General features: G+C 64.1%; 101 protein-coding genes and 1 tRNA gene (2 of these 102 running past the window's edge). 49 read left to right on the forward strand and 53 right to left on the reverse strand.

The genetic code is table 11. The features are described from left to right. A protein-coding gene (locus NFH97_RS19820) for an efflux RND transporter permease subunit (RefSeq protein ID WP_349625420.1) crosses the window boundary here: on the reverse strand, window positions 1-797 show its start. The gene continues 2,356 nt to the left of window position 1, outside the view; only the first 797 of its 3,153 coding nucleotides appear in the window; its start codon is at window positions 795-797; the stop codon falls past the left edge of the window. After that, window positions 794-2,122 carry an efflux RND transporter periplasmic adaptor subunit gene (locus NFH97_RS19825; protein WP_349625421.1) on the reverse strand — a complete coding sequence of 443 codons (1,329 nt, stop codon included), beginning with the start codon at window positions 2,120-2,122 and terminating at the stop codon, window positions 794-796. The genes NFH97_RS19820 and NFH97_RS19825 overlap by 4 nt, the downstream gene beginning before the upstream one ends. Before the next feature lie 317 nt (window positions 2,123-2,439). On the opposite strand from NFH97_RS19825, the gene NFH97_RS19830 reads away from it, so the two are divergent. Both NFH97_RS19830 and NFH97_RS19835 read left to right on the forward strand, forming a co-directional pair. After that, complete coding sequence (locus tag NFH97_RS19830) at window positions 2,440-3,699, forward strand: ATP-binding protein (RefSeq protein ID WP_045991463.1); 1,260 nt, start codon at window positions 2,440-2,442, stop codon at window positions 3,697-3,699. Window positions 3,700-3,720: 21 nt separating this feature from the next. Then, window positions 3,721-4,260, forward strand: a complete 540-nt coding sequence (locus NFH97_RS19835; protein WP_045991464.1) for a response regulator transcription factor — start codon at window positions 3,721-3,723, stop codon at window positions 4,258-4,260. Window positions 4,261-4,607: 347 nt separating this feature from the next. Here the strand turns inward: NFH97_RS19835 and NFH97_RS19840 are convergent, their stop codons facing one another. Together NFH97_RS19840 and hybE are read right to left on the reverse strand one after the other, a co-directional pair. Further along, entirely contained in the window at window positions 4,608-5,375 is a 768-nt protein-coding gene (locus tag NFH97_RS19840) for a 3-hydroxybutyrate dehydrogenase (protein WP_375038409.1), read from the reverse strand. A 142-nt stretch (window positions 5,376-5,517) separates the two neighbouring features. After that, on the reverse strand, window positions 5,518-5,937 hold the full coding sequence (gene hybE / locus NFH97_RS19845; protein WP_349625422.1) for a [NiFe]-hydrogenase assembly chaperone HybE: 420 nt from the start codon (window positions 5,935-5,937) through the stop codon (window positions 5,518-5,520). A gap of 121 nt (window positions 5,938-6,058) precedes the next feature. Here hybE and NFH97_RS19850 point away from each other — a divergent pair, with 121 nt between their 5' ends. The 3 genes from NFH97_RS19850 (at window position 6,059) to NFH97_RS19860 (ending at window position 8,336) form a co-directional block, all read left to right on the forward strand. Next, the gene (locus NFH97_RS19850; protein ID WP_108133581.1) at window positions 6,059-6,889 is read left to right on the forward strand and encodes an inositol monophosphatase family protein; all 831 of its coding nucleotides are present in this window, start codon (window positions 6,059-6,061) and stop codon (window positions 6,887-6,889) included. Between the two features lie 187 nt (window positions 6,890-7,076). Then, window positions 7,077-7,340 carry a GrxA family glutaredoxin gene (locus NFH97_RS19855; protein ID WP_045991468.1) on the forward strand — a complete coding sequence of 88 codons (264 nt, stop codon included), beginning with the start codon at window positions 7,077-7,079 and terminating at the stop codon, window positions 7,338-7,340. 237 nt (window positions 7,341-7,577) lie between these two features. Further along, window positions 7,578-8,336, forward strand: a complete 759-nt coding sequence (locus NFH97_RS19860; protein WP_108133580.1) for a VOC family protein — start codon at window positions 7,578-7,580, stop codon at window positions 8,334-8,336. 9 nt (window positions 8,337-8,345) lie between these two features. Here NFH97_RS19860 and NFH97_RS19865 read toward each other — a convergent pair whose 3' ends face one another. The 3 genes from NFH97_RS19865 to NFH97_RS19875 form a co-directional block, all read right to left on the reverse strand. Further along, entirely contained in the window at window positions 8,346-9,638 is a 1,293-nt protein-coding gene (locus NFH97_RS19865) for an MFS transporter (RefSeq protein ID WP_045991470.1), read from the reverse strand. A gap of 356 nt (window positions 9,639-9,994) precedes the next feature. Continuing rightward, a complete protein-coding gene (locus NFH97_RS19870) occupies window positions 9,995-10,654 on the reverse strand; it encodes a CoA transferase subunit B (protein ID WP_045991471.1) in 660 nt (219 codons plus the stop codon). Window positions 10,655-10,711: 57 nt separating this feature from the next. Next, window positions 10,712-11,413: a CoA transferase subunit A gene (locus NFH97_RS19875; RefSeq protein ID WP_045991472.1), complete on the reverse strand. Its 702-nt coding sequence runs from the start codon at window positions 11,411-11,413 to the stop codon at window positions 10,712-10,714. 182 nt (window positions 11,414-11,595) lie between these two features. Between NFH97_RS19875 and NFH97_RS19880 the strand changes: the two genes are divergently transcribed. The 6 genes from NFH97_RS19880 to NFH97_RS19905 all read left to right on the forward strand — a co-directional run bounded on the left by NFH97_RS19880 (window position 11,596) and on the right by NFH97_RS19905 (window position 17,183). After that, window positions 11,596-12,498: a LysR family transcriptional regulator gene (locus NFH97_RS19880; protein WP_045991473.1), complete on the forward strand. Its 903-nt coding sequence runs from the start codon at window positions 11,596-11,598 to the stop codon at window positions 12,496-12,498. A 130-nt stretch (window positions 12,499-12,628) separates the two neighbouring features. Further along, window positions 12,629-13,504 (forward strand): 1-acylglycerol-3-phosphate O-acyltransferase, YihG family, encoded by an 876-nt coding sequence (gene yihG, locus NFH97_RS19885; protein ID WP_045991474.1) that lies wholly within the window; start codon window positions 12,629-12,631, stop codon window positions 13,502-13,504. Beyond that, complete coding sequence (locus NFH97_RS19890; protein ID WP_349625423.1) at window positions 13,447-14,382, forward strand: LysM peptidoglycan-binding domain-containing protein; 936 nt, start codon at window positions 13,447-13,449, stop codon at window positions 14,380-14,382. Before yihG ends, NFH97_RS19890 begins: the two co-directional genes overlap by 58 nt. A 163-nt stretch (window positions 14,383-14,545) precedes the next feature. After that, window positions 14,546-15,706: a glycosyltransferase family 4 protein gene (locus NFH97_RS19895; protein WP_045991475.1), complete on the forward strand. Its 1,161-nt coding sequence runs from the start codon at window positions 14,546-14,548 to the stop codon at window positions 15,704-15,706. A 124-nt stretch (window positions 15,707-15,830) separates the two neighbouring features. After that, window positions 15,831-16,403, forward strand: coding sequence for a phosphatase PAP2 family protein (locus NFH97_RS19900; RefSeq protein ID WP_181248681.1), 573 nt, complete (start codon window positions 15,831-15,833; stop codon window positions 16,401-16,403). A 147-nt stretch (window positions 16,404-16,550) separates the two neighbouring features. Next, window positions 16,551-17,183 carry an alpha-ketoglutarate-dependent dioxygenase AlkB family protein gene (locus tag NFH97_RS19905; protein ID WP_349625424.1) on the forward strand — a complete coding sequence of 211 codons (633 nt, stop codon included), beginning with the start codon at window positions 16,551-16,553 and terminating at the stop codon, window positions 17,181-17,183. 151 nt (window positions 17,184-17,334) lie between these two features. Here the strand turns inward: NFH97_RS19905 and gcvT are convergent, their stop codons facing one another. Both gcvT and NFH97_RS19915 read right to left on the reverse strand, forming a co-directional pair. Then, window positions 17,335-18,444, reverse strand: a complete 1,110-nt coding sequence (gene gcvT / locus NFH97_RS19910) for a glycine cleavage system aminomethyltransferase GcvT (protein ID WP_045991477.1) — start codon at window positions 18,442-18,444, stop codon at window positions 17,335-17,337. A gap of 83 nt (window positions 18,445-18,527) precedes the next feature. Then, the gene (locus NFH97_RS19915; RefSeq protein WP_045991478.1) at window positions 18,528-19,919 is read right to left on the reverse strand and encodes an alanine/glycine:cation symporter family protein; all 1,392 of its coding nucleotides are present in this window, start codon (window positions 19,917-19,919) and stop codon (window positions 18,528-18,530) included. Between the two features lie 564 nt (window positions 19,920-20,483). On the opposite strand from NFH97_RS19915, the gene gcvH reads away from it, so the two are divergent. Together gcvH and gcvP are read left to right on the forward strand one after the other, a co-directional pair. Continuing rightward, on the forward strand, window positions 20,484-20,876 hold the full coding sequence (gene gcvH / locus NFH97_RS19920; protein WP_045991479.1) for a glycine cleavage system protein GcvH: 393 nt from the start codon (window positions 20,484-20,486) through the stop codon (window positions 20,874-20,876). Between the two features lie 146 nt (window positions 20,877-21,022). Beyond that, a complete protein-coding gene (gcvP, locus tag NFH97_RS19925; protein WP_349625425.1) occupies window positions 21,023-23,917 on the forward strand; it encodes an aminomethyl-transferring glycine dehydrogenase in 2,895 nt (964 codons plus the stop codon). 80 nt (window positions 23,918-23,997) lie between these two features. Here the strand turns inward: gcvP and NFH97_RS19930 are convergent, their stop codons facing one another. Beyond that, a complete protein-coding gene (locus NFH97_RS19930; RefSeq protein WP_045991484.1) occupies window positions 23,998-24,915 on the reverse strand; it encodes a LysR family transcriptional regulator in 918 nt (305 codons plus the stop codon). A 241-nt stretch (window positions 24,916-25,156) separates the two neighbouring features. On the opposite strand from NFH97_RS19930, the gene NFH97_RS19935 reads away from it, so the two are divergent. Beyond that, entirely contained in the window at window positions 25,157-25,447 is a 291-nt protein-coding gene (locus NFH97_RS19935; protein ID WP_222516845.1) for a YfcL family protein, read from the forward strand. 26 nt (window positions 25,448-25,473) lie between these two features. Beyond that, complete coding sequence (ppnN, locus tag NFH97_RS19940; protein WP_108447897.1) at window positions 25,474-26,847, forward strand: nucleotide 5'-monophosphate nucleosidase PpnN; 1,374 nt, start codon at window positions 25,474-25,476, stop codon at window positions 26,845-26,847. A gap of 82 nt (window positions 26,848-26,929) precedes the next feature. Here ppnN and NFH97_RS19945 read toward each other — a convergent pair whose 3' ends face one another. Continuing rightward, on the reverse strand, window positions 26,930-27,298 hold the full coding sequence (locus NFH97_RS19945; RefSeq protein WP_045991487.1) for a hypothetical protein: 369 nt from the start codon (window positions 27,296-27,298) through the stop codon (window positions 26,930-26,932). Then, on the reverse strand, window positions 27,298-27,762 hold the full coding sequence (locus tag NFH97_RS19950; RefSeq protein WP_045991488.1) for a flavodoxin domain-containing protein: 465 nt from the start codon (window positions 27,760-27,762) through the stop codon (window positions 27,298-27,300). The genes NFH97_RS19945 and NFH97_RS19950 overlap by 1 nt, the downstream gene beginning before the upstream one ends. A gap of 152 nt (window positions 27,763-27,914) precedes the next feature. Between NFH97_RS19950 and NFH97_RS19955 the strand changes: the two genes are divergently transcribed. Both NFH97_RS19955 and NFH97_RS19960 read left to right on the forward strand, forming a co-directional pair. Continuing rightward, window positions 27,915-28,121: a DUF2788 domain-containing protein gene (locus NFH97_RS19955; protein WP_045991489.1), complete on the forward strand. Its 207-nt coding sequence runs from the start codon at window positions 27,915-27,917 to the stop codon at window positions 28,119-28,121. Between the two features lie 241 nt (window positions 28,122-28,362). Continuing rightward, window positions 28,363-29,742 carry a uracil-xanthine permease family protein gene (locus tag NFH97_RS19960; protein ID WP_349625426.1) on the forward strand — a complete coding sequence of 460 codons (1,380 nt, stop codon included), beginning with the start codon at window positions 28,363-28,365 and terminating at the stop codon, window positions 29,740-29,742. A gap of 276 nt (window positions 29,743-30,018) precedes the next feature. Here the strand turns inward: NFH97_RS19960 and ihfA are convergent, their stop codons facing one another. From ihfA to NFH97_RS20025, 13 genes are all read right to left on the reverse strand, one after another. Next, window positions 30,019-30,315, reverse strand: coding sequence for an integration host factor subunit alpha (gene ihfA, locus NFH97_RS19965; RefSeq protein ID WP_045991491.1), 297 nt, complete (start codon window positions 30,313-30,315; stop codon window positions 30,019-30,021). Window positions 30,316-30,372: 57 nt separating this feature from the next. Then, complete coding sequence (gene pheT / locus NFH97_RS19970) at window positions 30,373-32,754, reverse strand: phenylalanine--tRNA ligase subunit beta (RefSeq protein WP_349625427.1); 2,382 nt, start codon at window positions 32,752-32,754, stop codon at window positions 30,373-30,375. 65 nt (window positions 32,755-32,819) lie between these two features. After that, on the reverse strand, window positions 32,820-33,839 hold the full coding sequence (pheS, locus tag NFH97_RS19975; RefSeq protein WP_045991493.1) for a phenylalanine--tRNA ligase subunit alpha: 1,020 nt from the start codon (window positions 33,837-33,839) through the stop codon (window positions 32,820-32,822). 176 nt (window positions 33,840-34,015) lie between these two features. Next, window positions 34,016-34,369, reverse strand: coding sequence for a 50S ribosomal protein L20 (gene rplT / locus NFH97_RS19980; RefSeq protein ID WP_045991494.1), 354 nt, complete (start codon window positions 34,367-34,369; stop codon window positions 34,016-34,018). A gap of 37 nt (window positions 34,370-34,406) precedes the next feature. Continuing rightward, window positions 34,407-34,601, reverse strand: a complete 195-nt coding sequence (gene rpmI / locus NFH97_RS19985) for a 50S ribosomal protein L35 (protein WP_045991495.1) — start codon at window positions 34,599-34,601, stop codon at window positions 34,407-34,409. 88 nt (window positions 34,602-34,689) lie between these two features. Continuing rightward, window positions 34,690-35,229, reverse strand: a complete 540-nt coding sequence (gene infC / locus NFH97_RS19990; protein WP_083970214.1) for a translation initiation factor IF-3 — start codon at window positions 35,227-35,229, stop codon at window positions 34,690-34,692. A 94-nt stretch (window positions 35,230-35,323) separates the two neighbouring features. Further along, complete coding sequence (gene thrS / locus NFH97_RS19995) at window positions 35,324-37,222, reverse strand: threonine--tRNA ligase (protein ID WP_045991497.1); 1,899 nt, start codon at window positions 37,220-37,222, stop codon at window positions 35,324-35,326. Window positions 37,223-37,489: 267 nt separating this feature from the next. Continuing rightward, entirely contained in the window at window positions 37,490-38,302 is an 813-nt protein-coding gene (locus NFH97_RS20000) for an OmpA family protein (RefSeq protein WP_045991498.1), read from the reverse strand. Window positions 38,303-38,621: 319 nt separating this feature from the next. Then, on the reverse strand, window positions 38,622-39,089 hold the full coding sequence (locus NFH97_RS20005; RefSeq protein WP_045991499.1) for a DUF2489 domain-containing protein: 468 nt from the start codon (window positions 39,087-39,089) through the stop codon (window positions 38,622-38,624). A 158-nt stretch (window positions 39,090-39,247) separates the two neighbouring features. Beyond that, window positions 39,248-40,165: a heme o synthase gene (gene cyoE / locus NFH97_RS20010; protein WP_349625428.1), complete on the reverse strand. Its 918-nt coding sequence runs from the start codon at window positions 40,163-40,165 to the stop codon at window positions 39,248-39,250. Continuing rightward, window positions 40,158-41,198 (reverse strand): COX15/CtaA family protein, encoded by a 1,041-nt coding sequence (locus NFH97_RS20015; RefSeq protein ID WP_045991501.1) that lies wholly within the window; start codon window positions 41,196-41,198, stop codon window positions 40,158-40,160. The genes cyoE and NFH97_RS20015 overlap by 8 nt, the downstream gene beginning before the upstream one ends. Continuing rightward, window positions 41,191-41,844 carry a redox-active disulfide-containing membrane protein gene (locus NFH97_RS20020; protein WP_185696454.1) on the reverse strand — a complete coding sequence of 218 codons (654 nt, stop codon included), beginning with the start codon at window positions 41,842-41,844 and terminating at the stop codon, window positions 41,191-41,193. The genes NFH97_RS20015 and NFH97_RS20020 overlap by 8 nt, the downstream gene beginning before the upstream one ends. 361 nt (window positions 41,845-42,205) lie before the next feature. Beyond that, window positions 42,206-42,961 (reverse strand): SURF1 family protein, encoded by a 756-nt coding sequence (locus tag NFH97_RS20025; RefSeq protein ID WP_349625429.1) that lies wholly within the window; start codon window positions 42,959-42,961, stop codon window positions 42,206-42,208. Here NFH97_RS20025 and NFH97_RS20030 point away from each other — a divergent pair. After that, window positions 42,960-43,151: a DUF2909 family protein gene (locus tag NFH97_RS20030; RefSeq protein ID WP_045991503.1), complete on the forward strand. Its 192-nt coding sequence runs from the start codon at window positions 42,960-42,962 to the stop codon at window positions 43,149-43,151. The two genes, NFH97_RS20025 and NFH97_RS20030, sit on opposite strands and share 2 nt — an antisense overlap. 21 nt (window positions 43,152-43,172) lie before the next feature. Here NFH97_RS20030 and NFH97_RS20035 read toward each other — a convergent pair whose 3' ends face one another. The 7 genes from NFH97_RS20035 to NFH97_RS20065 all read right to left on the reverse strand — a co-directional run bounded on the left by NFH97_RS20035 (window position 43,173) and on the right by NFH97_RS20065 (window position 49,105). Continuing rightward, the gene (locus NFH97_RS20035; protein WP_045991504.1) at window positions 43,173-44,036 is read right to left on the reverse strand and encodes a cytochrome c oxidase subunit 3; all 864 of its coding nucleotides are present in this window, start codon (window positions 44,034-44,036) and stop codon (window positions 43,173-43,175) included. Beyond that, the gene (locus tag NFH97_RS20040) at window positions 44,033-44,668 is read right to left on the reverse strand and encodes a cytochrome c oxidase assembly protein (protein WP_349625430.1); all 636 of its coding nucleotides are present in this window, start codon (window positions 44,666-44,668) and stop codon (window positions 44,033-44,035) included. The genes NFH97_RS20035 and NFH97_RS20040 overlap by 4 nt, the downstream gene beginning before the upstream one ends. A 15-nt stretch (window positions 44,669-44,683) precedes the next feature. After that, window positions 44,684-46,315, reverse strand: coding sequence for a cytochrome c oxidase subunit I (gene ctaD, locus NFH97_RS20045; RefSeq protein WP_045991505.1), 1,632 nt, complete (start codon window positions 46,313-46,315; stop codon window positions 44,684-44,686). 211 nt (window positions 46,316-46,526) lie between these two features. Continuing rightward, a complete protein-coding gene (gene coxB, locus NFH97_RS20050) occupies window positions 46,527-47,645 on the reverse strand; it encodes a cytochrome c oxidase subunit II (RefSeq protein ID WP_124804713.1) in 1,119 nt (372 codons plus the stop codon). A 129-nt stretch (window positions 47,646-47,774) separates the two neighbouring features. Continuing rightward, entirely contained in the window at window positions 47,775-47,948 is a 174-nt protein-coding gene (locus NFH97_RS20055; protein ID WP_083970217.1) for a DUF2970 domain-containing protein, read from the reverse strand. A gap of 75 nt (window positions 47,949-48,023) precedes the next feature. Continuing rightward, window positions 48,024-48,752, reverse strand: a complete 729-nt coding sequence (locus NFH97_RS20060; RefSeq protein ID WP_045991506.1) for an LrgB family protein — start codon at window positions 48,750-48,752, stop codon at window positions 48,024-48,026. Then, window positions 48,752-49,105, reverse strand: coding sequence for a CidA/LrgA family protein (locus NFH97_RS20065; RefSeq protein WP_045991507.1), 354 nt, complete (start codon window positions 49,103-49,105; stop codon window positions 48,752-48,754). The genes NFH97_RS20060 and NFH97_RS20065 overlap by 1 nt, the downstream gene beginning before the upstream one ends. Before the next feature lie 205 nt (window positions 49,106-49,310). Here NFH97_RS20065 and NFH97_RS20070 point away from each other — a divergent pair. Further along, a tRNA-Pro gene (locus NFH97_RS20070) sits at window positions 49,311-49,387 on the forward strand. Window positions 49,388-49,593: 206 nt separating this feature from the next. After that, window positions 49,594-50,991, forward strand: a complete 1,398-nt coding sequence (locus NFH97_RS20075; RefSeq protein WP_349625431.1) for a hypothetical protein — start codon at window positions 49,594-49,596, stop codon at window positions 50,989-50,991. Window positions 50,992-51,051: 60 nt separating this feature from the next. Here the strand turns inward: NFH97_RS20075 and NFH97_RS20080 are convergent, their stop codons facing one another. Further along, window positions 51,052-52,380, reverse strand: a complete 1,329-nt coding sequence (locus NFH97_RS20080) for a tyrosine-type recombinase/integrase (RefSeq protein ID WP_349625432.1) — start codon at window positions 52,378-52,380, stop codon at window positions 51,052-51,054. An 857-nt stretch (window positions 52,381-53,237) separates the two neighbouring features. On the opposite strand from NFH97_RS20080, the gene NFH97_RS20085 reads away from it, so the two are divergent. The 10 genes from NFH97_RS20085 to NFH97_RS20130 all read left to right on the forward strand — a co-directional run bounded on the left by NFH97_RS20085 (window position 53,238) and on the right by NFH97_RS20130 (window position 68,232). Then, a complete protein-coding gene (locus NFH97_RS20085; protein ID WP_349625433.1) occupies window positions 53,238-53,597 on the forward strand; it encodes a hypothetical protein in 360 nt (119 codons plus the stop codon). 220 nt (window positions 53,598-53,817) lie between these two features. Continuing rightward, window positions 53,818-54,039, forward strand: coding sequence for a hypothetical protein (locus tag NFH97_RS20090; RefSeq protein ID WP_045991614.1), 222 nt, complete (start codon window positions 53,818-53,820; stop codon window positions 54,037-54,039). Between the two features lie 24 nt (window positions 54,040-54,063). Then, window positions 54,064-54,267, forward strand: a complete 204-nt coding sequence (locus NFH97_RS20095) for a hypothetical protein (RefSeq protein ID WP_349625434.1) — start codon at window positions 54,064-54,066, stop codon at window positions 54,265-54,267. Between the two features lie 403 nt (window positions 54,268-54,670). Next, window positions 54,671-58,420: an exodeoxyribonuclease V subunit gamma gene (gene recC, locus NFH97_RS20100; protein ID WP_349625435.1), complete on the forward strand. Its 3,750-nt coding sequence runs from the start codon at window positions 54,671-54,673 to the stop codon at window positions 58,418-58,420. Next, the gene (recB, locus tag NFH97_RS20105) at window positions 58,417-62,409 is read left to right on the forward strand and encodes an exodeoxyribonuclease V subunit beta (RefSeq protein WP_349625436.1); all 3,993 of its coding nucleotides are present in this window, start codon (window positions 58,417-58,419) and stop codon (window positions 62,407-62,409) included. Before recC ends, recB begins: the two co-directional genes overlap by 4 nt. After that, window positions 62,406-64,613, forward strand: coding sequence for an exodeoxyribonuclease V subunit alpha (gene recD, locus NFH97_RS20110; protein WP_349625437.1), 2,208 nt, complete (start codon window positions 62,406-62,408; stop codon window positions 64,611-64,613). Before recB ends, recD begins: the two co-directional genes overlap by 4 nt. A gap of 210 nt (window positions 64,614-64,823) precedes the next feature. Then, window positions 64,824-65,819 (forward strand): ion transporter, encoded by a 996-nt coding sequence (locus NFH97_RS20115; protein WP_348816034.1) that lies wholly within the window; start codon window positions 64,824-64,826, stop codon window positions 65,817-65,819. A 290-nt stretch (window positions 65,820-66,109) separates the two neighbouring features. Beyond that, complete coding sequence (locus NFH97_RS20120; RefSeq protein ID WP_349625518.1) at window positions 66,110-66,304, forward strand: DUF2442 domain-containing protein; 195 nt, start codon at window positions 66,110-66,112, stop codon at window positions 66,302-66,304. A gap of 213 nt (window positions 66,305-66,517) precedes the next feature. Beyond that, window positions 66,518-66,967, forward strand: a complete 450-nt coding sequence (locus tag NFH97_RS20125; RefSeq protein WP_349625438.1) for a LexA family protein — start codon at window positions 66,518-66,520, stop codon at window positions 66,965-66,967. Continuing rightward, entirely contained in the window at window positions 66,964-68,232 is a 1,269-nt protein-coding gene (locus tag NFH97_RS20130; RefSeq protein WP_349625439.1) for a Y-family DNA polymerase, read from the forward strand. The genes NFH97_RS20125 and NFH97_RS20130 overlap by 4 nt, the downstream gene beginning before the upstream one ends. A gap of 129 nt (window positions 68,233-68,361) precedes the next feature. On the opposite strand, the gene NFH97_RS20135 is transcribed toward NFH97_RS20130, so the two are convergent. From NFH97_RS20135 to NFH97_RS20185, 11 genes are all read right to left on the reverse strand, one after another. Beyond that, complete coding sequence (locus NFH97_RS20135; RefSeq protein WP_083970647.1) at window positions 68,362-69,867, reverse strand: sugar porter family MFS transporter; 1,506 nt, start codon at window positions 69,865-69,867, stop codon at window positions 68,362-68,364. A gap of 156 nt (window positions 69,868-70,023) precedes the next feature. Continuing rightward, window positions 70,024-70,932 carry a TIM barrel protein gene (locus NFH97_RS20140; RefSeq protein ID WP_349625440.1) on the reverse strand — a complete coding sequence of 303 codons (909 nt, stop codon included), beginning with the start codon at window positions 70,930-70,932 and terminating at the stop codon, window positions 70,024-70,026. 50 nt (window positions 70,933-70,982) lie between these two features. Continuing rightward, the gene (locus NFH97_RS20145; RefSeq protein WP_349625441.1) at window positions 70,983-72,131 is read right to left on the reverse strand and encodes a Gfo/Idh/MocA family protein; all 1,149 of its coding nucleotides are present in this window, start codon (window positions 72,129-72,131) and stop codon (window positions 70,983-70,985) included. Window positions 72,132-72,198: 67 nt separating this feature from the next. After that, a complete protein-coding gene (gene iolD / locus NFH97_RS20150; RefSeq protein WP_349625442.1) occupies window positions 72,199-74,049 on the reverse strand; it encodes a 3D-(3,5/4)-trihydroxycyclohexane-1,2-dione acylhydrolase (decyclizing) in 1,851 nt (616 codons plus the stop codon). Between the two features lie 339 nt (window positions 74,050-74,388). Next, a complete protein-coding gene (locus tag NFH97_RS20155) occupies window positions 74,389-75,153 on the reverse strand; it encodes an SDR family NAD(P)-dependent oxidoreductase (RefSeq protein WP_348816026.1) in 765 nt (254 codons plus the stop codon). Window positions 75,154-75,214: 61 nt separating this feature from the next. Further along, window positions 75,215-75,997: an HpcH/HpaI aldolase family protein gene (locus tag NFH97_RS20160; RefSeq protein WP_287164525.1), complete on the reverse strand. Its 783-nt coding sequence runs from the start codon at window positions 75,995-75,997 to the stop codon at window positions 75,215-75,217. A 19-nt stretch (window positions 75,998-76,016) separates the two neighbouring features. Next, on the reverse strand, window positions 76,017-76,946 hold the full coding sequence (locus tag NFH97_RS20165; protein ID WP_349625443.1) for an SMP-30/gluconolactonase/LRE family protein: 930 nt from the start codon (window positions 76,944-76,946) through the stop codon (window positions 76,017-76,019). Window positions 76,947-77,025: 79 nt separating this feature from the next. Beyond that, on the reverse strand, window positions 77,026-78,753 hold the full coding sequence (gene araD / locus NFH97_RS20170; protein ID WP_349625444.1) for an L-arabinonate dehydratase: 1,728 nt from the start codon (window positions 78,751-78,753) through the stop codon (window positions 77,026-77,028). Between the two features lie 128 nt (window positions 78,754-78,881). Then, the gene (locus tag NFH97_RS20175) at window positions 78,882-80,132 is read right to left on the reverse strand and encodes a Gfo/Idh/MocA family protein (RefSeq protein ID WP_349625445.1); all 1,251 of its coding nucleotides are present in this window, start codon (window positions 80,130-80,132) and stop codon (window positions 78,882-78,884) included. Between the two features lie 671 nt (window positions 80,133-80,803). Beyond that, a complete protein-coding gene (locus NFH97_RS20180; RefSeq protein WP_045994825.1) occupies window positions 80,804-81,835 on the reverse strand; it encodes a LacI family DNA-binding transcriptional regulator in 1,032 nt (343 codons plus the stop codon). Window positions 81,836-82,142: 307 nt separating this feature from the next. Continuing rightward, a complete protein-coding gene (locus NFH97_RS20185; protein ID WP_258183976.1) occupies window positions 82,143-82,265 on the reverse strand; it encodes a hypothetical protein in 123 nt (40 codons plus the stop codon). A 92-nt stretch (window positions 82,266-82,357) separates the two neighbouring features. Between NFH97_RS20185 and NFH97_RS20190 the strand changes: the two genes are divergently transcribed. After that, window positions 82,358-83,623 (forward strand): lactonase family protein, encoded by a 1,266-nt coding sequence (locus NFH97_RS20190; RefSeq protein ID WP_349625446.1) that lies wholly within the window; start codon window positions 82,358-82,360, stop codon window positions 83,621-83,623. A 173-nt stretch (window positions 83,624-83,796) separates the two neighbouring features. On the opposite strand, the gene NFH97_RS20195 is transcribed toward NFH97_RS20190, so the two are convergent. Together NFH97_RS20195 and NFH97_RS20200 are read right to left on the reverse strand one after the other, a co-directional pair. Further along, window positions 83,797-84,900, reverse strand: a complete 1,104-nt coding sequence (locus tag NFH97_RS20195; RefSeq protein ID WP_349625447.1) for a DUF2955 domain-containing protein — start codon at window positions 84,898-84,900, stop codon at window positions 83,797-83,799. Next, the gene (locus tag NFH97_RS20200; RefSeq protein WP_349625448.1) at window positions 84,890-85,951 is read right to left on the reverse strand and encodes an HlyD family secretion protein; all 1,062 of its coding nucleotides are present in this window, start codon (window positions 85,949-85,951) and stop codon (window positions 84,890-84,892) included. Before NFH97_RS20200 ends, NFH97_RS20195 begins: the two co-directional genes overlap by 11 nt. Before the next feature lie 267 nt (window positions 85,952-86,218). Here NFH97_RS20200 and NFH97_RS20205 point away from each other — a divergent pair, with 267 nt between their 5' ends. The 7 genes from NFH97_RS20205 (at window position 86,219) to NFH97_RS20235 (ending at window position 92,245) form a co-directional block, all read left to right on the forward strand. Further along, window positions 86,219-87,838: an OpgD/OpgG family glucan biosynthesis protein gene (locus tag NFH97_RS20205; RefSeq protein ID WP_349625449.1), complete on the forward strand. Its 1,620-nt coding sequence runs from the start codon at window positions 86,219-86,221 to the stop codon at window positions 87,836-87,838. A 250-nt stretch (window positions 87,839-88,088) separates the two neighbouring features. Beyond that, on the forward strand, window positions 88,089-88,346 hold the full coding sequence (locus NFH97_RS20210; RefSeq protein ID WP_349625450.1) for a type II toxin-antitoxin system RelB/DinJ family antitoxin: 258 nt from the start codon (window positions 88,089-88,091) through the stop codon (window positions 88,344-88,346). After that, on the forward strand, window positions 88,346-88,618 hold the full coding sequence (locus tag NFH97_RS20215) for a type II toxin-antitoxin system YafQ family toxin (protein WP_349625451.1): 273 nt from the start codon (window positions 88,346-88,348) through the stop codon (window positions 88,616-88,618). The genes NFH97_RS20210 and NFH97_RS20215 overlap by 1 nt, the downstream gene beginning before the upstream one ends. A gap of 406 nt (window positions 88,619-89,024) precedes the next feature. Further along, the gene (locus NFH97_RS20220) at window positions 89,025-90,062 is read left to right on the forward strand and encodes a TRAP transporter substrate-binding protein (protein ID WP_213229009.1); all 1,038 of its coding nucleotides are present in this window, start codon (window positions 89,025-89,027) and stop codon (window positions 90,060-90,062) included. Beyond that, window positions 90,063-90,563 (forward strand): TRAP transporter small permease, encoded by a 501-nt coding sequence (locus tag NFH97_RS20225; RefSeq protein WP_315900841.1) that lies wholly within the window; start codon window positions 90,063-90,065, stop codon window positions 90,561-90,563. Then, window positions 90,563-91,813, forward strand: a complete 1,251-nt coding sequence (locus NFH97_RS20230) for a TRAP transporter large permease (protein WP_231498723.1) — start codon at window positions 90,563-90,565, stop codon at window positions 91,811-91,813. Before NFH97_RS20225 ends, NFH97_RS20230 begins: the two co-directional genes overlap by 1 nt. Window positions 91,814-91,975: 162 nt before the next feature. Further along, complete coding sequence (locus tag NFH97_RS20235) at window positions 91,976-92,245, forward strand: hypothetical protein (protein WP_315900842.1); 270 nt, start codon at window positions 91,976-91,978, stop codon at window positions 92,243-92,245. Between the two features lie 60 nt (window positions 92,246-92,305). Here the strand turns inward: NFH97_RS20235 and NFH97_RS20240 are convergent, their stop codons facing one another. Beyond that, entirely contained in the window at window positions 92,306-93,346 is a 1,041-nt protein-coding gene (locus NFH97_RS20240) for a LacI family DNA-binding transcriptional regulator (protein ID WP_045994305.1), read from the reverse strand. 167 nt (window positions 93,347-93,513) lie between these two features. On the opposite strand from NFH97_RS20240, the gene NFH97_RS20245 reads away from it, so the two are divergent. The 4 genes from NFH97_RS20245 to NFH97_RS20260 all read left to right on the forward strand — a co-directional run bounded on the left by NFH97_RS20245 (window position 93,514) and on the right by NFH97_RS20260 (window position 97,455). Beyond that, window positions 93,514-94,488 (forward strand): TRAP transporter substrate-binding protein, encoded by a 975-nt coding sequence (locus NFH97_RS20245; protein WP_045994306.1) that lies wholly within the window; start codon window positions 93,514-93,516, stop codon window positions 94,486-94,488. A 141-nt stretch (window positions 94,489-94,629) separates the two neighbouring features. Beyond that, window positions 94,630-95,142, forward strand: a complete 513-nt coding sequence (locus NFH97_RS20250) for a TRAP transporter small permease (RefSeq protein ID WP_045994307.1) — start codon at window positions 94,630-94,632, stop codon at window positions 95,140-95,142. Window positions 95,143-95,148: 6 nt separating this feature from the next. Beyond that, on the forward strand, window positions 95,149-96,441 hold the full coding sequence (locus NFH97_RS20255) for a TRAP transporter large permease (protein ID WP_045994308.1): 1,293 nt from the start codon (window positions 95,149-95,151) through the stop codon (window positions 96,439-96,441). A gap of 63 nt (window positions 96,442-96,504) precedes the next feature. Then, on the forward strand, window positions 96,505-97,455 hold the full coding sequence (locus NFH97_RS20260) for an NAD-dependent epimerase/dehydratase family protein (protein WP_222516865.1): 951 nt from the start codon (window positions 96,505-96,507) through the stop codon (window positions 97,453-97,455). A gap of 61 nt (window positions 97,456-97,516) precedes the next feature. Here NFH97_RS20260 and NFH97_RS20265 read toward each other — a convergent pair whose 3' ends face one another. Then, window positions 97,517-98,218, reverse strand: coding sequence for a DUF938 domain-containing protein (locus NFH97_RS20265; RefSeq protein WP_124804696.1), 702 nt, complete (start codon window positions 98,216-98,218; stop codon window positions 97,517-97,519). A gap of 167 nt (window positions 98,219-98,385) precedes the next feature. Between NFH97_RS20265 and hutC the strand changes: the two genes are divergently transcribed. Beyond that, window positions 98,386-99,093 (forward strand): histidine utilization transcriptional repressor HutC, encoded by a 708-nt coding sequence (gene hutC / locus NFH97_RS20270; RefSeq protein ID WP_045994311.1) that lies wholly within the window; start codon window positions 98,386-98,388, stop codon window positions 99,091-99,093. A gap of 85 nt (window positions 99,094-99,178) precedes the next feature. Here the strand turns inward: hutC and NFH97_RS20275 are convergent, their stop codons facing one another. Further along, window positions 99,179-100,501: a YjiH family protein gene (locus NFH97_RS20275; protein WP_045994312.1), complete on the reverse strand. Its 1,323-nt coding sequence runs from the start codon at window positions 100,499-100,501 to the stop codon at window positions 99,179-99,181. A 705-nt stretch (window positions 100,502-101,206) separates the two neighbouring features. Between NFH97_RS20275 and hutI the strand changes: the two genes are divergently transcribed. From hutI to hutU, 3 genes are all read left to right on the forward strand, one after another. Beyond that, window positions 101,207-102,418, forward strand: coding sequence for an imidazolonepropionase (gene hutI / locus NFH97_RS20280; RefSeq protein WP_349625452.1), 1,212 nt, complete (start codon window positions 101,207-101,209; stop codon window positions 102,416-102,418). 106 nt (window positions 102,419-102,524) lie between these two features. Next, window positions 102,525-103,508, forward strand: a complete 984-nt coding sequence (gene hutG, locus NFH97_RS20285; protein ID WP_349625453.1) for a formimidoylglutamase — start codon at window positions 102,525-102,527, stop codon at window positions 103,506-103,508. 36 nt (window positions 103,509-103,544) lie between these two features. After that, window positions 103,545-105,236 carry a urocanate hydratase gene (hutU, locus tag NFH97_RS20290; protein WP_213228994.1) on the forward strand — a complete coding sequence of 564 codons (1,692 nt, stop codon included), beginning with the start codon at window positions 103,545-103,547 and terminating at the stop codon, window positions 105,234-105,236. A 214-nt stretch (window positions 105,237-105,450) separates the two neighbouring features. Here the strand turns inward: hutU and NFH97_RS20295 are convergent, their stop codons facing one another. The 3 genes from NFH97_RS20295 to hrpB form a co-directional block, all read right to left on the reverse strand. Further along, window positions 105,451-105,918 carry a YchJ family protein gene (locus tag NFH97_RS20295; RefSeq protein ID WP_349625454.1) on the reverse strand — a complete coding sequence of 156 codons (468 nt, stop codon included), beginning with the start codon at window positions 105,916-105,918 and terminating at the stop codon, window positions 105,451-105,453. A gap of 108 nt (window positions 105,919-106,026) precedes the next feature. Beyond that, window positions 106,027-106,959: a glutaminase gene (locus tag NFH97_RS20300; protein ID WP_349625455.1), complete on the reverse strand. Its 933-nt coding sequence runs from the start codon at window positions 106,957-106,959 to the stop codon at window positions 106,027-106,029. A 110-nt stretch (window positions 106,960-107,069) separates the two neighbouring features. Further along, window positions 107,070-109,652, reverse strand: a complete 2,583-nt coding sequence (hrpB, locus tag NFH97_RS20305; RefSeq protein WP_349625456.1) for an ATP-dependent helicase HrpB — start codon at window positions 109,650-109,652, stop codon at window positions 107,070-107,072. 299 nt (window positions 109,653-109,951) lie between these two features. On the opposite strand from hrpB, the gene NFH97_RS20310 reads away from it, so the two are divergent. After that, window positions 109,952-111,379, forward strand: coding sequence for an NCS2 family permease (locus NFH97_RS20310; RefSeq protein WP_349625457.1), 1,428 nt, complete (start codon window positions 109,952-109,954; stop codon window positions 111,377-111,379). Window positions 111,380-111,401: 22 nt separating this feature from the next. Here the strand turns inward: NFH97_RS20310 and NFH97_RS20315 are convergent, their stop codons facing one another. Beyond that, window positions 111,402-112,073, reverse strand: a complete 672-nt coding sequence (locus NFH97_RS20315) for a TetR/AcrR family transcriptional regulator (protein ID WP_108447849.1) — start codon at window positions 112,071-112,073, stop codon at window positions 111,402-111,404. A gap of 364 nt (window positions 112,074-112,437) precedes the next feature. Here NFH97_RS20315 and xdhA point away from each other — a divergent pair, with 364 nt between their 5' ends. Both xdhA and xdhB read left to right on the forward strand, forming a co-directional pair. Beyond that, window positions 112,438-113,916, forward strand: a complete 1,479-nt coding sequence (gene xdhA, locus NFH97_RS20320; protein ID WP_349625458.1) for a xanthine dehydrogenase small subunit — start codon at window positions 112,438-112,440, stop codon at window positions 113,914-113,916. Beyond that, on the forward strand, window positions 113,900-115,343 hold the 5' portion of the coding sequence (xdhB, locus tag NFH97_RS20325; RefSeq protein ID WP_349625459.1) for a xanthine dehydrogenase molybdopterin binding subunit. The gene runs 965 nt beyond the window's last position; the window shows 1,444 of its 2,409 coding nt (coding positions 1-1,444); its start codon is at window positions 113,900-113,902; its stop codon lies off the right edge, out of view. Before xdhA ends, xdhB begins: the two co-directional genes overlap by 17 nt.

Here is a 115,343-nt window from a genome sequence, read left to right on the forward strand (position 1 = left end):
ATCACCGCGATGTCACCGAGCGCCAGACGCACCCGCTGGCCCCCGCGCACCGCGATATCGGCGAACTCCTCGGCGCTGCGGCGCTGTTCCACCGCGCGCAGCTCCCGCTCGCCGTCCTGACTGCCAAGCAGCCCCGCGGGCAGGTCCAGCGACAGTCCCTCGATGCGCTCGGCGATCTCCGGCAGGCTCAGGTCCAGCTCGCCGAGCCGCTCCACCGGTACCTCCACGCTGATCTGCTGCTCCGGCAGCCCGACCAGCTCGACCCGATCGATTCCGGCCGACAACAGCTCGTCCTCGAAGCGACGGGCCAGCCGACGCAGCGCCTCGCGATCGACGTCACCGGACAGTATCAGGCGGGCCACCGGCTCGAAGTTCTGGGCCCGCGAAACGCGCGGCTCCTCGGCGTCCCCGGGCAGATTGGTGAAGCCATCGACCTGCTCGCGCACATCATCCAGCGCCAGCACCGGGTCGGTACCCTCGTAGAACTCCAGGGTAATGCTCGACACCCCCTGGGCCGAGGTCGAGGTCATCCGCTTCAGGCCATCGAGATTGCGCAGGCGCTGCTCCAGCGGGATGGTGATGCCCTGCTCCACGTCTTCGGCCGAGGCGCCGCTGTAGACGGTCTGCACCGAGACGATGTCCAGCGCAAAATCGGGGAAGAACTGGATGTTCATCCGCGACAGGCCCAGGGCGCCGCCGATCAGCATCACCAGCATCACCAGGTTGGCCGCGACCCGGTGGCGGACAAAGAAGCCGATCGGGCCTCTGGGGGCATTCGGTTGGGTATCTTCGCTCACGGGCCGGTCTCCGCCCGAACATCGTCGCCCGCGGACGGTGAGCTCACAGACTCACCAGACCTCTGGCCAGCCGGCGCCTGGGTTGCGCTGATATCGGCGGGCCCGCTGCCCCGGGACAGGTCCACCACTCTCAATCCTTCGATGGCGTTGGGCAGATGGGTGGTGGCCAGGCGCTGGCCGTCGGCCAGACCCTCACCGCTGACGATCACCCAGGAGCCCCCGTCAGGCCCGCTGGTCTCGCCGTGACGCCTGACCTCAATCGGCCGCAGACGTCCCTGTTCGATGACGTAGATCCGATCGGCACCGTACAGGGCGCTGAAGGGTATCGCCGCACTGTCGGCCACCTCGGGACGGGCAAGCGATAGCGATACCAGCGAACCAGGCCGCAGGCGGGCCGGCGAGGACACCACCTCGAGGATGGCCTCGGTGCCGGCGGGGTCCCCCTGGCCCGACAGTGCTCTCAGCCGATAGCGCCCGCCCTCGTCGTCGACGGCCTCAGGGGGAGCGCCATCGGCCAGGCTCGACACCAGTTCGGACTGCACGCCCCTGGGCACCCGGGCACGCACCTCGAGGCCATCGAGCGGGATCAGATCGAGCAGGGCGTCACCCTCGCGCACCCGGTCGCCCGGCGCGACTTCAACAGCGGTGACGATACCGGCGAAAGGCGCTTCGGCCCGGGCCCTTCGCGCATCGCGACGGGCTTCGGCCAGCGACGCCTCGGCCTGGCGCCGCTGGGCCTCGAGACTGGTCAGCCTGGCGGGGTGTCCGTCGAGTTCGCCCTGGCGACTGACCAGCGTCACCTGGGCTCGAGCGATTTCGTTCTCGTCGGCGTCAAGCTCGGCCCGGGAGGCCAGATTACGCCGCACCAGCGAGCGCATACGCTCGAGCTGACTGCGGGCGTTGTCGAGCAGCGACTGTTCCCGGGCCAGCGCCTGTCGATCGCTCTCGAAGCGAATCTTTTCCGCCTCGATCTCAGCCTCCAGCCGTGCCACCTCCGCCTCGGCCCGCGTCACCACCGGCACCACGTCTTCCTCGGCCAGGGCTACCAGCAGGTCGCCCTCTTCGACCCGGTCACCATCATGTACCGGGCGCTGCCCGACGTGGCCATCCAGCGACGCCACCAGCCTCAGGCGATCCGGCGCCAGCACCTCGCCGTAGAGCGCCAGGGTCGGTGCGTGGCGGCCCAGCGACAGCGTCATGGCGGCGACCGGCCACTCTCGCTCTTCCACCGTTACCGGAGGCGGCGCCGGCCGCGTCACCTTCAACAGCCAGAACCCACCCACGCCGATCGCCAGAACCACGATCGGTAGCAGTCGCTTCAGCATTCCATCCATTCCCTTGTTCAGACCGCGCCCTTTGCCGATGAAGCGCTGTGTCAACGCATGCCGATAAAGCCACTTGGTAGTGTGCTCAAGCCGACAGTCACGTCGAAGACACCACCTGGCGTCTTCGCTGCACAGGCTCCTGCCACTGTTGCCCAGCCACGGGCGAGACGCAATCGCTCACCGCCAACGACCTTGTCCCTTGTGCGCATGCCCCTGGGAGCGGAGCCACCGATCCGGGCGCCGTGCCTGTAGCGCGCGCCCCACGACGGCCGGGGCTGCGATGCGCTATCATGCCGCCACTCATCGAGGGAGAGATCATGCCTGCCGCCCTTCCATTGCCGCTGTCGACGCCCAACCGCAATCTGATCCGCCTGACCTTCGTACGCGGCATCACCTGGACCGGCTTCCTGGTCGCCATCATCGTCGGCATCGAGCTGCTGGACTTCGCCCTCGACGTTCCTGCGGTGATCGCGGTGATCGTCGCCATGGGCCTGATCAATATCGCCACCTGGTGGCGCCTGGGCCGGCCCAGGGATGTCAGCCATCACGAGTACCTGATCCACCTGCTGCTGGACGTGGCCGGGCTGACCCTGCTGTTCTACTTCACCGGCGGTGCGACCAATCCCTTCATCACCTACTATCTGGTGCCGGTGACCATCGCCGCCGCCACCCTGCCCTGGCGTCACGCCTGGATCCTGGCACTCACCGCCATGGCCGCCTATAGCGCCCTGATGGTGGTCTACCATCCGGTGCCGCAGCTGGGCTCCCACTACGCCTCCAGCGTCAACCTTCACGTGCTCGGCATGTGGCTCAACTTCTTCCTGTCGGCAGGGCTGGTGACCTTCTTCATCTACAAGATGGCCCACGCCCTGCGCCATCGCGACCAGACCCTGGCTCGGACTCGCGAGGCGGCGCTGCGCTCGGAACAGGTGCTGGCGGTAGCGACCCAGGCCGCCGGCACCGCCCACGAACTCGGCACGCCGCTGTCGACCATGGCGGTGGTACTGTCCGAACTCAAGAACGAACACCACGACGACCCCAGGCTGGTGGAAGATATCGACCTCTTGCGCCAGCAGGTTGACACCTGCAAGGCGCGCCTGCGCAACCTGGTCGAAAGCGCCGACCTCAGGCGCAAGGACGAGCCGGAGACCCGCGACGCCCAGAGCTGGCTCGATGGCGTGATCGACCGCTGGCTGGTGCTGCGCCCGGACGTTACCCATCGCCTTGAGGTCGCACGCCGACGCGGCCAGCCATCGATCGCGGTGGATACCACCCTGGACCAGGCGCTGACCAACCTGCTGAACAACGCCGCCGACGCCCAGCCAGACGATATCGAGATCCAGCTCGACTGGACCGCCGACAAGGTGATCATCGATATCCGCGATCATGGGCCAGGCATCCCCATGTCGATCGCCGACCAGCTCGGCGAGACCTTCGTGTCGACCAAGAGCAAGGGACTGGGAATCGGCCTGTTCCTGACCCATGCCACCATCAATCGCTTCGGCGGGGGCGTCAGTCTGTATAATCATCACGACGGCGGCACCCTGACCGAGGTCACCCTGCCCCGCGTCGGCTGAGTCTCCATTCACGAGGACATCATGCAAGACACCGCACACCGGCTACTGATCATCGATGACGATGAGGTCTTTTGCCACGTACTCGAACGCGCCATGCAGCGCCGCGGCCACGAGGTCGAGGTGGCCCATGACGCCACCCAGGCGCTGGAACTGGCGCGTCGCCACCAGCCTGAGGTCGCCACCCTGGACCTCAAGCTCGACCAGGACTCGGGGTTGAAGCTGTTGCCCGAACTGCTGGAGGTGGTTCCCGACTGCCGCATCGTGGTGCTGACCGGCTACTCCAGCATCGCCACGGCGGTGGAGGCGATCAAGCTCGGCGCGGTCAACTACCTGTGCAAGCCAGTGGACGCCGACGAGGTACTCAGCGCCCTGGAACAGCGTGAGGGCAATCCCGAGACCGAGGTGGCGGACAATCCCCCGTCGATCAACCGCCTGACCTGGGAGCATATCCAGAAGGTGCTGCAGGAACACGACGGCAACATCTCGGCCACCGCCAGGGCGCTCGGCATGCACCGTCGCACCCTGCAGCGCAAGCTGCAGAAGCGGCCAGTCCGGCGTTGATGAAACCATCGTACGCCGCTGGTGATAGCTCTCGAGACAGTAGCCCCGCGCTAAAGCAGACGCCCGATACAGCGGACACCCGATACAAAAGAGACGCAGCCCAAGGGCTGCGTCTCTTGTTTGAGCTCAGCACGCTAGTGCATGCCCGACGTCGGGTGTCTCTCCGTCCTTCTCTCTACCGGCCTTCCCTACCGTCCTTCATTGCGTCAGGCGTCTCTAGATCAGAGGTCTTTGCGCCCGTGCATTTTACCCCCAGGCTCTCAACACGAAGGGCCAAGCGCCAGGGGGTCTGCAACAGAGGGTCTGAAACAGAAAGGTCTGCAACGGAGGCTCTGCAACAGCGTGCTTTACTGGGCGGTCCAGCCCAGATCGATATTCCAGCTGGCGCCGGTGACTGCACCGGCCGCATCCGAGGCAAGATACCCGACCAGGCTCGCCACCTCGGAGGGGTCGATCAAGCGCTTAACGGCGGCATTCTTGAGCATGATCTGTTCGATCACCTCCTGCTCCTCCATCCCATGGAGTCTGGCCTGGTCGGCGATCTGATTGTCCACCAGTGGCGTCTTGACGTAGGCCGGACACAGGGCGTTGGCGGTGATGCCCTGGGCGCCGCCTTCCAGCGCAGCGGTCTTGGTCAGTCCGATCATGCCATGCTTGGCGCTGATGTAGGCGGCCTTGCCGGGCGAGGCCACCTGGGCATGGACCGAGGCGATATTGACGATGCGCCCCCAACCATTCTCGCGCATTGACGGCCAGGCCGCCTGGGTCAGCAGGAAGGGCGCGGTCAGCATCAGATCGATGATCTGACGCCATTTTTCCTGGGGGAACTCCTCGATGGGAGCGACGTGCTGGATGCCGGCGTTGTTGACCAGAATATCCAGCCGCCCGAAGCGCCTCAGGGCTTCATCGACGGCGCCGCGACAGGCCTCGGCCTGGGTGAGATCGGCCTCGTGGAAGACCGCACCCTCGGCCTCGGCCACCTCCCGTCCGGCCGGGTTGAAGTCGACCGCCAGGACTTGATGCCCCTGAGCACGCAGATGGGCGACGACCGCCGCACCGATGCCGCTGCTGGTGCCTGTCACCAGGGCAACTCTGGGAGTGGAATGATCGCTCACTATTGCTCTCCTCTGGGTCTGGAACACATCACCCGTCGAACGGGTGGCGTCGCTGATGACGATGCCTGCCAATGCCTACATCAGCATCCCAGCATATGCCAGTGCTGCATTGCAGCGCCAGCCGGACAAAGGTCTCGATCGCTCACTCGGGGGCCGTCATCACCTTGTCCATCAGCCGCTGTGCCAGGCGACAGGCCTCGCCCATGTCGTCGACATCGCCAAGGTCGTTCAATAGCAGGCAGCGCCACAATATGTCCCCGGCCATGATTTCCGGCTCCAGCTCGAATTCCCCCCTTGGCAGCTCCAGCACCTGAGGCCCGGCCGTGCCCGTATCGCAGGCCTCGGCGGATTCCCGCACCAGCGCCAGCGACAGGTCGCAGGGCGTCAGCCAGGCGCCAACCAGCCATCCAGGCCGGCCAGGACAGGGCGCAAAACACAAGGCATCCACCGCAAGCCGGGGGTGAAACTCCGGACGCGCCTTGAGCGCTCGCAGGTGACGATCACTGAATTCCCTGGCAAGACGTTCCAGCCGCCGGTACTGCTCCATCGATAGCGCAGACATCACACCTTCCTGTCACTGTTGAACCCTTGATTCCCCGTTACTGCCCTCGACACCCACAGGCACGCGCCGAACGGGAATGTTAGACTTCAGCCAAAATCCCTCCCCCTGCAAGGAGTCGCCCATGACCCTCGAGGAACGTCTGGAAGCCACCATCGACATCGCCACGGCGGCTGGCAAGATGATCCGCGATGCCCGCGAAGGTGACGACCTCAAGCATCACTTCAAGGAAGGCCAGGAGCTGGTCACCGATACCGACGTGGCGGTGGACACCATGATCACCGAACGCCTGGAATCGGCCTTCCCCGGCGAGGACCGCCTCAGTGAGGAGCTGGCCCCCGACAAGGATGCCGTGGAACAAGATGGCGCCCTGTGGGTGGTCGATCCCATCGATGGTACCGTCAATTTCGCCCACGGGCTTTTCCATGTGGCGGTGTCCATCGCCTACGTCAAGGATGGCGTCACCCAATTGGGCGTGGTCCATGCCCCCTTCCTCGGCGAGACCTTCACCGCAATACGCGACAAGGGGGCCTGGCGCAATGGACAGTCGATCAGCGCAAGCCAGAGCGAGTCCCTCGAGCAGAGCCTGGTCGGTACCGGCTTTCCATACCGGCGTGACAGCCGTCTGCCTCTGATGCGTCGCCTTGGCGCGGTGCTTCACCACTGTCGCGATGTGCGTCGCAACGGCGCCGCCGCCCTGGACCTGTGCGATGTCGCCTGTGGTCGCCTGGACGCCTACTACGAAACCGTCTCTCCCTGGGATTTCGCCGCAGGCTGGCTGATCGCCCGAGAGGCCGGCGCCCGCACCGGGCACCTGTATCCCTGCCCGGAGGGCCTGCCCGAGGACCTTTACGGCGAGAACCTGCTGGTCAGCGCTCCAGCGATCTTCGACGAGCTCGGAGAGCTGCTGCGCCAGGCCGACGCAGGGGAATTGCGCGATATCGGTATCGGTTGAGCGTCGACTTTTCGCCATGTCGATAGCCGTGTTCGATCGGACGGCATTCAGCAACGCTATTGGCCTTCCGCGACGCAATCCGTCACAATGCGCGCCATCCACTTACTCATTGACCGTCCCGCAGCATGGTGCCGGACAGGTCGCTGATTCAACACTACCCACTGCATCAACGATGCGAGGAGCTTTCATGATTGTTGTCATCTTCGGTCGCCCCGGCTGCCCCTTCTGCGTACGCGCCAAGGAGCTCGCCAACTCCCTGAGCGACGCCGGGCGCATCGAGGGCTACCGCTACGTGGACATTCACGAAGAAGGCATCACCAAGGCCGATATGGAAAAGACCATCGGCAAGCCGGTCACCACCGTGCCGCAGATCTTCGTCGACCAGACCCACGTGGGCGGCTTCACCGAATTCGACCAGTACGTTCGCGACAATGAGCTGATGCCTGCCTGAACCGACGGCACAGCCGGTAACAAGACGGGAAGCCCACACGGGCTTCCCGTTTTTTTGCTGAAGACCCCACGAAACGTGCGCCTGGTCATGCCACCTGCCCTGCCCATCCTGGCCAACAGAGCTTGCCCTCACCCGTCTGGCCGCCGAAACCGTTGAACGTTCGCCCGTCGTTGAAAGATCGTCCCTCCTTCCTGCCTATACTCACAGAACAGGCTTCCTGGCAGGCAAGGATCGGCAATGACAGAGCAGCAGCGCTTCGTTCAGCAATTGTGGCTGGACTACGTCCATCAGCACCCTGACATCGGTGCGCTGCGCCTGTGGCCGGTGGATGCGCCGGTCGAGTGCTTCACGCTGGTCACCGTGAGCCAGTCCCCCTGGAGCCTGGCCTCCCTGTTGCCGGATCTTGAACAGCACGGCTACCGCCCTCTATATCGCTACGCCCTTCCCGACCGAGGCCTGCTCGCCTGCCTGTTTGCCGGCCGTGAAGAAGGGCCGAGACTGAACATCGTCGAGCTGCAGACCACCCGTCTGTCGCGCCAGCCTCGCGATACTCTGCTGAAGCTGGTCGCCACCGGCAACGCAGAACGAACCCCATTGCTTGGCGCCAACCGCCCCTGGTCGATGCCTGACTGGGACAGCTACCAGCAGCTTCATCGCGCCCATCCACTGGCCGGCTGGCTGGCGGTCATGGGCCCCCGGGTGCATCACGTCGCCTTCGATTGCCGCAGACTCGACAGAAGCCTGGTCGAGCTGGACCAGGCACTCCAGCAACATGGCCTGCACGCCGGACAGAACGAGGATCTGGCGCTCCCGCTGTCGGCGATGGTCGAACACCGCTTCTACCCGACCTGTTCTCGGCGTCTGGCGTTCGCCCTGGGAGATGAACATCGGGTGCAGCTCGGCGGCCTGCTGCTGCTGGAAAAACAGGCCAGTGCGGGCCAGCAACGTACCGCCGACGTGATGCTGCCACCCCACAGCCGCTGCGAAATCACCTGACGCCGGGCGTCAGCCGACGGCGTCGGCTGTGTGCTCTTCTTCACCCTCCAGGTCCAGCTCAAGCTGCTGGGGCTCATAGCGGGGATCGATCTCGGCGAAGTGCGGAGTCTCCATCACCGGCTGAGCGACGAAGGGCTCCTGCTCGACCGACTTGCCCCGCTCACCGTGGAGCCTGACCATCACGAACATGGCCAGGGCAAAGGCCGCCATGCCGAGAAACAGCCATAGTCCGTCGGGACCCGCCGCCTGCATCACCAGCGAGGCACTGAAAGGCCCGATGACCGAGCCGATGCCGTACCAGATCATCAGCTTGGCATTGGCAGCGACCACCTCCTCGGGTTCGAGCCAGTCATTGGTATGGGCCAGACTGAGCGAATACAGGGTGTGCAGCATGGCAGTGTGGCCGCAGGCGATCGCCAGCAGCAGCCAGAAGCTGGCACCGGCCGCCGCCGAGATCAGAGCACCGGTGACGGTCATCACGATCGCCATCCACAGAATGACGCGACGCCGGTCGAGACGATCCGAAACCCGTCCCAGCCCCCACTGGGCGACCAGCGCCACCAGGGTGGTAACCGCCATGAACTTGGCGGTCTGGGCGGTGGTCAGGCCGATTTCCTGACCGTAGTACGGAGTCATGGCGAAGAACGCCTGCACCATCAGGCCGCCGGTAAAGGCACCGACCAGGCCCACCGGCGCCCGCCGATACAGGGTCGACAGACGAATCTTGCGCGGCGTCACATCGTGGTGACGACTGGGCCCCTGGATACGATGAATCGACAACGGGACCAGCGACAGCGCAAACAGCATCCCCACCACCGAGAACAGTACCGGGCCGCCCGGGTCGGCCAGATTGAGCATCCACTGGCCGCCGGCCAGCGAGGTGGTCGAAATCACCATGTACCAGCCCAGAACGCGACCGCGATTATCGTTGCTGGACTCCCCCGACACCCAGGACTCCATGACCATCAACAGGCCCGCCGTGGCACCACCCCCGATCAGCCGCCAGACCAGCCAGGCCCAGGGATTGATCCACAGTCCATGAAGCATGGCGGTAACCGCCAGCGACGCCGCACAGGCGGCGAACACGCGAATATGGCCGACGCTGCGAATGCGCTTCTCGAGCCAGTAGCTTCCGGCCACGAACCCCAGCGAGAAGCTCGACATCAGAAGCCCCGCCATCTGGGAGGGGAAGCCCTCCAGCGACATGCGGACCCCGAGCAGGGTCATGATCAGACCGTGACCCAGCAGGAAGCTGATCTCACACAGGAACAGAACCGGGAGAGTGGCAGGGAGTGCGCGCAACACAGACCTCCGTGGCGATGGCGAATGGCCGGCCGAGAGCCCGTCTCGACCAGTGACATGGGCGCCGCATTGTACCTGCCAGGGCTAGACTCTCCATCCCTCCCACGAGGTTCATCCACAGATTCTGTGGATAAAGCTGTGCATCAAGGCGTTTGAACCGTCCAAAAGCCCGATCACTGCGGCACCGGACTCAAGATGGTCATAAATTCGGCAACCGCGACAGGGTCTCGCAAACGCCAGCGGCCCGGCGTAAGCCGGGCCGCTGCGAGGGTGCCAAAACCTTGTTCTCGCTCAAGGTATCAGCCAGCAGAACATGCTGGCTCGGCAAGGGTGACGCTGGTCAAAGGGCGTTTTGGTCAGTCGAAGACCATTTCCGGGACGTCATCCGGCACGATCAGCTTGCCGGCGGTCTTTTCCTTGATCTCCTCGACACTGACGCCCGGTGCCCGCTCCTTGAGGATAAAGGCGCCGTTATCGATCTCCAGATAGGCCAGATCAGTCAGCACACGATTGATGCAGCCGGCACCGGTCAGCGGCAGGCTGCAGGACTCCAGCAGCTTGGAAGTGCCGTCCTTGGAGGCATGGGTCATGGTGCAGATGATGTTTTCGGCACCCGCCACCAGGTCCATGGCTCCGCCCATGCCCTTGATCAGCTTGCCCGGGATCATCCAGGAAGCGATGTTGCCGTTCTGGTCAACCTCGAAGGCGCCCAGCACCGTCAGGTCGACGTGACCGCCGCGAATCATCGCGAAGGACTCCGCCGAGGAAAAGATCGCCGACCCCGGACGCGCGGTGACGGTCTGCTTGCCTGCGTTGATCATGTCCGGATCGACCTCTTCCTCGGTGGGGTAACGCCCCATGCCGAGCAGACCGTTCTCGGACTGCAGCATCACGTCCATGCCTTCCGGAATATAGTTTGCCACCAGGGTCGGAATGCCGATGCCCAGGTTCACGTAGAAGCCGTCTTCGAGTTCGCGCGCGACACGCTGCGCCATCTGTTCACGAGTGAGTGCCATCTTGATGCCTCTTTGCTGTTCTTTGGAGAAGTCGTTGCGTCAGGGCGATGCGCCTGATCAGCCCTGGTGTACGGTGCGCTTCTCGATACGCTTCTCGAAGGTGCCCTGGATCAGGCGGTCGACGTAGATACCGGGCGTGTGGATCTCGGCCGGATCCAGCTCGCCCGGCTCGACGATCTCTTCGACCTCGACCACCGTGATCTTGCCGGCGGTGGCGACCATGGGATTGAAGTTCTGGGCGGTCTTGCGATAGACCACATTGCCGTAGCGATCGGCCTTCCAGCCCTTGACGATGGCGAAGTCACCGACGATGGCCTCTTCGAGGATATAGTGGCGACCGTTGAACTCGCGCACTTCCTTGCCCTCACCGATGGGGGTGCCATAGCCGGTCGCCGTGTAGAAGGCGGGAATACCTGCACCACCGGCGCGCATCTTTTCGGCCAGGGTCCCCTGCGGGGTCAGCTGCACATCGATCTCGCCGTCGAGCATCTGACGCTCGAACAGGGCGTTCTCGCCCACGTAGGAGGCCAGAATCTTGCTGATCTGACGGTCCTCCAGCAGCACCCCGAGGCCAAAGCCATCGACGCCACAGTTGTTGGAGACCACCGTGAGGTCCTTGACCCCGCGACGCTTGATCTCGGCGATCAGGTTCTCCGGAATGCCGCAGAGACCGAAGCCTCCGGCCAGCACCGTCATACCGCTCTCGATGCCGTCCATCGCCTCTTCATAGGAATACACGCGCTTGTCGAATCCGGCCATGTGGGGCGCCTCGTCTGTCGATGAAAGTGAAAGGAGAGGTGGCGAACCGGCACCGTTCCGGTGCCCCGCCCTGCCTCAAGGTAGCACTGAAGGCAGTGTTGCTCGCCCCCATATATTTGTTAAGTTTGTTTTCTTTATTGATTATTTATATCTTTAAATAAATTTGACCTTGGTAGCATGTCGTGACCGTCAAGCAACTGCGTGCCTTTCTGGCGGTGGCCAGAACCCTGAGCTTCACCCAGGCCTGTGAACAGCTCCACCTCTCCCAGCCGGCGCTGAGCCTGGCGATCAAGGGTCTCGAGGACAGCCTAGGCGGTAGACTGCTGATCCGCACGACCCGAAGCGTCCGCCTGACCCCCGAAGGTGAGTCCCTGGTGCCGCTGGCCAAGCGCTTGCTGGTGGAATGGGACAACACCGAGGACGCCCTGCGCCAACGCTTCACCCTGCAACTTGGACGGCTCTCCCTGGCCGCCATGCCGGCCTTTGCCGGCAATCTGCTGGCCCCGGCGCTGGGGGTGTTTCACCGCCAGCACCCGCGCATCAACGTCACCGTGCATGACGTGGTCAACGAGCAGGTGATCGACATGGTGCGCCAGCGCCAGGTGGAGATGGGCATCGCCTTCGAGCCGGAGGCCACCGGCAGCCTACACTTCACTCCGCTGTTTCACGACCGCTTCGTGGCCGTGCTGCCCCCACGCTCGCCTCTGGTACAGCATTCAAGCCTCGACTGGGAAAGCCTGATGAGCTGGGACTTCGTGGCGCTGCAGCGGCCCTCCATGGTACGCCGCCTGCTGGAACAGCAGCTCGGTGCCCGACACGGGGCTCTCAAGGTAGCCTTCGAGACCCATCAGCTCGCCAGCGTCGGACGCATGGTGGCCAATGGCCTGGGCGTCAGCGCGGTGCCCTCGCTGTGCCTGCGTCAGATGCAGGAGGCCGGCGCGGTCTGCCGCCCGCTCAAGGATCCCGTCATCGAGCGCGCCGTGGGGGTGGTCACCTGGAATCCCCATGAGCTGTCGGTGGCCGCCCGCGCCATGCTTCAGGTACTGGTCGACAATATCGAGACACCGACCCTCTCAGAAGCATGACGCCGACATGGCCGTGGACCCTCGCACTGGGCAGCCGGCACCGGATCCATTAGGATTGGCGGGCCTGCCTCGCCCACTGTCACGGCCAGGCGACACCCGCTCTATCTGCTGTTGCGAGGTTATCCAAGGAATGTCGACCCTCAAGGGCCTGATCAGCGTTCTGCTGCTGGTTGGCAACACGCTATTCTGGACCATCCCGTTGGTGATCCTGACCCTGCTCAAGGTGGTCACCCCCGGGCGACGCTGGCAGCGGCGCGTGCTGGCCGGGCTCAACGCCATCGCCCTCAACTGGATCGGTTTCAACCTGTGGTGGATGCGTCACTGGATCAAGCCCGACCTTCGCATGTCGGTGCCCGAGGGACTGAGCCCGGACGCCTGGTATCTGGTGCTGTCCAACCATCGGAGCTGGACCGACATCTTCCTGCTGATGATGGCGTTTCATCGCAAGATCCCGATGCCACGCTTCTTTCTCAAGCAGCAGCTCATCTGGATCCCGGTAGTAGGCATGGCCTGGTGGGCACTGGAGTTTCCCTTCATGCGCCGCTACAGCAAGGAGCGCCTGGCCGCCAACCCACGCCTGGCCGAACGCGATCGCAAGGCCACCGAGCGCATGTGCAAGCGTGCCCGCGACGTCCCCATTGCCATCATCAACTTTGTCGAAGGGACCCGTTTCACCCCGGCCAAGCGCGAGGCCAGGCAAAGCCCCTTTCGCCATCTGTTGCGCCCCAAGGCCGGCGGCATCGCCCAGGTACTGAACCTGCTTGGCGATCGTCTCGACGCCATCATCGACCTCACCATCGACTACCAGTCGAGCCAACCCAGCTTCTGGCGCTTTCTGTGCGGCCAGGAGAAGGCCATTCGCCTTGATGCACGCCGCCTCGACGTGGCGCCGTGGATGCTGGAGGGGCGCTATCACGACGACCCGCACTACAAGGAACGCTTCCACTCATGGCTCAACGCCCTGTGGCAGAACAAGGACGCCTCACTCGACTCGCACCGCTGGTGATCGCCCTGCTGCTGGCCGGCTGCGCCGGTCAGGGGGCATCGCCGGCGTCATCGCAACGCAGCGCCAGCGTCGCCGGCAGCAGCATTGCCGGCGACTGGATCAGCGTGCAGCGCGGCGATACCCTCGGCTCCATCGCCCGCCGCGCCGGCGTACCGCTATTGCGACTGCAACGCTTCAATCCGGGTGTCGACGCCCGCCACCTGGCCGTGGGTCAGCGCCTGCTGGTGCCCTCTCATCAGGAGCGGGCGCCGTCCGGCGGCCCCTATCGCTATCAGATCCGCCCCGGCGACACCTATAGCGCCGTTGCCAGGCGCTTCGGCACCACCGCTCAGCGCATCCAGAGTGCCAACCCTGGCGTCCGCGCCACCGACCTCAAGGTCGGCCAGGTGATCCAGGTGCCGCTGGCCAGCCGATCGGTCGCCAGCCGCTCATCGTCCAGCAGCTCAGGCACGTCCAGCCCCTCTCGCTCCGCTTCGTTGCCGGATCCCGGTCCGGTCGCCTCAAACGCTCGTGGCTGGCCCTGGCCGCTGGACGACTACCGGGTGGTTCGCCGTTACGGCAAGGACAGCCGCGGCAGCCTGCAGCCGATGCTGCTGGCCACCGACGAGGGCGCCCGGGCCAAGGCCGTTGCCGATGGCCAGGTGCGGTTTGCCGACGGCATGCGCCAACTGGGCCAGGTGGTGATCGTGCACCACGCCGACAACCTGCAGAGTGTCTACGCGCTATGTGACGACCTGCTGGTCAAGCAGGGAGAACAGGTCAGCCGCGGCACCCCACTATGCGTGGTCGGCAAGCATGCCTCGACCGGCCGCCACGATCTGCTGTTCGACATGCGCCATGGCGGCAAGCCCATCGACCCGGACACCGTCCTTCGCTGAGCGCTGCGGGCCGAGTCGACGCAAGCACAGACCGCTTGTCCGTCGCCCGGCCCCGTCGACACCGTAACAGCCTGTTCATATCGCTGACCTGGAGATGTCATGCTGGAGCATCACTCTGTCTCGGGAGCGGGCCATACGGGGCCCGACCGGTACGAGGAATTCCATGCGCATCTGTCTGGTCAGCGAAACCTGGTCTCCTGATATCAATGGGGTCGCCCATACGCTGGGGCGCATCAGCCAGGAACTGCGTGCTCTTGGCGTGACGCTGCAGCTGGTCCGGCCGGCCCCCGTCGACGGCTCCACCGAGCCCGCCACCGGGATGGCCCACGAACTTCGCGTACGCGGCATGTCGATGCCGCGCTACAAGGAAGTGCGTATCGGCTGGGCCTCCGCCAGTCGTTTGCGCAGGCTATGGCGCGACAATCGTCCCGACGCCATCTATGTAGCGACCGAAGGCCCCTTGGGCTGGTCAGCCCTGCGCGCGGCAGAAAAGCTGGACATCCCCGTGGTCAGCGGCTGGCACACCAACTTCGATCACTACTGCCAGGACTATGGTCTGCCGTGGCTGGCGCCACTGGTACGCAATCGCCTGCGGCATTTTCACAATCGCTGTGCGGCGACCCTGGTACCGACCCATCAGCAAGCCCGGGAGCTTGCGCAAAGAGGCTTCGAGCGCGTCAGCGTCATGGCACGCGGCATCGAAGGCGATCGTTTCACCCCCGCCAAGCGTAGTCAGCAACTACGCGACAGCTGGGGGGTCGGCCAGCACCAGCCGGTGGCGCTTTACGTGGGCCGACTGGCGCCGGAGAAGAACCTGGAGCTGTTGCGCGACACCTTTCTCGACATGCTCGAGGCGCGCCCCGACATGCGCCTGGTGGTGGTGGGCGACGGCCCCGGGCGGGCATCGCTGGAAAAGGCCCTGCCGGACGCCATCTTTACCGGCTTCATCGATTCCGCCGAGATGCAGATCCACTACGCCAGCGCCGACATCTTCGTCTTTCCCTCGCTGTCGGAGACCTGGGGCAACGTCATTCTCGAAGCCATGGCCAGCGGCCTGGCGGTGGTAGCCTTCCGCCACGCGGCCGGCGCCGAGTTGATCACCACCGACAAGGATGGTGTCAGCGTCGCCGCCGGTGACAACGCCGAATTCCGCCAACAGGCGACAGCGCTATGCCAGCAGCAGGCACGCTACGCCCGCCTGGGCCGCGCCGCCCGGGAACGCGCCCTGGCCTACCGCTGGCCGTCCATCGCCCAGACCTTCCTCGACGCCCATCACCAAGCCCTGACGTCGGGAACCGGCCTGTCGGACCCCGCCAAGGCCTAGATCGCTCGTTGAACACCCCGCCGCCGGCCCGAGCGGCGGCGTGGAGGCCACAGGAAGCGGGCCCTAGCACGACACATGACGACAAAAGACGCTAGAAGACGACTTACCGCCAGGGAGATGTGACATGCCCACTAAAATCCCACAGATGTTCGACCGCCTGGATATGCTCGAGTGGCAACTGTGCCAGCGCACCGCCGGCCTCAGCATTCACCGCCCCTGGCTATCCACCTTGAAGATCTCCAGCAAGCTGGGCGACTGGCCGATCTGGGTGGCGCTGATCCTGGCGCTGCCGGCGATCCACGGCCGCGATATCGGTCTGCGCCTGATGCTCGAATACACCGTCACCGCCGTGGTGGCGATCGCGGTGTACAAGCTGCTGAAGACCCGTCTGTGTCGAGAGCGGCCCTTCATCACCTTTGGCGGCAGCATCCAGTGCAACGAACCGGCCAGGGACCGCTACAGCTTCCCCAGCGGCCACACCATGCACGCGGTGATGTTCTGCACCCTGGTCGCGGTACACAGCCCCGCCCTGCTGCCCTGGCTGCTGCCCCTGGCGGGCCTGATCGCCATCTCGCGGGTGGGTCTGGGACTGCACTACTACAGTGACGTCCTTGCCGGCGCGGCGCTCGGCTATGGCATGGCCCTGGCTAGCCTCGGGCTTTCCTCAACCACTCTGCTGATCGCGGCGTCCCACTGACGCCGCCTCGGGGGGCATCACCGCCGATCGCCCGCCGCTCGCCCGCACCTCCAGTACAAGCGCCACCGCTCCTGATCGGTGGCGCCAGCCAGCCTTCACTGGCATCCTGCTTGAATGCCTCCACATGACCCCAAAGCGCTGTTCAAATTGCTACACGAAGCACCACTCGAAGCGCCACCCCATACCCTGGTCGAGACCCCGCCGCTTTACTACCTGCCCGGGCTCATAAGCGAGTCCGACGCCAGCGACCTGCAGGATAGGCTGCGCCAGGAACTCGACTGGCAGCAGCCCGAACTGACCCTTTACGGGCGAAGCCATCCCATTCCCCGCCAGCAGGTATGGATGGGCGATCACGCCTATCGCTACTCCGGAAGGGACTTCGCGCCCTGCCCCTGGCATCCGTCGGTGGCGGCCCTGCGTGATCGTCTCAATGACCTGCTCGAACGGTTTTCAGCCGTCGACAAGAGCACTCCGACCAGCGCCTTCAATAGCGTACTGATCAACCGCTATCGCAACGGCGAGGACCGCATGGGCTGGCACTGCGATAACGAAGCGGAACTTGGCGACTGCCCTACCATCGCCTCCATCAGCCTGGGAGCGACCCGTCCCATGCGCTTTCGCTGGAAGGACCGCTCGTCCGAGGCCTTCAACGTCTGGCTCGAAAGCGGCAGCCTGCTATGGATGGGGCCAGGCTGCCAGGAACAGCTCGAACACGCCCTGCTGCCGCGCAAGATCCCGGGCGAGCGAATCAACCTGACCTTTCGTCGGCTTGTCGTCTGACCTGCAATGCCGGCGCCAGACCCGAGCCGTCTCTTTCTCCAGGACATAAAAACGGCGCCCTGTGGGCGCCGTTGATCGTTCATCCGATGGCACTTTCCGCCACGCAAGATAACGGTATAACGCGTTGTCTATCGAGATATCAGCCGCGTCATCACCCGCGATAGTAACCCGGTGTGATGACCGGCATGCGAGTCACCGTCATCGGCAGACGCTTGCCACGCACCTCGGCGTACACGGTGGTGCCGATCTCGGCGTGATCGAGGCTGACGTAGCCCATGGCCACCGGCTTGCCGACGCTGGGGCCAAAGCCACCGGAGGTCACCTGCCCGAGCAGACGATCGTCCTCGCTGTAGAGCTCGGCACCTTCGCGCACCGGGGCACGCCCCTCGCCCAGCAGACCGACGCGCTTGCGCTGGTGGTCCTTGACTTCGACCTGGTGCAGCACCAGATCAGCCCCCGGGAAGCCACCGGCGCGCTCGCCGCCACGACGACGCGGCTTGCCAATGGCCCAGATCAGCCCCGCCTCCACCGGCGTGGTGGTGGTGTCGATATCGTGGCCGTAGAGACAGAGCCCGGCCTCCAGGCGCAGGGAATCACGCGCCCCCAGGCCGATGGCCTCGACCTCTTCCTCGGCCAGCAGCTTGCGCGCCAGGGCGTCGGTCTGATCCGCCGGCACCGAGATCTCGAAGCCATCCTCGCCGGTATAGCCGCTGCGGCTGATCCACACCGGGATACCGTCGATGTCGAAGCGACCATGCTGCATGAACACCATCTCGCAGGCTGCCGGACACAGGCGCGCCATGACATCGGCGGTCTTCGGCCCCTGCAGCGCCAGCAGGCCGCGATCGACCACCTCGACTTCGTGGTCGGGCAGCCCGCGACGCAGATGGGCGATGTCCTGATCACGACAGGCCGCGTTGACCACCAGGTAAAGGTGGTCACCGGCGTTGACCGTCATCAGGTCATCGAGGATCCCGCCGTCTTCGCTGGTAAACAGGCCATAGCGTTGCATGCCTTCGGGCAGGCCGACCAGATCCGCCGGCACCAGGGTCTCCAGCGCGGCCAGCGCGTTCTCGCCACGAATCAGGATCTGCGCCATGTGCGAGACGTCGAACAGGCCGCAGGCCGCGCGGGTATGCTCGTGCTCTTTCTTGACCCCCAGCGGATACTGAACGGGCATGTCATAGCCCGCGAACGGGACCATCTTGGCCCCCAGCTCTCGATGCAGGGCATTCAGCGGTGTCGTCTTGAGTTCACTCATGGCGTTTCGTCTCGTGGTTCGTGAAAGAACCCTTGCAACGACAGGAGGTGCCCCTGAGGGCACCTCCCGTGGTCGGCTCAGGCTCAGGACTTGTCGTGATCAAGGGCCTCGCCCGGCAGGATGTCCTTGCCGTCGAAGTAGTCCTTGGTCAGCTTGAACACCACCGGCGACAGCAGCGCCAGGGCGATCAGGTTGGGAATCGCCATCATGGCGTTGAAGGTGTCGGCCATCAGCCAGATGAAGCCAAGCTGGGCCAGCGCACCCACCGGAATGGCCAGCACGAACAGTACCCGGTAGATCATGATGGAGCGGGTACCGAACAGGAACTGGAAGCACTTCTCGCCATAGAAGGACCAGCCAAGGATGGTGGTGAAGGCGAAGATCGCCAGGGCGATCGACACGATGGCCTCACCCCAGCCATTGGGCAGGGCATTGTCGAACGACAGCGCGGTCAGCGAGGCGCCGGCCTCACCGGTCTCCCAGATCGGCGCGGTCAGGATCACCAGGGCGGTGATGGTGCACACCATGATGGTATCGATGAAGGTACCGAGCATGGCGATCAGCCCCTGGCGAACCGGGTTCTTGGTCTGGGCCGCGGCGTGGGCGATCGGCGCGCTGCCAAGACCGGCCTCGTTGGAGAAGATACCCCGAGCGACACCGAACCGGATGGCCGCCATCACGGCTGCGCCGGCGAAGCCACCCATGGCGGCGTGGGGATTGAAGGCGTAGTAGAAGATGTTGCTCAGGGCGCCGCCGATCTGGTCGGCGTTGACCGCCAGGGCACTGACACCGGCGATGATGTAGGCGATACCCATGATCGGCACCAGCTTGCCGGCCACCTTGGCGATACGCTTGATGCCGCCGAGGATCACCGCACCGGCCAGCACCATGATCACCACACCGGTAATCCAGGGCTCGATGCCGAAGCTCGACTCGAGGGCGTCGGCCACCGAGTTGGACTGCACGGTGTTACCGATACCGAAGGCGGCCACGGCGCCGAAGAAGGCGAAGGCACCGCCCAGCCACAGCCACTTGCGGCCGAGTCCGTTCTTGATGTAGTACATCGGCCCACCGATATGGAAACCGGTGTCATCGGTCTCGCGATAGCGCACCGCCAGCACCGCCTCGGCAAACTTGGTGGCCATGCCCACCAGGGCGGTGATCCACATCCAGAACACCGCACCGGGGCCACCCAGGGCAATCGCCGTGGCCACACCGGCGATGTTACCGGTACCGATGGTCGCCGACAGCGCCGTCATCAAGGCGTTGAACGGCGAGATCTCGCCTTCATCCTTGCTTTCGGACTTGCTGTCACGCCCGCCCCACATCAGCTTGAACCCCATCCCCAGCTTGCGGATGGGCATGAGCTTGAGACCCAACTGGAGGTAGATACCCACCCCCAGCAACAGGATCAGCATGATCGGTCCCCACACCACCCCATTGATGGCGGAGAAGATATTGTTGAGTGCTTCCACGGAAGTCTCCCTTTTGACTCGGCACTTGTTGTTATGCGCTGTCGACCAGCAGAAAGCCTGTTTACCGTGAATTGTTATCGGAATAACAGGCATGTCAGACGAATCGACAGCACGGACCCGCCTACGATAGCGGATATTGTCGCAAGGGCACCAGCAACGCTTGTCCACGCTAACGCCGCTTCGCCAGCCGTTGTTTGCATGAACGTCAACCGTGTTTCCTATTGGAAACTTTTGCCACCTTAGCCAAGGCGTTTGGTCTTGGCAAATCCCCCTTTGGTCGCTGAAGGCCCCCGCGCCTCTTCGACGTCTGTAGCATAGTCGCCAACGTCGAATCATGCCGGGTCTCGCCACCAACGCGTCCATCACGTGCCATCCGCCCATCCCTATCACCTCACCGTGGCTTCAGCCACGGGCGTGGACTGGACGCCAACCGCGAGTCGTTCCACCCTATGTCTTGAGAGTGCGGCGACCACCCCGTTTTTCTCTCATCATGGACTCGCCAAACGCCGAGAATGGCGTTAGCATGCGCGAAACCGGAAAACCTTTTTCGTATAGGAAATCGAGATGAGCTCAATCCCCGCCAACCTGCGCTATGTCGACAGCCACGAATGGATTCAGGACAACGGCGACGGAACCGTCACCATCGGCATCACCGATCACGCTCAGGAAGCCCTGGGTGACGTGGTCTTCGTCGACCTGCCCGAGGTCGGCACCAGCCTCGCCAAGGGCGACGAATTCGGCGTTATCGAGTCGGTCAAGGCCGCCTCTGACCTCTATGCGCCGGTGGACGGCGAGATCGTCGAGGTCAACGAGTCCCTCGAGGACGCTCCGGAGACCGTCAACGAAGCGCCTTACGAGGATGGCTGGATCATGAAGGTGCGCCTCGACGACCAGAGCGCCCTCGACGACCTGCTCGACGCCGACGCCTATCAGGCGGTGGTCGACGCCGAAGGCTGAGCCGGGCCTCTGCGACCCGCGCCACCAGGGGGAGCCACTCCCTCCCCTCGCCGGGGCCATGTGGCCCCGGCCAACGCGCCCGCCACCACGCGAGGCAACCCGTTATTCATCCGGATCTTCGGGGTCCGTCACACTCAAGGTGTTCCATGGCTTTCGATACACGTCGCCTGGCCGAACTGGCCGATCACGATGCCTTTCTCCGTCGTCACAATGGTCCCGATGGGGACGACAGGGCCAAGATGCTGTCGGCCCTGGGTGTCGAAGGCATGGAGTCCTTGATCGACAAGACGGTGCCCGCCAACATCCGCCTGGGCCGTGAGCTCGATCTGGATCCCCCCAAGGCCGAAGCCGAGGCGCTGGACTACCTGTATCGTCTGGCCCGCCAGAACAAGGTCGCCCGCAGCTACATTGGCCAGGGCTACTACGACACCCACCTGCCGGCGGTCATTCAGCGCAACGTGCTGGAAAACCCGGGCTGGTACACCGCCTACACCCCCTATCAGCCCGAGATCTCCCAGGGCCGCCTGGAAGGCCTGCTGAACTTCCAGCAGATGGTGATGGACCTGACCGGGATGGAATTGGCCAACGCCTCGCTGCTGGATGAAGCCACCGCCGCCGCCGAGGCCATGGCGCTGTGCCGACGCTCCAACAAGAAGGCCAAGACCAATGCCTTCTTCGTTGCCGACGATGTATTCCCCCAGACCCTGGACGTACTCAAGACCCGCGCCTCCTGGTTCGGCTACGAGATCGTCATCGCCCCGGCGGAAGAACTCGCAAGCCATGACGTCTTCGGCGCACTGCTGCAGTACCCCGGCAATGACGGCCGCGTCCACGACCTGGCACCGCTGATCGCCGAGGCCAAGAAGCGTGGCGTGATGACCTGCGTTGCCACCGACCTGATGGCCCTGGTACTGCTCAAGGAGCCCGGCGCCATGGGCGCCGATATCGTGGTCGGCTCGAGCCAGCGTTTCGGCGTGCCGATGGGCTTCGGTGGCCCCCACGCTGCCTTCTTCGCCACCACCGACAAGCTCAAGCGCTCGATCCCCGGCCGTATCATCGGGGTGTCGAAGGATGCCCGCGGCAACACCGCCCTGCGCATGGCCATGCAGACCCGCGAGCAGCACATCCGTCGCGAGAAGGCCACCTCCAACATCTGCACCGCCCAGGCGCTGCTGGCCAACATCGCCGGCTTCTACGCGGTGTATCACGGCGCCGAGGGCCTGCGCACCATCGCCGGGCGCATCCATCGGCTGACCACCATCCTGGCCACCGGCCTGGCCCAGAAAGGCGTCAGCCTGGCCAACGACAGCTACTTCGACACCCTGCGTCTGACCGGGGTCGATCGCGGCAAGATCCACGGTCGAGCCATGACCCACGAGATCAACCTGCGCTACTTCGACAACGGCGACGTGGGTGTCAGCCTCGACGAGACCACCACCGCCCACGATCTGGACGCGCTGTTCGACGTGCTGCTGGGCGAGGAGCACGGCCTTGGCGTGCGCGAACTCGACGACGGCATCCTCGAGTCCCAGGCCAGCGGCATTCCCGCCGCCTGCCGACGCGAGAGCGACTTCCTTGAGCACCCGACCTTCCAGCGCTATCGCAGCGAAACCGAGATGCTGCGCTACCTCAAGCGCCTGGAGAACAAGGACCTGTCGCTGGCCCACGCGATGATTCCGCTGGGCTCCTGCACCATGAAGCTCAACGCCACCACCGAGATGATGCCGATCACCTGGCCGGAGTTCGCCCGCATCCATCCCTTCGCGCCGAAGGATCAGGTCGCCGGCTATCGCCAGATGATCGACGAACTGGCGGCCTTCCTGGTGGAGATCACCGGCTACGACCACATCTCGATGCAGCCCAACTCCGGCGCCCAGGGCGAATACGCCGGTCTGCTGGCGATCCGTCGCTACCAGGCGGCCCAGGGCGAGGGCCACCGTGACGTCTGCCTGATTCCCAGCTCCGCCCACGGTACCAACCCGGCCTCTGCTGCCATGTGCAGCATGCGCGTGGTGGTGGTGGAGTGCGACGAGGATGGCAACATCGACCTGGCCGACCTCAAGGCCAAGGCCGAGCAGCACTCACAGGCGCTGTCCGCGATCATGCTCACCTACCCGTCCACCCACGGGGTGTTCGAGGAAGGCGTGCGCGAGGCCTGCGACATCGTCCACGCCAACGGTGGCCAGGTGTATATCGACGGCGCCAACATGAATGCTCAGGTCGGCGTGGCACGTCCGGGTGACTTCGGCGGCGACGTCAGCCACCTCAACCTGCACAAGACCTTCTGTATCCCCCACGGCGGTGGTGGCCCCGGCATGGGCCCGATCGGTGTCAAGGCGCACCTGGCGCCCCACGTGGCCAACCACAGCGTGACCCCGATCGACGGTGTCGAAGAGGACTCCGGCGCGGTGTCCGCGGCGGCCTTCGGCTCGGCCTCGATCCTGCCGATCTCCTGGGCCTACATCAAGATGATGGGAGCACGCGGCCTGCGCGAGGCCACCGAGCTTGCCATCCTCGGCGCCAACTACATCGCCACTCGCCTGGAAGCGCACTATCCGGTGCTCTACAAGGGCCAGAACGGCACCGTGGCCCACGAGTGCATCATCGACATCCGTCCGCTCAAGGCGGCTTCCGGCATCAGCGAGGAAGACATCGCCAAGCGCCTGATGGACTACGGCTTCCACGCCCCCACCATGTCCTTCCCGGTGGCCGGCACCCTGATGATCGAGCCCACCGAGTCGGAGTCACTCTATGAGCTGGACCGCTTCTGTGACGCCATGATCGGCATCCGCGAGGAGATCGCCCGGGTCGAGAGCGGCGAGTGGAGCCTGGAGGACAACCCTCTGGTGAAGGCCCCGCACACCATGGCCGACCTGATGGACGCGGACTGGAACCGGGGCTACTCCCGCGAGATCGGCGCCTTCCCCTCCGAGGCGGTCAAGGGTGCCAAGTACTGGCCGGCGGTCAACCGGGTCGACAACGTGCTGGGCGATCGTCAGCTGATCTGCTCCTGCCCGAGCATCGACGAATACCGCGACTGATCCCGTCGCAGGCAAAGCACAGAACCCCGCCACGGCGGGGTTCTGTCGTTTATCGCATGTGTGCAGGAAGGACTGACGCCTCAACCCTCGGCCTGGCGACCCTCGGGGTGGCCGAAGCGCTCCAGGTGACGCTGCTCGCGAAAGGCCTCGAGCAGGTGGTGGTAGCGACTGGGGACCCGCGCCCCGCGTCGACTGACGAGGTAGAGCGTCTCGTCCATGGGGTGGGTCAGGGTCATCTCGCGCACCTGACGTTGCCAGGGCGAGGTCTCGAGCACCAGGCGCGAGACCACGCTGAAGCCGAGGCCACGGGCCACGGCGTCGAGCACCATGCCCACCTCGTTGGTGAAGCCCTGGCGCGGGAAGTGGCTCATGGAGCTGAAGTCGTCGGGAAAATTGGCTCGCAGCAGGCTACCGGCCTTGTCCAGACCATCGGTATAGCTGATGAAGCCAAGCCCCAGCAGGTCATTGAGGCTGGTGCCGGTAAAGTCCGCCGGTACTACCAGGCTCAAGGGTTCGTCGTGCCACGCCTCACACTCGAGATCCGGGTGACGGGTGACCTCGGTGACGATGCCGAGATCGTGCCGACCGGCCAGCACGTCGGCCAGGATCTCCTGATGGAAGGCGAAGCAATAGGATACGGTCAGCCCTGGATGCCGCTGCTGCTGGCCCAGGATAAACGGATAGAGCATGAGCCCGATGCTGCCGGGTGACGCCAACCGACACTCGCCGCTGTCGAGACTCTCGTCGTCCAGAGAGTGACGAAACTGTTCATGCTCGGAAAACAGCTTTACCGCGTAGTCGTAAGCTCGGCGGCCGGCCTCGGTCAGCCGGAAGCGGCGCCCCTGGCGCTCCAGCAGGGTCTTGTCCAGATAACGCTCGAGCTTGCGCACGTGCTGGCTCACCCCCGGCTGGGTCATCTCGAGACGCTGGGCGGTACGGGTGAAGCTGCCGGTCTCTACCAGGGTGATGAAGGTGCGGAAGTACAGGGCATTGAACATGGAGTGACGCCAGGGTGATCCGTCCGGTTTGCAGGCCAGCGACAAGCCAGGTCATGGCTGCTGCAAACCAAGGCCAATTGAGGAAATGCCCACGCAGTGCACGAGGCCCTTTCCTTGGGTCGGCATAGTCTACCACTTCGGCACGAAGCCCGCAGCGGTGCGCCCTGACGCCCGGCCGTGGTAGCATCGAGCCATGATAGAGCGTTCATTTCACACCACCTCCGACCAAGAGTTCACCACCATGCATGACCCCATCGCCGCCCGTGCCGACGCCATCCATGATGCCCTGATCGACATGGAGCGTGACGCCAGCGCCGAGGAGCTGTTTCCGCTGGGCTATCTGATTCCCCAGATCCCCCTGGTGGTGGACCAGCTGGACTACGACCCGAGCGAAGTCACCAGTGACGATTTCGACGCCGTCTTCCATGAATGGCTGGACGGCGCCTTTGCCCAGGACGGCATGAGCGACGCGGATCAGAGCGCCGTGCGCGCCCTCTTCAATCAGGCGTGTGCCAAGGCCCCTGCGCCCTGACACCCGCCCAGACAAGGAAGCCTTGTATGCCAGAGACCATTTCCACCACGATCTCCCCCGAGGGCAGCCTCGAGATTCTGTCCCAGCACGAGGTCAATCGTCTGCGCGACAGCTCCCAGACCGGCCTGCACGAGATGCTGCGCCGCTGTACGCTGGCGGTGCTCAATTCCGGCAACCCCATGGATGACGGCCTGGCCCTGCTGGAGACATACCCCAACTTCGATATCGAGCTTTTGCAGCAGGACCGCGGGGTACGTCTGAAGCTGACCGATGCCCCCGCCGAGGCCTTCGTCGACGGCCGCATGATTCGCGGCATCCGCGAACATATCTCCAGCGTGTTGCGCGACATCGTCTACGTCTACAACGAGATCCAGAACCAGTCGCGCTTCGACCTGGCCACCGGCGAGGGCACCACCAACGCGGTGTTCCACATCCTGCGCAAGGCCGGCACGCTCAAGCCTAGCCGGGATCCCAGCCTCGTGGTGTGCTGGGGTGGCCACTCGATCTCCCGCGAGGAGTACGAGTACACCAAGGACGTGGGCTACCACCTGGGGCTTCGCGATCTCGACATCTGCACCGGCTGCGGCCCCGGCGCCATGAAGGGACCGATGAAAGGCGCCAACGTCGCCCACGCCAAGCAGCGCCGCTACCCCGGCCGTTACCTGGGGGTGTCGGAGCCCGGCATCATCGCCGCCGAGGCACCGAATCCCATCGTCAACGAACTGGTGGTAATGCCGGATATCGAGAAGCGCCTGGAAGCCTTCGTGCGCCTGGGCCACGGTATCATCGTCTTCCCCGGCGGGGTCGGCACCGCCGAGGAAATCCTCTACCTGCTCGGCATCCTGCTGCACCCGGACAACGCCGACATGGAGTTTCCGGTGGTGTTCACCGGCCCCGCCAGCGCCGCCGAGTACTTCCAGCGAATCGACGAATTCCTGGTCTACACCCTCGGCGAGTCGGTGCGCGAGCTCTATCAGATCATCATCGATGACCCGACCGAGGTGGCCCGCACCATGCGCGCCAACATCGACAAGGTCACCGAGTATCGTCGCGCCCGCCAGGACGCCTTCTACTACAACTGGCGCCTGACCATCGCGCGTAACTTCCAGGAGCCCTTCGTGCCGACCCACGAAGCCATGGCGTCGCTGGCGCTGAACCGTGAACTGCCCAAGCACGAACTGGCCGCCAATCTGCGCCGCGCCTTTTCCGGCATCGTCGCCGGCAACGTCAAGGAACAGGGCATTCGCGCCATCGAGGCCCACGGCCCCTTCCGCCTGCACGCCGAGGCCGACCTGATGGAGAAGCTCGACGCCCTGCTGACGTCCTTCGTCGCCCAGGGTCGCATGAAACTCGCGGGTGACTATGTCCCCTGCTATACCCTGGGCGGCGCTGTCGCCTGATCGCCCTTATCCGTATCCGCAGCACCATAAACACATCGCCCCGAGCCGCAAGGCTCGGGGCGATGTGCATTGAGACCTTCAATCAATCCCGCTTCGAGAACACCAGCACCACGGCGTGCAGCAACAGCCCCGCGGTCGCCCCCTGGGAAAGCACCGCCAGACCAAGCGCCATGCCATCGACCAGGGTGCTGTAGATCGCCATTACCACCAGGCCCACGACCATGCAGCCCAACAGGGTGAACAGCATGCGTAGAAAGCGCGAGCGTCCCGCGCCATCGAGCAACCGCCACTGAAACAGGCTGGCCAGGGCCAGTACGCCGAGCACGATATAGCCCAGCGTCTCGCGGGTATCGAGACCGGCCATCTGGTAGCGCGGCAGAGTCAGCGCAAGCACCAGCATCAGGCCGACCATCAGGCTCAGGCGAGCGGGGCTCGCGATCGCCCTGGCCATCAGGCCACCTTCAGGTTCTGACGGGCAATCCAGCCCTCGACCCAGGGCAGCGCCTCGTCATCGGCCATGAAGGTCTCCATGGCGTCGATCTCGAGCCGGTCGTCGAGGCGTGTTGCGCCCTGCTCCTCGAGCAGCTGGTCCAGGCGGCGCCCGGCGCCGCAGAAGGTTTCTCCGTAGGAGCTGTCGCCCAGGGCGATCAGGCCATAGCGAAGTTGCCCAAGGCCGGGACTCTTGTCCTGCAACTCGCGCACGAAGCTGACGAAATTACCCGGGAAGTCACCGCTGCCGGTGGTAGACACGCAGAACAGCGCCAGATCGGGTGCATCGTCTGTGACGTCGGCCAGGGTCGGGTTTTCGAGCACCGAAACCTCGTAGCCCGCGTCCTCGAATAACGGCTTGACCTGTTCGGCTACGTCGAGAGCACCACCGTACATGGTGCCAACCAGTATCTTGAGAGTAGGCATGTGATGGAATTACCTGAGAATTTTGGTCGGATTCTAGCACGTAGGCTGGCGCCTGCGCATCCCTCGGGCGCTGCAAGCCGTGTCTGGACCGGATACCATGGCAGGCCAGTTCACACTCCCCCGCCCACCGCCACCACACAAGCGAGAGCCCCATGCGCGAGACCTTCGAGGCCTGGATCACCCCCATCATGATCGGCGGCCTGATCCTGTTCATGTGCTTTATCATCTGGGACCTGGCGAAGCAGTCCAAGGCTGGCCGCTTCGGCACCCTGATGCTGTTCATCGTGCTTGGCGCCGGCATGCTGGGCTACGTGGCAAAGGTCGTCATTACCTGGTATCTGGAAGGCAAGGGGGTCTAGCACCGCTCCTGGAGACACTTGCACTCGTCGACTCTTCCACCAGAGCCTCGGCCTCCAGGTCGACATCGCCATTGTCCATGGCGTCGTTGTCTTACCGATTCTGCCGTTTTGTTCGTACCGCCGATATCAGGTATCGAACCATTGTTGTATACAGTTTGTCGTCCTACATTGAATACACTAGCGCTGCATAGTGTATTCAGTGACTAGAGACGCCCTGACAACAACCACAATGGCCAGGATCATGCAGACACCCCCCACGACACTGTTCGACTTCCACGGCCGGCCCGGCATAGCCCGGGCGCTGCCCATCTCGCTTCAACATGTGCTGGCGATGATCGCCGGCGTCATCACGCCGCCGCTTATCGTCGCCGGCGTGGTCGGCGCCACCCCGGCGGAAAAGCTCCAGCTGATTCAGGTAGCGGTGCTTGCCTCCGGCGTCTGCACCCTCTTCCACCTCTACGGCGTCTGGAAGTTCGGCGCCCGCCTGCCGGCCATCTTCGGTGTCGGCTTCGCCTATGTGCCAACGCTGATCGCCGTCGGCGCCCAGTACGGCATCGAGGGCATCCTGGGCGCCCAATTGATCGGTGGCATCACCATGATGGTGGTGGGCTACTTCATCCAGTTCATCCGCCACCTCTTTCCCCCGGTGGTGGCGGGCACCGTGGTGCTGGTGATCGGACTGTCGCTGTACGACATCGCCATCCGCTACATGGCTGGCAGTGGCAACGTCAACGCCGAAGGCTTCGGTGACCTCGTCAACTGGGGCCTGGGCGTTCTGACGCTGGTCACCGTCCTGGTGGCGTCCCAGTTCGGGCGCGGCGTGGTCAAGCTGTCGGCCATCATCATCGGCATGCTGGTGGGCTATCTGGTCGCCATACCGCTGGGCATGATCGACTTTTCCCCGGTGAACAACGCCCCATGGCTGGCGGTGCCGGAGTTGATGCCGTTCGAGATGGAGTTTCACTCTGCGGCCATCATTTCCATGGTGGTGATCTGCGTGATCAATTCGGTCCAGACGATTGGCGATCTCTCCGCGACCAGCGTGGCGGGGATGAACCGGGAACTGGCGACAAAGGAACTCACCGGCGGCCTGCTCGGCAATGGCCTAACGACCACCCTGAGCACCTTCTTCGGTGCCCTGCCGACCTCCACCTACAGCCAGAACGTCGGCATCGTGGCGATCACCAAGGTCATCAGTCGAAGCGTCTTCATGCTGGGGGGTGTCATCGTGCTGCTGGCCGGCCTCAGCCCCAAGTTCGGCGCGCTGATGACGACCATCCCCTATCCGGTCATCGGTGGCGCCACCATCACCGTGTTCGGGATGATCACGGTGACCGGTATCCAGCTATTGATCAAGGACGAGATGACCGCCCGCAACATGACCATCGTCGGGCTGTCGCTGGCCCTCAGCCTGGGCATCACCTCGGTGCCGTCGGCGATCGAGCAGTTCCCGGAAACGGTCAAGGACGTGGTCACAGGTGCACCCATCGTGATCGCCGCGATCAGCGCCTTCCTGTTGAACCTGCTGTTGCCGCGCAAGACACTGGCCCAGGAGGCCCAGGAAAGGGAGGAAGAAGCCCGACAGACGAATCTCGATCGCCAGAGCACCGAGGAAGGCTGACGCCCGGTGCGCCGCTGACCTTGATATCAGCAACGGCTGCAAAGGCTCTGCTGCAAGGCTCCACTCCAGCCCCGCCACAAAAAAAGCGCCGCCCCCTTGGGGCGGCGCTTTTTACGATGACACTTTGCGTCACGACCTTCGGTTACGACACTTCTTCAGGGTGACGCCTTTACGGGCCGGAACCTTTCAAGACGGCGCAAGACGTCGCAAGACGACACCATCGTGGAGCAACGCTTGGCGATCGGGCGAGGCCAGCAAAGCCAAGGCTTCACTCCTCTAGGCTTCCTCGGGATGCCCCACCTGGCTTTTCAATTTCTGCCCGGGCCGGAAGGTCACCACACGCCGAGCCGAGATCGGAATCTCTTCTCCCGTCTTGGGGTTTCGCCCAGGCCTTTCACGCTTGTCGCGCAGGTCGAAATTGCCGAATCCCGACAGCTTGACCTGCTCGTTTTCCCGTAGACAGGCGCGAATTTCCTCGAAGAAGGCTTCCACCATGGTCTTCGCCTCCCGCTTGGACAGGCCGAGCTCGGTATGCAGATGCTCGGCCAGTTCTGCCTTGGTCAACGCTCCCATGTTCTTATCCTCATGGTGATGGTCACGCCAACCGTCCGCGCCCGTCAGGGGAAAGCGTCAGGCACGCAGCTCGGCATCGAGTCCCTGCCGAGCCGTTGCCACGATGGCATCGACCAACTGATTGATTTCTTCGTCATTTAGCGTGCGCGAAGGATGCTGCCAGGTCAAGCCCAAGGCCACACTCTTACGACCTTCGGCTACGCCTTTACCCTGATAGACGTCGAAAAGCCCCAGTTCGGTGAGCCATTCACCGGCTTCGGCACGCACGCGGTCGAGCAGCGCCTGCACCGGCTGGTCCTCATCCACCACAAAGGCCAGGTCGCGACGCACCTCGGGATACCGTGACAGCGGCGCAAAGGCAGGGATGCTGCCCTGGCTGAGCGCATCGAGGCGCACCTCGAACAGCACGGCGTCGGTCTTGAGACCAAGCTTGGCCTTGACCGCCGGGTGCAGGGTGCCGATCCAGCCGGCTTCCTCGCCGCGATGGAGGATGCGCGCGCACTGTCCGGGATGCAGTGACGGGTGCTCGCCCGGCTCGAAACGCCAGGCGTCGGCGCTGCCGGTCACTTCGAACAGACTCTCGAGGTCACCCTTGAGATCGAAGAAGTCGACCTTGTCGCGACCGCCAGCCCAGCCTTCGGGAAGGCGCGAGCCGCAGACGATGGCGCCGAGCATCGGCACCTGCTCCAGTTCATCGAGCTCACCGCGGAAAATGAGGCCGCTCTCGAACAGGCGCACGCGGGTCTGCTGGCGATTGAGATTGTGCTCAAGCGCCCTGACCAGGCCCGGGAACAGGCTCGCCCGCATCACCGACAGATCCGCAGAAATCGGGTTGGCCAGCACCGGCGACACCGCTTCGGGCAGCAGCACACGCTGCAGCTCCGGGGCGACGAAACTGTAGGTGATCGCTTCCTGGTAGCCACGTGCGGTCATTTGACGACGCAACCGCGACAACGGGCTCCTGGACTCATGGTCTGCCTTGAGTGCCAGACGCACGGCGGGGCGACGCACCGGCAAACGGTTATAGCCGTGAATCCGCGCCACTTCCTCGATCAGGTCTTCCTCGATGGTGACGTCGAAACGCCAGCTCGGCACCTTGACCCGGAAGCCAGCGTCGATGCTTTCCACCGCCATGCCCAGGCGCTCGAGGATCTCGCCGACCTCGGCGTCGTCCAGGCGCTTGGACAGCGCCTTGGCCAGCCGCTCGGTGCGCAGGGTCACCTCACGCTGAGCCGGCAGGTGCGCGTCGGATGCCTGCTCATTGAGCGGCCCGGCTTCGCCGCCGCAGATGGCGATCAGAAGCTCGGTGGCCCGCTCGATGGCACGGCGCGTCAGCTCGGGATCGACGCCGCGCTCGAAACGATGCGAGGCATCGGTGTGAAGCCCGTAGGAGCGCGCTTGCCCGGCCACCGCCAAGGGGGTGAAGAAGGCGCCTTCCAGGAAGATATCGCGGGTGGCCTCGCTGACACCGGAGTGTTCGCCGCCCATCACGCCGGCCAGGGCCAGCGGCCCCTTCTCGTCGGCGATGATCAGGGTGCTCGGGTCGAGACTGACGGTCTGGCCATCGAGCAGCACAAGCTCCTCGCCCTGGCGCGCTAGACGCACAATCACGGCACCCTCGAGGTTGGCACGATCGAAGGCATGCAGCGGCTGGCCCAGCTCCAGCATCACGTAGTTGGTCACGTCTACCGCCGGATCGATGGCGCGCACACCGCTACGGCGCAGACGCTCGACCATCCACATCGGCGTGGGACGGCTGATATCGACGCCCTTGATCAGACGGCCGATATAGCGCGGGCAGCGCTCTGCGTCCTCGACCCTGATCGGGAAGGTTTCGTCATGACTGGCCGCAACCTCGGAGATCTGCGGCTCGTTCAGGCCAAGACGGTTGAGCACGCCAACCTCGCGGGCCAGGCCCTGGACGCTCAGACAGTCGCCGCGGTTCGGCGTCAGATCGACCTCGATGGTGTGGTCATCCAGGCCCAGGTAGTCGCGCAGGGCGGTGCCCACCGGAGCGTCCTCGGGCAACACCAGGATACCCTCGGAGGTGCCCTCCTCCAGGCCCAGCTCCGAGGCGGAGCAGATCATGCCGCGGGACTCGACGCCCCTGAGCTTGGCCTTCTTGATCTTGAAGTCACCCGGCAACACCGCGCCCACGCGGGCGAAGGGGATGTGCTGACCGGCGGCCACATTGGGTGCGCCACACACCACCTGCACGGTCTCGCCGCTACCGTCGTCGACCTGACAGACGTTGAGCTTGTCGGCATCAGGGTGCGGGGCCTTGTCGACCACCTTGGCCACCACGACGTCGCTGAAGGCCGCCGCCACGGGTTCGACGGCGTCCACCTCGAGCCCCGCCATGGTGATCTGGTCGGCAAGCCCCTGGGTGGAAAGCTGCGGAGATACCCACTCACGCAGCCACTGTTCGGATACTTTCATGAGGACTCCTTGACGTCCTGTTCCTGCATTCGATGTTCTTTATCGAGCCCTCTGGCCCGCAGCGCTCAGTGAAACTGACGAAGAAAGCGCAGATCGTTTTCAAAGAACAGGCGCAGATCGTTGACGCCGTAGCGCAGCATGGCCAGGCGCTCGGCACCCATACCGAAGGCGAAACCGGTATAGCGCTCGGGATCGATGCCGCCGTGACGGAAGACTTCCGGGTGGACCATGCCGCAGCCCATCACCTCGAGCCAGCCGGTGTGGGAGCACACACGGCAGCCCTCACCGGCGCACATCACGCAGGCGATATCGACCTCGGCGGAGGGCTCGGTGAAGGGGAAGTAGGACGGACGGAAACGTACCGACAGGTCATCGCGCTCGAAGAAGGCATGCAGAAAGTCTTCGATGGTGCCCTTGAGGTCGGCGAAACTGACGTCTTCCTCGATCAGCAGGCCTTCGACCTGATGAAACATCGGGGTATGGGTCAGATCCGAGTCACTGCGGTACACCCGACCCGGGCAGACGATGCGGATCGGCGGCTCCTCGGCCTTCATGGTGCGCACCTGGACCGGCGAGGTGTGGGTGCGCAACAGCCGGGTGGCGTCGAAATAGAAGGTGTCGGCCATGCCCCGCGCCGGATGGTGGGCCGGGATGTTCAAGGCTTCAAAGTTGTGGTGGTCGTCTTCGAGCTCTGGCCCCACCGCCACCTCGTAGCCGATGCGACGGAACAGGCCTTCGATACGCTCCAGGGTGCGTGTCACCGGATGCAGGCCACCGGTGGGCTGTCCACGACCCGGCAGGGTCACGTCCAGGCGTTCTGCGGCAAGCTTGGCGTCGAGTTCGGCCTTGGCCAGGGCCTCGCGCCGGGTATCGAGTTCCTTGGCCAGCTCCTGCTTGGCCTGGTTGATGCGCTCACCGGCCGCCGGGCGCTCCTCGGCGGGCAGCTTGCCGAGCCCCTTGAGCAGCGCGGTCAGTTCGCCCTTCTTGCCCAGGTACTTGACGCGAATCTCGTCGAGTGCGGCCATGGAGTCGGCTGACTGGATGGCGTCGCGAGCTTGTTGAACCAGGTCGGGAAGGTGGTCCATACGTTGAGCTCCGATATCGTTGATCGTTCAGTGGTGGAGTGGTCGCGCAATAGTAGAGAGATCGCGATGAAAAAGGGGTCGCCAAAAAAACAGGGGAAGAGCGGCTGCTCTTCCCCTGGGGCGATCATGAACGCTCGTCTCCCCATGGGGAGAGCTCGCTCATCATTCGAACGCGCTTACTGGGCAGCCTTGGCCTTCTCGACGATGGCAGCAAAGGCTGCCTTCTCGTGAACGGCCAGGTCAGCCAGGACCTTGCGGTCGATTTCGATACCGGCCTTCTTCAGACCACCGACGAAGCGGCTGTAGGACAGACCGTGCTGACGGGCACCGGCGTTGATACGCTGGATCCACAGGGCACGGAACTGACGCTTGCGCTGGCGACGGTCGCGGTACGCGTACTGGCCGGCCTTGATGACGGCCTGCTTGGCAACGCGAAAGACGCGCGAACGGGCACCGTAGTAGCCCTTGGCCTGCTTCATGATCTTCTTGTGACGACGACGGGCGACGACACCACGCTTGACACGAGTCATAGCACTCTCCTGACGTTAAAGGGGGTTCACCAAGGGTTTATACGTACGGCAGCATGCGACGCACGAGTGCCTTGTCGGCGTCGTGAATCTGCTGCATGCCGCGCAGCTGACGCTTACGCTTGGTGGACTTCTTGGTCAGAATGTGACTACGGAAGGACTGCTTGTGCTTGAAGCCGTTGGCAGTCTTCTTGAAGCGCTTGGCAGCGCCGCTGTTGCTCTTGATCTTCGGCATGAGAATAACTCCGCTCGAGTTTCTTTAGAAAATCCGGGGCCAATGGCCAGCCTTCACAGGCTGACCAATCGTTGAACCGGCCGTCGGATCACTTCTTCTTGGGGGCAATGATCATGATCATCTGGCGCCCTTCCATCTTGGGGAAGGATTCCACGGTCCCGATTTCCTCGAGATCCGCTGCGATCCGTTCCATCAGCTTGCGGCCGATGTCCTGGTGCGCCATTTCACGCCCGCGGAAACGCAGGGTGACCTTGCCCTTGTCGCCACCTTCGAGGAATCGAATCAGGTTCTTCATCTTGACCTGATAGTCACCCTCGTCGGTGCCAGGACGGAATTTGACTTCCTTGACCTGGATTTGCTTCTGCTTCTTCTTCTGAGCAGCTTTCTGCTTCTTCTGCTCGAAGACGAACTTGCCGTAATCCATGATCTTGCAGACGATCGGATCGGCATTGGAAATCTGTACGAGGTCCATCCCTTCCGCTTCGGCACGCTCAAGGGCGTCGCGGGTATCCACGATGCCAAGCTGTTCGCCGTCGCTGGCGATCAGGCGGACCTGATCTTCGGTGATGCGCTCGTTCATTGGCGGACGCTTGTCCTGGGGGCGTCCTCTGGGGTTGCTTCTCTTGATGGTTCCGTCTCCACTGTAGCTTTGGAAGGTGCGAGAGCTGGGAAGGTGCGTGCCTAGAGCCTCACACGAGGGGGCGGCCCATGCCGCCTACCCGTTAGTACCGCTCGGCCTGAACTCGTTCAATAAAGGCGTCCACGGTCATGGTGCCCAGATTTTCGCCGCTGCGCGTACGCACAGCCACCGAGTCGGCCTCTACTTCCTTATCTCCGACCACCAGGAGATAGGGTACCTTCTGCAACGTATGCTCGCGAATTTTAAAGCCGATCTTCTCGTTCCTCAAGTCCGACTTGACGCGAAGACCGATTTTTTGCAGTCGTGAGGTCAAGGCTTCGGCGTATTCCTTCTGGGCATCGGTGATGATCATCACCACCGCCTGCTCCGGCGCGAGCCACAGCGGCATGGCGCCGGCGTAGTGCTCGATCAGGATGCCGATGAAGCGCTCCATCGAACCGACGATGGCACGGTGCAGCATGACCGGCGGCTTGCGCTCGCCCTCTTCGGTCACGTACTGGGCACCCAGGCGCGTGGGCATCATGAAGTCGACCTGCATGGTGCCGACCTGCCACTCGCGGCCCAGGCAGTCCTTCATGTGATACTCGATCTTGGGGCCATAGAAGGCGCCCTCGCCCGGCAGCTCCTGCCACTCGACCCCACAGGCCTCCAGCGCGCCACGCAGGGCGTTCTCGGCACGATCCCAGGTGTCGTCGTCGCCGATGCGCTTTTCCGGGCGCAGGGCGATCTTGATCGCGATATCCTCGAAGCCAAAGTCGCTGTAGACCTTGAGCGCCTGGCGATGGAAGCTCGTCACCTCGGGCTGCACCTGCTCTTCGGTACAGAAGATGTGGCCGTCGTCCTGGGTAAAGGCGCGCACTCGCATGATGCCGTGCAGCGCGCCGGACGGCTCATTACGGTGACAGCCGCCGAATTCGCCGAAGCGCACCGGCAGTTCACGGTAGCTGCGCAGACCGGAGTTGAACACCTGGACGTGGCCCGGGCAGTTCATCGGCTTGAGCGCGTACTCACGCTTCTCGGACTCGGTGAAGAACATGCCGTCGGCGTAGTTATCCCAATGGCCGGACTTCTTCCACAGCGACACGTCCATGATCTGAGGGCAGCGAATCTCCTGATAGCCGCCCTCCTTGTAGACGCCGCGCATGTACTGCTCGACGCGCTGCCACAGGGTCCAGCCGTTGGGGTGCCAGAACACCATGCCCGGCGCCTCTTCCTGCATGTGGAAGAGGTCGAGACGACGCGCCAGCTTGCGGTGATCGCGCTTCTCGGCCTCCTCGAGGCGGTGCAGGTAGGCCTTGAGCTGCTTCTTGTCGCCCCAGGCGGTGCCGTAGATGCGGGTCAGCATGGCGTTGTCGGCGTTGCCGCGCCAGTAGGCACCGGCCAGCTTGGTCAGCTTGAACGCCTTGAGGTGACGCGTGTTGGGCACGTGGGGCCCACGACACATGTCGGTATATTCCTTGTGGCGGTAGAGGCGAATAGTGTCGCCTTCGGGAATCCCGCGCACGATTTCCTGCTTGTAGGGCTCATCGCGATGCAGGAATTCCAGCATCGCGGCATCGCGATCGACGTACTCGCGGACCACGTCGTACTCTTCATCGATCAGCTGCTTCATGCGCTTCTCGATGGTCTCGAGGTCTTCCGGGGTGATCGACTGGCCGAAATCGATGTCGTAATAGAAGCCGTCGGTGATCACCGGGCCGATGGCCATCTTGGCCTCGGGATAGAGCTGCTTGACCGCGTGCCCGATAAGGTGGGCACAGGAATGCCGGATGATCTCCAGGCCTTCCTCGTCACGTGCGGTCAGGATCGCCACCTCGGCGTCCGTCTCGATCAGGTCCGCGGCGTCCACCAATACGCCGTCGATCTTGCCGGCCACGCAGGCCTTGGCAAGTCCCGGGCCGATGCTCTCGGCCAGTTCCATGACGCTAAGGGGGGAATCGAAGGTTCTCTGACTGCCGTCAGGCAGTGTCACGATGGGCATGCAAGCTGTCCTTGTGCGCAGTGGTGATCCATACCAAGGATCACGTGTCGCCAAAATGGATTCGAGGGGTGAAACAGCGACATAGAATATCAGAAATGGCGCCGCCGGCGCCATGCTCTACCCCTGTGGAGGGCGTCGCGACACCTTTAGCGAGCCGGATGGCAAGACAGGCCACCACCACCCGAAACGCAGCGAGGCGCCCGAAGGCGCCTCGCTGATGTCATCGCGCTCGATCAGCTGATCGAGACGGACTCGGTCAGGGCAGACTTACTGCCACTCACCCAGTTCCACACGACGGTTTTCCGCACGACCTGCATCGGTGTCGTTGGTCGCGATGGGCTGCTCTTCACCGTAACCGATGGCACGCATGCGGTTCGGCTGAACACCCTGGCTCGCCAGGAAGCGAGCAACGGAAGCGGCACGCTCCTGAGACAGCTGCTTGTTGTAGCTGTCGGAACCGACGCTGTCGGTGTGACCTTCGATGCGCACGCCGACGTTCGGGTTGGCGCGCAGACGCTCGGCAACACCAGCCAGAACCTGCTCAGCCTGAGCGGTCAGGACGGCGGAGTCGAACTCGAAGTTCACGTCACGCAGGACCAGGTCCTTTTCGCAACCGAGGGAGTTGACCTCGACGCCAGCCGGAGTACCCGGGCACTGGTCCTGGAAGTCCGGCACGCCATCGTTGTCGGAATCCAGCGGGCAACCCACTGCGTCCACGGCGACACCGGCCGGAGTACCCGGGCACTGGTCGTTGGCGTCGTAGACGCCGTCACCGTCGGAATCCTTCGGAGCGTTCATCGGCTCCTTGTTCGGCTCGGCACACAGCAGAGCGCCAGCCACGGTGCCGACGGTCGCGCCGACAGCAGCGCCGGTTTCCTCGTCGTCATCGCTGGTGGTGCCGTAGCCGATACCACCGCCGATCAGACCACCGGCGATACCACACACCATCGGGTGCTGGTACCACGGCTTGGCGTCAGATGCGCTCATGCCGGAGGAGGACTGAGAGGCGGAGCTGGCGCAGCCGGAGAGGCCGACAACCAGTGCAGAACCGAGCAGCAAGCCAGTCGTTGATTTTTTCATGTAAGACTCCTTCTTCTATCTGACACTCAATGCTGAATACGGGTAACCCTGTTCTTCAGCGGGTCCAATGTTGTGCCGATCGAGAAACAGGATAGGTACCCTACTTCCTCATAGGCAAGAAAAGCATGAAATACAGCGCCTAGCCAGTCTATTAGTCGCCAATATCTCAACGTCTTCTGCCAACGGCCCATCGTGCAAGACAATTGCTGCACGACCAATCCCTTGCAGGCGATATCATGACGTATCGCTTCTGTACAATCAAACTAGCACAGGCGATACCCGCCCGTCATTCACTTCATCGAACAGTGTTCGAGATCGCTCAATTGAGAGAGTCGGGGTAACGGGCTTGAAAATCCAGCGCAGCCTGTGCCGCAGCCAGCACATCGTCGCGATTCGCTTCTTCCACGGCCAGTCGCTGCTTGTCTTCAGCGAACCGCTCCTTGGGCGTAAGCTCTTGACGCGCCTGATGTGTGTGCAGATGACGGGTCTGTTCGTAGACCTCGGCAAAGACTCTGAACTCGCGCCGCTCAAGCAGTGCCGGATCGATGATCTCGAACAATACTTTCAACCGCCAGCAGCCTTCGGTCACATCGACCTGACGCTGCAATAGCGCCGACGCAACCAGACCGAGGTTTTCCAGGCCATTTTCCCTGGCACGACGTTCCTCGTCCCGAATCACTCCCTCTCGGCGCCGCACCTCATTCTTCAACGACCAGGCGTACCACGCCAACGCGGCAATGATGACAATGCCAAGCCCGAGCAAGGCATAAGCGAGCGTCGTGGACATGCAGCCCCCTGTGCGATGGTCAAAGGAAGCATTCTACACATCTGCCAGGGAGGCTGAACCATCCATCACGAGAAAGACCGGTGACTGCCGTCTGCATTGTTGCCACCTGCCGATGACACTCCCGTGACACCGGACCGTTGAACGAAGGTAGTCGGCCCTCACGGAGTCAAGGCGATACTCAGATAGTGATCCAGCAACAAGGCCAGAAAGACGCCGAGCAGATAGCGGATGGAAAACCAGAAGGCCTGCAAGGGCGCCTGTTCGTCGTGTCCACGCCAGACTCTGAGATTCCACTGCATGAAGCGCAGATTGAGAAGACATACGCTGACCAGATAAAGCCAGCCGCTCATGCCAATGGTGAACGGCAGCAAGGTGGCCGCTACCGTCAGCCAGCCGTACAGCCAGACCTGCAGTCTGGCAAAGGCGAGGCCATGGGTTACCGGCAGCATCGGAACCCCTGCCTCGGCGTATTCATCGCGCTTGTAGATCGCCAGCGCCCAGAAGTGCGGCGGCGTCCAGGCAAAGATGATCAACATGAGCAGCAGCGGTTCGGCTCCCACTGTCCCGGTCACGCTGGTCCAGCCCAGCAGTGGCGGCGCGGCACCGGCGACACCACCGATGACGATATTCTGCGGCGTGGCCCGTTTCAGAAATACCGTGTAGATCAACGCATAACCGACCAGCGACCACAGCGTAAGCCAAGCGGTCAACGGATTGACGGTCAGCGCCAGCAGCGCCACCCCCGAGGTGGACAATGACAGCGCCCAGGCCAGCGCCAGTGGCGTCGACAAGCGACCGGACGCCAGCGGGCGCCGCGAGGTGCGATGCATCCGCGCATCCAGCTTGCGATCCACCACGTGGTTGATCGCCGCCGCCCCGGCGGCGGCCAGTGCAATCCCGATAAGCCCGCACACCATGGCGTTAAGCGCAGCTGGCGATATCGCACCGGGGATCGCCAGCAACATCCCCACCAGGGCGCATACCAGCATCACCATGACCACTCGCCATTTGCACAACGTCAACAAGTCACGCCATAGCGGATGGGTCGCTGCCCCCATGGCCTGTGCATCACGCATGGAGCCACCCTCCTCTGGTCTGACGTTGACGTCCCTTCACCGCCTGTCTTGAATGGCGCTGCTTCCACGCCACCAGGGTAAAACTGAAGACCAGCAGTACCGCGCCGGCAGTATGCAGAAGCGCCAGGCCCAGCGGCAGCCACAGCAGCACATTGGCGATACCCAGGGCGACCTGCAAAGCCGTCGCCCCGGCCAGCGTCAGCAGCCAGGGCCGCATTTCACGGCGATGCCAGCGACGGATCACCACCAGTGCCAGCGCCAGCGTCAACGCCAGCGCTCCCAGCCGATGGGCCAGATGGATCGTCGTGCGTGCTTCGGCGTGCAGGGCCCCGTGCAGATAGTTGGGCCCTACCGTCTGGGTAAGGTGGAAGCCCTCCCCCCAGTCGGTGTCGGGCACCCACTGGCTATTGCAGGTGGGAAACCCCTGACAGGCGATGCCCGCGTAGTTGCTGGAGGTCCAGCCCCCCAGCGCCAGTTGCAGTACCAGCAGCATGGTGGCCACCCCCATCAGCGCCCCCAGTGGTCGGGCAGCGAGCGCCGCCTCTCCCCTGGCGACACGACGCAGGCGCAGATGCAGCCAGATGAACAGCGTCATCACCGTGAGTCCACCCAGCAGGTGAAGGGTTACCACCTGGGGCCACAGCTTGAGGGTCACGGTGTAGGCACCGAAGGCCCCCTGCACCATCAAGGCGGCGAACAGCATCAGCATCAGACGCCAGGGAAACCCAGGCTTGCGCCGCCTGGGCCAGGCCAGCACCAGCAGGGCCATCACCATGACCCCGAGACATCCGGCCAGGTAGCGATGAATCATTTCCATCCAGGCCTTGGATGCCTCCAGCGGTGCATCCGGACTATGCAGCAGAGCGCTGCTTGCATCGGGCACGACCAGCGCCCCATAGCACCCCGGCCAGTCGGGACAACCCAGCCCCGCATCCAGCAACCGGGTGAAGGCACCGGCCATGATGACCAGAGCGGTGAACAGGGCCCCCACCAGACTCAAGAGCCGCAGCGTCGCCAGGCGTCGATCATTCATGGCGCACCTCCTGGCGGGCGTCTTCGCTGGCACCTTTGCTGTCGTGCAGACTGACCAGTTCGGTGGCACCTTGCGTAGCCTCGGCCTCACCGGGATCTTCGCCCAGGACAGCAAGCGGTGGCTCGGGGTTGCGCTTGAACAGATGCTCGATGTCGTCCATCACCGCCCGGGTCTCCACCCCGGCAGGATAGGCGACCGCCACCCACCCCTGGGGGTCAAGCAGCCACGCCTGCCCCTGACTGGCCCACTCCGGCGACTCGGTCCAGGTCATCAGCGACTCGCCAGGCAAGGCGGCAGCGTCTCCGCCTACGCGCAACCGACTCAGACGATGGGCGTCCTTGCCCAGCGCTCGGTGCAGGCGCCACCAGCGATCCGCGTCTTCGGCGCAGCTATCGCCACAATCGTAGGCCAGGGTCCAGGCATGCGCCGCGACCTCCCCTCCACGATCGCGACTGGCAATGTCTGTGCGCTCAAGAGCCGGCCACCGGGACAGCGGCGGCACATCGGCATCAAGCGCCCCGTGGGCGGTACGGTTGTCGGGAATCCCGATACGGAACTCGACCATGCCCCAGGCAAGCGCCATGGGCATCACAAAGATCGCGATCAGTGCGACCAGCTTCAGCCGCTGCCACCCCATCGTCGTCATCCTCGCACCTCCACTCCTTGCGTCGACACGTTCGGTCCTGTCGTGTCCGCTGGGCTATCGTGTATCTGTCGTTCTCGCGCTAGCGCTTGTCTGAAAAGTGCCTGCACTCGGTAATACGGCGTTAAAAATCGGATCAAAATGCTCATTTACACCCCGTAAACTGCGCTTTCTCACCGATTTTTGCCTTGTCTAACCTTCGCTCGTCGACTTTTCGGACAGCGCCTAGTGTCGTGCTCTCGCGCTAGCCTCTTGTCCTCGTTGATGTCGCTTGTCTTTCGCCCCTTTCCGGTCTTTCGCGGCGTTGTTGTCTTCCGCGGTTTTCTTTCGCGGTTTTCTTTCGCGGTCTTGCCATCTCACGGCCTTAGCGTTCTTGCCTCGCGGTCATGTCGGCGATCGACGTTTCAGGGCGTGAGGTACCCGCCGCCCACAGGTCACGATAGAGTCGTCGACCTCCAAACAGCAGCGCCAGCAGCGCCACCAACGAAAGCCCCCACCACTGCAGTGCATAGGCCAGATGTCGCTCTGGTGGCATGACGTTAGGCGTCCACCAGTCCTCCAGATGCCCGGGACCCTGGCGCTGATGCAGCCAACCGGCAAAGCTGAACTCCTCGTCCCAGGCTCCGAGTTCGATGCGCTGCAGTCGCGTGCCTTCGAGGTTGTCACCGAACCGCGGCGTACGCCGGCCATCCGCCTGCCAGTCACCGCTCAGCGACACCAGCCCCTTCGGCGTCTCTGCGTAGGGCGCCTGGCGCGACACCCCTGTCTCGAGAAAGCCGCGCTCCACCAGCCACCGCTGTCCCTCGACGTCGACAAAGGGCGTGAGCACCGCTACCCCGAGTCGATTGCCGAGCATCCGATTGTCCAGGTAGAGGGTTTCGTCGGCCTGAAAGACGCCTTCGAGCGACAGGCGGCTGCCGTCCGGCGGCAATGTCCCTGGCATGTTCAAGGTCGGTGCCTCGGCAAGGTTTGCAAGATAGTCGCGCTTGCCGGCGGCGCGCTCCCACTGCCATAGTCCAAGGCCGATACCCAGCACCATCAGCGCTGCGCACAGCAGGCACCAGGCCACCAGCCGACCCGGACCACGCCTTTTTCCCTCACTCGAACGGACTCTCACCATGCTGCTCAAGATCCTGATTCTGATCGTGTTCGTGGCCATGCTGGCCAGTCTCGCGGCCGGGGTCGGCTTCCTGCTCAAGGACGACAGCCACTCACGCCGCCTGCTGGTCTCGCTCAAGATCCGGGTAGCCCTGGCCGCCCTGCTGCTGGCGTTGCTGGCCTATGGCTTCGCCACCGGAACGATCGGCTGAGCGGCCCCCACGCCGCCTGCCTCAGAACACGTAGACAAAGATGAACAGCCCCAGCCAGACCACGTCGACAAAGTGCCAGTACCAGGCCGCCGCCTCGAAACCGAAGTGGTTGTCGCCACTGAAATGGCCCTTGCGGATACGCATCAGGATGCTGGCCAGGATGATGGTGCCGATGATGACGTGAAGGCCATGGAAGCCCGTCAGCATGAAGAAGGTCGAGCCGTAGATGCCCGCCTCCAGGGTCAGGCCCAGGTGATGGTAGGCTTCGTAGTACTCGACCCCCTGGATGATGATGAAGAAGGTGCCCAGCAGCACCGTACCGAACAACCAGTTGTGGGTAGCGCGACGCTCCCCCATCTTCAACGCTTCGTGGGCGACCGTCAGGGTAATGCTCGAGGACACCAGCAGCAGGGTGTTGACCAGCGGCAGCTGCCACGGGCTCAGGGTCTCGGTCGGCCCCGAGATGGCGCTGTCCGGTGGGTTCTCCAGCGGCCAGCTGGCGGTGAAGTCGGGCCACAGCAATGCCGACACGCCCTTGGCACCTTCACCATCGAGCCATGGCAGCGCCAAAGTCCGCACATAGAACAGCGCACCGAAGAAGGCGCCGAAGAACATCACTTCCGAGAAGATGAACCAGCCCATGCCCCAGCGGAAGGACCGATCCATCTGGGCGTCATAGAGCCCTGACATGGACTCCTTGATGACATCCCTGAACCACAGCACCATCACCGCCAGGATGCCCACCAGCCCCGCCAGCATGATCGGCGACCCCGCCGCCCCGTGCACCAGCCAGGTGCCCCCGCCGACCATCATCACGCCCATGGCCAGGGAACCGAGGATCGGCCACTTGCTGGTCGCGGGTACGTAGTAGCTGCCACCACTCATGCTTCACCTCCTGGATCTTCGCCAGACGCCGGTCGGCGTCCCTTGTCACTGCCCGGTGCGCCGTCGGCCACCGTCGCCACCGCCACGTCCGGTCCCTGGTCCTGCGGGTAGAGCGTGTACACCAGGGTCACGGTCTTGATCTCTTCGGGGAGATCGCGGGTCAGTTGAAACACCAGTGGCGCCTCGAAGCTCTCCCCCGGCGCCAGCCGTTGATTGTCGAAACAGAAACAGGCCAGCTTGCGCAGATGTAGCGACGCCGGAGACGGGGTCACGCTGGGCACCGCCCTTGCCACCAGCGCCTGGTCACCCAGATTGCGAAAGGTGAAATACACCTCCGTGCTCTGCCCTGGGTGAACCCGAACCTGGCGACTGTGGGCCTCCAGCTTCCACGGCAGTCCCGCACTGCCACGAGTCACGAACTGCATCGTCACCGTGCGTTCGGTATCGACCTCTTCGTGCACCAGCGTCTGAGCGCTGGTCGAGGTCTTGCCGTTGAGACCCGTCACCTGGCAGAAGACGTCATACAGCGGGACCAGGGCAAACGCGAAGCCAAACATCCCCGCCAGCACCACCAGAGTCTTCACCACGGTTCGTCGAACCTGGGGACTGCGATCCTCGACGACGTTCGTCATGGCGACACTCCCGACTCAGTGCTCCACCGGCCGATACTGAGGCGGGTGCTCGAAGGTATGCAGAGGCGCCGGGCTCGGCACCGTCCATTCAAGATCCTCGGCGCCATCCCAGGCCTTGGCCGGCGCCTTCTTGCCGCCCCGCACGCACATGATCACGATGACCACGAACAACAGCTGCGAGAAGCCGAACATGAAGGCACCGATACTGGAGAGCATGTTGAAGTCGGCAAACTGCAACGAGTAGTCGGGAATTCTTCGCGGCATGCCGGCAAGCCCGGAAAAATGCATCGGGAAGAAGGTCAGATTGACCCCGATCATCGACAGCCAGAAGTGCCACTGGGACAGCCGCAGGTGCGGGTAGTGGCCGGTCCACTTGGGCAGCCAGTAGTAGACCCCTGCCATGATCGAGAACACCGCGCCGGGCACCAGCACGTAGTGGAAGTGCGCCACCACGAAGTAGGTGTCGTGGTACTGAAAGTCCGCCGGCGAGATCGCCAGCATCAGCCCCGAGAAGCCACCGATGGTGAACAGCACCACAAAGGCGATGGCGAACAGCATCGCCGGCTCGAAGCTGATCGAACCCCGGAACAGGGTGGTGATCCAGTTGAACACCTTCACCCCGGTCGGCACTGCGATCAGCATGGTGCTGTACATGAAGAACAGCTCCGCCACCAACGGTAACCCCACCACGAACATGTGGTGAGCCCACACCAAGAACGACAGGATGGCGATGGAAGCGGTGGCGTAGACCATGGAGGCATAGCCGAACAGCCGCTTGCGGGCGAAGGTCGGAATGATCACCGAAACGATGCCGAAGGCCGGCAGGATCATGATGTAGACCTCGGGATGCCCGAAGAACCAGAACAGATGCTGGAACAGCACCGGATCACCACCGCCACCGGCATTGAAGAAGCTGGTGCCGAAGTTGATGTCCATCAGCATCATGGTGACCACTCCGGCCAGCACCGGCATTACCGCGATCAGCAGGAAGGCGGTGATCAACCAGGTCCAGACGAACAGGGTCATGTCCATCAGGCGCATGCCCGGTGCGCGCAGGTTCAGGATGGTGGCGATGATATTGATCGCCCCCAGGATCGAGCTGATACCGGCGATGTGCAGCGACAATATAAAGAAGGTGGTGGACGGCGGCGCGTAGGTGGTGGACAGCGGCGCATAGAAGGTCCAGCCGAAATTCGGCGCCCCACCCGGCATGAACAACGTACTCAACATCAGGGTAAAGGCGATCGGCAGCAGCCAGAAGCTGAAGTTATTGAGCCTCGGCAACGCCATGTCCGGCGCCCCGATCTGCAGCGGCACCATCCAGTTGGCCAGCCCAACGAAGGCCGGCATCACCGCGCCGAACACCATGATCAGGCCATGCATGGTGGTCATCTGGTTGAAGAACTCGGGCTGCACCAGCTGAAGACCGGGCTGGAACAATTCGGCCCGCACCACCAGCGCGAAGACCCCACCGATCAGAAACATGGTCAAGGAGAAGATCAGATAAAGGGTACCGATCTCCTTGTGATTGGTGGTCAGTACCCAGCGCATCAGACCGCCTGGGCGATAGTGATGCTCGTCGTGTCCCGCCGAGCTGGCCTCGGAGGCCGACGACTCGAGTCGATGCTTGGGAGGCAGTGACGCCATGGCGAAGATCTCCCCTGTTGGCCGCCTGCCTGACTCTTGGCGGGCGTCGATGGTGCGTTCAACGTGACTCCTGAGAGCCCCCGGTTGCTCGGACTGGTCGTTCGTCGACCATCCCCTGTTCGCTATTCCCTTGCTCGTTCATCTCTTGTGCTTGCATTTCCCGGCACCTGAACGGCTGCTCCAATCGCGATCCCGACAGCCGTTCGTCCGGCTACTCGGACAGCATGTCGGCGATATCGGCCGGCTGGGTCACCTCGCCTGTCTCATTACCCCAGGCGTTGCGTTCGTAGGTGATGACGGCGGCGATCTCCACCGGATTCAGGGTGGTGCGGAAGGCCGGCATGGCGGTACCCGAGACACCATTGACGACGGTATCCAGATGGCGCTCCGGCTCGTCCAGCAGTGCCTGGTTGCCCGCCAGCGCCGGGAAGGCAGGCGGCAGGCCACTACCATCGGCCTGGTGACAGGATGCGCAGATGGAGCCGTAGACCTGCTCGCCACGCTCCATCAGTTCGTCCATGGACCACTCGCGATCCACCCCCTGGGCCTCCTGGGCAGCGGCGGCCTTGCGCTCGGCCAACCAGGTATCGAACTGCTCCTGCTCGACCGCCTCGACCACCACCGGCATGAAACCGTGATCCTTGCCGCAGAGTTCCGCGCACTGGCCGCGATAGATGCCGGGCTCGTTGATGCGCACCCAGTTTTCATTGACGAAGCCTGGCACCGCGTCCTGCTTGACCGCCAGTTCGGGCACCCACCATGAGTGGATGACGTCGTCGGCGGTCAGCAGCAGGCGCACCTTCTTGCCCACCGGCAGCACCAGTGGTTCATCGACTTCGAGTAGATAGTTTTCCCCCTTCTCGCTCTCGCCGGAGATCTGCTCGCGGGGGGTCGCAAGGTTGGAGGTAAAGTCGACATCCTCACCCAGGTAGCTGTAGTGCCAGCGCCATTGCTGGCCGGTCACCATCACATCCAGGTCGGCGTCGGAGGCGTCGTACATCTTCTTGAGCGTGGCGGTAGCCGGCACCGCCATGCCGACCAGGATGAGCAACGGCAGGGCCGTCCAGATCACCTCGACGGTGGTGTGCTCATGGAACTTGGCGGCCTTGGCGCCCTGGGAGTGACGATAGCGGAACAGCGAGTAGAACATGGCGCCGAAGACCACCACGCCAATGATCACGCAGATCCAGAAGATCGTCATGTGCAGCGAATACACCTCACGACTGACGTCCGTCACCCCGACCGGCATGTTCCAGTCGGACGCCTGGAGGTGCCCTCCGAGTCCTGCGAACAGCGTTCCCGCAGTCATCCACACATGCCGCATGCGCATCGATGCCTCCTGGAGCTCTTTGTTATCTTGTTCGCTCGCCAATGGCTCGAGTATAGAAGAGCCTGGTCACTGCCCCGCGTGTAGCGGGCCGAGCCGTCAACGCAAGACGCCACCCTGCCAACGGGTCACTCAACCCGCCGCCAGGGTGGCGATCACGATCAGAATCACGACAAACAGCACCCCCATGAGGATGCCTACGACGATAAAGCTGGACGCCTTGCCGGTGGTGAAGTCTTCCTGACGCCGGGACTCGCGTTGCACGCCGAAAAACGCGGCGAGTACCGACTTGATGGTCTTCCACATCTTGACCTCCGGCCCAATCCCTTCGCTTGACCATAGTTCAGCCGGAGACAATTTGCGTTGCGCATTAGACGAAGGTCAGAGTCCGAATATCGCCACAATCAGCGGCAGCAAAAAGGCGGTGATCAAGCCCGTCAGACCCATGGCAAGACCAGAGAAGGCGCCGGCCATGGCCCCCAGCTTGGCGAACGCCTGGGCCGTACCAAAGCCGTGGGCGGAGAGCCCCATGGTAAAGCCCTGGATCACCGGGTCCTTGATGCCGAGTAGACGAAAGATGAACGGCCCCAGCGCACAGCCGATGGAGCCGGTAATCAACACAAGCCCCGCCGCCAGCGACGGAATACCGCCTATCTTCTCCGCCACCCCCATGGCGATGGGCGACGTTACCGAGCGCGGCGCCAACGACAGCACGGTTTCTGGCGCCGCCCCGAACAACAGGGCAATACCAAGGGTCGAGGCAACCGCGGTCACGATACCCGCGCCGCAAGCTACCAACAGCGGCAGCAGTAGCTGACGCACCCGCTCGCGATGGTCATACAGCGGGATGGCCAGCGCCACCGTGGCTGGCCCCAGCAAAAAGTGGATGAACTGGGCGCCCTCGAAGTAGGTGGCGTAGTCGATCCCGGTGACCAGCAGGAAGGAAATGATCAAGGCAATACTCAGGGTCACCGCGTGAAGCAGCGGCGTGCCGCCCAGCCACTTGTTGATGCGCACCGCCAGGGCGAACGCCAACAGCGTGACCAGCAGCGACAACAGCGGATTGCCGGACAGATAGACCCACAGCTCATCGAGTTCGGCCACATCCATTACTGACCTCCCCGGCGAGCAGCCAGCCTTGCCATGACCCAGGCGGTGACCGCCAGGGTCAGGGCCGTGGACAGCACCAGCGTCGCCGCGATGGCGAGCCAGTCATCGGCGATCAGGCGGCCATGCACCATCAACCCGACACCCGCAGGCACGAACAACAGCGTCAGGTAGCGCAGCAGACCTTCCCCTGTCGTACGCAGGCTCTTCGGCACCTTGCCGCGAATCGACAGTCCGATCAGCAGAATCACCATTCCGATCACCGGCCCGGGTATCGGTAACGTCAGCCCCCGCGCGATCAACTCACCAGCGAACTGACACGCCAGCAGTAGACTCATTCCCAGAATCAGCGGCATTCCCTGGTCCTCCTCGTGTCCCATTGCCTACCAATAGTGTGTCAGAGCACGGACAAAGTGGGCAGCGCTGACGCCCGGGACTGGTCAATTTCCAACCAATTGAAATAAAAGCGCAAAAGGGGCTTTTCATTTTGAAATGAACGCGCTAGTATACGCCTCGTCTTCGGGGGACAGGCCAGACGGTCACACAACCCAAAGGCCAAGTCGGAGCGTGGCGCAGCTTGGTAGCGCGTTGCAATGGGGTTGCAAAGGTCGCAGGTTCGAATCCTGTCGCTCCGACCACTGAACATGCGAAAAACCGCCACTAACGGGTCATGCCGAGTGGCGTTTTTTCGTTTGACTGGTCCACTACAGCTCCATGAGCACCATTCACCCTGGTTGCCCTGCCACGCAGGTTTCTCAGCGCGTCTAATTTTGCTTGAAGCTTCGTTAATGCCTAATATGAGTTGGCAAACAACCAAAAAGGCCATTGAGCAGGGAACGACAAAATGCGAGCAGAACGACCAGCATACTTCGAGCGCGGGCACTTGCCGAGATTGATTCCGTCCGTAGCCGATACAAACCGCGAGGAAAGAGCACTCTCAATCTTTTTATCATCGTTGATGAGTGTTCACGAGTTCCGACAGGTGATGTTGCAGTCACTCGGCCTCCGAACTGGGAAACGAGCAACTCTCGAGGCGTGGGTCGAAGTCGTGTTCAAAAACACACCCGACAAAGATAAGTCCGACCCAAAACGACGCCCTGACGGCGCTTTGATAGTCCGCACTGGAAAGAAGGAATGGCGAGCACTCATTGAAGCCAAAATAGGAAACGATGAGGTCGGAGAAGAGCAACTCACCTCCTACATCAAAAAAGCCAAAGAACATAATTTTGACGCAGTAATCACAATCACCAACCAATTCACTGCAATACCTGACCACCACCCAGTCCCTCTTACCAAGAGAGTTACCAAAGGAATAGATCTTTATCATTGGTCATGGACCTACGCACTGACCCAAGCGGAGCTACTTTTACAAAGTGACGGGATCGAAGACACAGATCAGCACTACATACTCAGTGAAGTTGTTGAGTATTTTGATGACAAAAATAGCGGAAAGTCCGGATTTACCTCAATGAATAAAGAGTGGAAGGATCTTGTTCAAAAGTGCTTAAAGGGCTCAACATTAAATAAATCCTCGCCAGAGGTGGTAAACACGGTCTCGAGTTGGCATCAAGAACAGCGCGAGCTATGCCTCAAGCTCTGGACGCTTGTCAACCAACGAGCTGAAATAAAGCTGCCGAGAGCTCATAAAAACGATCCTAACAAGCGCCTTTCCGATGACTGCGAACAGCTGGCGAAAGAAAAAATTCTCACCACTTCGATTCAGATACCCAATGCAGCGTCAGTCCTTGAAGTTCGCGCAGACCTGACTCCACGGTATATCACATGTTCAATGAGAATTGATGCACCTAAGGACAAGGTCAGCAGCACTGCAAGGTTGAACTGGTTGCTTAGGCAGTTACCCAACAAACTTGATGATCACTTCTTCATAAAAGCTAATCGGCAAGGACGTGCTGCCGAATCCGAACAGCCAATCAACGCCTTAAGAGAAAACCCAAAACTAATAGAAGCCGATAACTCGAGCTCGGCACCAACCTCCTTCGACGTTTATTACCAACTTGATCTGGCTGGAAAGTTCCAAGGAAACCGAGTATTCATAGAACAACTTGAACAGGCCGTCCCATATTTCTACGATAATGTGGGACAACATTTGCGAGCATGGGTAGCGCCACCACCCAAAGTTCGAAAGAAGCAAGTCCAAGATCCAGAAGAGAAGGAAGCTCATCGTATCGATAAAAATGAAGAGAAAGAGCCTAGCTTAAGTGCCGACAGCGTAACTTTCTGACTATCCTGAGTCCATTAAATGCTGACAAACAACGCAACTTAATGGACTCTATTATCCCTTTTAGCCCACAGGATCACTCAGCGCCACAAGGGCAGTTCTTAAATGATCAGCGGTCAGGTGACCATAGTGATCAATAGTCGTCGCGATATCACGATGCCCCATTAACTTCATGACGGTCATCAAGTCGGCTCCAGACAGGATGAGCTGCGAGGCGAAGTTGTGACGAAGCGTGTAGAGATCTAGATCGGGGTCGAGACCACCGAGCTTCTTGATCAGCGGCCAAGGACGTCTGCCGAGAGCTCCAGCGGAGAGCCTGCGTCCTGTCCGCTGCGAAGGAAACACATAGCCAGTCTTGGGACGCCCGTTCTCCTGCCACCAGACTCGAAGCGCATCAACCAGCCGATCTGCCATCGGAAAGCTGCTCGGCCGTGTGCTGTGATGCGCTGTCTTCTCTATCACTTTGGTAATCGTGCCCAGATCGAGGTCCACGTTCTCCCAGCGAAGACCGTAGACATCGCCGGGGCGAAGGCCTGCGTAGTAAATGACAAGGATCGCGGGGACTACGTAATCGACGTAGGTGACATAATCCCAGTCCGGAAGATGTCGATTGGACTTCTTTTCTCTCGAGCGCCGCCGCATGTCCTTACGATCTCGCGTGTATCGCTCAAGCCCCCTGAACAGGCTCTCCACTTCCTCTTCCGTCAATGCGCGACGCGACTTAATGATATCAACACCGTGATCGTCTTGGGCCACGGGCTTTCTAAGCCGCACTCCCTTGATCGGATTTTGGTCGATGAACTGCTCCTCCACCGCCATGTTCAGCATCCCTTGCAAGACATCAAACGATCGCTTGATGGTCAGGAAGGCCAGCCCTTTCGACTCAAGCGCATGATGCCAGCGTGTCACGTCGCTCTTGGTGATCTCGGTCATGCGTTTGCGATACCACGACTTGAAGTGTCGATCGAGACGATCCAGATCCTCATTGCCTCGCTTCATGCGCTCCTTGTGTGGTCGGTAGACGGTGTCGAGGAAGGTCTCAATGATCGTAGCGTCTTCACGGCGCCACTGTTCCTCTCGCCGTTGCTGCGCCTCCTTGGCCGCTTGCTCGACGAGACGTGGCTCGACGCCCTGAGAGAGCCCAACAGCCATCTTCCTGGCGATGTCCCTGGCCTCGTCGACAGAGACGGTTGGATACCGGCCGATCTTTACCGTCGGTCGCCTGCCAGTTAGCTTAGAGCGATAGCGGAATGAGAAGGTCGTAACGTCGCGGTTGTAGAGCGTGCAAATGAAGCCGCTTATGGCGGTGTCGTAAATTGTGCGGATGCCTTTGTGCCGAGCGTGCTTGATCGCGGTCTCGGTAATCTTACGCTTGAGTGTGAAGTCGACCATGAGAGTGCGTCCTCCGATTGGCTGCCTAATCTCGGATGGACGCCTGAGCGAGTCACCCAAGACGGCTCAGCGAGCCGTCCGCAACTGTTCCAGGTGATGCTGACATTGCACAATTGGACCAGTATTAACGGCATTCGGCGTCCTGCAGCCAACTTACGACGAAAAAGTTAATAGGGGAAGATAATTGCAATATCAATATCTTATACGAAATAACTTCGTTCGGAGCCAATGCGCCTAAGGGAGCGCTAGCAGGATGGGGTTGCAAAGGTCGCAGGTTCGAATCCTGTCGCTCCGACCACTGAATTCAAGAATGACGGTCACCTTGCTCATCAGAGCGGTGGCCGTTTTTCGTCGTTTTCGCCCCCCCCCCCCCTTCTCATCGCATCGAGTTCACACGTGGGCACCGCCTGAACTGACCCCACTCCGCTTTTTACTCCGCTATCGACAGCACTACCTCCTGCACTATCCACTCGGCCCACTTGCTACTTTCACCCTTCTCGCTTTGTCCTCCTCGTGGCGTCGTTACATCGCGCTGTCTGGAGCCGATACCCCTGCGGGACCCAGGCTGCTACCGCGACCTGCGCTCAGTGCCTCTATACCGCCAGCCGCCGCATCGAACGGTCACCGTAAAGTGCTGGCGATCGGATACTACCAATGCTATATATTAGCCTGTTCTTATTCGACAAATGGTTGAATTCTCTGGCGTTTCATCCCCAACATCTGCCGGCCAGCGGATACAAGGCAGCAGACGGGGTAGACCTGCTCGTCTCGAGCAGCCGCCAGGGCGAGCAGGAATGGCCGGCAGGAAATCGACGCACAGCAGTGGCTGCGTCTCACGACACCAATCAGGAACTGACATGAACTACCGACTGATGTTTCAGCTTACGGACTCCCTGAACACCAAGTCCCTCGAGCCACTGTTGCTGAAACCCACGCCACTGGAAATGCCGGAGCACCAGATCGACTCCTTGCAGGAAGTTCCAGCTACCGATGATCTGATCGAGCTTCCCTTCACGGCGGAGGAAGGCGAAAAAACCAGCCTGGTCTTTGTGCAGGGCAGGGTTGTCTCAACCAAGAAGACCTTCACCATCTCTGATGGTGGTGAAAGCGCCAGGTGCCTGGTGACCTGCTTCATCGAACCCAATCGCGTGGTGCAACAGGGCACAGGCGAGCTGATTCTCGAACCCACCATCAACAACATCGATGAGATGCTCTGATCTGCGATGCAGCAGGCCGTCGGCAGCGCCTGCAGGATTACAGGTGCGCCGACGGCCTTTCTTCGACGCCCTGAAGGCGCGCAGCCAGGCGAGTCACCATCTCGTTGTAGTCCCTGCGAAGACCACCGGCACAACGTCGCCGACATCACCGGCAGGAAGATGTCGTCAGTGGTGCTCCGGCAGTTCCTGCAACACCAACCACGACCACCAGAGGACGCTTATGCCCAACAAGACCACTGCGGTCGTCCAGTGGATACGGCGTGAGGCTGGGCCGCTGCTGGTTGCCAGCATCTTCCCGCTGCTGCTGATCGTCTACTTTTTCAAGGAAGGTTTCTCGATCAAGGTGCTGGCGCTGTTTCTCGCCCTTCCGCTGGTGGTCTACCTGTCGCTGAGTGTCGCTATCTGGCTGTGGTTCGTGGTCAGAAATCGGGACTCTCGATAAGGACTCCGGGGCGCGCGGATCGCGGTGGCCAAGGTGCTTGGCGTACTCAACAGCCCTCTCTGTTCGAGACTATCCTTAACCAAGTGGATTGAAGCCTTGAAAGATCGAGGATTTGGCCTGAATGAGCTCTATGGACTGACCAAGGGTCGTATCGAGGCGGAGGCTGGCTGGGATGCTCCGCTGGAAGAGGACGTCATCGAAGCGTTGTTTGATGGAAATCATCCATGAAGCGCTACCTGCTCACTATCGATCTTTAGCTCTGGCCGACTGAACGGTTGCCCGCCGATGGCCTGATAAAGCGCTACGACCCGGCTCGCCGCTATATCGCCCCGGTCGATGAACTGTTGCCATCTCGGTAGTGCTCGGCAAAGCGCCGCCTGGCCGAGTCCGACACTTGCTCGCCCCCATCGAAACGCCGCTTCATCACAGACGAGGCCTACCTTGCGATGTTGGCCTATAGATGACGCCCGTCTACGACCAGACACTGTGGTCATCCGGTGATGGTGATCCCCGCCGCCGCATCCATTAGGCTATGCCGAGACGTCCCGACGATAGCGATGCGTGTTCTGCTTAAGCTAGCGCCGTCACCGCCTCGGGCTGCCACGCCTTCACGCAGTACAGAGAACTCGCCATGACCGATACCACCGCCGCCTCGGGCTTGATCGTCCTGCAGGGCAACCGTATGGAGGATCTGCGTGATCTGACCCTGAAGTGGCTGGGGCGACGCCCGCTGCATCCGCTGGCGCGCACCCTTTTTCTGGTGCAAAGCAACGGTATCGCCCAGTGGCTCAAGACCTCCATCGCCGAGCGCCAGGGCGAACCGGGCTACGGCGTCTGCCTCGGCACCGACGTTGCCCTGCCCGCGCGCTTTCAGTGGCAGGCCTACCGCGCGGTGATCGAGGCGGTGGAAGGCTCGGGGCAGGTGCCGACCACCTCCCCCTGGGACAAGAGTCGCCTGCGCTGGCACCTGATGAAGCTGCTGCCCGAAGCCCTGGACGACCCGCTGTTCGAGCCGCTGGCGCGCTACCTGCGCGAGGACGATGAGCAGCGCAAGCGTTACCAGCTGGCCGAGCGCCTGGCTGACCTGTTCGATCAGTACCAGGTCTATCGCGCCGACTGGCTCACCGCCTGGGAGGCCGGCAACGATGTGCTCACCCTGCCCGGTAACCGTGTCACAGAGGTCCCCGATGACCAGCGCTGGCAGCCGGCACTGTGGCGCAGGATCAGCGACGCCCTGCCTGCCGACCAGCGCCACAGTCACCGCGGCGCCGTGCACCAGCGCTTCAAGCGGGCCGCCGAGCAGCTGACCCGCGAGGTCGAACAGGGCGAGACGGCCTGCCCCCCGGAAATACCGCCGCGTATCGTGGTGTTCGGCATTTCGTCGCTGCCCCAGCAGACCCTGGAGGTGCTGGCCGCCCTGTCCAGCATCAGCGAGGTGGTGCTGTGTCTGCTCAACCCCTGCCAGTTCTACTGGGGCGAGATCATCGAGACCCAGGAGGTACTGCGCCGCCACGTGCGCCAGCGCCGTCGCCAGGGCATGCCGGCGGAGCTGCACCACTCGCTCGAGCAGCTGCATCTACACGCCCATCCGCTGCTGGCAGCATGGGGCAAGCAGGGCCGCGACTACCTGCAGCTACTCAGCGAACACGACCACACCGACGTGGAGGCGTTGAGCGCCCTGCTCGACGACTCGGTGGATCTGTTCCTGGCGCCGCCCACCGACACCCTGCTGGGCCAGCTGCAGGACGACATCCTCAACCTGCGCCCGCTGGCGGAGACCCAGGCCGAGTGGCCAGCGCTTGATCCCGAGCACGACCACTCGATCCGTTTTCACATCTGCCACAGCCCTCAGCGTGAACTGGAGGTCCTGCACGACCAGCTGCTCGAGGCCTTCGCCGAGGATGCGACTCTCGAACCCAGGGACGTGATGGTGATGGTGCCGGACATCAACGACTACGCGCCCTATATCGATGCGGTATTCGGCCAGTTCGCCCCGGGCGAGAAGCGCCACCTGCCCTACCACGTGGCCGACCAGCAGGAACGCCATCGCGAACCCATGCTGGTGGCACTGGAGACCCTGCTGTCGCTGCCGCGTCTGCGTTTTCGCGCCAGCGAGATCCTCGACCTGCTGGACATCCCGGCCATCCGCACACGCTTTGGCCTTGGCGAGGGGGACCTATCCACCCTGCAACGCTGGATTCGCGAGGCCAACGTACGCTGGGGCCTCGATGCCTCCCAGCGAGCCGAACTCGGCCTGCCGGAACACGACGAGCTGCACACCTGGCGCTTCGGCCTGGAGCGCATGCTGATGGGCTACTCCGTGGGCGAGGCCAGCGACGACGGCGAGGACTGGGGCGACATCGTGCCCTACGACGAAGTCGCCGGCCTCGACGCCACCCTGGTCGGTCCGCTGTACCGGCTGATCATGACCCTCGACGAGGTTCGTCAGAGCCTGATCGAACCGAAGACCGCCAGCCAATGGGACCATGTTCTGGGAACCATGCTGGAGCGTACCCTAGCCCCCGGCTCCAGTGCCGAAGAGGCCTTGCTCGGGCGCATCCAGGCGGCGCTCGAGACCTGGCACGAGGAGGTCGATTCGGCCGAGGTCGGCATCCGCCTGCCGCTGGCGGTGGTGCGCGAAAGCTGGCTGTCGCGCATCGACCAGCCCCAGCTGTCCCAGAGCTTCATGATGGGCCGCATCACCTTCGCCACCCTGATGCCCATGCGCGCAATCCCCTTCCGCTACGTCGTGCTGCTGGGCATGAGCGACGGCGCCTACCCGCGCCGCGCCGAGGCCATGGACTTCGACCTGATGGCTATGCGCGGACACTATCGCGCCGGCGACCGCTCCCGGCGTGACGACGACCGCTACCTGTTCCTCGAGGCACTGCTGTCAGCGCGGGACCGACTGACCATCAGCTGGTGCGGACGCAGCCCCCAGGATAACGGCGAGAAGCCGCCCAGCGTGCTGGTCGGGCAGCTGCGCGACCACCTCGGCAAGGGCTGGCGCCTTCCCGACCAACCGCCCCACGATGAGCGCTCGCTGGCCGAAGAGCAGCAGATGATCGAGGCCCTGCTCACCGCCCTGACCACCGAGCACCCGCTGCAACCCTTCGGCGCCGGCTACTTCCTGGCGGACTCGCCGCTTTATACCTATGCAGACGAGTGGCAGACCCTGCACCAGCGTGATTCACGTCACCCGGACCCCATGGCGGCCACCTCAGCCGATGAGGCGCTGCCATCCTGGCGCCCCGAGGGCGCCATCGGCCTGTCGCAGCTTTCTGGCCTGCTGCGCGATCCCGTCAGCGCCCTGTTCCAGCAGCGCCTGTCCACCAGCATGCGCGACGAACAGACGCTGAGTGACGACGACGAACCCTTCGCCTTCGCCGGCCTTGCCAGATGGCAGCAGCGCGAGGCCCTGGTGCAGCCGCTTGGCCAGCGTCTGGCCCACGACCGCGCCTGCGACCCCGCCCTTTTGATCGAACGCCAGGTCCAGCGCCAGCAACGCGCCGGCCACTACCCGCCGCCACCGGTGGGCCCGGTGATCCGCCGCCAGTTGCTGGAGCGAATCCCCGACGCTCTCGACCACTACCGCGAGCTGCTCGAGCGCTACCCGCGCTCGCTGCAGCGGGCACCGCAGCTTCGCCACGACAGTCGCCTTCCCTTGCCCGACTCGAGTGAGACCCTGGTACTGGACGACGCCCTGTCCCACCTGCACGCGACCGACTCAGCCCCCTCCTCCGTGGCCAGCGACGAGGGCGATGCGGGCGCAAGTGAGGTCGCCCGCATCGTGCTGTTGACCAGCCAGATCCACCAGGGCGAGCATTTTCACTGGAGCCAGATCCTGCGTCACTGGCCGGCGCACCTGGCGCTGCAATGCCTCTACCCGAATTCGCCGAGCCATCTGGTATCACCCAGCGGCGTGCTGGAGATCCCCGGCATGCCCCGCGAACAGGCCACAAGGCGCCTGGATGCGCTGATGCGGCGTTGGCTTGCCGCCATGCAGGGCGCCACGCCTTGCCACCCCGACATCGCCTTTGCTCTGCTCGAGGAATACCCCGTGGCAGAGGATGCAGCCTGGCCACCGGCAGACGCCCATACGTCAGCCACACTGCGCAAGGCCTGGGAGCAGGCCTGGGAAAAACTGCCGGAGCGAAGCCCGCTGCTGCTGCGTGAATTTCCAAGCCTGGATGACTTGATCGGCGCCGAGGGCTTTGCCGAGGCCTGTCGCGAGCTCTACGCCGACCTGCATGGCTGGATCAGCAGCGCTCGCAAGGGCTCTGACAAGGGCTCTGACAAGGGCTCTGACAAGGGCTCTGACAAGGGCTCTGACAAGGCATCGGGCAAGAGTAACGCCACCACCGGGAAGGAATCCGTATGAGCCTGCCGTCCGACCTTTTTTCCACCGACGACCAGCCGCCCTCCCCGGACAACGCCGGCCAGACACCGCTGCCATTGGCGCTTCCGCTGCAGGGCAGTCAGTTGATCGAGGCCAGCGCCGGCACCGGCAAGACCTTCACCATCGCGCTGCTCTACGTGCGTCTGGTGCTGGGCCACGGCCAGCCGGACAACCCGGCCAGCAGACGCGACAATGGCTTCAGTCAGCCGCTGGTGCCGCCGGATATCCTGGTGGTGACCTTTACCGAGGCCGCAAGCCAGGAGCTGCGCGATCGTATCCGGGCGCGCCTGGTCCAGGCCGCCGAGGCCTTTCGCGCCGGCGACAGGGACGACGGCTCGACCACGGCCCCGGACGACGGCCTCGCCGAACGCGACCCGCTGCTGGCCGCGCTGCGCGACGACTTCGAGCGCGACGCCTGGCCCGCCTGCGCCCGGCGACTGATGCTTGCCGCCGAATGGATGGACGACGCCGCCATCTCGACCATCCACAGCTGGTGTCAGCGAATGCTCAAGGAGCACGCCTTCGACAGCGGCAAGCTGTTTCGCCAGGAGGTGGTCAAGGATCTCGGCGAGATGACCCAGGAGGCGGTTACCGACTACTGGCGCACCCGCGTCTACCCCCTCGACGAGCCCCTGGCCGCGTCCATGGTCGAGCTGTTCGGCTCGCCCCAGGGGCTGAACAAGTCGCTGCGCAACCTGCTCGGCCGCGAGGACGCCAGCCTGGTCTTCTGCGGCGAGCCGTTGGCCGCTGGCGATTTCGGCGCCCACCTTTCCCAGTTCAGCGACGCCCGAGGGAGCGCCGACAGGCTGGAAGACGCCGCCCGCCGCGCCTACCTGGATGAGAAGGAGGCGGTGCACGACTGCCTGCGCACGCTGCGCCCGGCGATGCACGGCGGCAGCTTTCGCGGCAAGGATGACGACGACACCTTCGACGGCTGGCTGGAACAGCTCGGCGACTGGGCAACCGGCAAGCGCACCCTTGCCGAGGCGAGCTTCGTGCAGAAACTCGCTCGCTCCAAGCTGCGGGTAAAAAAGGGCACCGAGGTGCCCGAGCTTGGGCTGTTCGAGGCCCTGGAGGCGTGTCGTCACAACGACGAGCAGGTCGAGACCCTGCAGCGCGAGCTCTACCCCCAGGTGCTGGCGGATGCCCGCGACTGGGTCAGCCGGCGGCTGTCCGAGCAGCTCGAGGCCAACGCCCAGATGGGCTTCAACGACATGATCACCGGACTGGCCGGCGCCCTGGACGGCGACGGCGGCGAGACCCTGGCACGGCGCATTCGCCAGCAGTTCCCGGTGGCCATGATCGACGAGTTCCAGGACACCGATCCGGCCCAGTACCGCATCTTCGAGCGGGTCTATCGTATCGGCGATGCGCCCACCGCTGAGCCAGACGCCCAGCACGACCTGGATGGGCCAGGCGCTCCTGACCATGACGCCACGGCGCTGATCCTGATCGGCGACCCCAAGCAGGCGATCTACGGCTTTCGCGGCGGCGACATCTACACCTACCTGGGCGCCCGTCACGCCACCCGCGGGCACCACCACAGCCTCGACACCAACTTCCGCTCGAGCGAGGCCGCCGTGGCGGCGGTCAACCGGCTGTTCGCATTCGCCGAGCAGCGCCACCCCCGCGCGGCCTTCCGCTTCGCCGCCGACGACCACAATCCATTGCCCTTTCAATCCGTCGGCGCCAACGGTCGCAAGGAGACCCTGTGCCTGGATGGTAAGCCCGCCGCCGCGCTGACCGGCTGGCTGATCGCCGACGGCAACCAGGACAACGGCTGTCTCAACAAGGAAGGCTACCTGCGCGAGGCCTCCCGCCACTGCGCCGACCGCATTGCCGACTGGCTCAATCAGGCGAGTCCTGGCGAGGGCGTCCCAAGCGCCGGTTTCGCCACCTCAAGAGACGCCGGTGACGGCAATCTCACACCGCTGAAGGCCGGCGATATCGCCATCCTGGTGCGCGATCGCAGCGAGGCCAGCGCCATCCGCAACGCCTTGAGCGAGCGCGGCCTGGCCAGCGTCTACCTGTCGGATCGTGACAGCGTCTTCGCCACCGCCGAGGCCCGCGACCTGCATCACTGGCTCAAGGCCATGGCCAACCCGGAGTCGGTGTCGACCCTGCGCACGGCCCTGGCCACCGCCACCCTGGGCCTGGGACTGGCCGAGCTCGACCGGCTGCAACGCGACGAGACCGCCTGGGAGCGGGTACAGGAGCGCTTTCTTGGCTACCGCCTGCGCTGGCAGCGTAGGGGCGTGCTGCCGGCGCTGCGCCAGCTGCTGCACGACTACCGGATCCCCGAGCGACTGCTCGGCGCCCACCAGGGCCAGCGTCGCCTGACCAACCTGTTGCATCTGGCCGAGTGGGCCCAGCAGGCCAGCGACACCCTGGACGGCGACCACGCCCTGATTCGCGTGCTCGCCGAACACCTCGACGACCCCGGCCACGACGAGCAGATCCTGCGCCTGGAAAGCGACGCCGACCTGATTCAGGTGGTGACCATCTTCAAGTCCAAGGGGCTCGAGTATCCGCTGGTGTGCCTGCCGTTCCTGTGCACCTACAAGGAGATCAGCGGCCAGTCCGGCACGCCCCTGTACCACGTCGACGACCAGCCGCTGCTCGAACTGGCGGCCAAGAAGGAGATGGCCAAGGAGGGCTTTGAGCTTGCCGACGACGAACGGCTATCCGAGGAGGTACGGCTTCTGTACGTCGCCTTGACCCGAGCGCGCCACGCCACCTTCGTTGGCCTTGCCCCCCTCAAGCTCGGCAACGCCAGGAGCGCCACCCTGCACAAGTCAGCGCTGGGCTATCTGCTGGCCGGCGGCGAGGCGATCCCTGACCTGACAAACCTGCGCGAGCGCTGGGAGACCATGAGCGGTGGCTTCGACGCCATCGCCCTGGACGCCATCGACGCCAGCAGTGATAGCCCCCAGATCCAGTACCACCCGGTCACCACCGAGCTCGCCACCAAGGGCGCGCGCACGCCCAGCCACAGCCCCTTTGCCCCCTGGTGGATCGCGAGTTACTCCTCGCTGGCCCAGAAGGGAGCCACCGCCCCCGAGACACCCGAGGCCGAAGTGCTCGAGGAAGAGCATCTGGACGCCCGCCTGGTGCCCGCGGCGCGAGAAGCCGGCGCCCCCGAGCCCGGCACCCTGCACGCTTTCCCGCGGGGCCCTGGCCCTGGCACCTTCCTGCACGGCGTGCTGGAAGCGCTGGCCGAGCACGGCTTTGACAGCGCGCTTGACGATGCAGGCCTGCTTGCCCGCCTGGCCCAACGCTGCCGTCGCCGTGGCTGGGAAGCACACACTCAGGCGCTGACCGACGGCATCCGTCGCTGGCTGACCACGCCCTTGACCTCGACCACACAAGAGCGCCCCGACGACGAGGATGCCGACGATGGACCGGTGCTGGCGAGCCTTGAGCGCTACCGCGCCGAGCCCGACTTCTGGTTCGCCACCCATGACGCCATCACCCCGGCCATGGACAAGCTCACCCGCCAGCATCTGTTTCCCGGCGAGCCCAGGCCCCAACTGGGCTATCAGCGCCTCAACGGCCTGCTCAAGGGCTTTATCGACTTGTTGGCCGAGCACCAGGGGCGCTTCTATATCATCGACTGGAAGTCCAACTGGCTGGGCCCCGACGATGACGCCTACCATCAGGACGCCATGCGCGCCGCCATGCTCGACAAGCGCTACGACATGCAGCTCGCGCTCTACCTGGTGGCACTGCATCGCCACCTGCGCCAGAGCCTGCCGGACTACGACTATGACCGCCACGTTGGAGGGGCCATGCTGGTCTTTCTGCGCGGTATTACCGCGCCCTCGCGCGGCGTCGCCGCGATCAAGCCGCCCCGAGCCTTTATCGAGGCACTCGACGATATCCTGGCGGGACAGGCGGGCCACGCCGCGAGAGCAACCCACGAAAGCGCCACCGGCCATGACAATGACACCAGCGGGGAGGCAATGGCATGAGCGAGGCTAACCCTGAGGTACACCGCGAGGGGAACGGCGAGACACCGGGCGATTCAGCCTCGACCGCCCTGCCGTCCTCGCCCTTTGCCACCCCGGAGCAGGCACTGGCCGACCCCGAGGCGCTGCTGTCGCTGCTGTTTGCCTGGGCCGAGTACGGCTGGATCCGTGATCTGGACGCGGCGCTGCCCCACCGCCTGGCGAGCCTCGCGCCGGACGGCGACGCCAGCTGCCTGCTGGCGGCCATGCTGGTCAGCCACCAGGCCGGCCAGGGGCATCTGCTGCTGGACCTGAATCAGGCCCGCCGCCAGCCCGAGACACTGATCGCCGTCGCTCGCGACGTGGCACGTGACGACGCCGCCCCGCCCCCGCCGGAGGCCCTGCTCGGCCGTCTCGGCGACGACTGGGTAAACCGGCTTCAGCGCTGGTCGGCGGTGGCGCAAGGCCCAGGCGCCAGTCCCCTGGTTCTCGAGGCAGAGCGCCTCTATCTACGCCGCTACTGGCGCAACGAACAGCGGGTCGCCAGCGCCATTGCCGCGCGGCTGTCAACGCCCGGCACTTCAACCAAGGATCATCCAACCGCCGACGGTGACGCCGCCCGCCTGCGTCCGGTGCTGGATACGCTGTTTCCCCCGTCCGATCCGCGTGCCGACCAGGCCGCCTCCCAGAAGCTCGCCTGTGCGCTGGGCGCACGCGCGCCCTTCGCGGTGATCACCGGCGGCCCAGGCACCGGCAAGACCACCACCGTCATCCGCCTGCTGGCGCTGTTGCAGACCCAGGCCATCGCTGAGCGGGGCGCCCCCCTGGCGATACGCCTGGCCGCCCCCACCGGCAAGGCGGCGGCGAGACTCAGCGAATCCATTCGCGACCAGATCGCCGCCCTCGACGAACTGCCGCTGCCGGACGCCGCCCAGGTGCGCGCCTCGATTCCCCACGAGGTGTCGACCCTGCACCGGCTGCTCGGCGCCCGACCCGATACCCGTCACTTCCATCATCATCGCCTCAACCCCCTGCCGCTGGACATGGTGGCGGTGGACGAGGCGTCGATGGTCGACATCGACATGATGGCGGCACTGCTCGACGCCCTGCCACTCCATGCACACCTGGTGCTGCTCGGCGACAAGGACCAGCTCGCCTCGGTGGAGGCCGGGGCGGTCCTCGGCAACCTGTGCGCCCGGGCCGAACAGGGTCACTATCGCAACGATGTCAGCGACTGGCTCGAAGCGGCTACCGGGCTGTCGTTGCCCGAGGTCCTGCACGACGGCGACGGCCGGGCGCTGGATCAATCCGTCGCCATGCTGCGCCACTCCTTTCGCTTCGATGACGCCAGCGGTATCGGCCAGCTCGCCCGCGCCATCAACGCAGGCGACAGCCGGCGGGCGCTCGCGGTGCTGGACGACACCGCCTTTCCCCAGGCGCAGCGCCAGGCCCTGCCCCGCGCCAACGAGCGGCGCCTGATGACCCTGGCGCTGGATGGCCGAGGCCAGGACGCGGCCTGGGGCTATCGCTTCTATCTGGGTGCCATCAGCCCGCGTCCCGACACCCCGGAAGCTGGCGCACTCGAGCAAAGCGGCCTGCTGCGGCCACGCCCGTCGCTGTCATCCGAGCGAGCCCAGTGGGACCGCTGGGCCTCTGCCATCCTCGAGGCCCACGCCCAGTTCCAGTTGCTGACGCCGCTGCGCGCCGGCCACTACGGGGTCGAATCGCTCAATCAGCGCATCGAGCAGGCGCTGGCGCGGGCCGGACTGATCGACAAGCCGGATCACAGCACCCACTGGTACGAAGGCCGCCCGGTGCTGGTCACCGGCAACGACTACGCGCTCAAGCTGATGAACGGAGATATCGGCATTGCCCTCAAGGTGCCGGTGGAGTTCGCCAACCCCGAGGCCGGTACCACCCTGCGCGTGGCCTTTCCTGCCGGTGACGGCCAGGGCGGCATCCGCTGGGTGCTGCCCAGCCGGCTGCAGCGGGTCGAGACGGTATTCGCGATGACGGTGCACAAGTCCCAGGGCTCGGAGTTCGTCCATACCGCCCTGGTGATGCCGGACACCCTGTCGCCGATCCTGACCCGCGAACTGGTCTACACCGCCGTCACCCGCGCCAAGAAGACCTTCACCCTGCTCAGCGCAAGCGACGTGGTGCTGGCCAAGGCCATCGAACGACGGATTGCGCGTCAGAGTCGGCTGTTTCAGTCGCCCGAAACATAGGCCCTGCAAAATCGCCCGGCATATTGTTCCGGTTCAGTAGCCCGGCGCATTTATCCGGTTCAGCAGCCCGGAGATGCTGCCCATCGACAGAAAGCCGCATCCTCACAGCGCCAACGACGCTTTGGCACAAGGCGAAGTGGGGATGCGACCAACGCCAGGACGCTCTAGGCTGGTGGAGAATGGAGTGTCACACGCATCCAAGGAGGACTCATGCCCGCCACCCGCACGACCTCGCCCGCCCTGGAGCGGGCTCATCTGGTGTGGGACCTGTTCATCATCGCGCTGGTGATCGCCAACCTGGCGCTGTTGCTGTTCGACAGCCTGTTTCTGCTGCCACCGCTCAACGCCGCCTTCGAGGCGGCGGCCCCCGGCCTTCACGGCGCCTACGACCGGCATATCCATGCCAACTTCTTCAGCATCGACCTGGCCTTCGTCGCCGTCTTCCTGTTCGACGTACTGCTTGGCTGGGCCGTCGCCATCTACCAACGGCGCTACCACCGCTGGTTCTTCTACCCCTTCGTGCACTGGTACGACGTGCTGGGGTGTATTCCCCTCGCCGGCTTCCGCCTGCTGCGTATCCTGCGTGTGATCTCGCTGCTGCACCGCCTGCACCGCCTGGGACTGATCGACGTGCGTCGCTGGTATCTCTACTCGGTTGTCGCCAAGTACGCCGATATCCTGATGGAGGAACTCACCGATCGTATCGCCATCCGCCTGCTCGACAACGTCCAGGAGGAACTCACCAGCGGCGACGGCCTGGCCTCACCGGCCATCGAGAAGATCGTCACGCCGCGCAAGGAAGCCCTGGTGCGGGAAGTCAGCCAACGCCTCGAGACCATGGTCGGCGACATCGCCCACCACAACCGTTTCGCGACGCTGGCCTACGTGCGCGGCCTGGTCGCCCGCACCCTGGCCGAAACGCCGGAGCTTCAGCGACTCAAGCGCCTGCCCATGGGCTCCCAGCTCACCCAGGGCCTGGAGTCATCGATGTCCGACCTCGCCTGCCACCTGGTCGATGAAGCCCTGAACGGTCTCAAGTCCAGGGAGTTCTCCTCGCTGGTCGAACATATGGCCGACAGCGGCTTCGACGCCTGGCTGCGTACCGACCCCGAGACCGAACAGATCACCGAACAGGTGCTGGTCGACATGCTGGAGCTGCTCAAGGAACGTATCGCGGTCAAGCGCTGGCACGACAAGTACGCGTGAAGGGAGCGGGCCACGGGGGGAGCCCTGTGGCCCACAGGGCATTCAGGTCTCGCATATTCTTTGCGATGGATCTGCGGTCGCTAAGCTAGACGGCACAACCACGGCTAATGCTGTGGAATGCGATGGTGGCACAATCGATGACTGCACGGAGGGAGACGCCTGCGAACGGGGAGAGACACGTGGCCATTACTGAAAATGACGTCCGCCAGGCAGAGGCCCGCATGGCCTGTGCACGCGGTCACGCCCACGTTGTTTCCGCGCGATACGACAGTCGCACCCATCGCGTCACCATGCACCTGAACTCAGGGCTTGAGCTCGCGATCCCGCCGCACCTCGTGGAAGGTCTCACCGACGCCACGCCAGAAGCCCTGAACGACATAGAGGTTTCTCCCACCGGGCTTGGCCTTCATTGGCCCCAACTCGATGCTGACCTCTACGTCCCCGCCCTCCTGCAAGGCCAGTTTGGCTCCACCCTCCTAAGCTAAAGGATCGCTCGCCGACAGGGCTCTGCCTGTGGCCCAGGTCTTAGCCAAACCAACTTTGCCCCCTACCCTCCTGTGCTGGCGCAGCCATGCACCTCCTGATACTGTATATCCAAACAGTATATGCGATTCAGGAGGCCCCCATGCGCGACGACCATTCCCTTGTTCGGCGAACCCTTTCGTGTAGCGCCTATGGCAACGACGGGAGCCTGTGCCATGAGTCTTGAGGTGGAGGTGCTGGGTCAGGTCGATCCCCACGCGCCCGCAACCGCCTTGCCACTGGCGGCGGCCGCGGTGCGCGCGGGCTTTCCGTCACCGGCCGATGACTACCTGGAGGGACAGCTCGATCTGGTGGCGCATCTGGTGCCCCACCCCAGTGCCACCTTTTATCTACGCGCCAAGGGCGAGTCGATGAAGGGCCTCGGCATCTTCGACGGGGATCTGCTGATCGTGGATCGCTCGCTGGAGCCGCGCAGCGGCTCGGTGCTGATCGCCAGCGTCGATGGAGAGCTGACCTGCAAGCAACTTGGCTATATCGGCAATCGCCCCTACCTGCTGGCGGCCAACGAGGCCTTCGCGCCGATTCCGCTCAACGGTCGCGACTGCGACCTGTGGGGCGTGGTCACCCACAATATCCACGCCCTGGCAGCGGGAGTCGCGCGGTGATCGCGCTGGTCGACTGCAACAACTTCTACGTCAGCTGCGAGCGGGTCTTCGATCCTTCACTGCGCGGCAAGCCGGTGGGGGTGCTGTCCAACAACGACGGCTGCGTCATCGCCCGCAGCCAGGAGATCAAGGACCTCGGCGTTGCCATGGGCATGCCTGCCTTCAAGATCGATGGCGCGCTGCGCAGGCAGTGCATCCTGCTGTCGAGCAACTATGCGCTCTACGGCGACATGTCACGTCGGGTAGTCGATACGCTGCGGGAGTTTGCTCCCGCCGTCGAGGTATACAGCATCGACGAGTGCTTTCTCGACCTGGCGGGCATGGCGCCCGCCGGGCTGGACGCCCACTGCCGGCGCTTGCGACATACGGTGATGCGCCACACCGGCATTCCCGTCGGCGTCGGCGTGGCGACCAGCCGAACCCTGGCAAAGATCGCCAACCACCAGGCCAAGAAGGATCCCCGCGCAGACGGCGTCCACGTACTCGAGGCCGATTCGGCGGCAACCCGGGCGCTGCTGCAACGCCTGCCGGTCACCGAGGTCTGGGGCGTTGCCGGGCGCACCGCCGCCCGGCTTGGGCAGCTCGGCATCGAGTCCGCCTGGCAGCTACGTGAAGCCGACCCCAAGCATATTCGCCGCCATTTCAGCGTGGTGCTGGAACGCACGGTACGCGAGCTTCGCGGCGAATCCTGCATCCGCCTCGACGACGTCGGCGCCCCGCGCGAACGGATCATGACCAGCCGCTCCTTTGGTCGGCCCACCGACGATATCGCGCAGTTGCGCCAGGCAGTGCGCGCCCACGCCGGCCGCGGTGCTGAAAAGCTGCGTGGTCAGGGCAGCGTGGCGCGGGCGCTGCTGGTGTTTCTGAAGACCAACAAGCATCGTCAGGATCTGCCCCAGCACCATCCTTCGCTGGTGGTTCCGCTGGAGCGTCCCAGCGACGACAGCCTCGAGATCGTGGCAACCGCGACCCGGGCGCTTGCGCGTATCTATCGCCCAGGACACCAGTACATGAAGGCCGGCGTGATGCTGCTCGACCTCGCCGACAAGACAAGCCTGCAGCAGGATCTGTTTGCCGTCGACGACGCCAGACAAGCGCGCAATCAACGCCTGATGGACACCCTGGACGCGATCAACCGGAAGCACGGTCGCGGCGCCTTGAGCCTTGGCAAGACCAGCGTGGACGCGGCCTGGCAGCTCAAGTGCGAACACCGCACCTCAGGCTACACCACCCGCTGGGATGAACTGCCGATCGCCAGGCTATAGCCACACACGATAGCGTCACGCCATGCCCCCATCCCTGCCGGGCAACCCCGCCAACACGACGCTGCCCCTGGCCCCGTTATCACGGGGGCAGCGGTGACGATCAGCCATTACGGCCTGGTGAAAGGATGACTACTCCGAGGTGACACTCTTGCCTTGTCTGGTCAGCTCGCGACGCCGCTTGCTCAACCGTGTGGCGGTGATGTCTTCCAGCTCCTCCAGCGTCTTGCCCTTGGTTTCCGGCACGTAGCGCAGGACCACCAGCAGGCTGATCAGCGTCAGCACCGCATACAGCCAGAAGCTGAAGCCACCCCCCGTCAGCTCATTGAGGAAGGCATTCTCGCGCAGCATGGGGAAGGTCTGGGTGACCATGAAGCCCATGAACCACTGCGCTGCCACCGCCAACGACATGGCCCGCGCGCGGATGGCGTTGGGGAAGATCTCCGAGATCAGCGTCCAGCACACGCAGCCCCAGGAGATGGCGAAGGAGACTACATAGACGATCAGCGCGATAAGTGCGCCCGGCCCGGCCTCGCCTCCGGCGATCACAACGCCGAGGAAGGTCATGGCCACCATGCTGCCGAGGCTACCCGCCACCAGCAGTGGACGACGGCCGACCTTGTCGATCAACAGCATGCCCAACAGGTTGCCGCCGACAAAGGTGACCCCCATGATCGACGTCTGCAGCAGCGCATCCTCGTTGCTGGCGGTCACCGACGACAGCACGTCAGGCGCGTAGTACATCACCACGTTGATGCCCGTCAGCTGCTGAGCGGCGGCGATGAAGACACCGATCATCACCAGACCGAAGGTGCCCTTGGCGCGCAGCGACACCTTGCGTTTCGTCTGGCCACGCTCGAACGACTTCTGGATATCACCGAGGGTCTGCTCGATGGCCTCGGGACGATAGAAGCGTCCCAGCACCCGTCGCGCCTCGTCGATCCGCCCTTTCAGCACCAGCCAGCGTGGTGACTCGGGCACGAAGGGAACCAGCACCGCGAAAAGAATCGAAATCACCGCTTCCGAACCCAGCATCCAGCGCCAGCCGAAATTCAGTATCCAGGTTTCGGCCATCCCCTTGGCGATGAAGTAATTGACGAAGAACACCACCATCTGGCCGAACACCACCGACTGCTGGAACAGACTCACGGTACGCCCGCGCAGGTAACCCGGTGACATCTCGGAGATGTACATGGGCGCGATGACGCTGGCCATGCCGACGGCCACGCCACCGACCATGCGCCACCAGATGTAGCTCTCAAAGGTGCCGGCAAGACCAGAACCGAAGGCCGAGGCGGTGAACATCAGAGCAGACAGCAGAAAGACCGCTCGGCGGCCGTACAGGGTCGAAAGCCAACCGGCGATGAGGGCACCGCCGATGCAGCCGATGACCACCGACGATACCGCCCAGCCCTTGGCGGCGGGTGAAAGATCGAAGTACTCGGCGATGGGACCGATGGCGCCGGAAATGACCCCGGTGTCATAGCCGAACAGCATGCCGCCAAGGGCGGCGACCAGGATGATCTTGACCAGATAGACCAGCTGGGTGGATGTCAGTTGTTGCTGCTGACTGGCCGGTGGTGACACGCCGGCCGGTGAAGGGGCAGCGCTGGCGCTGCCATCGTGTGACGTGGGCATGGTGACCTCTCGTTGAAGGTTGTTGTAGTACCAAGAGTCCTGCTTGCGCAGGCATGACAAGACGTCACACCCCGATCTCGCTGGCGGATGACGTACACACGGCTGAGCCCCTGCCCCCCACCGAGGCCGCCCAGGCCACGGGGAGGAGTCTGTCCATCAGGCCTCGGCCAAACCCTGTTGCAGAATGTGGCGCTCGATGAACTCGCGACTCTCGCGGGCGTTATCCAGGGCATCGTTGTCCCTGGTCGGATCCACGTCCTGTTCGACGGTGATCCAGCCCTGATAGCCGATGGCGGCCAGGCTTTCGCGCACAGCATCGAAGTCGACACTGCCCTGGCCCAGTGGGCAGAACACGCCCTGACCGATGGCGCGGTAGAAGTCGGTGCCCTGGGCCACCACATCCTCAAGCACTGTGGCCTGGACATCCTTGAAGTGGATGAAGACGACCCGCTCTCCGTAGTGGCGAATCAGCTCGGCGGGATCGATGCCGGCATACAGGCTGTGGCCGGTATCGACACACAGCTTGACCAGGTCCTGATCGAGCTCCGCCATGGCACGGTCGACCTCATCGCGGTACTCGATGTAGCTGCCGGCGTGAGGATGGAGCACCGGTATCACCTGATACTGGTGACAGATCTCGGCCACCTGACGAATGGTGCACATCATTTCCGCCCACTGGACGTCGCTCAGTCGGGTGGCCGAGGCCTGCTGCCCCGCCTGATCGGTACGTGGCGAGCTGACGTGATCGATGATCACCATGTAGCTACCCTGCTGGGGTTTAAGCACCTCGCAGGTCGCCCGGGTGTAATCGAGGATCTGCTGTCGCTGCTCGGGATCGTGCAGGTGCTTGAAGATGGTGCCGGCCACCAGCGAAAGCCCCCGCTGCTCAAGCGCCTCGGCCAGCGTGTCCGAAGACGTGGGCAGGTAGCCCAAAGGGCCCAGTTCGGTGGCGTTGAAGCCGGCCCCGGACAGTTCGTCCAGCACCGTGAACCAGGGGGGATTGGCCGGGTTGTCGGCAAATTCGATGCCCCAGGAACAGGGGGCATTGGCAAGCTTGATCTGCATCTTGGTGGTCCTCAGGTTGTTGGTGGCGAGCTTGGCGATGCAACGAAGGGCTAGAACGCCACCCAGGCGCCATCGTTGTCGGCGGACTCGACGCAGCACTCGAGCAGGCGCACGCCTTCGATGCCGTCGTCGATGTCCGGATACCACAGGCCGCCAGCGGCGCCGTGCATCGCCATGGCGTAGCGGTGGTAGAGGTTGGCCCAGGATTCAAAGAAGCCCTCGGCATGGCCGCCGCCGATACGATTGCAGGCCACGCCAGGGTCGTCGGTCGCCAGATAGCCCATGCCACGCTCGAGAATGCGCACCGGCTGGTTCTGCACTTCGTGGCGCAACTGGTTGGGATATTCGTCCCACCATTCGAGGCTGGCCTTCTCCCCGACGATGCGAATCTTCTGCTGATGCATGGAGCCGGCATTGACGGCACTGGCCCACAGCGACCCCACGGCGCCGCTCTGGTACTGCAACAACACCTGGGCGTTGTCCTCCAGCGGTGCCCGGGTCGCCACGAAGCTCTGGCGATGACACAGCAGCCGTTCGACCTTGAGCCCAGTGATGAACTGGCCAAGGTGGAAGGTGTGGGTGCCAAGATCCCCCAGAACGTAGGTCGGGCCTGACACTGCGGGACTGGTGCGCCATTTGGCGCCACTGCTGGTCTGCTCTACCGGCTGACTGTGAAAGCCGTGGGCAAACTGCATGTTGACCAGGCGTATGTCGCCCAGCTCGCCGGCCTGCACCATGGCCCGGGCCTGGTGCAGCATGGGATAGCCGCTGTAGCCATACATGACGCCGAACACCAGGCCCCGCGCCTGGGCTTCGGCCTTGAGTTGCTGCGCTTCGGCGACGGTGAAGGTCACCGGCTTCTCGCAGATGACGTGCAGTCCGGCCTTGAGTGCAGCAAGACCGATCGCGAAATGCGTGCTGTTGGGGGTGGCAATGCTGACCGCCTGGATGCCATCGTCGCGTACCGCTTCGGCACGCAGCATGCTGGCGTAGTCCGGGTAGCAGCGCTGGGCGTCGACACCCAGACGACTGCCGAAGTCGCGCCCGCGCTCGGCGTCCAGGTCGAAGGCGCCGGCCACCAGCTGAAACAGGCCGTCGCGCTGTGCCGCGGCCCGATGGGCATGGCCGATCTCGCTGCCCCTGCCTCCGCCGACCATGGCCCAGCGCAGCGGGGTGAGTTGGTGTTCCTCGTTGAACATTGGTTGTTCTCCGGTGAGTCAGTGGCAGGTCACCGAGCCAGGGCCACGCCCTGGCTCGGTGGCGTGGCTAGATACCGCGACGCTGGTGGACACGCCCGGCGTCCATGGCAGCGACGCGCTCGGCGTCGACCCCATCGGGCACCTGCTGCGGCAGTCCCACGTCCCACCAGCAGTCGCAGGAGGACCACTTGGTGGGATCGATATCGACCACGATGACGTAGGTACGTGGACTCTCCTGGGCACGCTCGTAGGCGGCGCGGAAGTCGGCGATGTCGCCAAGGTGCTCGCCATGGGCGCCCTGGGCACGGGCATGCTGGAGAAAGTCGACGCGCACCAGTTCATCTGCCTGACTGCGACAGTCGGCCAGCATGTTGTTGAAGGAGGGATTGCCGCTGTTGTTCTGCAGCTTGTCGATCACCGCGTAACCGGCGTTGTCGCACACCACCACGATCATCTTGTGGCCGGTCAGCACCGAGCTGTAGATATCCGAGTTCAGCATCATGTAGGAGCCGTCACCGACCAGCACCACCACATCGCTGTCGGGGTTGGCGATCTTGGCACCCCAGCCGCCGGCGATTTCGTAGCCCATGCACGAATAGCCAAACTCGATGTCGAACTTGCCAAGCTGACGGCTCTGCCAGTTCATGTTGAGCTCTGCCGGCAGACCGCCGGCGGCGGTCAGCACGGTGTCCCCCGGCTGCTGCACCGCATTGACCGCGGCGACCACCTGGGCGTAGGACGCCACCTGGCCGGGCGTGATCTCGCCGCGCCGGGCGCATAGCGCCTTCCACTCGGCCGCCACAGCCTGTGCGCTGTCCAGCCAGGCGGCGTCTGCCTGCCAGTCGCCCAGAGCGTCATCGAGCCGCGCCAGACTGTGTCTGGCATCACCGACGACCGCCAGCGCCCGATGCTTGTGCGCATCGGTGGGTGCCACGTTGAGCGACACCATGGCAAGGTCCGGATGCCGAAACAGCGACCATGACCCGGTGGTGAAATCCTGAAGCCTGGTGCCCACGGCCATCAGCAGATCGCAGTCGTGTGCCAGGGCGTTGGCCGAGTCGCTGCCGGTGACGCCGACAGGTCCCGCGTTGCAGGGGTGTGACTGCAGCAACGAGGCACGACCGGCGATGGTCTCCACCACCGGGATGCGGTGGCGCACGGCAAAATCCGCCAGGCGCTCGTTGGCCTTCGAGTAGTGCACTCCGCCACCGGCCAGAATCAGCGGCCTTTCGGCCTTCTTCAGCAAGGCGATGGCCTCGTCGATGCTGCGGCTATCGGCTTCCGGGCGGCGAATCCGGTGCACGCGCTCCTCGAACAGCGCCTCGGGGTAGTCATACACCAGCCCCTGCACGTCCTGGGGCAGCGAGATCAGCACCGGCCCGCAGTTGGCGGGGTCCAGCAGGGTTGCCACCGCCGCCGGCAACGACTGGATGATCTGCGCCGGGTGGGTGATGCGATCCCAGTAGCGGGTGACGGGCTTGAAGGCGTCATTGACGCTCAAGCCTGGCTGATGAGGGTGCTCCACCTGCTGCAGCACGGGGTCCGGCAGACGGCTTGTATGGGCATCACCGGCCAGCATCAACAGCGGCAGCCGGTTGGTGTGGGCGATGCCGGCGGCGGTGATCATATTGGTCGCGCCCGGCCCGATCGAGGTGGTGGCGATGCCGATCCGCTCGCGCCGATTGGCCTTGGCATAGGCCACCGCAGCCATCGCCATCGACTGTTCGTTCTGCCCCCGCCACAACGGAATCACGTCCTGGATGCGGTTGAGCTGCTGGCCGAGGCAGGTCACATTACCGTGACCAAAGATGGCAAAGCCGCAGCCAAACAGCCTATCGATCTGGCCGTCCCGCTCGACTTTCTGGGCCGCCAGAAAATTGGCAATGGCCTCGGACACCGTCAATCTTGTCGTCTTCATTTCTTTCTCCCGTCATCCCGAAGGCTGCATCGAAGTACCGGCGAACGGACCAATTCCGTCTTCCGGACGCTGGCGACTGGCCCATAAATGCTCTGTTCACTGTGATCGCTCGCAGATATCGCTCGCTGCTGTCACCGACAGCGCAAACCCGCTGCAGACGTTCCCCGCACCATGTCTTGCCGCGCTGCTTGCCGCACTGCTTGCCGCACTATGTGAAAACGTTTTCATTCGTCGTCAAAAAAGAGAGGCTGACACTTGCCCTCTGCGTGCTGGCCCTGGCGCTCTGCGCGAATCCGTCAGCCGGTGGCTGACCCGCTACCCGTGCCAGGTGCTCCTGGGCTAGACCAGTCCACCATCGACGATAAAGGTCTGGGCGCTGATCATCTGGCTGTCGTCTGCGGCAAGAAACAGCACCATTCGCGCAATATCCTCTGGCTTGACGCGCTGGTGGAGGCTCTGATTCTCGAGCACCTGCTGCTCAAGCTCCGCACTCCACCACAGGGCCTTCTGCCGCTCCGTGATCACCCAGCCTGGCAGCACCGTATTGACGCGGATGCCGGCGTCGCCCATGTCCCGGGACAAGGTTCTGGTCAGCCCAATCGTTGCCGCCTTGGCACTGGAGTAGGCACAGATATCCCGTGAACGCCGCATGAAGCTGGGGGAGCTGAAGTTGACGATCGACCCGCCCCCGGCCGCCTTCATGCCGGCGAAGACGGCCTGGCAGGCAAACACCGCGTGGCGCAGGTTGGTCGCCTGCAGGTCGTCCCAGGTGTCGACGTCCAGTTCACTCAAGGGCACACGGGTGTCTCGCGCCGCATTGTTGACCAGCACCTCGACCGGGCCGAACGCGCCAGCCGCCTGCGCGATCGACGCCCGCAGCGCTTCGATGTCGGTCACGTCGCAGCGGGTAAACGCCACCTGGCCGCCCTGGCGCTGCAGTCGTTGCCCCAGTAGTGAGCCCGCCTGCTCGTCGATATCGATGAAACTGACGCAGGCCTTCTGCTTGCAGAAATGCTCGACCAGGCTGGCACCGATACCGGACGCCCCACCGCTGATGAACACATGGCGCCCCTCGAGGCTTGGATACCGTGCATAGCTGTCCAATCGAAAACCCTCCACATCACCTGGATGTTCTGTCCTGCTTCATCTGCGACACCTAAGGCTCTCAATAACCTGCCTTTCCTGTCGCCTCGCGCTGCATCTCCTGCAGAATGCTGCTCGAACCTGCCACCAGCATTCGCGCGTCCGACGACACCGTCACCAAATCGCATCCACGGGCCAGCATTGCGCGGGCGTGTGCCGCGCTGCCGTTATGGATACCGACGATCTTTCCCTGCTGGCGACAGCCATCGACCAACCGCTGGATGATGGCGTCAAGCTCGCCATCGTCATGGTCGAAGCCCGGCGTCTTGCCGTGGGACAGTGCCAGATCCGCGGGACCGATATAGATACCGTCGAGGCCTTCCACCGCGAGGATCTCCTCGAGATTCGCCACGCCTTCCCGGGTCTCGATCATCGCCAGCACCAGCAGCTCGTGGTTGGCATGGGTGACATAGTCATTTCCGGCATAGAGCATGGCGCGGTGGGGACCGAAGCTGCGCACTCCCAGGGGCGGATAGCGGCAGGCCGCCACCAGTGCCCGCGCATCCTCGGCACTGTTGATCAGCGGGGCAATGACACCGTAGGCCCCGGCGTCCAGTACCTTCATGATCAGCCCCGACTCGAGGCTCGGCACCCTGACCAGCGGAACCGTCGGGGTGGTCGAAATGGCCGTCAACATCTCCACCAGCTGGGGGTAGTCGATCAACCCGTGCTGCATGTCGATGGTCAGGCTATCCCAGCCCTGGTGGGCCATGACCTCGGCAGAAAAACCGCAGGGCAACGACAGCCAACCATTGACCACGCCCGTGCCTTCCTTGATGTGCGACAGAATTCGATTGGTTCTCATGTTCTGCTCCGTAAAGGGCTCACAACAATGCCGGAGGGGAAGACGGCGCCAGCTCGGCGTGTCGGCTCGCGCCACCGAAGGTCGAGACCGGCACACCCGGTACCTCGACCTCCAGCGCAAGGACGCTGCCGGACAGCGGAAACGCCGCCAGATCGGCCTCGGACAGTCCCTTGCGCAGGGTGGTGACAAACAGGGTCTTCATGTCCGGGCCGCCAAAGCACGGCATGGTCGGCCCCGTGCATGGCAGCGATACCTGTCGCGCCAGACGCCCGCGATCGTCCCAGTAGTTGAGCACGCCGCCGAACACACCGGCGCTCCAGTACCCTCCTGCGACGTCGGTGGCGCCACCGTCGGGACGTCCGTGCACGGCGGGATCGGTCACCGCCAAGACCCGGGGCGCCCCCATGTTGCCGCTCTCCAGGCAATAGTCGGCGACATAGAGAGTGTCGCGGCGCGTATCGCTGAAGTAGAGACGCCGGCCGTCGGCGCTCCAGGCCAATCCGTTGGCAACGATGAATCCCTGGTGCAGGCGTGTGGTCTCGCCCGAACGGGACACGCTGTATAGAGAACCAAGCGGGCGCGACCTGCACTGCTCGTCCATGGTCCCCACCAGCAGACGCCCGTCGGGGCCTACCTTGCCGTCATTGAAGCGTGTGCCGGCCAGCGGCTCGCCGGGAGGACAGCAGAGAAATTCAAGCGCCCCGCTGGCCGCTTCGAAAAGATGGATGCCCGAGCGCATCGCCACCACCAGGCGGCCATCGTCGCAACGACCGAAGGAGCCCAGGGTTTCGGGCAACACCCAGCGCTGGCGATGACCATCCGCAAGCCGCCAGGACTCGATCGCCGGGGCGTAGAGGTCGGCCCACAGCAGGCACCCCGTCTCGGCGTCCCAGACCGGCGATTCGCCGAGCTCGGCACGACTTTCGATCAGCACTTCGACGCTGGTCATATCCCCTGCTCCTCTGTTGGCAACGCCTCCGGCCATGCCGGGCGACGTACCGGGCGACGTAAAGAACGCTGTCCCATGCTCAGTAGATGTCCGGCTCTGGAATGCTGCCGGGCGCCCCTTTGGCGAAGTCGAAGTCGCAGCCTTCATCCGCCTGGGTCACGTGCGCCTTGTACAGCGCGGCATAGCCATGCGGATGGCGATCTGCCGGCGGCTGCCAGTCTTCCAGTCGACGGCTGATTTCCGCCTCCTCGACCAGCAGGTCGAGGCGCCGATTGGGCACGTCCACCGAGATGATGTCTCCGGTCCTGACCACCGCCAGGGGGCCGCCGACCGCCGACTCCGGCGTCACGTGCAGAATGCAGCTTCCGTAGCTGGTGCCGCTCATGCGGGAGTCCGAGATGCGCAACATGTCACGCACCCCCTGCTTGAGCAGCTTGCCGGGGATCGGCATCATCCCCCACTCCGGCATGCCAGGGCCGCCCACCGGCCCGCCGTTCTTGAGCACGATGACGCTGTCGGCCGTCACCGGGAGATCCTCGTCGTCGATGTGTGCCTTGAGCTCGGCGATGGTCTCGAACACGAAGGCCGGCCCCTGGTGAACATGCAGCCGCGGATCGGCCGCGGTCGGCTTGATGATGGCGCCCTTGGGCGCCAGGCTGCCGCTGAGCACGGCGGTCCCGCCGGAACTGTTGACCGGTTCCTCAAGCGAGTGAATGACCTCCGGTCGCCAGACCCTTGCCCCTTCGATATTGTCGCCGAGGCGGCGGCCTGTGACGGTCATGGCGTCGAGCGCCAGCTCCTCGCCGATCGTCGACATCAGCGCCGGCAGTCCCCCGGCATAGAAGAAGTCCTCCATCAGAAACTCCCCGGATGGCTTGAGGTTCAGCACCAGAGGCACGCGTCGCGATATCTCGTTGAAGCGCTCCATCGGCAGGTGAATGCCGAGGCGCCCCGCCATGGCGACGAGATGAATGATGGCGTTGGTGGAACCACCGATTGCCATATCCACGGCGATGGCATTGTCAAAGGATGCCTCGCTCATCACGTCGGTGGGCTTGAGGTCTTCCCACACCATGTCCACCGCCCGCTTGCCGCTGGCGAAGCACATCCGTGAATGGTTGGCGTCCACCGCCGGGATGCTCGAGGCGCCCGGCAGGCTCATGCCCAGGGCCTCGCCGATCGACATCAGGGTCGCCGCGGTCCCCATCGTCATGCAGGTCCCCGCCGATCGGGCGATACCGTTCTCGATGTCGTTCCAGTCGGCCTGGCTGATGTTGCCGATGCGACGCTCGTCCCAGTACTTCCAGACATCGGTACCGCTACCCAGCACCTGCCCACGAAAGTTGCCACGCAGCATGGCACCGGCCGGTACGTAGATGGTCGGCAGATTCATCGAAATGGCGCCCATCAGCACGCCAGGGGTGGTCTTGTCACAACCGCCCATGACCACGGCACCATCCACCGGGTAGCTTCTCAAGAGCTCTTCCACTTCCATGGCCAGCATGTTGCGATACATCATGGCGCTGGGCTTCATCAACTGTTCGCCCAACGACATCGCCGGCAATTCCACCGCAAAGCCCCCGGCGGCGGTGATCCCGCGCTTGATATCCTTGACCCGCTCGGGAAAGTGGGAGTGGCAGGTATTGAGATCATTCCAGGTATTGATGATGGCGATCACCGGCTTGCCGACGAACTCCTCATCCCAATAGCCCATCTGCTTCACTCGGGAACGATGTCCGAATGAACGAAGATCATCCCGCTTGAACCAGCGATTACTGCGCAGATCATCCACATTTTTCGCGTGCATGGGGTTCTCCTGAGCCGCACTTCAGCCTCACCACCTGGCCGTCCTGCCGGTTATTGTTGTGTCAACACCGCCCCACCATTCGGACAGGCGTTCCATCCAGCCACTGATGGGGTATCGAAGCCAAATGCCTAGGGGGATGTTGCTGGCATCGCCACCCACTCCCCATTGGCATTGGTCGATGCCAAGGCTGTCGCCACGAACTCCACCCCGCGCACCCCCGCACGGAGGTCCGGATACCAGTACGCCAGGGGGTCGGCTCTGGTCCCATGACGCGCGGCATCAATCACCTCGAACAGGTCGCTGTACAGGCTGGCAAAGGCTTCTCGGTAGCCCTCCGGGTGACCAAAGGCCACACTCGATACCCGCCGGGAGGCCGGGTGCAGTCCTGGCGCGCCCTTGGACAACCATTGGGGGGCGTCGTCCAGACGTCGGAACAGCAGCTTGTCGGGATTTTCCTGGTGCCACTCGAGGCCGCCCTTGCTGCCGAAAACACGAAAGCAAAGGCCATGCTCGGCGCCGGCAGCCGCCTGGGTGATCCACATCATGCCCCTGGCGCCATTGGTGTAACGCAACATCAGGTTGGCGTTGTCATGGGCCGTGCGCTCGGGCACCACGGCGACCACATCGGCGCTGACTTCACGGGTACTGAGCCCCGAAACGTACTCGAGCATGTGGAAGGCATGGGTGGCGATGTCACCCAGGATCAACGATTCGCCCGCGACGGCGGCTTGCATATGCCAGTCTTCTCCCGCCACTTCGGCATCGCTCATCCTGGCCAGGTGACCCTGGACGTAGTCGCACTGGAGCTGTCGAATCTCGCCCAGTTCCCCCGCCTCGATCATGGCCCTGGCCTGACGCACCATGGGGTAGCCGGTGTAGCCGTAGGCCACACAGAAGCATCGCTCGCCTCGTTTCGCCAAGGCTTCGAGTGCCCGCGCTTGCGCCAGGCTGTTGGTCAGCGGCTTTTCACACACCACGTGAAAGCTCAGTTCCAGCGCCAGCCTGGCCAGCGCAAAGTGCGAGTCATTGGGGGTCAGGATGGCGACAACCTCGGCGCCGTCCTCTCGGGCGGCTTCCTCGCGCAACAGCGTCTCGCCGTCGCCATAGCCACGCGCAACGCCCAGCTGACGTGCCTGTTGTAGCGAACGGTCGGCCTTCGACGACAGCGCCGCTGCCACCAGCTGGTAGCGCCCATCCATCTGCGCCGCCGCCCGGTGAACCTGACCGATAAATGAGGCAACGCCACCACCGATCATCGCCAGCCGCAGCGGACGGGCTGCCTCGGCTTCGCCGGATGCCTGTGGTGAGGCTTGCCCTGACGTCGGCAAGGAAGATTGGGTCGAGGTATCGCAGGCGTCGGACATCGGTCGCTGTGTCATGTGTTGAACCTTTTCAAGAACCTTTACCGAAAGCCTTTATCGAGCGCCGCTATCGACTAACTTTATCGATCAACCTTATCGATTAACTTTATCGATGCTGAATGGCAGACACTCGAGCCTTGGAGCTTGGAGTGGACGACACCTGGTATCGATGGAACTGGTATCGGCGCCCTCCTTCATGTCGACCGAGGCTAGCGCATCAAAAACGCTTTTGAAAACGTTTTCATCGCGATTTATACCAAGGATTAATTCATGAAAAACTCATCGTATCGCCTCGTTTATCCTCGATTAATACGGACCAGACCAAGCGATCTCTTACATAACAAAGAAATCTCTTCGAAGAATATTGCGGTTACATTTACACCTGGATAGGCGATACCCAGACACAAGGACACCAATATCGTCGATGCGGAGCGTGCAACACCCTCCCCTCGACGCCACATGATTCGGCGCGATCCCCCATTGCGTACAGGCTGAGGGCTCACCGCCGAGACACCGCTCTGCTCAGTGGCGGCAAAAAGGAGAGTTCAAGAAATGACGGGATTGACTGCAACTACCAGAAGTGAAAAAACTAAGACCTAACTCAGAGATATCGCCAACTAATCAAGTCATCGACGCACACTCAATCAGCCATCCCGCCTGCCCACGGACAACCCGTAAAGACGGCATCCTCAGGTGATGCGACGGGTCGTGCTGCGCTGGACAATATGACAGGGCAGCAGGACGCGATCGGCTGACACGGCGGGCCGCTGCACACGCTCGAAAAGCCCCGCCACCGTCCGTTCCACCATGTCACTGAACGGCTGGCGAATGGTCGTCAGGTCAAATGACCGACTGGAGGCAAACTGAATATCATCGATGCCGACCACGCCGACGTCGTCGGGGACCCTTAACGAAAAGTCATGGCGGATCGCATCCAGCCCACCACAGGCCATGATGTCATCGAAGTAGAAGATGCTGTCGGGCATACCGGGGGTACTGTTCAGCAGCTCGCAGGTGGCCGTGTAGCCTGCCTCGTAACTGTGCCTCAGGCCTTCGGCATGGCCATGCAGACGCTGTCCACGCTGCTCGAGTCGCTGCGAGAAACCACGCAGGCGATCCTGGGTGGCCTGCTCGTTGGAAGAGGCCCCGACATAGGCCGGCCGACAATAGCCGCTGTCCAGGAGGTGATCGGCCGCCATCCGCCCCATCTCCTCGTCATCACAGGTCACCACCAGAGCGCCGGAATCCGGCGCATCGCGCCCGAAGACCGCCACCGGGGTCCTGTGCTGCTCGCAGGCTTCGACCAGTTCGGCAGGCACCGAGGCGGACGTCACGATCAGCGCATCCACGTGATACTCCATCACCAGGGAGACGGCCTCCTCGATGCTCTTGGCGGTATTCACGTTGATCAACAAGGTGTGGCAGTTGTAGCGCTGAATGGCGGAAGAAAACTCGCTGAGAATGGCGAGATAGGCAGGGTTCTCGAAGTTGGTGACGAGGATGCCGATCAGGCTGGAGCGCGACTTGATGCCACGCGCCAGGCGGTTCGGCTTGTAGCCAAGACTGTCTGCCACCGCGAGGATTCTGCTGCGCATCTCGGGGGAGCTGCTGCCGTTGGGATTCATGGCGCGTGACACCGCCGCGATCGACACCCTGGCCTCGCGCGCCACGTCGGTGATGGTGACGCGCCCCGACGGCGACCGGTCGCTCGTTTTCGTCATGCCAACTACTCCTTTGCGAGCTCGCTTCCTCGGATCACCCAACCGCAGCGCCTTCAGGCCCCTCGCGACATTCTACAGCGTCTCGAGCGTCGCACACCGTCGCCGAACTGCGCACCGTCTCGTTGCACTGGCGAATCCCTTGATGGACACCTTGGCTCGTCGTGAATACCAGCAGCCTGGCTTGCCAGCAGAAAATACGATTGTTGCACGCGCGTTTGACGACAGTCACCTGCATCATTGCGGCGCAATCTTGCCTAAGCTTTATCTCAACAACGATTCTTTAAAGCACAGTTTCTGCTAGATGCTCTCACTCCGGCAACTTCAACGATGGCAATTGAATGACGTGCACGCTGATCCCGGCGACGCCGTCGAGGCCATGGCGCGAGCCAGCTGACCTGGGCTCCTTGCCCAGGGTGGTGTAAGGACTCACCGGCGAGCACCTACGTAAACCACGACTAGCCTGAATGCCTGGATCTGCCGGCATCGCGGCACAAGAAAAGCAAAAACTGACCAAGGTACGCTATGAAAAATCCAGTCTTGATGGGCCTCGTCCTGCTTTCGGTTTCCCTGCCTGCCATGGCCAAGGACGTGACGGGTGGTGTCTACGTCGCCACCAACAACGCCGACGAGAACTCGCTGATCGCCTGGCGCCAGTTTGACGATGGCACCCTGGAAAAGGTCGGCGAGTACACCACCGGCGGCACGGGCAACGGCATGGATGGCGGCCTCGACCCGCTCGGTTCGGCCTACGGCGTGTGGCGTTCGGCAGACAACCGCAACGTGCTGGTGGCCAACGTCGGCGACGGCACCCTGTCGTCGCTTCACGTCGAAGATGACCTGACGCTGACGCTCAACAATGTGGTGGATGCCGGCGGTGCCAAACCCAAGGCCATCGACGGCCATGGCGACATCGTCTATGTCGCCAGCACCGATGGTGCCAACGATGAGCCGGGGGTGATCAAGGGCTTTACCATCGATGGCGATGGCAACCTGACCGAGATCCCCGACTCCGTTCGGCCGCTGGATGATTCTCCGGTCAGCATGGAGTTCACCGAGGACGGCAAGTACCTGACGCTTGTCGGCTTTCTTACCGGCATGGTGCATGTCTATGCGGTGGACGACGAAGGCCTCCTATCGCAGGAGCCGATCTCGAGCCTCGAGTCGCCGCACCTGAGCGAGGAGCGCTTCTTCGCCCTGCCCATCGGCACCAAGCTGGTCACTCGCCCGGACGGCCACAGCACCCTGCTGGTGACCGAAACCCGCTATATCACCCAGGGCTACCAGTTCCACCCGTCCTCCGAGGAATCGAAGGCCAAGTATCCCTTCCTGCAGGAATACGAGGGCCAGACCGGCTCCATGTCGTCCTACGACATCGACGAGAACGGCAAGCTGACCCTGGTGTCGGCGGATGTGATGACCGGCGACGACATCTGGGGTGGCGAGCAGGCCGCCTGCTGGGTCACCACCTCGGAGGACGGCAAGTACGCCTGGACCACCAACTCCCATACCTCGAGCCTGTCGACCTTCAGCGTCGATCCCGAGGACGGCAGCATCGCTCTGCTGGAAGAAGCCGCCTACCGCGCCGAGGATTACAACGAGTATTTCGCCGACATGGACCTAAGCGCCGACGGCAACTACGTCAACATCATCAGCGGCAACACCGGCAAGACCTGGGTGTTCGAGATCCAGCACGATGACGGCAGCCTGAGCGTGGTCGATGCCTATCCGGGCAGTGCCGAAGTCCACTCCTACGGACTGGTGACCATCCCGCTGCCCCAGGGCGGCTAGGCAATTTTTCGGACAAGGGCCCAGGGGTCGGCGATCAGAGCCACGACGCTGGGCCACAAAGCTTCACCAGAGAGCTGCCCAAAATCGCCAGATCAGGCGGGTAGGTAAAGTAGCTAAAAAAGGGGGCCGTGCTGACACGGCCCCCTTCTCTATTGCAAGCAGCATAAGAAAACTCAGCTCGTGTGCGGTGCTTCCCGGCTCGAGACCGCAGGCCATAGATCCAGCAACCGATGCAGTACCGCCATCACCGCCAGGGTGGCCAGCAGTGCCACGCACATCGAGCTGAACCGATAGACGGCGTCGACGACCAGATCCTGATCGGGTCTCAGGTACTGGCCAAACAGGATACCCAGGGTTGTCAGCCCGCCGAAGCCGATGCCGGAGCCGGCGTTCTCGATGACGTGCTCCCGTGCGAACAGCAAAAGACCGATGGCATAGGCCAGCAGCACCAGCAGCAGATGGTCGCTCTTGGTGAACAGCACCAGTTGCAGCACCAGTGCCAGGTTACAGCCCAACAGAGTGCCGATGGCACGACGCCAGGCGGACATCCGGGCGCCATGGTAGCCGAGGGCAAACAGGATCAGGATAGTCGCCATCTGCGCGGACAGGGAGTCGCGCAGATCGAGCAATTGAAACACCAGAAAGGACAGGGTCGCGGTCAGCGCCCCGATCAACGCCTGATGGCGCTTCAGCGCCGCCGTCTTGGCCTGACGTGGCGGCGGCTGTCGCGGCGTGACATCGGGAAACAGCCAGTGCATCAGGGCGGCGATGGCCACCGCCAGAAAACTCGCCACGGTGTTGCTGGCCAGCAGATCGAACAGGTCGAGGTCGGGGTAGCTGGCAAAATGCAGCATGATGCTCAGGGTCAGCACGCCGTTGGCGCCGAACACGAACAACGGCCCCCTGGCCATCAGCGTGAAGCGTCCCAGGAACATCAGGAACACCAGTCCCGTCATCACCACCGGCAGATGCTGGGTCAACCCCACCACCAGGCTGATCTCGACCACATTGAGGCAGGCGTTACCCAGGAACTGGCGCACCACATGGGCGTTGAACACCGGAATGATCCCCAGCAGAAACATCGGAAAGACGGTGAAGAAGACACCATAGTTCCAGTGCATCAGCTGGCTGATCAGAAAGCCGAGCCAGGCCCCCACCGCGATACGCAGACACTGGCGCAGGCCGTTGTCGCTGAGCTTCGAGGCCTTCGGTTGCTGCTGCCCTGACGACGCCGGTGGCTGCTTAATAGACGACGCCCGTGGCCGCTTAGTAAACATAATGCAGCCAGGACATCAGCCGAATCTGCAGCGCCCCCAGCGGGTGGGCCAGCGGATGCTCCCCGGGAAACAGCTGCACCGTGGCGCGGGAGCCGGTGGGCAGACTCGTCGGTGCGTCCCCGGCCAGCGAAAGGTGCAGGCGAAGGCGCTGGGCGTCGCGCAGCCAGCGGTCGGTGGTGGGGATGTCGGCCAGGTTACCGTCGGCGCTGATCTGTCCGTCGTAGACCCCGGCGTCGCGCTTCTCGACCCGGGCGGCAAAGACCTCGCCGGGCATGGCGTCGAACACCACACGGGCCTCGTCGCCGGCGGCGACCTTGCGCAGGCTCTTCTCGCGGAAGTCCGCGATCAGTTCGACCTCATCGGTGATCAGCGCCAGCGCTGGCTGTCCCTGGGTGGCGTAGTCACCCACCTCGAGTTGCAGGTTGCTCAGCGTGCCGGAATGCTGGGCCCGCACCAAGGTGTGGTCGAGATCGAGCTCGGCCTGCTCCAGGGCGTTGCGGGCCTGACGCAAACGCAAGTTGGCCTCCCCCTCGGCACCCAGTTCGGCCTCCAGGCGCGCCACTTCCGCCTCGGCGGACTTGACCTCGGCCTGGGCCTGACGGTCGGTGGCTACCAGGCCATCAAGGCGCTGGCGCGAGATGCTGTTCTGGCTGATCAAGCGCTCGCCTCGCCGGCGCTCCTGGGCGCTTTCCTGGGCCCTGGCGCGAGCCGCTTCGAGGGCGGCGCGGGCAGAGTCGATGCTGGCGCTCAGGGTCGCGTTCTGCTGACGCGCTGCCTCCAGTTCCAGTCGCGCCTGCTCAAGCGCCAGCTCGAAGGGCGCGGGGTCGATACGAAACAGCGGATCACCCGCCTCGACATGGTCGTTATTGCTGACGTGGACCCGCTCGACGGGGCCGCTGACTTCCGGGGCGATACGCACCACCGGGCGCATGACCCGCGCCTCCGGGGTCATCGGCATGTAGGTATCTGCCACCACAAAATAGGCAAACATCAGGACGAACATGCCCAAGGCCAGGCGAACGATCCACCTGAAGCGCTGGTCGGGGGTCATGGTATTCCTCTTGGTTACACGACGGGCTGGCTTGACGGGCTCACGTGACGGGCCGCTCGGTATTTGACGAAGGCGTCCCCCGTCGACCGGCCGCGTAGACTAGCACTTTGTTAGCCTGTTAACAATATTGCGACCCTTCATGCACATTCCCTGAACCTTTGCTGATTCGGGCAGTCGTACCCTTCGACGTGCTCGACCAGGCGTAGCGACTGCTTACCCAGGCAGTCGCCCGACACCCGACATGCTCGACCCACAAGGATGATGGAAATGCAGCGACGTGACTTCCTCAAGGCGGCCACCGCCCTCAGCGCCTACGCCCTGCCAATCTCCCCGCTGCTGGCCGCGCTGGACCAGCGGCTCACGACCACCGGAGAAAAGGTCTCCTTCGACTACGCCTGGCTGAAAGGCTTCGCCCGCCATCTGTCGGGGCAACCTCACCAGGATCACGAAGGCGAACTGCCCGACCAGCTCAAGTCCCTTTCCTGGGACGACTACCAGGCCATCGGCTACCGCGCCGACCACGCCCTGTGGAGCAACAGCGACGCGCCCTATACGGCCCAGCTGTTTCACCTGGGTCGTGGCTTCACCACCCCGGTCAGGATCTACCAGGTCAGCCAGGGACAGGCTCAGGAACTGGCCTACGACCCGGCGCTATTCAACTTTTCCAACGGCGATGGGGATAGCGTGGTCGATACCGATACGCTGTCCGAACGCCTCGGCTTCGCCGGCTTCCGCCTGCACCATCATCAGGACCCCAAGCGCGATATCGCCTCCTTCCTGGGCGCCAGCTACTTCCGTGCGGTCAGTCAGAGCATGCAGTACGGCATGTCGGCCAGGGGCCTGGCCATCGACACCGCCGGCAGCGAACCCGAGGAATTCCCCGACTTCACCCGCTTCTGGCTGGAACAGCCCGAGGGTGAAGACAAGGTCATCGTCTACGCCCTGCTCGAGTCGGAGAGCACCACCGGGGCCTACCGCTTCGATATTCGTCGCGACGTCGAAGGCGTGGTCATGGACGTGGCCGCCACCCTCTATCCGCGCAAGACGATCGAGCGTCTGGGCATCGCGCCACTGACCAGCATGTACCTGGTCGGCGAGAACGATCGTGACGTCAACTATGACTGGCGCCCGGAGATCCATGACTCGGATGGGCTGTCGATCCACACCGAAAGCGGCGAATGGCTGTGGCGCCCGCTGGTGAACCCACCCCAGCTTCGCTACAACGCCTATTCCGCCACCAATGTTCAGGGCTTCGGCCTGGCCCAGCGCGACCACGACTTCGACCACTACCAGGACGATGGCGTCTACTACGATCGCCGACCCAGCGTGTGGGTCGAACCTACCGAGGGATGGGGCGAAGGCAGCGTGGATCTGGTGGAGCTGCCTGCCAAGGACGAGACCTTCGACAATATCGTGGCCTACTGGCAACCCAAGACTCCGGTGGAGGCCGGCCAGGAGCTGCGCTACGCCTATCGTCTGAGCTGGTACGACCTGCCGCCACAGCAACCCAGCCTGTCGCGCTGCGTGGCGACCCGTACCGGACTGGGTGGCGTCGTCGGCCAACGTCGCGAGTACTTCAGCTGGCGCTTCGCGGTGGACTTCCGCGGCGGCCTCTTCCCCTTCGATGGCGCAAGCGAGGTCGAGGTAGAGCCGGTCATCGAGACCAGCGCCGGGCGCATCGAGATCACCTCGGCCCGACCGCTGGACGCCATCCAGGGCTACCGGGCCATGTTCGATGTGGTGCCACCGGACGAGGGCACCGAGCCGATCAATCTGCGCCTGTATCTGCGCGATAGCGAAGGCAAGCCGCTGTCGGAGACCTGGATCTACCAGTGGACGCCGCCCCCCGGCGATGAGCGCGAGCTACATAACCCCGATCACCTGTAGTCGCCCCACCCACCGATGATGCGGGGCGTCGCAAGGACGCGCCGCATCCCTCGACACGAGCTGTCCACGCCTTGTTACCGGACGGTGAAAAGGTCAGGGATAATTCTGGCGAGCGTGAACCACTTCACAAACTTCACTTCGATCACTTACAGGACAAGCACAGCGGGTCCTCCTCCTTCCTTGATGACAAGTTGCCAGGGCCAGGCCACAATGTAGCTACATAGTGGCTACCAATGAGAAGGAGACAATCATGGGTACCGATACCGTGGTCCGAGCTCGCATCGACAGCGAGACCAAAGAGCGCGCCACCGCCGCCCTCGATGCCATGGGCCTGACCGTGTCCGACGCCATCCGCCTGCTGATGCTGCGGATCGCCGACGAAAAGCGCCTGCCGTTTGCGGTGCAGGTACCAAGCGCCACCACGACCAAGGCGCTGAAAGAGCTGGAAGCCGGACAGGGCAAGCGCTTCGATAGTGCGGATGCGCTGTTCGACGATCTAGGCATCTAATGCTGACCCCAGTTCGCTCGAGCCAGTTCAAGCGAGACGTAAAGCGGGTCCAGAAGCGCGGCAAGGACATGGACAAGCTACGCCGACTGCTGGGCCTGCTGCTTGAGCAAGCGCCCTTGCCGGATACCTACCAGGATCATGCATTGCAGGGAAACTGGAAGGGTTACCGAGATGCCCATATCGAGCCCGATTGGTTGTTGCTGTATCGCGTCGTGGATGACCAACTGCAATTGGCCCGGACAGGTAGCCACGCAGATCTCTTCCGCGAGTAGGCTAGGGCTTGTCTGAAAAGTGCCTGCGCTCGGTAATACGGCGTTAAAAATCGGCTGGTGCGCCAGCCCGGTCAAAATGCTCATTTACACCCCGTAAACTGCGCTTTCTCACCAATTTTTGCCTTGTCTAACCTTCGCTCGTCGACTTTTCGAACAGCGCCTAGCCTGAAACCCTTCCCCGCATGGCGGTTCCCGACAGCACGACACAGGGTGATCCCCCTGCTCTGATCCTTTGCTCTTCCCCCTCAACCCAGCCGAATTGACCGCGTGGCGCCGCTTCCGGCATGATCGTGGCTGCTAGATCACTCCAACCTCTCAACAAAAACAAGGCGCTAGGCGGCTACCATCGTAAAGTGACGGCCCGCCGAGAAGACGCCATTTCGCTGAACACCACCAAGGAACCCCCATGACACGCCACATCGCGCCCCGCCCCCTTGCCCTGACCACCCTGGCCGCCGGCATCGCTCTGTCCACTGCGCTTGCCACGTCCGCCGCCCAGGCCAACGACTTCGCCGACATGGACCCGGTCAAGCTGCGCCTGGCCCACGTGGTCAACGAGCAGGACGGCTTCCATATCGCCGCTACCAAGTTCGAGGAACTGGTCGAAGCCCGTACCGACGGCAAGGTCGACGTCGAGATCTTCCCCAACGCCACCCTGGGTGATGAGCGCACCCTGCTCGAGGGCATGCAGATCGGCACCGTCGACATGGGCGTGATCACCAACGGCCCGGTGGCCAACTTCGTCGAGCCCATGGCGGTGTTCGAACTGCCGTTCCTGTTCGCCTCGCCCGAGGAGGCCTACTCGGTACTCGACGGCCCCATCGGCCAGGAACTGCTCGACAGGCTGGCCGACGTCAACCTCAAGGGCCTGGCCTACGCCGAGCGCGGTTTCCGCAACCTGACCAACTCCGAGCGCCCGGTGGCAAGCCCCGAGGACATCGACGGCCTGCGCATCCGGGTCATGGAAAACCCGGTCTACGTCGACACCTTCCGCGAACTCGGCGCCAATGCCGTGCCGATGGCCTGGACCGAGGCGCTGACCGCCATGCAGCAGGGCACCATCGATGGCCAGGAAAACCCGATCAACGTGATCCACTCGTTCAAGCTCAACGAGACCCAGGACTACATGACGCTGTCGCGCCACACCTACGCCCCGGCGATCTTCGTCATGGGTATGCCGTCCTGGCAGAAGCTGCCCGAGGCCGCCCAGGAGGTCGTCGAGGCCGCCGCCCAGGAAGCCGCCGAGTACGAGCGCGAGCAGAACGCCGCCATGGCCGAACAGCAGCTTGCCGAACTCAAGGAAGCCGGCATGCAGATCGAGGAGTCTCCCGACATCGCCGCCTTCCAGGACGCCGTCGCTCCGGTCTACGAGACCTACGGCGAGCAGTTCGGCGACTACCTGCCGCGCATCCAGGAAGCGCTGAAGGCCGGGGAGTCCAAGTAAGTGCTGTCCCTGCTCGAACGCCTTGAGCGGGGACTCGACGCCGTGACACGCCCGGTGGTGTTCGCCGCCATGGCGGCGTTGATCGGCGTCATCTCCCTGCAGATCATCTCCCGGGTGGCCTTCACCGCGGTGGGCTGGACCGAAGAGGTCGCACGCTTTCTGCTGGTCTGGATCACCTTCCTGGCCGCCACCCTGGCCTACCGCGCCGGCCGTCATATCGCCGTGACCTTCGTGGTCGACACCCTGCCCGGCCTCGGCGGACGAATCGCCAGGATCATCGCCCACCTGGTGGTGCTGGCCTTTCTGCTGGCGCTGATCGTCATCGGCTGGAACTACATGCAGTTGCAGAGTTTCCAGAAGTCGGCGTCACTGCGCCTGTCGATGACATGGATCTACGCGGTGATGCCGCTGGCGGGCGCCTTGATGGCCTTCACCACCCTGGTGGCGATCGTGCGAGAGCTCACCGGCCAGACGCCGGCGAGCCCGCAGGAGGTGACGTGATGCTGTTGCTGTTCATCTCCTTCGTGGTGCTGATGCTGATCGGCGTGCCCATCGCCTTCACCATCGGCGCCAGCACCCTGGCGACGCTGGTAGTCCAGGGCACACCGCTCGCGGTAGTGCCCCAGCAGATGTTCCAGGGCATCAACACCTTCGCCCTGGTCGCAGTGCCGATGTTTATCCTCACCGGCGACCTCATGGCCCAGGGCGCGGTCAGCCGCAAGCTGGTCGACTTCGCCGACAGCCTGTTCGGCTTTCTCAAGGGCGGGCTTTCGCTGGTGTCGGTACTGGCCGGGATGTTCTTTGCCGCCATCTCCGGCTCCGGTGCGGCCACCACCGCTGCGGTGGGCTCGAGCCTGGTGCCGGAACTCAAGCGCAAGGGCTATGACCCGGCCTCCGCCGCCAGCCTGATCGCCGCCAGCGGCACCATCGGCGTGGTGATCCCACCCTCGGTGCCGATGATCATCTACGCGGTCATCGCCCAGGAGTCGGTGTCGGACCTGTTTCTGGCCGGCTTTCTGCCGGGGCTGGCCATGGGTCTTGGCCTCGGTGCCATCGCCTTGGTCCAGGCCCACCGCCGCCAGTACCCCCACGGCAGCCCGCTGTCGCTGGCGACCATCTGGCGGACCCTGCGTGCAGCAAGCTGGGGGCTGATGACGCCGGTCATCATCCTCGGCGGGATCTTCTCGGGGGTCTTCACCCCCAGCGAGGCGGCGGTGGTGGCGGTGGTCTACGCCCTGCTGGTGTCGCTGTTCGTCTATCGCGACCTGACCTATCGGGACGTCTACGCCGTGATGATCCGCTCGGCGATCACCACCTCGGTGATCATGCTGGTGATCGCCACCTCGGCGGTGCTGAGCTGGACTTTGTCCAGCGCCCAGGTGCCGGCCCAGATCGCCCAGTCGGTGCTGTCGCTGTCCACCGATCCCTACGTCATCCTGCTGCTGGTGGTGGCGGTGATCCTGCTGACCGGGGTGTTCATCGAGACCGCCAGCGCCCTGATCATCCTGACCCCGGTATTGCTGCCGCTGGTGACCCAGCTCGGCATCGACCCGGTGCACTTTGGCCTGATCATCGTGGTGGGGCTGGCGATCGGCATGATCACCCCGCCGGTGGCGATCAACCTGTACGTGGCCTCTTCGGTGACCCAGCTGCCGCTCGAGCGTATCACCCGTGCCATCCTGCCCTACCTGCTGGGGCTGATCGGCGTGCTTTTGCTGGTGGTCTACGTGCCCCTGTGGCTATCGTCCTGACGCCGGAGGCGAGAAGGCCGGTTTAGCGCCAACCAGCGAGCCGCGGATGCTGTCACCAGGATCCGCGGTTTTTTCTTTGCTGCCACAGCGCCATACTGGCGATGGACCGCTTCATCGGCGACTCCTTTGCAGCTTCACCGTACCCTGACATCCGGAGCCTTCATGTCCCTTCGCCTGCCTGTCGTTGCCCGCCCCGGCCTTCGCGCCTTCCTGCACCAAGCAAGGATCGGCCTGCCGAGCCGCGCCATGATCGCCGCCATGATCGCCGCCCTGCTGCTGGCAAGCCTCGCCGGCTGCACCACCTACACCTACGATGACGGACACAAGGAGACGGTCTGGGGCGTTCCCCCGGTGGATGAGCACAAGACCGAACAGGAGCGCCAGAACGAAGGCGTCAAGTATCGTGAACCGGGCGTTATCCCGGAAGAATGATCGCCCGATTTGCTCCCTCATTTCACCGGTGGTACAGGCCTCGCCAGGACCTGCTGATGCTCAGGTGCTGCCGCCCTTCACCAGGGTGAATCCCAGATCCCGGATCGGCCGTTCCGGGGTCTTGCCGGACAGACGCTCGAGCAGCAGTTCCGCCGCCTGGGTGCCCATCTCGCTACGGGCCACCGCCAGGGTGGTCAGCTTCGGCGTCAGGTGCTCCGCCAGCGGCAACCCCAGATAGCCCCCCACCGCCAGCTCCTCGGGAATCCTGATGCCCTGGCGGCTTGCCGCCAGCAGCACGCCGCTGGCGACGATATCGTTGGAGCAGTGGATGGCGTCCGGTCGCGGTGTCATCGCCATCACATCCTCCAGCGCCCGCACCCCGACCTCGTAGGACGCCGGCTCGTGGTACTCCAGCACCCCGCCACAGGCCGCGCCCGCCTCCTCCAGCGCTCGCTGGTGGCCCTCCAGGCGCTGTGCCGCCCGGTAGTCATGCCCCAGGTGCGAGCCGACGAAGGCGATACGCCGATAGCCCTGCCCGATCAGATGGGACGCCATAGCGTGACCCAGGGCGACGCCGTCCACCCCCACGTTCATGTCGATGGGGTCGTCGCCCACTTCCATGATCTCTACCACCGGGCGTCCCCAGTCCCTGAGTCGCGAGATCACCCGGGGCCGGTGGCGCAGACCGGTCAGGATCACCCCGGACGGCGAGTAGCCGAGCACCGTATCGACCAGACTGGCCTCGCGGTCCAGATCCCAGTCGGTGGTGGCCAGCAGCATCTGGTACCCCGCCGCCTCCAGTCGCTTCTGGATGGCATCGATGACCTCGATAAAGGTCAGGATCGCCAGCGACGGCACGATCACCGGGATCACGCGGGTGCCCGCTGCGGCAAGCCCCCCGGCGATCAGGTTGGGCACATAGCCAAGCGCCTCCACCGCCGCGTCGACACGCTGCTTGACCTCGGCGGAGACTCGCCCCGGCGTATTCAGCGCCCGCGATACGGTGATCGGCGCGACCCCCGCCTGCCGGGCCACGTCGGCCAGGGTCACTCGGCCCTTGCCCCGGTGGCGCTTGCGTGAGCGAATTTCCTGGCTGTCCATTGGCGTCCTTCCTCGAAGATTCCTTTGGCCACAGTGTAACCCAAGACCAAAGTATGGGTAGCGCTACCATCTTAATGGTAGCGCTACCCATGCAATGTCGGCTACCTTTCGACTACGCCTCGACGCAATAGCGTCGTCGGACGATACGCCCCGAGGAGACAACGACAATGAACGCACGCAGCCTCACCCCCCTTGCCCTGGTCACCGCCATCTCGCTCGGCGCCGCTGGCACCGCCGCCGCCGAAGACCTGGCCATCGCCATCCACACCGACCCGTCCCACGCCATGTTCAAGATCGGCGAGCGCCTCAAGGACACCATCGAGAGCGAGTCCGATGGCGAGCTGACGGTGACCCTGCTTGGCACCGAGGTCGGTGGCGAGCGCGACCACCTGGAAGGCGCCAGCTACGGCGAGTACGCCATCGCCCTCGGTGGCTCCATGCCGATGACCCTGTATGCCCCCGAGTTTGCCGCCGCCGACCTGCCCTTCGTCTACGACTCCAGTGACCAGGCGCGCAAGATCTACGAAGGCGAGATCGGCGAGGCGCTGAATCAGAGCCTGATCGCCAAGGGCAACATGCGCCTGGTGGGCCTGTCGGCACGCAACCCCCGCAACCTGACCTCAAAGACCCCGGTCAAGACCCCGGAGGACGTCAGCGAGGTGCGCATGCGCGTGCCGGAGATCGCGCCCTGGGTCGCGGTATGGGGCGAGATCGGCGCACTGCCGAGCCCGATCGCCTGGCCGGAGGTCTACACCTCGCTGCAGACCGGCGTCATCGACATGCAGGAAAACCCGGTGGACAACATCTACGCCGGCAAGCTGTTCGAGGTGCAGGACTATGTCAGCCGCACCGAGCACGTCTACTCGTTCTTCCACTGGCTGATGAACGAAGACGTCTATCAGGAACTGTCCGACGAACACCGTGACATCGTCCTGTCCGCCATCGACGACGCCACCACCTGGGGCGATCAACTGGTCAGCGATGGTCAGGCGGAGCTGTTTGAAAAACTCAAGGAAGAAGGCATGGAGGTGGTCGAGCCCGATGTCGCCGCCTTCCGCCAGGCCGCGCGCCCCGCCGTGGAAGAGATCGCCCAGGACTACGACCCGGCCGTTCGTGACTATGTGCTGTCACTGATCCAGTAAGTCCGAGGCGGCGCTAACCCCGAAGGCGTTGTTGCCTCGAGGGTTGGCACAGCATCTGACCGTCCCACGGGGCCTCGCCGACCGAGGCCTCCCTCCCTTGAGTCAAGTCCCCGCCACCCGGCGGGGGCAACGGAGTGTCCGATGACCTCATCTCCTACCCTGTCCCGGGCACTGGGTGCTTTCTGGTGGTTGTTGACCACCGTGGTAGTCGGTGCCTTCGGCCTGATGCTGCTGGTCATGGCCATTCAGGTAATCGCACGCTATGCCCTCGGCGTCGCGGTGCCCTGGACCGACGAGGTTTCCCGCTATCTGTTCCTGGCGGAGATCTTTCTCGGTTCGGTGCTGGCGCTGCGCTACCAGGAACACATCCGCATCACCGTCGTCACCGACCTGCTGCCAGCGGGCGCCCAGCGCTGGGCGGCGGTCGCCGCCGACGCCATCAGCATCCTGGTGCTTCTGATGATCATGGGGGGCGCCTTCAACATGATGGAGCGCACCGCCGGCATCTTCGCCAGCACCTTCGACATGAGCTTTTCCTACCTGTACCTGATGCAGCTGGTCGCTGCCGGCCTGATGGCACTGCTGCTGGTGGAGGACCTCGTCGTTCGTCTGCGCGGCAAGCCTTCCACCTTGCCTGACGAACCCAAGGAGTAAGACACCATGGAAATCTTTGCCATCATGTTCGTCGGCCTGATCGTGCTGCTGATGCTGGGGGTGCCGGTCGCCTTTGCGATGATCGCCTCATCGGCGGCGGTGCTGGCCTACACCCGTGGCTTCGCCGAGATCCCGCTGGAGATGATCGCCCAGCGCACCCTGTACGGCGTCAACAGCTTCACCCTGCTGGCGATTCCCGCCTTTCTGCTGATCGGCCGGCTGATGAACTCCGCCGGCATCTCTGATCGGGTGTTCGACGTGGCGCGCTGCGCCGTGGGTCACCTCAAGGGCGGGCTCGGCCACGTCAACGTGCTGGCGAGCATGCTGTTTGCCGGCATGTCGGGCTCAGCGGTGGCCGATGCTGGCGGGCTTGGCGCGGTGGAGATAAAGGCCATGGAAGACGATGGCTTTCCCACCGACTTCAGCGCCGCGGTCACCGCCAGTTCCGCCACCATCGGGCCGATTATCCCGCCCAGCATTCCGGCGGTCATCTATGGCGCCCTGGCCAACGCCTCCATCGCCGCGATCTTTCTCGGCTCCATCCTGCCGGGCCTGTTCATGGGTGCCGGCCTTATGGTGATGGTGGCGGTGATCTCCCATCGTCGTGGCTACCCGACCCGGGCCCGCGCCACCATGGCCGAATTCACCCGTGCACTGTCGCGGGGCCTGCTGCCCATGCTGACCCCGGTGATCATCCTGGTCGGCATTCTGTCGGGGCTATTCACCCCCACCGAGGCCTCGGTGGTGGCGCTGCTCTACTGCATGATCATCTCGTTCTGCGTCTACCGTTCGATCACCCTGCGCGAGTTCGTCCAGATCCTGCGTGACACCGCCATCGACACCTCGGTGCTGCTGCTGATCATCGCCGGCAGCGCGCTCTATAGCTGGATCCTGGCGCGCTACCAGGTCACCGCCCTGGTCGCCGACTTCCTGCTCGCCACGGTCAGCGATCCGATGCTGCTGCTTCTGCTGCTGAGCCTGTTCATCCTGCTGATCGGGCTGTTCATCGATTCCGTGCCGGCGCTGTTTCTGCTGACGCCGCTGCTGGTGCCGGTGGTGGTGCAGTACGGCATCGATCCGGTGCACTTCGGCGTGCTGATGATCTTCAACCTGATGATCGGGCTGATCACGCCACCGGTGGGCACGGTGCTGTTCGCCATCCAGAAGATCACCGACCTGCCCTTCAACACCCTGGTGCGGGCCACCCTGCCGTTCTACATCCCGCTGGTGGCGGTGCTGATCGTGATCACGCTGTTTCCGTCCATCGTGATGTTCCTCCCCAACCTCTTGCTCAAATAACGCCACGACCGGGCAAGGTTTCAGGGCCTTGCCCGGCGGGCTTATCTCAATAGGAGTCATGCCATGGCTGTACTGATCACCGGTGGCCTCGGCCACGTCGGTTCCTGGGTCGCCACCCTGCTCGCCCGCCAGGGCAAGAAGGTCATCATCTGCGATATGGCCGCCCCCCACGTCGACCGCATGGGGCTCGACTATCTCGAGGAAGTGCGTGACAACGTCCACTTCGAAGCGGTCGACGTGCTCGACACCCACACCCTGTTCGAGACATTTCTGCGCTATCGCGACGAGCTGGAAGGGGTCATCCACGGCGTCTCGGTGATCGCCGGGCCGAGCTTCCAGACCCGCCCGTTCAAGCACCTGTCGATCAACGCCATGGGCACCCTGAACGTCTACGAGACCTGCCGGCTGCTGGGCATCGACAAGGTGGTCAACATGAGCTCCGGCGCGGTCTACGGCGACGCCGCCGGCCCCCAGGTCGAGACCATGCCCTACAAGGCCACCGACCTTTACGGCGCCACCAAGATTTCCGGCGAGCTCTACGGCGACCAGTACACGGCGACCTACGGCATGGATATCCGTCAGGCCCGACTGTTCTTCGTGTATGGCCCCGGCAAGCGCCCGTCCCACATGCACGCGGTCTACCAGGCGATGTTCGGGCCACTCGAAGGGCTACGCGATGTGCACCCGGACAACGGACGCGACCAGACCACCGACTGGACCCACGTCGAGGACACCGCGAGGGGCATCCTGGCGCTGTTCGATGCCGACAGCGTGCCTCACCGCCACTACAACATTTCCTGCGGTGTGCCGATCGCCCATCAGGACATCGTCGACAGCGTCACCGACCTACTCGGCCATGACAGCGGCATGCGTCTGGGCCCTGGCCCCTTCGTGGTGCGGGGCAGCCCCCTGGACATCACCCGCGCGCGCACGGATCTGGGCTTCGAGCCGCGATTTACCGATATCCGCGAGGGGCTCGAGGACTACCATCGCTGGCTCAAGAAGAACGCCTGAAACGACACGGCCGGCCTGTCAAAGGCCGGCCGCTCGCAGACGGGTCGATCCGCTTCCGCCATCACTGCCGACGGAACACCAGCGCCAGATTGTTGGCCGGCAGCTCGTGGATGGCCTCCCGGCTCAGGCCGTGCTCGGCGGCGACCTCGGTCACCTGCTCCAGGTCCCGCACGCCCCAGCGCGGGTCACGGCGCCTCAAGTCGGCGTCGAAGGCCGCATTGGACGGCGCGGTATGCTCACCACCACGTCGGTAAGGGCCGTACAGCAACAGCACGCCACCCGGCTCGAGGTGGGCCTGGGACTTTGCCATCAGCGCAGGCGTCACTTCCCACGGCGAGATATGGATCAGATTGATCGCCACCAGGGCGTCAAAGGTGTCATCCGGCCAGGGCTCCAGCACGTCGCGGCGTACCGGCGCCAGCAGATTGCCGCACCCTTGCGTCGCTTGCTCCGGCTCTCGCCCAGAAGGCCCTGCCCGTTGCGCTTCGCTTTCGCCTTGCCTGTCACCCTCCGCTTCCCCTTGCCTATCTTCTGCTGCTGCAAGCGCGCGCCAGGCAGCGATGGACGCCAGCGCCGCCTCGGAAACGTCGCTCGGCTGCCATCGCCAGCCCGGCTGGCACTGCGTCATATAGAGTCCGTGCTCACCACTGCCGCTGGCGAGCTCCAGCACGCGAGCATGGCGTCCCAGGCACTGACGCAGCACCGCGTGGATGGGCTCGCGATTGCGAAGCGCCGCTGGACTGGAGAGTCTCGCGTCGGACATGGGAAAACCTCACGGTAAACAAGGGGAGTAACAAGAGCGGCAATGGCCAAACGAATATAACGGAAGCATGGTAACGTCTGGCATCAACGGCTTGCGCAACGATGCCAAGCGATGATCGTCCCGGTACACTAGCAAAAGATACCCTTCATCTTCACCAAGGACGGCCCATGGCTCGACCCGCGCCTCGCTACCTCGAGATTCAACAGCACATCCTGGCCAAGATCCAGCGGGGGGAATGGCCCACCGACCATCGCATCCCGGGTGAGGAGCAGCTGGCGCTCGACTTCAACGTCAGTCGCATGACCGCCAACAAGGCCATCCGCGAACTGGTTCAGCGCGGCTATCTTACCCGCCAGCCGGGCGCGGGAACCTTCGTCACCGAACGCAAGGCGGAATCCTCGCTGATGGAGGTCCACAATATCGCCGAAGAGGTCCGCGGTCGCGGCCATCACTATCGGGCCAGGGTGCAGCGTGCCGAAGCGATCGATGCCAGTGAGGACATCGCGTTGCAACTGGGGGTCAAGCGAGGCAGCAAGGTCTTCCATACCCGCATCGTTCACCACGAAAACGACGAGCCCATCCAGCTCGAGTTGCGCTACGTCAATCCCCGCCACGTGCCCGACTATCTGGACGCCGACTTCACGCTCACCACGCCCCATCAGGTGCTGATCCAAACCTGGCCGATCACCGATATCGAACACGTGGTCGAGGCCGTTTCGGCAGACACACGACAGGCCGAGGAGCTGGCCATTTCCACCTCCCTCCCTTGCCTGCAGTTGCGGCGGCGCACCTGGTCAAATGACCTGCTCATCAGTTACGCCGTGTTGATCCACCCGGGAGATCGCTACAAGCTGCGCTCGGCGTGGAAGGACTGAGGGACGGACACAGCTTCCACCTACGCACGAGGGCCGGACAGTGATTGTCCGGCCCTCGTGCTTACGGCTACAGCGATCGACAAGGTTACTGCAGTAGCATGGCCGCCGGGATCGCCATTACCAGGGTGAGTGCCACCCGCACCGCCCACACCACCAGCATCTGCCAGATGGTGATGGGAATCCGGGTGGCCAGCACGCAGGGAATGGACGCCGAGAAGAACAGGATGGACGACACCGACACCACGCCGGCGGCAAAGCGCGCCACGAAGTCGATTCCCGCGTCGCCACCGAGCAGCAGCGCCGGCAGGAACATCTCGGCCAGGCCCGCCGCGCTGGCCTGGGCCAGTTCCTGGGCATTGTCGATGCCGAAGATCGCCACCACCGGATAGAACAGCCAGCCCAGCCACTCGAACACCGGCGTGTACTTGGCCACCAGCAGTCCCAGCAGCCCCACCGACATGATCGACGGCAGGATGCTGATCGCCATCACCAGCCCTTCGGTCAGATTCTTGCGTACGCTGGATCCCAGCCGCGGCGCCTGCTCGGCCACCTTGATACCGGTGCGCCACGCCAGCGCCAGGCGATCCCCCTTCCGCGCTTCAGGTTCGCCGTCGGTCGCGGTGTTGTCCATGCCTGACAGCGGCCACAACCGCGCGGTCACCGCCGAGACAACGAAAGTGATCACCAGGGTGATCCAGAAGTAGGCGTTCCAGTAGTCCATCAGCCCCAGGGTCTTGGCGACGATGATCATGAACGGCGCGGAGACGGTAGAGAAACCGGTGGCAATGATGGCCGCTTCTCGGGCCGAGTACTGGCCACCGGCGTAGGCACGGCTGGTGATCAACAGTCCGATCGAGTAGCTGCCGACAAAGGAGGCCACCGCGTCGATGGCGCTTCGACCCGGGGTACGCCACAGCGGGCGCATGACGGGCTGAACCAGGATGCCGATCAGCTCGAGTAGCCCATAGCTCAGCAGCAGCGCCAGGAAGATGGCACCGATCGGCACGATCAGCCCCACCGGAATCACCAGCTTGTCGTAGAGAAAGGGCAGCATGTCCGGCTGATGCAGCAGTGCCGGACCGGCGGTGGTCATGGTCAACAGCGCCGCCACCACCCCCAGAAGCTTGAGCACGGTGAAGATCTTGTCGGTGAGACTGCGTCGCCAATCCCCCTTGATCAACGGATAGGCCGCGCCGGCGATGATCAGCGCCAGGGCGTAGAACCTCGCCCAGTCACCGAGCCCGGCCCGGGCCGCGGTCACCAGATGATCCAGCGGAATCGTGGTTCGACCTTCCCAGGCAACCGGAACAAAGAAGATGAAGATGCCGATGGCGCTGGGCACCAACAGCTTGAACAACAGCAGGCCGAGGGGTGTCTGGCCTACCGAGGAACCAGGAGTCGTCGCCATGAAGGGAACCTCGTCGAAGTGTGAACCAACTCGTAAGTGTCATCTTGTTTGTATATACATTTCAACCGCTATAGTGGCAAAGCACTCCCCCACAGCGCCTTTAGACGATGGTCTAATACGCCACAAACTTCTCCTCAGATTCGTTCGTTAAACGGCGTTGTCACGCTCCGCTACACCTCTTTCCTGCAGCGTCGCAGACAGGCCGCCGGTCAGGGCATCGGACGAACCGGCAAGCACTCCAGAACCACACTTTTCTGTATATACATGATGCTGTCGAGCGATCCCATGGGGCACCCGACGTCTCCCGCGAGTGCTCGAAACGCTCTCGGGTCCCTCGACGACTCGGGGTTCAGAAAAGCCGGTAACGATCCCGCGGCCAAGACGGGGTGCACTCGGCCTAGCCGACCTGCGCTCCCCCGGGGCGATGCTTCAGAGAGGACAGGCCTGGTGCATCCGCGACCCTGTATATACGTTTGCCGAAGCAATCCGTCGAGATTTCACGCCTATCCGCGCACTACGACCATGGTCTATTGATGCGTCACGGCCTGGAACCAAGCCCATAAAACGTCTGCAAGCCGCTGTTTCAACAACCATCCATCAGGCCCGACCCAAGGGTCGGGCGATGCATCACTGGCGACTCGGCGGCTTGACGAAATGGCTTGAAGGCATTATTTGTATATACATTACCCGACACGGAGCATCCCCATGTCCGAGCAATCCAAGCGCCTGCTGTGGCGCGATCTGGCGATCTTCGACGGACTGACCACCCTGCCCGAGCGTCACTGGGTAGCGGTCGAGGATGGACGGATCTGCGCCCTGGGCACCATGCAGACCCTTGACCCGAGTCAACATCGCGACGCCGTCGACATGGGGCAAGGCGGCGTCATGACGCCTGGCCTGATCGACTGCCATACCCACCTGGTCTTCGGCGGGCAGCGCAGCGACGAATTCGAGCTGCGCCTGCAAGGCGCCTCCTACGAAGAGATCGCACGTCGCGGTGGCGGCATCCTGGGCACCGTCACGGCGACCCGGGAAGCCGACGAATCGGCCCTGTTCGACGCCGCTGCAAAGCGTCTCACGTCGATGATCGAGGACGGCGTGACCAGCGTCGAGATCAAGTCCGGCTACGGCCTGACCCTGGCCGACGAACTGAAGATGCTGCGGGTGGCGCGACGTCTCGGCGAGCAACTGCCCGTTCGCGTCACTACCACCCTGCTGGCCGCCCATGCCCTGCCACCGGAGTATGCAGGCGACGCCGATGGCTACATCGAGCTGGTGTGCAACCAGATCCTGCCGGCGGCCCATGCCGAGGGCCTGGTCGATGCGGTCGACGTGTTCTGCGAGCGCATCGCCTTCTCGAGCGAACAGTCCCGGCGCGTGTTCGAGGCGGCCAGGGCGCTTGACCTGCCGGTCAAGGCCCACGCCGAGCAGCTTTCGCTGTCCGGTGGCGCCGCCCTGGTGGCCCAGTTCCAAGGGTTATCCGCCGACCATATCGAGTATCTGGACGACGATGGCATCGCGGCGATGGCCGATGCCGGGACCGTCGGCGTCCTGCTGCCCGGTGCCTTCTACACCCTGCGTGAAACGCAGCACCCACCGATCGACGCCATGCGTCGTGCCGGCGTCGCCTTGGCGGTGGCCTCGGACGCCAATCCGGGCACCTCGCCCATCGTGCTGCCGACCCTGATGCTGAACATGGCCTGCACCCTGCTGCGCCTGACGCCCCAGGAGGCACTGGCCGGCATGACCCGCCACGCCGCCCAGGCCATCGGCCAGCCAGACCTTGGACGTATCGCCGTCGGCGCTCCCGCCGACCTGTGCGTCTGGAACATCGATAGCCCGGCCGAACTGGCCTATGCCGTCCAGCCGGGACGACTCAAGCATCGCCTGCTGGAGGGCGTATTGACCCATGGATGAGCAGCTATCTTCCCCCTGGTCATCCATGACCCCGGCGGCTGACCCAGACACCATGCCGTCCAGCCGGGACGGCTCAAGCATCGCCTGCTGGAGGGCGTATTGACCCATGGATGAGCAGCTCGCTTCCCCCTCGTCTCCCACCGCGCCGCTGACTGAAGCGGACATGGGCATCTGGCAGGGGCGTACCGACCCCGAGCCCAACAGCGAGCGCTGGCACCAGCGCATCGCCGCCTACCGTTCCGGCGCCGAGCCTGGCGTCGTGGTGACGGGCTTTGCCAGTGATGCCGGTGTCGCCCGCAACAATGGGCGGGTGGGCGCCGCCGATGGCCCCGCCGCCATTCGCCGTGCCCTAGCCCCCATGGCCTGGCACCGCGACGCCCCGGCCTACGATGCCGGCGACGTGCACTGCGTCGGCAATGGCCTCGAGGATGCCCAGGAGGCGCTGGGCGCGCGGGTGACCGAGATCCTCGACCAGGGTCACCAGCCAGTAGTGCTGGGCGGCGGTCACGAAGTCGCCTACGCCAGCTGGCGCGGCCTCTCCGAGCATCTGGACAAGGGCCACCGCAGGCCCACCGTGGCGATCATCAATCTGGACGCTCACTTCGACCTGCGCGACCCCAGCGAACAGACGTCTTCCGGCACGCCCTTCGCCCAGATCGCCGCCGACTGCGCCAGGCGTCGCTGGCCGTTCCGCTACGCCTGCCTCGGAGTCAGCCAGGCGGCCAACACCCGTGCCCTGTTTCACACCGCCAAGCGGCTCAAGTCGCTGGTGGTCGAGGATCGCGAGTTTCGCGATAGCCGCATCGCGTACATCAAGCGCGACGTGCAGCGTCTGGTAGCCGACTGCGATCACGTCTACCTGACCATCGACATGGATGTCTTCCCTGCAAGCGATGCCCCTGGCGTCAGCGCTCCCGCCTCGCGGGGCGTGATTCTGACCCACTTCGAGCCAATCCTCGAGTTCCTGCGTCGCTCGCGCAAGCTACGCCTGATCGACATCGCCGAGGTCAACCCGGCGTATGACATCGACCAACGCACGGCGCGTCTCGCCGCCCGCCTGGTCCATCAACTGACCCGGTCCAACGCCTGACCGAGCCTTTTATTCCCTTTCACTACAGGTACCGACATGAACCAGATCACGCCCTCGCTGAACGACCGTCACGATCCTTCGCGCAAGATCGCCGCCCCCACCGGCACCGAGCTGTCGTGCAAGAGCTGGCTGACCGAAGCCGCCCTGCGCATGCTGATGAACAACCTCCACCCTGACGTCGCCGAGCGTCCCGAGGATCTGGTGGTGTACGGCGGCATCGGTCGCGCTGCCCGCACCTGGGAATGCTTCGACAAGATCGTCGAGGTGCTCAAGCGCCTGGAGGACGACCAGACCCTGCTGATCCAGTCCGGCAAGCCGGTAGCGGTGATCCCGACCCACAAGGACGCGCCGCGGGTACTGATCGCCAACTCCAACCTGGTGCCGGCCTGGGCCAACTGGGAGCACTTCAACGAGCTCGACAAGAAGGGACTGATGATGTACGGCCAGATGACCGCCGGGTCCTGGATCTACATCGGCTCCCAGGGCATCGTCCAGGGCACCTACGAGACCTTCGTCGAGGCTGGCCGTCAGCACTTCAACGGCGACCTCAAGGGCCGCTGGGTACTGACCGCCGGCCTCGGCGGCATGGGCGGCGCCCAGCCGCTGGCGGCGACCCTGGCCGGTGCCTGCTCGCTGAACATCGAGTGCCAGCAGTCGAGCATCGACTTCCGTCTGCGTACCCGCTATCTGGACGAGCAGGCCAACGACCTGGACGACGCGCTCGAGCGTCTTGCGCGCTACACCAGTGAAGGCAAGGCCATCTCCATCGGTCTTTGCGCCAACGCCGCCGACGTCCTGCCGGAACTGGTCAAGCGCGGCGTCAAGCCGGACATGGTCACCGACCAGACCAGTGCCCACGATCCGCTGCACGGCTACCTGCCCTCTGGCTGGACCTGGGACGAGTACGTGGCCCGCGCCAAGAGCGAGCCCGACGCAGTGGTCAAGGCCGCCAAGGCGTCCATGGCGGTGCATGTGCGCGCCATGCTCGAGTTCCAGAAGATGGGCGTGCCCACCTTCGACTACGGCAACAACATCCGCCAGATGGCCCAGGAAGAAGGCGTCGAGAATGCCTTCGACTTCCCCGGCTTCGTCCCGGCCTACATTCGTCCGCTGTTCTGCCAGGGCATCGGCCCGTTCCGCTGGGTGGCGCTGTCCGGCGATCCGGAGGACATCTACAAGACCGACGCCAAGGTCAAGGAGCTGATCCCCGACGACGAGCACCTGCACCACTGGCTCGACATGGCCAAGGAGCGCATCAGCTTCCAGGGTCTGCCGGCGCGTATCTGCTGGGTCGGTCTGAAGGATCGCGCGCGCCTCGGCCGCGCCTTCAACGAGATGGTCAAGAACGGCGAACTCAAGGCACCCATCGTCATCGGCCGTGACCACCTCGACTCCGGTTCCGTGGCCAGCCCCAACCGCGAGACCGAGTCCATGCTGGACGGCAGCGACGCCGTGTCCGACTGGCCGCTGCTCAACGCCCTGGCCAACACCGCAGGCGGCGCTACCTGGGTCTCGCTGCACCACGGCGGGGGTGTCGGCATGGGCTTCTCACAGCACGCCGGTGTAGTCATCGTCGCCGACGGTACCGACGAGGCCGATGCCCGCCTGGCCCGCGTCCTGCGCAACGACCCGGCAAGCGGCGTGATGCGCCATGCCGACGCCGGCTACGACATCGCCAGCCAGTGTGCCCGCGACAACGGCCTCGACCTGCCGATGCTCAAGGACTGATGCCGTCCCGGGCGCGGCCAGCCGCTGGCGCGCCCGACCCTGGCATCGAGGCGCCTTGTCCCTGAGGGCGCCTCGTGCCAGGGAGCGCCATGCAAAAAGCGCGAACGCCTGCACAAAGGCCGCCCCTCGGGGCGGCCTTTGTCGTTTACAACCCTGGTTCACTTCGATGCCACTTGAAACGTGCGCCGACGCCCCTGAAGCGGCCGGCGACGGGTCAGGCGCAGCACTGCTTGAACTTGCGCGCACTGCCACAGGGACAGGGATCGTTGCGTCCCGGCTTGAGTCGAGACACCCGGGCCTCGCCATCCAGATAGACCCAGCGTCCCTGGTGGCGCGCAAAGCGCGAGCGCTCTTCCAGCACGCCCCAGCGCTGCCGCCCTGGCGGGCCCTCGGCAAAGGTCGCACGAAACTGCACCCATCCCTGGTCGCCTGTTTCACCGCTATCGAGTATCTCGAGACGCTTCCAGCGGGTATCGTCGTCACCGCCCAGTTGCGCCGGGCAACTGGCTGGGTGCCAGCTATGGCGAAGGTAGTCCTCGAGCCCGAGGGCGAAGGCCGCAAAGCGCGAGCGCATCAGCGCCTCAGGCGAACCTGCGTCCTCGCCCTGGTGCAGCAGACCGCAGCAGTGCTCGAGGACCAGGCCACTGCCGCAGGGGCAGCGGGTGGATGACGTCGTGTTCAAGGTACGGCTCTCCTCTCATCTACCTTGCGCTGTGCCACAGCGCAGGCCTTGTACGAAAACCCGACGTGGGTGGCAACGCTTTAAACAGACTGCCGACCTGTAGCGGCCTCAAGCAAATACCGACCAGCCTGTGGCCTTGGACAGTCCCTCCAGGGCGGCGGTGCCCTTGAGCGAATTGCCGTAGCGATCCAGGCCCGGCGACCACACCGCGATCGACGCCACGTTGGGCACCACCGCCATGATCCCGCCCCCGACACCGCTCTTGCCCGGGAAGCCGACCCGATAGGCGAAGTCCCCCGAGCCATCGTAGTGGCCGCAGGTCATCATCAACGCATTGATCGCCCGCACTCGCTCGAGCCCGATCATGCGATGGCCCTCGAAGCCACCACACAGAAAGCGTGTGGCCCTGGCGAGCTGGGCGGTGGACATCTCGATGGCGCAGTGATGGAAGTAGGTTCCCAGCACCCGGTCACAGTCGTTGGTCAGGTTGCCGCAGGAACGCAGGAAGTAGGCCAGGGAGAAGTTGCGATCCCCGGTGGCATGCTCGGAGCGCGCTACCTGCTCGTTGATGTGGATGTCCTCGTCGCCGGAGGCTTCCCGCAGAAACCGCAGAATCTCGCCGAGGGTATCGCGTGGCGCGTTGCATCCGAGTACCGCGTCGGTGGTGACAATCGCCCCGGCGTTGATGAAGGGATTGCGGGGAATGCCCTCTTCCACCTCCAGCTGGACGATGGAGTTGAAGGCCCGGCCCGATGGCTCGCGCCCGACCCGCTGCCACAGGCCATCGCCGTGACGCCCCAGTGCCAGCGCCAGGGTGAAGACCTTCGACACGCTCTGGATCGAAAAGGCCTTGGCGGCGTCGCCGGCATGAAACTCCTGTCCATCCACGGTGCACACACTGATGGCGAACTGGCGGGGATCGACGCAGGCAAGTTCGGGGATATAGCTTGCCACCTGGCCCCACTCGCCTGCCTGACGAGCCTCGCGATCCAGCCTCTCGACCAGCGCCTGAAGTTGTTCCGGCGTAAGGGTCTTTCCCATGAGCGTGATTCTTCCAAGAGCCTGACAAGGCTGGCGATGGTCGCCCCCTCCTTCGTGGCTGTCAACGCCGGTTCCCGGCCGGGGACAATCACCCGGGCGATATGTCCCGCTCAGCGCCCGCGCCGCTTGGTGCGCATGGTCGCCTCGGCGGCAAGCGGATCTTCTGGCCAGGGGTGCTTGGGGTAGCGGCCGCGGTTCTCCTTGCGCACCTCGGGGTAGACGTTGCGCCAGAAGCTTCGCAGGTCCATGGTCGTCGCCAGCGGCCGCCGTGCCGGGGACAGCAATTCCAGGCGTACCGGCACCCGCCCGTCGACGATACAGGGCGTGGCTTCGCAACCGAACAGGGCCTGCAGCTTGGCGGCCAGCACCGGCACGATACGCGTGCCGTGCTCGTCGCCGTCGTCGACCTCACGCTCATAGCGCAAGGCCGCACTGTCACCGCTTGGCAGCGCCAGCCGTCGCGGTGCCAGCTCGTCCAGCTGGCCCGCCAACGGCCACGGCAGACGTTCGCTCAACAGCCGTTCCCAGGGCAGCGCCAGCACCTGATCGAGCCTCGACAGGCCATCCAGATGCGGACCGAGCCAGTCCGCGAGCTCGGCCATCAGGCTGGCGTCGTCAAGCTCCGGCCACTGGGGATCATGCGCCCGTCGCAGCAGCGCTACCCGTCTTCTGAGCTGTTCTGCCGCCTCGTCCAGCGGCAACGCCTCGCGCTGCCCCACGGCGTCGAGCAGCGCCCTATGCCTCGCCTCTCGACTCGGCGGTCCTGCCAGGGGCTTGCGCTCCAGCACCACGGCATCGAGGGCGCGTACTCGCTCGCCTTCCAAGCGTCCCGCCGATGCGTTCCAGGCGACCCGCTCGGTCCAGTCGCCAAGTTCAGGAAAATGCGCCAGCAGTGCCGCCTCCTCGATCCGCACACCACGATAGAGCCGAGCCTCACGCTGGCGACCGTCCAGGTCCACCGCGACCAGCAGGGGCGCATGGGCCAGGGGGTGATCGCTTGCCAGCGTCACCAGGCCACCGCCACGCAGGCGAAAGCGTCCGGGCGAAAGGTGCTGAGCGACACGGTCGGGGTAGGTGCAGAGCAGAAGCTCGCCCAAGGTTATTGAGGCGCCCGGCTCGCCTGTCTCACGGGACTCACCCCCATGGGCCTTGTCCAGCGCCACCCCGGCGCGCTTGCACAGTCGCCGGGCTTCACGCTGCCAGGCGGGATCAGGCCTTGGCGACGACAGCAGCGGTACGAACACCCGCTCCAGATCCGGCTCCCGCGAGGCGCCCTGACGACCTTCCAGCCAGGCGGCCAGGGCACAGGCCAGGGCCAGCGACGCCTCGCCGGCGCGGCTGGCTCGCTCCAGCATGGCGGCGAGCCGGGGATGCACCGGCCAGCGTCCGGCTGCCCGGCCCAGCGAACTCAAGCCGCCATCAGGCTCGACCAGCCCGAGGGACTGCAACAGCCGACGCCCGCTATCCAGGGCCGCTGTCCCTGGCGAAGTCACCCAGGCAAGCGCGGACACGTCCTTGACGCCCCAGCGCGCGAGTTCGAAGGCCAGGCCGGACAGGTCTGCCTGGTGGATCTCCGGCTCGGCGTGGGGCGGCAGCGGCTGCTCTTCCGCCCACAGCCGATAGCAGCGTCCGGGCCCCTGGCGCCCTGCCCGCCCACGCCGCTGATCGGCGCTGGCTCGGTTGACACGGCGGGTCTCGAGACGCGAAAGCCCGGTACGCGGGCTGAAAACCGGCACCCGCTCCATTCCGGCATCGACCACGCTGCGCACGCCATCCACGGTGACACTGGACTCGGCGATGGCGGTGGCCAGCACCACCCGACGCCGGCCATTCGGGTCAGGACGAAGGGCAGCGCGCTGCTGCTCGAGCGGCAAGCGTCCATGCAGCGGCAGTACCGCGATATCCTCCAGCCGCTCGCCCAGCCAGCGCCCGAGACGTTCGATTTCGGCAACCCCAGGCAGGATCACCAGCACGTCGCCAGCAGGATCACCACCACCCCTGGCATCGTCATCTCCGCCATTGGAGACAGGATCGGACGCCTGCAGCGCCTCCATGACCACCCGGCCCTGCTGCTCCTCCGCCGAGGCGCGCTGGGACAGCGGCCGATACAGCGTCTGGACCGGATACTGCCGCCCCGGGCACTCGATCACCGCCACGTCCTGCCCCAGCACGCCTTGCATGGCGGCCACGTCCAGGGTGGCGGACATCACCACCAGGCGCAGGTCCTCGCGCAGCCCCTGCTGGACGTCGAGGGCCAGCGCCAGCCCCAGGTCGGCCTCCAGACTGCGTTCATGGAACTCGTCGAAGAGGATGCCGGTGACGCCCTCCAGCATGGGGTCATGCTGCAGCATGCGCGACAGCACGCCCTGGGTGACGACTTCGAGGCGAGTCGTCGGGCCGACGCGGCTCTCGCCACGCATGCGATATCCCACCGTCTCGCCCGGCCGCTCGCCCAGCAACTCGGCCATGTGGCCCGCCGCCAGACGCGCCGCCACCCGACGAGGCTCCAGCAGCAGCAGACGCCCGCGACCATCGTCGCCACCGCACCAGTCACAGTCCAGCAGGGCCAGCGGTACCCGAGTGGTCTTGCCGGCCCCGGGCTCGGCCACCAGCAGCGCCCGGTTGTGCTGTTCAAGCGCTGCGGTGAGCTGAGGTAGTCGGGCATCGATGGGCAGGCTGGGCGGTGAAGACATCGGCTCGGGGGCTCCTCGGGCGGGACGGGACGGGACTGAACTGGGCTGCACTGGCCTGCACAAGCAAGGCAGCAATGCGCCGCCGATGATAGCACGCCGTTCCCCCAGGGCCCGGCGGCAGCGACCCCGCCCGAGGCCTAATTTGTATACACCAGAAACAACATTTTGTTGCCAGTAGATGACGTTTTTGTCTACGCTCTTCAAGCTGACCGAAAGGTCAGGTTTTTTAAGCGCGACGCCCGTCGCGGCATCACCCAGACAATCGACAGCGGCCACTACAACGACAAGAGGACCCTGAGATGAGCGAGACCACGTCCACGCTTTCACCGCGCGACCGTCATCCGGCAGCCAGCGCGAGTCGCCCTGACGGCGACGACGGTACTGCGGATCAAACCAACCAGGACGCCGTCGGCCGGCTTGCCTGGCTGGATCGCTACTTCAACGTCAGCCGCCGGGGCAGTTCGCTGAAGACCGAACTGCTGGCCGGGATCGCCACCTTTCTGGCGGGCATGTACATCATCGTGGTCAATCCGGCGGTATTGTCGGACGCCGGCATTCCCTTCTCGGCGGCGCTGTCGGCTACGGTGGTCATCAGCTTTCTGAGCAGCCTGGCCATGGCGCTGTACGCGCGAAACCCCATCCTGGTGGCGCCCGGCATGGGCATGAACGCCCTGTTCACCTACACCCTGGTACTGGGGGCGGGTCTGTCCTGGGAGGTCGCACTCGGATGCGTGTTCTGGTCCGGTGTGATGTTCGCCGTACTGGCCATGTTCAACGTCCGCGAGGCGATCATCGACGCCATTCCGCCGTCGCTGCGCTACGCCATCACCTGCGGTATCGGCCTGTTCATCACCTTTATCGGTCTCAAGAACGCCGGCTTCATCGTGGCAAGCCCCGCCACCCTGGTCAGCCTGGGCAGCCTGGACGCAAGTCTCGCCACCTTCTTCATCGGGCTGATCGTGACCGCAGTACTGGTCATTCGCGGCTTCAACGGTGCCCTGATCCTCGGCATCGCCACCACCACCCTGCTGGCCGCACCGATGGGGCGTCTGTGGGGTGACGAGGTGGTCGTGGCATGGCAGGGACTGGCCGCCTGGCCGGACTTCTCGGCGCTGGGCCAGGTCGACGTGCTGGGGGCTCTCAAGGTCGCCTACCTGCCCTTTATCTTCGTGATGCTGTTCACCAACTTCTTCGATGCGCTGTCGTGCTTCATGGCGCTGTCGGAATCCGCGGGACTCAAGGATGCCAAGGGCAACCCGCGCAATCTCAAGCGCTCGATGACGGTGGACGCCTTCGCCTCGATGATCGCCGCTCCGCTGGGCACCAGCGCCGCCCAGACCTTTATCGAGTCCGGCGCAGGGGTCGCCCAGGGCGGGCGCACCGGCCTGACCGCGCTGGTGATCGCGCTGCTGTTCCTGCCGTTTCTGTTCCTGTCGCCGCTGCTGTCGCTGGTGCCGGGCATCGCCACCTCGCCGGCGCTGGTGCTGGTGGGGCTGTTCATGATGGCCCCAGTGGGAAAGATCGACTGGGCACGCTTCGAGGAGGCCTTTCCTGCCTTTCTGGCGATCATCCTGATGCCGTTGACCTACTCGATCACCCTGGGCATCGCCTTCGGCTTCATGAGCTTCGTGCTGATCAAGCTGACCACCGGCAAGTTCACCGAGATCAAACCCGCCATGTGGGTGTCCGCGGTGCTGTCCGCGATCATGCTGGTGACGGCGCAATAGGGTAAGCAAGCGCCACCGGGCCTCAGCCCCGTGGCGCCGACACCACCCCACAGCCCTTCAGGACCACCTGGGTCAGAAAATCGGTGACACGCTGCATATCGTCATCGGTGAAGTCATCGTGGCCGGTGATGCCGGCGACCTGGGATTGAAAATCCGCGTAGTGCTGGGTCGCCGACCAGATCAGGAAGATCAACGATACCGGGTCCACCGGGTCCATCAGGCCGCGCTCGGCCCACTGACGAAACACCTCGGCACGGCTTTCGACCCAGTCACGCAGCTCGCCACGCAGATAGTCCTGCAGAAAGGGGGCGCCCTGAAGGATCTCGCCGGCAAACAGGCGCGAGGCCTCGGGGTGGCGGCGAGACATCTCCATCTTCGAGCGGATAAAGGCACTGAGCACCTCGGCGGGATCATCATCCACCGAGATATCGTCGAGCATCATGTTCCAGCGCTCCATCACCCCTTCCAGCAGGCGAACGTACAGCGCCTTCTTGCTGCCCATGTAGTAGAGCACATTGGACTTGGGCAGCCCGGCTTCCTCGGCAATCAGTTTCAGGCTGGCGCCTCGATAGCCGTGACGCGAAAACACTCGCTCGGCGGCGTCGAGTATGTCGCGTTCGTTACGCTGGCGAATGGCACCAGCCTCCGCCTCCAGCGGCGCCTTCAGCGCCGTGTCATCAAGCTGTGAGCCCATGGTTATCCCGGTCGTCGAATCGCCCGCCACCGCCGGTTGCAGGTGGGTCGGCAAGGAGGAAAAGAGTGCCTGAACCCCACCGCTCTGGCAATTGGGCAAAGCGGCTAACCTGGCGCGACAGCGCCTGTGACGGGTGACTTTTGAGGCCTCTGCTGTGGTCGCCGACAGGAACTCGCGGCGGGCACCGAAAAAAACTCGACGGCGTGACTTGAAGAAGCTGACCGATTGGTCAAGAATGAAGTTACCCCCTTGCCATGGCGATGCCATTTGGTACCGACTCGCTGACAACCACTCGGCTCAGTCTGCAACCAGGACATCGACCAGGACATCAACGACGACAACGACAACATAAGCGGACCTGACCATGATCGAGTTCTTCCTCAACGGGCGGCCACGGCGCGTCGACGCCGAGGCCCACCTCAGCGTGCTCGACCTGCTGCGCGAGCGCCTCAACCAGACAGGCACCAAGGAAGGCTGCGCCTCCGGCGACTGCGGTGCCTGCACCGTGGCGATCGGTGAGCCCGATGCCGACGGCAACCTGCGCTATCACAGCGCCAACGCCTGCATCATGCCGGCCCACCAGCTCAATGGACGCCACCTGGTCACCGTCGAGGGGTTGTCCCGGGGGGACGAGCTGCACCCTTGCCAGGCCGCCATGGTGGAACACCACGGCAGCCAATGCGGCTTCTGCACCCCGGGTATCGTCATGTCGCTGTTCACCCTTCATGAAGATGACCGCGCGCGGCCCGCGCCACTGACGCCTGAGCGACTGGAAGCGGCGCTGGGCGGCAACCTGTGTCGCTGCACCGGCTATCGCCCGATCCGCGACGCCGCCCTGGCCATGGGCGACACCCCGGGCTTCCGGCCCGAATGGCTCGACGATGACGCCCTTGCCCGAACGCTTGCCACCAATGTGGGTGAGCCTGCCACCCACAGCGGCTTTTACCAGCCGCGCCGTCTCGATGAACTGGTCGAACTGCGCGCCCGCCACCCCGACGCCCGCCTGGTGGCCGGCGGCACCGATCTCTGGCTCGAAGTCACCCAGAATCTGGCGGACTTCGCCGAGGTCATCGACGTCACCCGGGTAGAACAGCTCAAGGTGCTGGAAGCGGGCCACGACGCCAGCGGTCGACCAGGGATGTGGGTCGGTGCCGCCGTCACCTACACGCAACTGGAGCCGTTGTTTGCCGAGCGCTATCCCGCCTTCCATCACCTCCTGCATCGACTGGGCTCTGGTCAGGTGCGCAACCGCGGCACCCTGGGTGGCAACGTGGCCAACGCCTCGCCCATCGGCGACACCCCACCGGTACTGCTGGCACTCGACGCCCGCCTGCGCCTGACCGGACCCGACAGCAGTCGCGAACTCGCCGCGGCAGACTTCTTCATCGACTACAAGAAGACCGCCCTGGCGCCGGACGAGTGCCTGGAAGCGATCTTCCTGCCGACGCTGGCAGCTGACCGCCAGCTCAAGGTATGGAAGCTGTCCAAACGGCGTGAGGACGACATCTCGGCGGTACTCGGTGCCTTTAGCTGGACCCTGAAGGACGGCAGCCTGGCCGAGGTGCGCCTGGGCTTCGGCGGCATGGCCGCGATCCCGGCCCGGGCAACCGGCGCCGAGGCGGCACTGGAAGGCCATGCCCCTTCACCCGAGCGGTTCGCCGCCGCCATCGATGCGCTGGCCGAAGACTTTCAGCCCATGAGCGATGTGCGTGGCAGCAGCGACTATCGTCGGCACGCCGCCGCTGCACTGATCGAACGCCTGCGCCTGGTCGTCGCCGACGCGGCATCCCAGGACTCTCAGCACCCGACCCAGGAGGTGATGCTCCATGCGTACGCTCACTGATCTGACCACACCTGCCTCCGCGGCCAGCGATACTGCCGATACTCCCCGCCACGCGCCGGCGGCCAAGGGCTTCTCGGGCAGCGCCGCTCGCCACGAAAGCGCGGTCAAGCACGTCACCGGGCGCGCCGCCTACATCGACGACCTGGCGCTGCCGGCGGACGCGCTGCACCTGGCGGTGGGACTCTCGCCGGTCGCCAGCGGACGCATCACCGGGCTGGACCTGTCCGCCGTGCGCAGCGCCCCGGGCGTGGTCGACGTGATCAGCGTCGCCGAGGTCCCGGGCCACACCGATATCGGCCCGGTCTTTCCCGGCGATCCGATCATGGCCGACGGCGAGGTACTCTACGCCGGCCAGGTGATCTTCTGCGTCGCCGCCACCAGCCATCGTGCGGCGCGTCAGGCGGTCAAGAAGGCGCGCCTGGAGATCGATGAGGTCGAGGCGAGCCTCGACCCAGTGGCCGCCGCCGAGGCCGGCGACGTGGTGCGCCCGACCCACCGCCAGCAGAGCGGTGACTGGGAGGCCGCCCTGGCCGGCGCGACACACGTCATCGAGGACGAGCAGTTCGTCGGTGGCCAGGAGCACTTCTATCTGGAGGGGCAGGCCTGCGTGGTCCACCCCACCGAAGACGAAGGCGTGATGGTCCACACCTCCAATCAGCACCCCAGCGAGACCCAGAAGCTGATCGCCGAGGTGCTGGGCATCCCCTTCCACGCGGTCACCGTGGAGGTACGCCGCATGGGCGGCGGCTTCGGCGGCAAGGAAACCCAGGCCTCGCCCTGGGCCTGCCTGGCGGCGCTGATCGCCCGCCGCACCGGCAAGAGCTGCCGTGTTCGCCTGCCCCGGGCCGAGGACATGAAGGTCACCGGCAAGCGCCACCCCTTCCACAACCGCTATCGGCTCGGTGTCGATGAACAGGGCGTGATCCAGGGCGGTGACATCAGCGTCATCGGCGACTGCGGATACTCGCCGGATCTGTCCGAAGCCATCGTCGACCGCGCCATGTTCCACGCCGACAACGCCTATTCACTGGGCCAGGCTCGGGTCACCGGTCATCGCGCCCGTACCAGCACCGCGTCAAACACCGCCTTTCGTGGCTTCGGTGGTCCCCAGGGCATGATGGTGATCGAAGCCGCCATGGAGGACATCGCCCGCCGCGTGGGCGAGGATCCCCTGACGGTGCGCAAGCGCAACCTGTATCGCCAAGGCCGCGACCAGACCCACTATGGCCAGACGGTGGACCAGATCACGCTGCTGCATGACCTGATCGAGCGGCTCGAGACCTCGAGCGACTACTGGTCCCGGCGCCAGGCGATCACCGAGTTCAACGCCGACAGCCCGGTCATCCGCAGGGGCCTGGCGCTGACCCCGGTGAAGTTCGGCATCTCCTTCACCGCCCAGCACCTCAACCAGGCCGGTGCCCTGCTGC

It is taken from the genome of Halomonas sp. SCS19 (assembly GCF_040147015.1).
Lineage (GTDB): Bacteria > Pseudomonadota > Gammaproteobacteria > Pseudomonadales > Halomonadaceae > Halomonas > Halomonas litopenaei.

Excerpts from the sequence above, each read along its gene's own strand:
- NFH97_RS19825 (WP_349625421.1), bottom strand. The coding sequence starts at position 2,122 with ATGCTGAAGCGACTGCTACCGATCGTGGTTCTGGCGATCGGCGTGGGT.
- NFH97_RS19830 (WP_045991463.1), top strand. The coding sequence starts at position 2,440 with ATGCCTGCCGCCCTTCCATTGCCGCTGTCGACGCCCAACCGCAATCTG.
- NFH97_RS19835 (WP_045991464.1), top strand. The coding sequence starts at position 3,721 with ATGCAAGACACCGCACACCGGCTACTGATCATCGATGACGATGAGGTC.
- hybE (WP_349625422.1), bottom strand. The coding sequence starts at position 5,937 with ATGTCTGCGCTATCGATGGAGCAGTACCGGCGGCTGGAACGTCTTGCC.
- NFH97_RS19850 (WP_108133581.1), top strand. The coding sequence starts at position 6,059 with ATGACCCTCGAGGAACGTCTGGAAGCCACCATCGACATCGCCACGGCG.
- NFH97_RS19855 (WP_045991468.1), top strand. The coding sequence starts at position 7,077 with ATGATTGTTGTCATCTTCGGTCGCCCCGGCTGCCCCTTCTGCGTACGC.
- NFH97_RS19860 (WP_108133580.1), top strand. The coding sequence starts at position 7,578 with ATGACAGAGCAGCAGCGCTTCGTTCAGCAATTGTGGCTGGACTACGTC.
- NFH97_RS19870 (WP_045991471.1), bottom strand. The coding sequence starts at position 10,654 with ATGGCACTCACTCGTGAACAGATGGCGCAGCGTGTCGCGCGCGAACTC.
- NFH97_RS19875 (WP_045991472.1), bottom strand. The coding sequence starts at position 11,413 with ATGGCCGGATTCGACAAGCGCGTGTATTCCTATGAAGAGGCGATGGAC.
- yihG (WP_045991474.1), top strand. The coding sequence starts at position 12,629 with ATGTCGACCCTCAAGGGCCTGATCAGCGTTCTGCTGCTGGTTGGCAAC.
- NFH97_RS19890 (WP_349625423.1), top strand. The coding sequence starts at position 13,447 with ATGGCTCAACGCCCTGTGGCAGAACAAGGACGCCTCACTCGACTCGCA.
- NFH97_RS19895 (WP_045991475.1), top strand. The coding sequence starts at position 14,546 with ATGCGCATCTGTCTGGTCAGCGAAACCTGGTCTCCTGATATCAATGGG.
- NFH97_RS19900 (WP_181248681.1), top strand. The coding sequence starts at position 15,831 with ATGCCCACTAAAATCCCACAGATGTTCGACCGCCTGGATATGCTCGAG.
- gcvT (WP_045991477.1), bottom strand. The coding sequence starts at position 18,444 with ATGAGTGAACTCAAGACGACACCGCTGAATGCCCTGCATCGAGAGCTG.
- gcvH (WP_045991479.1), top strand. The coding sequence starts at position 20,484 with ATGAGCTCAATCCCCGCCAACCTGCGCTATGTCGACAGCCACGAATGG.
- gcvP (WP_349625425.1), top strand. The coding sequence starts at position 21,023 with ATGGCTTTCGATACACGTCGCCTGGCCGAACTGGCCGATCACGATGCC.
- NFH97_RS19930 (WP_045991484.1), bottom strand. The coding sequence starts at position 24,915 with ATGTTCAATGCCCTGTACTTCCGCACCTTCATCACCCTGGTAGAGACC.
- NFH97_RS19935 (WP_222516845.1), top strand. The coding sequence starts at position 25,157 with ATGCATGACCCCATCGCCGCCCGTGCCGACGCCATCCATGATGCCCTG.
- ppnN (WP_108447897.1), top strand. The coding sequence starts at position 25,474 with ATGCCAGAGACCATTTCCACCACGATCTCCCCCGAGGGCAGCCTCGAG.
- NFH97_RS19945 (WP_045991487.1), bottom strand. The coding sequence starts at position 27,298 with ATGGCCAGGGCGATCGCGAGCCCCGCTCGCCTGAGCCTGATGGTCGGC.
- NFH97_RS19950 (WP_045991488.1), bottom strand. The coding sequence starts at position 27,762 with ATGCCTACTCTCAAGATACTGGTTGGCACCATGTACGGTGGTGCTCTC.
- NFH97_RS19955 (WP_045991489.1), top strand. The coding sequence starts at position 27,915 with ATGCGCGAGACCTTCGAGGCCTGGATCACCCCCATCATGATCGGCGGC.
- NFH97_RS19960 (WP_349625426.1), top strand. The coding sequence starts at position 28,363 with ATGCAGACACCCCCCACGACACTGTTCGACTTCCACGGCCGGCCCGGC.
- ihfA (WP_045991491.1), bottom strand. The coding sequence starts at position 30,315 with ATGGGAGCGTTGACCAAGGCAGAACTGGCCGAGCATCTGCATACCGAG.
- pheT (WP_349625427.1), bottom strand. The coding sequence starts at position 32,754 with ATGAAAGTATCCGAACAGTGGCTGCGTGAGTGGGTATCTCCGCAGCTT.
- pheS (WP_045991493.1), bottom strand. The coding sequence starts at position 33,839 with ATGGACCACCTTCCCGACCTGGTTCAACAAGCTCGCGACGCCATCCAG.
- rplT (WP_045991494.1), bottom strand. The coding sequence starts at position 34,369 with ATGACTCGTGTCAAGCGTGGTGTCGTCGCCCGTCGTCGTCACAAGAAG.
- rpmI (WP_045991495.1), bottom strand. The coding sequence starts at position 34,601 with ATGCCGAAGATCAAGAGCAACAGCGGCGCTGCCAAGCGCTTCAAGAAG.
- thrS (WP_045991497.1), bottom strand. The coding sequence starts at position 37,222 with ATGCCCATCGTGACACTGCCTGACGGCAGTCAGAGAACCTTCGATTCC.
- NFH97_RS20000 (WP_045991498.1), bottom strand. The coding sequence starts at position 38,302 with ATGAAAAAATCAACGACTGGCTTGCTGCTCGGTTCTGCACTGGTTGTC.
- NFH97_RS20005 (WP_045991499.1), bottom strand. The coding sequence starts at position 39,089 with ATGTCCACGACGCTCGCTTATGCCTTGCTCGGGCTTGGCATTGTCATC.
- cyoE (WP_349625428.1), bottom strand. The coding sequence starts at position 40,165 with ATGCGTGATGCACAGGCCATGGGGGCAGCGACCCATCCGCTATGGCGT.
- NFH97_RS20015 (WP_045991501.1), bottom strand. The coding sequence starts at position 41,198 with ATGAATGATCGACGCCTGGCGACGCTGCGGCTCTTGAGTCTGGTGGGG.
- NFH97_RS20020 (WP_185696454.1), bottom strand. The coding sequence starts at position 41,844 with ATGACGACGATGGGGTGGCAGCGGCTGAAGCTGGTCGCACTGATCGCG.
- NFH97_RS20030 (WP_045991503.1), top strand. The coding sequence starts at position 42,960 with ATGCTGCTCAAGATCCTGATTCTGATCGTGTTCGTGGCCATGCTGGCC.
- NFH97_RS20025 (WP_349625429.1), bottom strand. The coding sequence starts at position 42,961 with ATGGTGAGAGTCCGTTCGAGTGAGGGAAAAAGGCGTGGTCCGGGTCGG.
- NFH97_RS20035 (WP_045991504.1), bottom strand. The coding sequence starts at position 44,036 with ATGAGTGGTGGCAGCTACTACGTACCCGCGACCAGCAAGTGGCCGATC.
- NFH97_RS20040 (WP_349625430.1), bottom strand. The coding sequence starts at position 44,668 with ATGACGAACGTCGTCGAGGATCGCAGTCCCCAGGTTCGACGAACCGTG.
- ctaD (WP_045991505.1), bottom strand. The coding sequence starts at position 46,315 with ATGGCGTCACTGCCTCCCAAGCATCGACTCGAGTCGTCGGCCTCCGAG.
- coxB (WP_124804713.1), bottom strand. The coding sequence starts at position 47,645 with ATGCGCATGCGGCATGTGTGGATGACTGCGGGAACGCTGTTCGCAGGA.
- NFH97_RS20055 (WP_083970217.1), bottom strand. The coding sequence starts at position 47,948 with ATGTGGAAGACCATCAAGTCGGTACTCGCCGCGTTTTTCGGCGTGCAA.
- NFH97_RS20060 (WP_045991506.1), bottom strand. The coding sequence starts at position 48,752 with ATGGATGTGGCCGAACTCGATGAGCTGTGGGTCTATCTGTCCGGCAAT.
- NFH97_RS20065 (WP_045991507.1), bottom strand. The coding sequence starts at position 49,105 with ATGCCGCTGATTCTGGGAATGAGTCTACTGCTGGCGTGTCAGTTCGCT.
- NFH97_RS20075 (WP_349625431.1), top strand. The coding sequence starts at position 49,594 with ATGCGAGCAGAACGACCAGCATACTTCGAGCGCGGGCACTTGCCGAGA.
- NFH97_RS20080 (WP_349625432.1), bottom strand. The coding sequence starts at position 52,380 with ATGGTCGACTTCACACTCAAGCGTAAGATTACCGAGACCGCGATCAAG.
- NFH97_RS20085 (WP_349625433.1), top strand. The coding sequence starts at position 53,238 with ATGAACTACCGACTGATGTTTCAGCTTACGGACTCCCTGAACACCAAG.
- NFH97_RS20090 (WP_045991614.1), top strand. The coding sequence starts at position 53,818 with ATGCCCAACAAGACCACTGCGGTCGTCCAGTGGATACGGCGTGAGGCT.
- recC (WP_349625435.1), top strand. The coding sequence starts at position 54,671 with ATGACCGATACCACCGCCGCCTCGGGCTTGATCGTCCTGCAGGGCAAC.
- recB (WP_349625436.1), top strand. The coding sequence starts at position 58,417 with ATGAGCCTGCCGTCCGACCTTTTTTCCACCGACGACCAGCCGCCCTCC.
- recD (WP_349625437.1), top strand. The coding sequence starts at position 62,406 with ATGAGCGAGGCTAACCCTGAGGTACACCGCGAGGGGAACGGCGAGACA.
- NFH97_RS20115 (WP_348816034.1), top strand. The coding sequence starts at position 64,824 with ATGCCCGCCACCCGCACGACCTCGCCCGCCCTGGAGCGGGCTCATCTG.
- NFH97_RS20120 (WP_349625518.1), top strand. The coding sequence starts at position 66,110 with ATGCACCTGAACTCAGGGCTTGAGCTCGCGATCCCGCCGCACCTCGTG.
- NFH97_RS20125 (WP_349625438.1), top strand. The coding sequence starts at position 66,518 with ATGAGTCTTGAGGTGGAGGTGCTGGGTCAGGTCGATCCCCACGCGCCC.
- NFH97_RS20135 (WP_083970647.1), bottom strand. The coding sequence starts at position 69,867 with ATGCCCACGTCACACGATGGCAGCGCCAGCGCTGCCCCTTCACCGGCC.
- NFH97_RS20140 (WP_349625440.1), bottom strand. The coding sequence starts at position 70,932 with ATGCAGATCAAGCTTGCCAATGCCCCCTGTTCCTGGGGCATCGAATTT.
- NFH97_RS20145 (WP_349625441.1), bottom strand. The coding sequence starts at position 72,131 with ATGTTCAACGAGGAACACCAACTCACCCCGCTGCGCTGGGCCATGGTC.
- iolD (WP_349625442.1), bottom strand. The coding sequence starts at position 74,049 with ATGAAGACGACAAGATTGACGGTGTCCGAGGCCATTGCCAATTTTCTG.
- NFH97_RS20160 (WP_287164525.1), bottom strand. The coding sequence starts at position 75,997 with ATGAGAACCAATCGAATTCTGTCGCACATCAAGGAAGGCACGGGCGTG.
- NFH97_RS20165 (WP_349625443.1), bottom strand. The coding sequence starts at position 76,946 with ATGACCAGCGTCGAAGTGCTGATCGAAAGTCGTGCCGAGCTCGGCGAA.
- araD (WP_349625444.1), bottom strand. The coding sequence starts at position 78,753 with ATGCACGCGAAAAATGTGGATGATCTGCGCAGTAATCGCTGGTTCAAG.
- NFH97_RS20175 (WP_349625445.1), bottom strand. The coding sequence starts at position 80,132 with ATGACACAGCGACCGATGTCCGACGCCTGCGATACCTCGACCCAATCT.
- NFH97_RS20180 (WP_045994825.1), bottom strand. The coding sequence starts at position 81,835 with ATGACGAAAACGAGCGACCGGTCGCCGTCGGGGCGCGTCACCATCACC.
- NFH97_RS20190 (WP_349625446.1), top strand. The coding sequence starts at position 82,358 with ATGAAAAATCCAGTCTTGATGGGCCTCGTCCTGCTTTCGGTTTCCCTG.
- NFH97_RS20195 (WP_349625447.1), bottom strand. The coding sequence starts at position 84,900 with ATGTTTACTAAGCGGCCACGGGCGTCGTCTATTAAGCAGCCACCGGCG.
- NFH97_RS20200 (WP_349625448.1), bottom strand. The coding sequence starts at position 85,951 with ATGACCCCCGACCAGCGCTTCAGGTGGATCGTTCGCCTGGCCTTGGGC.
- NFH97_RS20205 (WP_349625449.1), top strand. The coding sequence starts at position 86,219 with ATGCAGCGACGTGACTTCCTCAAGGCGGCCACCGCCCTCAGCGCCTAC.
- NFH97_RS20210 (WP_349625450.1), top strand. The coding sequence starts at position 88,089 with ATGGGTACCGATACCGTGGTCCGAGCTCGCATCGACAGCGAGACCAAA.
- NFH97_RS20215 (WP_349625451.1), top strand. The coding sequence starts at position 88,346 with ATGCTGACCCCAGTTCGCTCGAGCCAGTTCAAGCGAGACGTAAAGCGG.
- NFH97_RS20220 (WP_213229009.1), top strand. The coding sequence starts at position 89,025 with ATGACACGCCACATCGCGCCCCGCCCCCTTGCCCTGACCACCCTGGCC.
- NFH97_RS20230 (WP_231498723.1), top strand. The coding sequence starts at position 90,563 with ATGCTGTTGCTGTTCATCTCCTTCGTGGTGCTGATGCTGATCGGCGTG.
- NFH97_RS20235 (WP_315900842.1), top strand. The coding sequence starts at position 91,976 with ATGTCCCTTCGCCTGCCTGTCGTTGCCCGCCCCGGCCTTCGCGCCTTC.
- NFH97_RS20240 (WP_045994305.1), bottom strand. The coding sequence starts at position 93,346 with ATGGACAGCCAGGAAATTCGCTCACGCAAGCGCCACCGGGGCAAGGGC.
- NFH97_RS20245 (WP_045994306.1), top strand. The coding sequence starts at position 93,514 with ATGAACGCACGCAGCCTCACCCCCCTTGCCCTGGTCACCGCCATCTCG.
- NFH97_RS20250 (WP_045994307.1), top strand. The coding sequence starts at position 94,630 with ATGACCTCATCTCCTACCCTGTCCCGGGCACTGGGTGCTTTCTGGTGG.
- NFH97_RS20255 (WP_045994308.1), top strand. The coding sequence starts at position 95,149 with ATGGAAATCTTTGCCATCATGTTCGTCGGCCTGATCGTGCTGCTGATG.
- NFH97_RS20260 (WP_222516865.1), top strand. The coding sequence starts at position 96,505 with ATGGCTGTACTGATCACCGGTGGCCTCGGCCACGTCGGTTCCTGGGTC.
- NFH97_RS20265 (WP_124804696.1), bottom strand. The coding sequence starts at position 98,218 with ATGTCCGACGCGAGACTCTCCAGTCCAGCGGCGCTTCGCAATCGCGAG.
- hutC (WP_045994311.1), top strand. The coding sequence starts at position 98,386 with ATGGCTCGACCCGCGCCTCGCTACCTCGAGATTCAACAGCACATCCTG.
- NFH97_RS20275 (WP_045994312.1), bottom strand. The coding sequence starts at position 100,501 with ATGGCGACGACTCCTGGTTCCTCGGTAGGCCAGACACCCCTCGGCCTG.
- hutI (WP_349625452.1), top strand. The coding sequence starts at position 101,207 with ATGTCCGAGCAATCCAAGCGCCTGCTGTGGCGCGATCTGGCGATCTTC.
- hutG (WP_349625453.1), top strand. The coding sequence starts at position 102,525 with ATGGATGAGCAGCTCGCTTCCCCCTCGTCTCCCACCGCGCCGCTGACT.
- hutU (WP_213228994.1), top strand. The coding sequence starts at position 103,545 with ATGAACCAGATCACGCCCTCGCTGAACGACCGTCACGATCCTTCGCGC.
- NFH97_RS20300 (WP_349625455.1), bottom strand. The coding sequence starts at position 106,959 with ATGGGAAAGACCCTTACGCCGGAACAACTTCAGGCGCTGGTCGAGAGG.
- hrpB (WP_349625456.1), bottom strand. The coding sequence starts at position 109,652 with ATGTCTTCACCGCCCAGCCTGCCCATCGATGCCCGACTACCTCAGCTC.
- NFH97_RS20310 (WP_349625457.1), top strand. The coding sequence starts at position 109,952 with ATGAGCGAGACCACGTCCACGCTTTCACCGCGCGACCGTCATCCGGCA.
- NFH97_RS20315 (WP_108447849.1), bottom strand. The coding sequence starts at position 112,073 with ATGGGCTCACAGCTTGATGACACGGCGCTGAAGGCGCCGCTGGAGGCG.
- xdhA (WP_349625458.1), top strand. The coding sequence starts at position 112,438 with ATGATCGAGTTCTTCCTCAACGGGCGGCCACGGCGCGTCGACGCCGAG.